Source organism: Flavobacterium sp. KBS0721, from assembly GCF_002007065.3.
Lineage (GTDB): Bacteria > Bacteroidota > Bacteroidia > Flavobacteriales > Flavobacteriaceae > Flavobacterium > Flavobacterium piscis.
Window position 1 is genome coordinate 519044 of record NZ_CP042170.1, and the last position, 115343, is coordinate 634386.

At 33.9% G+C, this 115343-nt stretch carries 95 protein-coding genes, 2 tRNA genes and 3 rRNA genes (2 of these 100 running past the window's edge); 32 read left to right on the plus strand and 68 right to left on the minus strand.

Translation table 11 applies throughout. The features are described 5' to 3' along the window. From B0M43_RS02515 to B0M43_RS02575, 13 genes are all read right to left on the minus strand, one after another. Positions 1 to 334: the start of an AraC family transcriptional regulator gene (locus B0M43_RS02515; RefSeq protein WP_078006089.1), read on the minus strand. 581 nt of this gene lie to the left of the window's left edge; only the first 334 of its 915 coding nucleotides appear in the window; its start codon is at positions 332 to 334; its stop codon lies off the left edge, out of view. A gap of 3 nt (positions 335 to 337) precedes the next feature. Then, positions 338 to 679: a hypothetical protein gene (locus B0M43_RS02520; RefSeq protein ID WP_078006091.1), complete on the minus strand. Its 342-nt coding sequence runs from the start codon at positions 677 to 679 to the stop codon at positions 338 to 340. A 14-nt stretch (positions 680 to 693) separates the two neighbouring features. After that, positions 694 to 1500 (minus strand): SDR family oxidoreductase, encoded by an 807-nt coding sequence (locus tag B0M43_RS02525; RefSeq protein ID WP_078006092.1) that lies wholly within the window; start codon positions 1498 to 1500, stop codon positions 694 to 696. 499 nt (positions 1501 to 1999) lie between these two features. Beyond that, the gene (gene lpxA / locus B0M43_RS02530) at positions 2000 to 2770 is read right to left on the minus strand and encodes an acyl-ACP--UDP-N-acetylglucosamine O-acyltransferase (RefSeq protein WP_078006094.1); all 771 of its coding nucleotides are present in this window, start codon (positions 2768 to 2770) and stop codon (positions 2000 to 2002) included. A 64-nt stretch (positions 2771 to 2834) separates the two neighbouring features. Beyond that, the gene (locus tag B0M43_RS02535; protein WP_078006096.1) at positions 2835 to 3398 is read right to left on the minus strand and encodes a Crp/Fnr family transcriptional regulator; all 564 of its coding nucleotides are present in this window, start codon (positions 3396 to 3398) and stop codon (positions 2835 to 2837) included. 625 nt (positions 3399 to 4023) lie between these two features. Beyond that, positions 4024 to 4133: ribosomal RNA gene (gene rrf, locus B0M43_RS02540) — 5S ribosomal RNA — on the minus strand. Between the two features lie 129 nt (positions 4134 to 4262). Beyond that, positions 4263 to 7146 (minus strand): 23S ribosomal RNA (locus tag B0M43_RS02545). Between the two features lie 148 nt (positions 7147 to 7294). Beyond that, positions 7295 to 7368: transfer RNA gene (locus B0M43_RS02550), tRNA-Ala, on the minus strand. 145 nt (positions 7369 to 7513) lie between these two features. Further along, a tRNA-Ile gene (locus B0M43_RS02555) sits at positions 7514 to 7587 on the minus strand. A gap of 123 nt (positions 7588 to 7710) precedes the next feature. After that, positions 7711 to 9224, minus strand: a 16S ribosomal RNA gene (locus B0M43_RS02560). The 16S, 23S and 5S rRNA genes sit together here with 2 tRNA genes alongside, the layout of an rRNA operon. A gap of 851 nt (positions 9225 to 10075) precedes the next feature. Next, a complete protein-coding gene (locus tag B0M43_RS02565; RefSeq protein ID WP_065450665.1) occupies positions 10076 to 11212 on the minus strand; it encodes an IS110 family transposase in 1137 nt (378 codons plus the stop codon). 455 nt (positions 11213 to 11667) lie between these two features. Then, the gene (locus B0M43_RS02570) at positions 11668 to 12903 is read right to left on the minus strand and encodes an ABC transporter permease (RefSeq protein WP_078006950.1); all 1236 of its coding nucleotides are present in this window, start codon (positions 12901 to 12903) and stop codon (positions 11668 to 11670) included. 112 nt (positions 12904 to 13015) lie between these two features. After that, complete coding sequence (locus tag B0M43_RS02575) at positions 13016 to 13510, minus strand: YkgJ family cysteine cluster protein (protein ID WP_056248936.1); 495 nt, start codon at positions 13508 to 13510, stop codon at positions 13016 to 13018. Positions 13511 to 13584: 74 nt separating this feature from the next. Between B0M43_RS02575 and B0M43_RS02580 the strand changes: the two genes are divergently transcribed. Further along, positions 13585 to 14292, plus strand: coding sequence for a bifunctional 2-polyprenyl-6-hydroxyphenol methylase/3-demethylubiquinol 3-O-methyltransferase UbiG (locus B0M43_RS02580; protein ID WP_078006949.1), 708 nt, complete (start codon positions 13585 to 13587; stop codon positions 14290 to 14292). 17 nt (positions 14293 to 14309) lie between these two features. Then, on the plus strand, positions 14310 to 14855 hold the full coding sequence (locus B0M43_RS02585) for a YfiT family bacillithiol transferase (RefSeq protein WP_078006948.1): 546 nt from the start codon (positions 14310 to 14312) through the stop codon (positions 14853 to 14855). Between the two features lie 84 nt (positions 14856 to 14939). Here B0M43_RS02585 and B0M43_RS02590 read toward each other — a convergent pair whose 3' ends face one another. From B0M43_RS02590 to B0M43_RS02625, 8 genes are all read right to left on the minus strand, one after another. Further along, positions 14940 to 15572 (minus strand): 7-carboxy-7-deazaguanine synthase QueE, encoded by a 633-nt coding sequence (locus tag B0M43_RS02590; protein WP_065448539.1) that lies wholly within the window; start codon positions 15570 to 15572, stop codon positions 14940 to 14942. A gap of 99 nt (positions 15573 to 15671) precedes the next feature. Then, positions 15672 to 17339 carry a tetratricopeptide repeat protein gene (locus B0M43_RS02595; protein WP_078006947.1) on the minus strand — a complete coding sequence of 556 codons (1668 nt, stop codon included), beginning with the start codon at positions 17337 to 17339 and terminating at the stop codon, positions 15672 to 15674. Positions 17340 to 17356: 17 nt separating this feature from the next. Then, a complete protein-coding gene (locus B0M43_RS02600; protein WP_078007001.1) occupies positions 17357 to 18280 on the minus strand; it encodes a PstS family phosphate ABC transporter substrate-binding protein in 924 nt (307 codons plus the stop codon). Position 18281: 1 nt separating this feature from the next. Beyond that, positions 18282 to 18512, minus strand: coding sequence for a hypothetical protein (locus tag B0M43_RS02605; RefSeq protein ID WP_065448541.1), 231 nt, complete (start codon positions 18510 to 18512; stop codon positions 18282 to 18284). After that, a complete protein-coding gene (locus B0M43_RS02610; RefSeq protein ID WP_078006946.1) occupies positions 18512 to 19312 on the minus strand; it encodes an energy transducer TonB in 801 nt (266 codons plus the stop codon). Before B0M43_RS02610 ends, B0M43_RS02605 begins: the two co-directional genes overlap by 1 nt. 36 nt (positions 19313 to 19348) lie before the next feature. Then, positions 19349 to 19909, minus strand: a complete 561-nt coding sequence (locus B0M43_RS02615) for a biopolymer transporter ExbD (protein WP_078006945.1) — start codon at positions 19907 to 19909, stop codon at positions 19349 to 19351. A gap of 19 nt (positions 19910 to 19928) precedes the next feature. Then, positions 19929 to 20555, minus strand: coding sequence for a biopolymer transporter ExbD (locus B0M43_RS02620; protein ID WP_065448544.1), 627 nt, complete (start codon positions 20553 to 20555; stop codon positions 19929 to 19931). Between the two features lie 56 nt (positions 20556 to 20611). Continuing rightward, the gene (locus B0M43_RS02625) at positions 20612 to 21436 is read right to left on the minus strand and encodes a MotA/TolQ/ExbB proton channel family protein (RefSeq protein WP_065448545.1); all 825 of its coding nucleotides are present in this window, start codon (positions 21434 to 21436) and stop codon (positions 20612 to 20614) included. 379 nt (positions 21437 to 21815) lie between these two features. On the opposite strand from B0M43_RS02625, the gene B0M43_RS02630 reads away from it, so the two are divergent. Beyond that, entirely contained in the window at positions 21816 to 23333 is a 1518-nt protein-coding gene (locus B0M43_RS02630; RefSeq protein ID WP_078006944.1) for a helicase HerA-like domain-containing protein, read from the plus strand. 132 nt (positions 23334 to 23465) lie between these two features. Here the strand turns inward: B0M43_RS02630 and B0M43_RS02635 are convergent, their stop codons facing one another. Next, a complete protein-coding gene (locus tag B0M43_RS02635) occupies positions 23466 to 24806 on the minus strand; it encodes an NAD(P)/FAD-dependent oxidoreductase (RefSeq protein WP_078006943.1) in 1341 nt (446 codons plus the stop codon). Positions 24807 to 25256: 450 nt separating this feature from the next. On the opposite strand from B0M43_RS02635, the gene B0M43_RS02640 reads away from it, so the two are divergent. The 7 genes from B0M43_RS02640 (at position 25257) to B0M43_RS02670 (ending at position 31929) form a co-directional block, all read left to right on the plus strand. Continuing rightward, a complete protein-coding gene (locus tag B0M43_RS02640) occupies positions 25257 to 25850 on the plus strand; it encodes a GNAT family N-acetyltransferase (protein ID WP_078006942.1) in 594 nt (197 codons plus the stop codon). 98 nt (positions 25851 to 25948) lie between these two features. After that, a complete protein-coding gene (locus tag B0M43_RS02645; protein WP_078006941.1) occupies positions 25949 to 26731 on the plus strand; it encodes a hypothetical protein in 783 nt (260 codons plus the stop codon). A 24-nt stretch (positions 26732 to 26755) separates the two neighbouring features. Continuing rightward, complete coding sequence (locus tag B0M43_RS02650; RefSeq protein ID WP_078006940.1) at positions 26756 to 27562, plus strand: helix-turn-helix domain-containing protein; 807 nt, start codon at positions 26756 to 26758, stop codon at positions 27560 to 27562. A gap of 77 nt (positions 27563 to 27639) precedes the next feature. Beyond that, a complete protein-coding gene (locus B0M43_RS02655) occupies positions 27640 to 29151 on the plus strand; it encodes a serine hydrolase (protein WP_078006939.1) in 1512 nt (503 codons plus the stop codon). A 2-nt stretch (positions 29152 to 29153) separates the two neighbouring features. After that, a complete protein-coding gene (locus tag B0M43_RS02660) occupies positions 29154 to 29654 on the plus strand; it encodes a nuclear transport factor 2 family protein (protein ID WP_078006938.1) in 501 nt (166 codons plus the stop codon). Between the two features lie 155 nt (positions 29655 to 29809). Continuing rightward, the gene (locus B0M43_RS02665) at positions 29810 to 31261 is read left to right on the plus strand and encodes a serine hydrolase (protein ID WP_078006937.1); all 1452 of its coding nucleotides are present in this window, start codon (positions 29810 to 29812) and stop codon (positions 31259 to 31261) included. Positions 31262 to 31488: 227 nt separating this feature from the next. Then, positions 31489 to 31929 carry a hypothetical protein gene (locus B0M43_RS02670; RefSeq protein ID WP_078006936.1) on the plus strand — a complete coding sequence of 147 codons (441 nt, stop codon included), beginning with the start codon at positions 31489 to 31491 and terminating at the stop codon, positions 31927 to 31929. Positions 31930 to 32215: 286 nt separating this feature from the next. Here B0M43_RS02670 and B0M43_RS02675 read toward each other — a convergent pair whose 3' ends face one another. Continuing rightward, a complete protein-coding gene (locus B0M43_RS02675) occupies positions 32216 to 34606 on the minus strand; it encodes a penicillin acylase family protein (RefSeq protein WP_078006935.1) in 2391 nt (796 codons plus the stop codon). A gap of 116 nt (positions 34607 to 34722) precedes the next feature. Here B0M43_RS02675 and B0M43_RS02680 point away from each other — a divergent pair, with 116 nt between their 5' ends. Further along, positions 34723 to 36279 (plus strand): hypothetical protein, encoded by a 1557-nt coding sequence (locus B0M43_RS02680; RefSeq protein ID WP_078006934.1) that lies wholly within the window; start codon positions 34723 to 34725, stop codon positions 36277 to 36279. A gap of 207 nt (positions 36280 to 36486) precedes the next feature. Beyond that, entirely contained in the window at positions 36487 to 38298 is a 1812-nt protein-coding gene (locus B0M43_RS02685) for a hypothetical protein (RefSeq protein ID WP_078006933.1), read from the plus strand. Positions 38299 to 38357: 59 nt separating this feature from the next. On the opposite strand, the gene B0M43_RS02690 is transcribed toward B0M43_RS02685, so the two are convergent. From B0M43_RS02690 to B0M43_RS02795, 22 genes are all read right to left on the minus strand, one after another. Next, positions 38358 to 38795: a YMGG-like glycine zipper-containing protein gene (locus B0M43_RS02690; RefSeq protein WP_078006932.1), complete on the minus strand. Its 438-nt coding sequence runs from the start codon at positions 38793 to 38795 to the stop codon at positions 38358 to 38360. A gap of 465 nt (positions 38796 to 39260) precedes the next feature. Continuing rightward, the gene (kynU, locus tag B0M43_RS02695; protein WP_078006931.1) at positions 39261 to 40544 is read right to left on the minus strand and encodes a kynureninase; all 1284 of its coding nucleotides are present in this window, start codon (positions 40542 to 40544) and stop codon (positions 39261 to 39263) included. A gap of 317 nt (positions 40545 to 40861) precedes the next feature. Next, positions 40862 to 41911: a tRNA preQ1(34) S-adenosylmethionine ribosyltransferase-isomerase QueA gene (gene queA / locus B0M43_RS02700; RefSeq protein ID WP_078006930.1), complete on the minus strand. Its 1050-nt coding sequence runs from the start codon at positions 41909 to 41911 to the stop codon at positions 40862 to 40864. A gap of 355 nt (positions 41912 to 42266) precedes the next feature. After that, entirely contained in the window at positions 42267 to 43490 is a 1224-nt protein-coding gene (aroA, locus tag B0M43_RS02705; protein WP_078006929.1) for a 3-phosphoshikimate 1-carboxyvinyltransferase, read from the minus strand. Between the two features lie 134 nt (positions 43491 to 43624). Continuing rightward, positions 43625 to 43951 (minus strand): nucleotide pyrophosphohydrolase, encoded by a 327-nt coding sequence (locus B0M43_RS02710; RefSeq protein ID WP_012022600.1) that lies wholly within the window; start codon positions 43949 to 43951, stop codon positions 43625 to 43627. A 2-nt stretch (positions 43952 to 43953) separates the two neighbouring features. After that, entirely contained in the window at positions 43954 to 45945 is a 1992-nt protein-coding gene (locus B0M43_RS02715) for a DUF3857 domain-containing protein (RefSeq protein WP_078006928.1), read from the minus strand. A gap of 1 nt (position 45946) precedes the next feature. Continuing rightward, a complete protein-coding gene (locus B0M43_RS02720) occupies positions 45947 to 47965 on the minus strand; it encodes a transglutaminase domain-containing protein (protein ID WP_078006927.1) in 2019 nt (672 codons plus the stop codon). Positions 47966 to 47971: 6 nt separating this feature from the next. Further along, positions 47972 to 49879 carry a DUF3857 domain-containing protein gene (locus B0M43_RS02725; protein ID WP_078006926.1) on the minus strand — a complete coding sequence of 636 codons (1908 nt, stop codon included), beginning with the start codon at positions 49877 to 49879 and terminating at the stop codon, positions 47972 to 47974. A gap of 64 nt (positions 49880 to 49943) precedes the next feature. Next, positions 49944 to 50396 carry a D-aminoacyl-tRNA deacylase gene (gene dtd / locus B0M43_RS02730; protein ID WP_078006925.1) on the minus strand — a complete coding sequence of 151 codons (453 nt, stop codon included), beginning with the start codon at positions 50394 to 50396 and terminating at the stop codon, positions 49944 to 49946. Between the two features lie 153 nt (positions 50397 to 50549). Continuing rightward, on the minus strand, positions 50550 to 51527 hold the full coding sequence (rsgA, locus tag B0M43_RS02735; RefSeq protein ID WP_078006924.1) for a ribosome small subunit-dependent GTPase A: 978 nt from the start codon (positions 51525 to 51527) through the stop codon (positions 50550 to 50552). A 137-nt stretch (positions 51528 to 51664) separates the two neighbouring features. Beyond that, on the minus strand, positions 51665 to 55111 hold the full coding sequence (locus B0M43_RS02740; RefSeq protein ID WP_078006923.1) for a VIT domain-containing protein: 3447 nt from the start codon (positions 55109 to 55111) through the stop codon (positions 51665 to 51667). Between the two features lie 408 nt (positions 55112 to 55519). Next, complete coding sequence (locus B0M43_RS02745; protein WP_065448568.1) at positions 55520 to 56602, minus strand: bifunctional 3-deoxy-7-phosphoheptulonate synthase/chorismate mutase type II; 1083 nt, start codon at positions 56600 to 56602, stop codon at positions 55520 to 55522. A 12-nt stretch (positions 56603 to 56614) separates the two neighbouring features. Then, entirely contained in the window at positions 56615 to 57475 is an 861-nt protein-coding gene (locus B0M43_RS02750; protein WP_078006922.1) for a prephenate dehydrogenase, read from the minus strand. Positions 57476 to 57568: 93 nt separating this feature from the next. Further along, entirely contained in the window at positions 57569 to 58714 is a 1146-nt protein-coding gene (locus B0M43_RS02755; protein WP_078006921.1) for a pyridoxal phosphate-dependent aminotransferase, read from the minus strand. Positions 58715 to 58820: 106 nt separating this feature from the next. Beyond that, positions 58821 to 59648, minus strand: a complete 828-nt coding sequence (locus tag B0M43_RS02760; RefSeq protein ID WP_078006920.1) for a prephenate dehydratase — start codon at positions 59646 to 59648, stop codon at positions 58821 to 58823. Between the two features lie 483 nt (positions 59649 to 60131). Further along, the gene (locus B0M43_RS02765) at positions 60132 to 61304 is read right to left on the minus strand and encodes a DUF1501 domain-containing protein (RefSeq protein ID WP_078006919.1); all 1173 of its coding nucleotides are present in this window, start codon (positions 61302 to 61304) and stop codon (positions 60132 to 60134) included. 12 nt (positions 61305 to 61316) lie between these two features. Next, positions 61317 to 62714 (minus strand): DUF1800 domain-containing protein, encoded by a 1398-nt coding sequence (locus B0M43_RS02770; RefSeq protein ID WP_078006918.1) that lies wholly within the window; start codon positions 62712 to 62714, stop codon positions 61317 to 61319. 246 nt (positions 62715 to 62960) lie between these two features. Continuing rightward, positions 62961 to 63221: a hypothetical protein gene (locus tag B0M43_RS02775; protein WP_078006917.1), complete on the minus strand. Its 261-nt coding sequence runs from the start codon at positions 63219 to 63221 to the stop codon at positions 62961 to 62963. A gap of 278 nt (positions 63222 to 63499) precedes the next feature. Continuing rightward, a complete protein-coding gene (locus B0M43_RS02780) occupies positions 63500 to 64636 on the minus strand; it encodes an IS110 family transposase (protein WP_065450665.1) in 1137 nt (378 codons plus the stop codon). A gap of 418 nt (positions 64637 to 65054) precedes the next feature. Continuing rightward, positions 65055 to 67451, minus strand: a complete 2397-nt coding sequence (locus B0M43_RS02785) for a ribonucleoside-diphosphate reductase subunit alpha (RefSeq protein ID WP_078006916.1) — start codon at positions 67449 to 67451, stop codon at positions 65055 to 65057. Positions 67452 to 67705: 254 nt separating this feature from the next. Continuing rightward, positions 67706 to 68683: a ribonucleotide-diphosphate reductase subunit beta gene (locus tag B0M43_RS02790; RefSeq protein ID WP_041518445.1), complete on the minus strand. Its 978-nt coding sequence runs from the start codon at positions 68681 to 68683 to the stop codon at positions 67706 to 67708. A gap of 336 nt (positions 68684 to 69019) precedes the next feature. Continuing rightward, entirely contained in the window at positions 69020 to 69589 is a 570-nt protein-coding gene (locus tag B0M43_RS02795) for a DUF3109 family protein (protein WP_065448576.1), read from the minus strand. Between the two features lie 398 nt (positions 69590 to 69987). Here B0M43_RS02795 and B0M43_RS02800 point away from each other — a divergent pair, with 398 nt between their 5' ends. From B0M43_RS02800 to B0M43_RS02810, 3 genes are all read left to right on the plus strand, one after another. Continuing rightward, positions 69988 to 70566 carry a MarC family protein gene (locus B0M43_RS02800; RefSeq protein ID WP_065448577.1) on the plus strand — a complete coding sequence of 193 codons (579 nt, stop codon included), beginning with the start codon at positions 69988 to 69990 and terminating at the stop codon, positions 70564 to 70566. A gap of 107 nt (positions 70567 to 70673) precedes the next feature. Continuing rightward, a complete protein-coding gene (locus B0M43_RS02805) occupies positions 70674 to 70874 on the plus strand; it encodes a hypothetical protein (protein WP_017496183.1) in 201 nt (66 codons plus the stop codon). A 4-nt stretch (positions 70875 to 70878) separates the two neighbouring features. Beyond that, positions 70879 to 71484: an FAD-dependent oxidoreductase gene (locus B0M43_RS02810; protein WP_078006915.1), complete on the plus strand. Its 606-nt coding sequence runs from the start codon at positions 70879 to 70881 to the stop codon at positions 71482 to 71484. Positions 71485 to 71743: 259 nt separating this feature from the next. Here B0M43_RS02810 and B0M43_RS02815 read toward each other — a convergent pair whose 3' ends face one another. The 5 genes from B0M43_RS02815 to B0M43_RS02835 form a co-directional block, all read right to left on the minus strand. After that, positions 71744 to 72055: a hypothetical protein gene (locus B0M43_RS02815; protein ID WP_065448579.1), complete on the minus strand. Its 312-nt coding sequence runs from the start codon at positions 72053 to 72055 to the stop codon at positions 71744 to 71746. A gap of 78 nt (positions 72056 to 72133) precedes the next feature. After that, the gene (locus B0M43_RS02820; RefSeq protein ID WP_078006914.1) at positions 72134 to 72499 is read right to left on the minus strand and encodes a nuclear transport factor 2 family protein; all 366 of its coding nucleotides are present in this window, start codon (positions 72497 to 72499) and stop codon (positions 72134 to 72136) included. A 17-nt stretch (positions 72500 to 72516) separates the two neighbouring features. After that, on the minus strand, positions 72517 to 74094 hold the full coding sequence (locus tag B0M43_RS02825; RefSeq protein WP_078006913.1) for a S41 family peptidase: 1578 nt from the start codon (positions 74092 to 74094) through the stop codon (positions 72517 to 72519). Continuing rightward, positions 74094 to 74525, minus strand: coding sequence for a dCMP deaminase family protein (locus tag B0M43_RS02830; RefSeq protein WP_065448582.1), 432 nt, complete (start codon positions 74523 to 74525; stop codon positions 74094 to 74096). Before B0M43_RS02830 ends, B0M43_RS02825 begins: the two co-directional genes overlap by 1 nt. Before the next feature lie 5 nt (positions 74526 to 74530). Continuing rightward, entirely contained in the window at positions 74531 to 75124 is a 594-nt protein-coding gene (locus B0M43_RS02835; RefSeq protein ID WP_065448583.1) for a HupE/UreJ family protein, read from the minus strand. 169 nt (positions 75125 to 75293) lie between these two features. Between B0M43_RS02835 and B0M43_RS02840 the strand changes: the two genes are divergently transcribed. Then, on the plus strand, positions 75294 to 75725 hold the full coding sequence (locus tag B0M43_RS02840) for a TerB family tellurite resistance protein (protein ID WP_065448584.1): 432 nt from the start codon (positions 75294 to 75296) through the stop codon (positions 75723 to 75725). A gap of 142 nt (positions 75726 to 75867) precedes the next feature. Here B0M43_RS02840 and fbp read toward each other — a convergent pair whose 3' ends face one another. Continuing rightward, the gene (gene fbp / locus B0M43_RS02845; protein WP_065448585.1) at positions 75868 to 76875 is read right to left on the minus strand and encodes a class 1 fructose-bisphosphatase; all 1008 of its coding nucleotides are present in this window, start codon (positions 76873 to 76875) and stop codon (positions 75868 to 75870) included. A gap of 262 nt (positions 76876 to 77137) precedes the next feature. Between fbp and B0M43_RS02850 the strand changes: the two genes are divergently transcribed. Together B0M43_RS02850 and B0M43_RS02855 are read left to right on the plus strand one after the other, a co-directional pair. Then, a complete protein-coding gene (locus B0M43_RS02850; protein ID WP_078006912.1) occupies positions 77138 to 77626 on the plus strand; it encodes a GNAT family N-acetyltransferase in 489 nt (162 codons plus the stop codon). A gap of 73 nt (positions 77627 to 77699) precedes the next feature. Continuing rightward, positions 77700 to 78962, plus strand: coding sequence for an aspartate kinase (locus B0M43_RS02855; protein ID WP_078006911.1), 1263 nt, complete (start codon positions 77700 to 77702; stop codon positions 78960 to 78962). Positions 78963 to 79043: 81 nt separating this feature from the next. Here the strand turns inward: B0M43_RS02855 and B0M43_RS02860 are convergent, their stop codons facing one another. The 3 genes from B0M43_RS02860 to B0M43_RS02870 form a co-directional block, all read right to left on the minus strand. Next, the gene (locus B0M43_RS02860; protein WP_078006910.1) at positions 79044 to 81221 is read right to left on the minus strand and encodes an outer membrane beta-barrel family protein; all 2178 of its coding nucleotides are present in this window, start codon (positions 81219 to 81221) and stop codon (positions 79044 to 79046) included. 114 nt (positions 81222 to 81335) lie between these two features. Continuing rightward, positions 81336 to 82397: an AraC family transcriptional regulator gene (locus B0M43_RS02865; protein ID WP_078006909.1), complete on the minus strand. Its 1062-nt coding sequence runs from the start codon at positions 82395 to 82397 to the stop codon at positions 81336 to 81338. Between the two features lie 38 nt (positions 82398 to 82435). Next, positions 82436 to 82774, minus strand: coding sequence for a helix-turn-helix transcriptional regulator (locus tag B0M43_RS02870; protein ID WP_078006908.1), 339 nt, complete (start codon positions 82772 to 82774; stop codon positions 82436 to 82438). 374 nt (positions 82775 to 83148) lie between these two features. On the opposite strand from B0M43_RS02870, the gene B0M43_RS02875 reads away from it, so the two are divergent. The 4 genes from B0M43_RS02875 to B0M43_RS02890 all read left to right on the plus strand — a co-directional run bounded on the left by B0M43_RS02875 (position 83149) and on the right by B0M43_RS02890 (position 88996). After that, a complete protein-coding gene (locus B0M43_RS02875) occupies positions 83149 to 83379 on the plus strand; it encodes a DUF5808 domain-containing protein (RefSeq protein ID WP_078006907.1) in 231 nt (76 codons plus the stop codon). 306 nt (positions 83380 to 83685) lie between these two features. Further along, a complete protein-coding gene (locus tag B0M43_RS02880; RefSeq protein ID WP_078006906.1) occupies positions 83686 to 87117 on the plus strand; it encodes a hypothetical protein in 3432 nt (1143 codons plus the stop codon). A gap of 63 nt (positions 87118 to 87180) precedes the next feature. Next, positions 87181 to 87714 carry a hypothetical protein gene (locus tag B0M43_RS02885; protein WP_065448598.1) on the plus strand — a complete coding sequence of 178 codons (534 nt, stop codon included), beginning with the start codon at positions 87181 to 87183 and terminating at the stop codon, positions 87712 to 87714. A gap of 211 nt (positions 87715 to 87925) precedes the next feature. Further along, a complete protein-coding gene (locus B0M43_RS02890; protein WP_078006905.1) occupies positions 87926 to 88996 on the plus strand; it encodes a glycosyltransferase in 1071 nt (356 codons plus the stop codon). Between the two features lie 2 nt (positions 88997 to 88998). Here the strand turns inward: B0M43_RS02890 and B0M43_RS02895 are convergent, their stop codons facing one another. The 3 genes from B0M43_RS02895 to B0M43_RS02905 all read right to left on the minus strand — a co-directional run bounded on the left by B0M43_RS02895 (position 88999) and on the right by B0M43_RS02905 (position 92446). Then, a complete protein-coding gene (locus B0M43_RS02895) occupies positions 88999 to 90294 on the minus strand; it encodes a porin (RefSeq protein WP_078006904.1) in 1296 nt (431 codons plus the stop codon). 169 nt (positions 90295 to 90463) lie between these two features. Continuing rightward, entirely contained in the window at positions 90464 to 91543 is a 1080-nt protein-coding gene (locus tag B0M43_RS02900) for a cell wall metabolism sensor histidine kinase WalK (RefSeq protein ID WP_065448601.1), read from the minus strand. 219 nt (positions 91544 to 91762) lie between these two features. After that, positions 91763 to 92446 carry a response regulator transcription factor gene (locus B0M43_RS02905; RefSeq protein WP_041518469.1) on the minus strand — a complete coding sequence of 228 codons (684 nt, stop codon included), beginning with the start codon at positions 92444 to 92446 and terminating at the stop codon, positions 91763 to 91765. Between the two features lie 233 nt (positions 92447 to 92679). Here B0M43_RS02905 and B0M43_RS02910 point away from each other — a divergent pair, with 233 nt between their 5' ends. The 4 genes from B0M43_RS02910 (at position 92680) to B0M43_RS02925 (ending at position 98457) form a co-directional block, all read left to right on the plus strand. Next, positions 92680 to 95451, plus strand: coding sequence for a TonB-dependent receptor (locus tag B0M43_RS02910; protein WP_078006903.1), 2772 nt, complete (start codon positions 92680 to 92682; stop codon positions 95449 to 95451). Between the two features lie 217 nt (positions 95452 to 95668). Next, positions 95669 to 96850 (plus strand): hypothetical protein, encoded by a 1182-nt coding sequence (locus tag B0M43_RS02915; protein WP_078006902.1) that lies wholly within the window; start codon positions 95669 to 95671, stop codon positions 96848 to 96850. Between the two features lie 108 nt (positions 96851 to 96958). Then, the gene (locus B0M43_RS02920; RefSeq protein WP_065448603.1) at positions 96959 to 97297 is read left to right on the plus strand and encodes a T9SS type A sorting domain-containing protein; all 339 of its coding nucleotides are present in this window, start codon (positions 96959 to 96961) and stop codon (positions 97295 to 97297) included. Between the two features lie 179 nt (positions 97298 to 97476). Continuing rightward, positions 97477 to 98457: an acyl transferase gene (locus tag B0M43_RS02925; RefSeq protein WP_078006901.1), complete on the plus strand. Its 981-nt coding sequence runs from the start codon at positions 97477 to 97479 to the stop codon at positions 98455 to 98457. A 311-nt stretch (positions 98458 to 98768) separates the two neighbouring features. On the opposite strand, the gene tyrS is transcribed toward B0M43_RS02925, so the two are convergent. Next, entirely contained in the window at positions 98769 to 100064 is a 1296-nt protein-coding gene (gene tyrS / locus B0M43_RS02930; protein WP_065448605.1) for a tyrosine--tRNA ligase, read from the minus strand. Between the two features lie 209 nt (positions 100065 to 100273). Here tyrS and B0M43_RS02935 point away from each other — a divergent pair, with 209 nt between their 5' ends. Beyond that, a complete protein-coding gene (locus B0M43_RS02935; protein ID WP_078006900.1) occupies positions 100274 to 101275 on the plus strand; it encodes an NAD-dependent epimerase/dehydratase family protein in 1002 nt (333 codons plus the stop codon). Between the two features lie 2 nt (positions 101276 to 101277). Here the strand turns inward: B0M43_RS02935 and B0M43_RS02940 are convergent, their stop codons facing one another. Genes B0M43_RS02940 through B0M43_RS02950 form a run of 3 tightly spaced genes read right to left on the minus strand, consistent with a single transcriptional unit; the run spans position 101278 to position 103843 of the window. Then, the gene (locus tag B0M43_RS02940) at positions 101278 to 101757 is read right to left on the minus strand and encodes a DUF4296 domain-containing protein (RefSeq protein WP_078006899.1); all 480 of its coding nucleotides are present in this window, start codon (positions 101755 to 101757) and stop codon (positions 101278 to 101280) included. Between the two features lie 9 nt (positions 101758 to 101766). After that, complete coding sequence (locus B0M43_RS02945; RefSeq protein ID WP_078006898.1) at positions 101767 to 103107, minus strand: dihydroorotase; 1341 nt, start codon at positions 103105 to 103107, stop codon at positions 101767 to 101769. A 10-nt stretch (positions 103108 to 103117) separates the two neighbouring features. After that, positions 103118 to 103843: a polyprenol monophosphomannose synthase gene (locus B0M43_RS02950; RefSeq protein ID WP_065448609.1), complete on the minus strand. Its 726-nt coding sequence runs from the start codon at positions 103841 to 103843 to the stop codon at positions 103118 to 103120. A gap of 106 nt (positions 103844 to 103949) precedes the next feature. Between B0M43_RS02950 and B0M43_RS02955 the strand changes: the two genes are divergently transcribed. From B0M43_RS02955 to B0M43_RS02970, 4 genes are all read left to right on the plus strand, one after another. Continuing rightward, positions 103950 to 104642 carry a DUF4271 domain-containing protein gene (locus tag B0M43_RS02955; protein WP_065448610.1) on the plus strand — a complete coding sequence of 231 codons (693 nt, stop codon included), beginning with the start codon at positions 103950 to 103952 and terminating at the stop codon, positions 104640 to 104642. Between the two features lie 14 nt (positions 104643 to 104656). Further along, positions 104657 to 105406: a uroporphyrinogen-III synthase gene (locus B0M43_RS02960; protein ID WP_041518659.1), complete on the plus strand. Its 750-nt coding sequence runs from the start codon at positions 104657 to 104659 to the stop codon at positions 105404 to 105406. Positions 105407 to 105859: 453 nt separating this feature from the next. After that, entirely contained in the window at positions 105860 to 106330 is a 471-nt protein-coding gene (locus B0M43_RS02965) for an Lrp/AsnC family transcriptional regulator (RefSeq protein ID WP_078006897.1), read from the plus strand. Positions 106331 to 106378: 48 nt separating this feature from the next. Next, positions 106379 to 106654 carry a hypothetical protein gene (locus B0M43_RS02970; protein WP_123921787.1) on the plus strand — a complete coding sequence of 92 codons (276 nt, stop codon included), beginning with the start codon at positions 106379 to 106381 and terminating at the stop codon, positions 106652 to 106654. Between the two features lie 75 nt (positions 106655 to 106729). Here B0M43_RS02970 and B0M43_RS02975 read toward each other — a convergent pair whose 3' ends face one another. From B0M43_RS02975 to B0M43_RS02985, 3 genes are all read right to left on the minus strand, one after another. Continuing rightward, entirely contained in the window at positions 106730 to 107416 is a 687-nt protein-coding gene (locus B0M43_RS02975) for a zinc metallopeptidase (protein WP_078006896.1), read from the minus strand. 96 nt (positions 107417 to 107512) lie between these two features. After that, positions 107513 to 108148 carry a response regulator transcription factor gene (locus B0M43_RS02980; protein ID WP_078006895.1) on the minus strand — a complete coding sequence of 212 codons (636 nt, stop codon included), beginning with the start codon at positions 108146 to 108148 and terminating at the stop codon, positions 107513 to 107515. Between the two features lies 1 nt (position 108149). After that, positions 108150 to 110150 carry a sensor histidine kinase gene (locus B0M43_RS02985; protein ID WP_078006894.1) on the minus strand — a complete coding sequence of 667 codons (2001 nt, stop codon included), beginning with the start codon at positions 110148 to 110150 and terminating at the stop codon, positions 108150 to 108152. A 165-nt stretch (positions 110151 to 110315) separates the two neighbouring features. Here B0M43_RS02985 and B0M43_RS02990 point away from each other — a divergent pair, with 165 nt between their 5' ends. Beyond that, positions 110316 to 110714: an MmpS family transport accessory protein gene (locus B0M43_RS02990; RefSeq protein WP_078006893.1), complete on the plus strand. Its 399-nt coding sequence runs from the start codon at positions 110316 to 110318 to the stop codon at positions 110712 to 110714. 64 nt (positions 110715 to 110778) lie between these two features. Here B0M43_RS02990 and B0M43_RS02995 read toward each other — a convergent pair whose 3' ends face one another. From B0M43_RS02995 to B0M43_RS03010, 4 genes are all read right to left on the minus strand, one after another. After that, positions 110779 to 111372: a hypothetical protein gene (locus B0M43_RS02995; RefSeq protein WP_078006892.1), complete on the minus strand. Its 594-nt coding sequence runs from the start codon at positions 111370 to 111372 to the stop codon at positions 110779 to 110781. Then, entirely contained in the window at positions 111359 to 111832 is a 474-nt protein-coding gene (locus B0M43_RS03000; RefSeq protein WP_078006891.1) for an RNA polymerase sigma factor, read from the minus strand. Before B0M43_RS03000 ends, B0M43_RS02995 begins: the two co-directional genes overlap by 14 nt. A gap of 3 nt (positions 111833 to 111835) precedes the next feature. Beyond that, positions 111836 to 112684: an alpha/beta fold hydrolase gene (locus tag B0M43_RS03005; RefSeq protein WP_078006890.1), complete on the minus strand. Its 849-nt coding sequence runs from the start codon at positions 112682 to 112684 to the stop codon at positions 111836 to 111838. A gap of 322 nt (positions 112685 to 113006) precedes the next feature. Beyond that, on the minus strand, positions 113007 to 115343 hold the 3' portion of the coding sequence (locus tag B0M43_RS03010) for a leucine--tRNA ligase (RefSeq protein ID WP_078006889.1). It continues 672 nt past the right edge of the window; 2337 of the gene's 3009 nt are visible here — the last part of the coding sequence; its start codon lies beyond the right edge, outside the window — the gene reads right to left on this strand; it ends in the stop codon at positions 113007 to 113009.

The following is a 115343-nucleotide window of genomic DNA, read 5'->3' on the forward strand; positions in this document are numbered from 1 at the left end:
AATAAGGACGAATAAAATCTGGATGAATATGCAACGACATTCCGCTATAATCAGCCTCTTCATTCTGCATTTTCAAAACTTGTCCCAGTGAAATGAAGGACATTCCTCCTTCTTCAAAATCATAAAAACCGTGACCATATCGTAGTTTTCCTTTAAAATGAGTTTTAAAAGAGATCTTATAAAAATCTAATATAATTCCCTGTTCAAAATCCTTAGGATCAAAAATGGCTTCACCATAATTTAAAATACTAATAAGCGGATGCATTGGCTTTGGCTGACCCATTGCGCGATGAAGTTCAGATATAGTGCTAAATATTCTAGGCTGATTTTTCATTACTTATTTTGTTATCGAATGTTGACTTTTATACTTATTAGACAAATTTACAGAATGTTCTACTGGCGCAATATTCCAGCTTACTGTACTTTGATCAATAAGCTCATGCACGACAGAATCACTTAATTCCGCCATCAATTTGTGCATTGCAGTTGTGCCGTCTTCAGCGCTTTCCCACACCAAAAGATCGTACACAATACTCTTTTTCAACTCAAAAATACTTCTGGAAACAAATCCTTTTTGTTTTTTCAAAAATTCATCGATCTCTTTATTAGCAGCAATAAATTGTTGTATCGTGCAATTATTTAATTTAAAGGTAGTCAGTTCTATAGCTTGATTTTTCATTTTATATCTAAAATTTAAAAAGTAAACATGGTTTTAATATTTTGCACTTGATTTTCAATACCCGAATTTAATCGCTCATCATACAATTGGTTTGCATCATTTCCTGCAACATATCTCAATTGATCTTTGCCATCTGTAGCCGATTGATAAACAATTACAGCAATGTCTTCAACTTTAGTGTAATTGCTTATTTTTTCGGCACTGTAACCTTTACTTACTTCCGAAGTTAATTTTTCATAAGCGTCATGCTGTCCTAATTCCATAGAACGTACGGCAAAATCAGTTTGCATTCCTCCGGGAGCAATAATTTTTACCTGTATTCCAAACTGAGCGAGTTCATATGCCATACTTTCAGAAAAGCCATCGACAGCAAATTTTGTAGCACTGTAAATTGAACAAGTTGGAAATCCTATTAATCCAAAAGTCGAGGTAATGTTGATGAATATACCGCTTTTTCTTTCACGAAAGTGAGAAGTAAAAGCTTTGGAGATCCTGATAACACCAAGTAAATTTGTTGTTATTTGACGTTGAATTTGCTCGTCATTTAAAGATTCCAATACACCAATCAAACCATATCCTGCATTATTCATTACAACATCTACCAAATATAAATTGGTAACTTTTTCTATAGTCGAAATAATTTGCTCCTGTTGCGTTACATCTAAAGGAAGTAGTATTACATCTTTTAATTTATTTAATTCTGTTTCCTTTTCAGGATTACGCATTGTGGCAATTACTCGCCAGCCTTTACTCTGAAATAATTTTGCGGTTGATTTTCCCAAACCTGATGAAGCTCCTGTGATAAAAATTGTCTTTTGCATTTTTTTATTGTTTTAAAATTATAAGGCAAAAGTCTGAAGAAGTGTTATCTGAGACGTAGTCGTTTTGATCTTTCTATTAGCCAAAATGACAAAAGAATATGATTGATATTTTAATCTAAATAAAATAAAGCAAATAAACATTCAATTAAAATCAAGTATGAATACGTATAATTGCAAACTAAAAACTTCATAGTTCAAAAATAAAATGATTTCTAAAACTAAGATTTACAATCTGTTTAAATTATTTTCATAACATAAAGACCTAAATTTCCATATAGAATGAGCCGAAATATTCAATAATCAAACAGGCGAAAACACTTATGTCCTTTTTGAAGAAAATGGAAAACCAGTAAAGAATGGCGAAATGATTTTAATATGTAAAAATGATATTAAAACAGGACCACGTCATGTCTATTGGCTTAAAACAATCGAAATCAAAGTAAAATAACTTTAGAAAATCTAGCAAAAAAAGCTCCATTAAAAAAATAATGGAGCTTTTTCAATCTATCCCCTTTATAATTCCCCGGGTTGATTTTTTAATAAAAGTCACAATCTTATCGCGTTCTACAGTATGTGCAAAATTTTGTTCTATCAGTTGCAGCGCGTGAGTTGTATTTCGCCTTTCTTGAAAAATAACATGATAGATATTTCTTAGCTCATTAATTTTATCGGCTCCAAAACCCCTTCTTTTTAGTCCAATTACATTTAAACCGCAATAAGACAATGGTTCTCGTGATGCTAAAATATAAGGAGGAACATCTTTAACAATGCGGCTCATACCGCCAATCATACAATGTTCGCCAATAATAGAGAACTGATGAATAGCTGTTAAGCCACTAATATTCACCCAATCTCCAACAATTACCTCGCCTGCTATACCTACATTAAAACCAATAATACAATTATTGCCAATAGCACAATCGTGACCTATATGAGTATTTGCCATGATTAAATTGGCATCACCAATACTAGTTTTACCCTTTGATACGGTTCCTTTATTTATGGTAACAAATTCTCTAATAATCGTATTGTTGCCAATCTCCAAAGAAGTATATTCCCCTTTGTATTTTAAGTCTTGCGGATTTCCCCCCAAAATAGCTCCCGAGTGTACTTCACAATTTTCTCCAATCCTGGTACCATTCAAAATATTTACATTATTACCAATCCAGGTATTATCCCCAATTATAACATCATTTTCAATACTTGTAAAATTTCCAATATGAACATTTTTTCCAATTATAGCTTTGCGGCCAATCACACTATTTTTCAATTTCTATTATTTTGTGTAGAATACAAATATTAAAAAGAAACAAATACAATTTATTGATCTAAAATCAATTAATTTGGGCTCTAATCCTGCTTAAAGTTTCGGGACTTACACCAATTAGAGAAGCAATATCTTTTAATTTAGCTTTTAAAATAATCTGAGGCAATGTATTTAGTAGATACAAATATTTTTCCTGAGCGTTCATTGATGTAAAAAGATGATGAAACTCATTTAATTTAGAAAGATAAAGTCGAAGTAATTTAATATAAAACTTAGAAAATAAAGGATATTTTAATAAAATTTCTTCATCTTCATACGACAACGAATACAAAATTGTGTCCTCAGAAGCCTGAAAATTTTCAAAAGAAGGTTTCTGTTCAAAAAAACTACTCAAAGAAGTAACGAATTGATTATCGATATAAATCCATTTTATAATTTCTATTCCATCTTCAACACAAAATCGTCGTACTAAACCTGATTTTATAAAATAGATTTTAGAACATATTTTGCCTTCACTAACTATGAGTTCATTTTTTTGAAACTTTTCCTCGATAAAATATTTTCTTATCGCTTCTTCAGTTTCAAAATCCAATTTCTGAAAGCTATTTATTACATCTAATAATTTCGTCATAATTCAAATAATTGCTAAACAAATGTACCAATATAATCGAACAATGAATTCTAAAATTCATCACAACAGATTGCACAATCTTGAAATTACAAAACAAAAGATTTAATGCATTATTTTTCTCTTTACTACACTGAAGCCACAAAACTATTATAAAAGCTAAAAAAATAAAGTAAAACACCTTTATAAATAATCAAGTGTTTATGCGCATAGATAATTTTGGCGTTTCCCTCCGGGCCGGGCTGTCCGCTAAATCTTTTGCGAGAGAGGTTTTAGGCTGCTTTGCCGGAAGTGTAGTGTGTCGCAAAAGGATATCGCTCCCATCCCTAACGCAGTTTACGGTAAAAAGGAAGTATTATTTTCAAAAGAAATTCCAACTTTTAAAATCCCAAATTCCAGTCCATAGAACCTCATAGTTTTTACTTTCAGAAGAGATCATGTAAATAAACTGTTATTTAACCGCAAAGAACGCAAGGGATTACGCAAAGTGCGCAACGAACAGCCTTTGCGACCTTAATAAAGACAGCAGTACAGACGATAAAAAAAACCTTTGCGTACTTTGCGGTAAATTTCACAAAGTGATATAAACAAAAAATCCCTCCCGATAAATTGGGAAGGATTCTTAAAAGAAAGGCGACGACATACTCTCCCACATAACTGCAGTACCATCTGCGCAGGCGGGCTTAACTACTCTGTTCGGGATGGGAAGAGGTGAGCCCCGCCGCAATAACCACCTTAAGGCCGTTTTGCAATGGGTGATTAGCCTTAGCTAGTCAACATTACACAATATCTTAACATACTGAGATAAAGAAAAGTATTTTAGTTTTAGAAAGTTTCTCCCCCCGACCGGAGTCGGGGGAAAAGGGTGTACATAAGCTTACGGATTATTAGTACTACTCGACTATGACATTACTGCCTTTACATCTATAGCCTATCAACGTGGTCATCTTCCACGATCCTTAAAAGAAATCTCATCTTGTGGTGGGTTTCGCGCTTATATGCTTTCAGCGCTTATCCCTTCCAAACGTAGCTACTCTGCGGTGCCCCTGGCGGGACAACAGATACACTAGAGGTTTGTCCAATTCGGTCCTCTCGTACTAGAATCAGATCCACTCAAATTTCTAACGCCCACAGTAGATAGAGACCGAACTGTCTCACGACGTTCTGAACCCAGCTCGCGTGCCACTTTAATGGGCGAACAGCCCAACCCTTGGGACCTTCTCCAGCCCCAGGATGTGACGAGCCGACATCGAGGTGCCAAACCCCCCCGTCGATATGAGCTCTTGGGGGAGATCAGCCTGTTATCCCCGGCGTACCTTTTATCCTTTGAGCGATGGCCCTTCCATGCGGAACCACCGGATCACTATGCTCTACTTTCGTACCTGATCGACCTGTATGTCTCTCAGTCAAGCTCCCTTATGCCATTGCACTCTACGCACGGTTACCAAGCGTACTGAGGGAACCTTTAGAAGCCTCCGTTACTCTTTTGGAGGCGACCACCCCAGTCAAACTACCCACCAAGCAATGTCCCCCGCAAAACGGGGTTAGGCCTCAGATAAACAAAGGGTTGTATTTCAACAATGACTCCACAACGCCTGGCGACGCCGCTTCATAGTCTCCAACCTATCCTACACATCATTTATCCAAGGTCAATACTAAGCTATAGTAAAGGTGCACAGGGTCTTTTCGTCCCACTGCGGGTAAACGGCATCTTCACCGTTACTACAATTTCACCGAGCTCATGGCTGAGACAGTGTCCAGATCGTTACACCATTCGTGCAGGTCGGAACTTACCCGACAAGGAATTTCGCTACCTTAGGACCGTTATAGTTACGGCCGCCGTTTACTGGGGCTTCAATTCAATGCTTCTCCGAAGATAACATCTCCTCTTAACCTTCCAGCACCGGGCAGGTGTCAGGCCCTATACTTCATCTTACGATTTTGCAGAGCCCTGTGTTTTTGATAAACAGTCGCCTGGACCTCTTCACTGCGGCCCCCATTGCTGGGGGCGACCTTTCTCCCGAAGTTACAGGTCTATTTTGCCTAATTCCTTAGCCATGAATCTCTCGAGCACCTTAGGATTCTCTCCTCAACTACCTGTGTCGGTTTACGGTACTGGTACTAATTACCTGAAGTTTAGAGGTTTTTCTTGGAAGCCCTTAGGCGCACTATCTCTTTGTCCGAAGACTCCGAGTACTATCGTATTTCCCCAAGCCGCGTGGATTTGCCTGCGCAGCTTATAGGTAGGTACTTCAACGAACTATTCCGTCAGTTCGCGGCGCTTTCATCACTCCGTCACCCCATCACAGTAATTAGTAGTACGGGAATATTAACCCGTTAGCCATCGACTGTCCCTTTCGGGTTCGCCTTAGGACCAGACTAACCCACAGCTGATTAGCATAGCTGTGGAAACCTTAGTTTTTCGGTGTGCGGGTTTCTCGCCCGCATTATCGTTACTTATGCCTACATTTTCTTTTCCAGCCAGTCCAGCATACCTTACGATACACCTTCAACCCTGCTGGAATGCTCCCCTACCACTTAGAGTAAACTCTAAATCCATAGCTTCGGTAATACACTTATGCCCGATTATTATCCATGCTCGTCCGCTCGACTAGTGAGCTGTTACGCACTCTTTAAATGAATGGCTGCTTCCAAGCCAACATCCTAGCTGTCTGGGCAGACAAACCTCGTTCTTTCAACTTAGTGTATATTTGGGGACCTTAGCTGATGGTCTGGGTTCTTTCCCTCTCGGACTTGGACCTTAGCACCCAAGCCCTCACTGTTAGTGAACATTATATAGCATTCGGAGTTTGTCAGGAATTGGTAGGCGGTGAAGCCCCCGCATCCAATCAGTAGCTCTACCTCTATATAACTTTATAACTAACGCTGCACCTAAATGCATTTCGGGGAGTACGAGCTATTTCCGAGTTTGATTGGCCTTTCACCCCTACCCACAGGTCATCCGAAGACTTTTCAACGTCAACCGGTTCGGACCTCCACTGTGTGTTACCACAGCTTCATCCTGCCCATGGGTAGATCACACGGTTTCGCGTCTAACACTACTGACTAAAGCGCCCTATTCAGACTCGCTTTCGCTACGGATCCGTGGCTTAACCACTTAACCTTGCCAGCAACGTTAACTCGTAGGCTCATTATGCAAAAGGCACGCCGTCACCCCACGAAAGGGCTCCGACCGCTTGTAAGCGTATGGTTTCAGGATCTATTTCACTCCGTTATTCACGGTTCTTTTCACCTTTCCCTCACGGTACTGGTTCACTATCGGTCTCTCAGGAGTATTTAGCCTTAGCGGATGGTCCCGCCAAATTCAGACAGGGTTTCACGTGCCCCGCCCTACTCAGGATACCACTATCTATTACACTCGTTACCCATACGGGGCTATCACCCTCTTTGGCGTCACTTTCCAGTAACTTCCGGTTCCTTGTGCATAAAATCTCGTGGTCCTACAACCCCAATCTTGCCGTAACAACATTGGTTTGGGCTAATCCGCGTTCGCTCGCCACTACTTACGGAATCACTTTTGTTTTCTTCTCCTCCGCCTACTTAGATGTTTCAGTTCAGCGGGTTTGCCCACCTATCGGTGTACTATGTCTTCAACATAGTGGGTTGCCCCATTCAGGTATCTGCGGATCAATCGGTGTGTGCCCGTCCCCGCAGCTTTTCGCAGCTTATCACGCCTTTCATCGCCTCTGAGAGCCAAGGCATCCCCCATACGCCCTTATTTTGCTTATTGTACCAATCATAAAATCAATTATGACCGTTTTTTTTTGTCTTTTATTATTTGTATTGCTACTTATAACAAAAAACGCTTTCTACTTTTTATTATTTTCTTATCTCAATATGTCAATGAACTTTTATTTACTATCTTTATAGTAAACCAGTGGAGAATAACGGAGTCGAACCGTTGACCTCCTGCGTGCAAGGCAGGCGCTCTAGCCAGCTGAGCTAATCCCCCAATCTAATTATGAATTGTGAATTATGAATTATGAATTATTATTCATAACGCCTCAACTCTAGAATTTCCTTTTCAAGTTTACAGTCTCTTTATTTTGTCTTTTTATAATTTACAATTCATAATTTATAATTAACAATTTAAAAAGTAGTCCCGGGCAGACTCGAACTGCCGACCCCTACATTATCAGTGTAGTACTCTAACCAGCTGAGCTACGAGACTCTGTTTTACTTAAAATTTATTATTTGAACTAACAGCAAGAGTAATTGAACTTTAAAATTCAGATCCTTTAGATAAACATCTTTTTTCCCCATCGTGTATTACTACTAACAATTGGGGCTCTAGAAAGGAGGTGTTCCAGCCGCACCTTCCGGTACGGCTACCTTGTTACGACTTAGCCCTAGTTACCAGTTTTACCCTAGGCAGCTCCTTGCGGTCACCGACTTCAGGCACCCCCAGCTTCCATGGCTTGACGGGCGGTGTGTACAAGGCCCGGGAACGTATTCACCGGATCATGGCTGATATCCGATTACTAGCGATTCCAGCTTCACGGAGTCGAGTTGCAGACTCCGATCCGAACTGTGACCGGTTTTATAGATTCGCTCCTGGTCGCCCAGTGGCTGCTCTCTGTACCGGCCATTGTAGCACGTGTGTAGCCCAAGGCGTAAGGGCCGTGATGATTTGACGTCATCCCCACCTTCCTCACAGTTTGCACTGGCAGTCTTGTTAGAGTTCCCGACTTGACTCGCTGGCAACTAACAACAGGGGTTGCGCTCGTTATAGGACTTAACCTGACACCTCACGGCACGAGCTGACGACAACCATGCAGCACCTTGTAAATTGTCTTGCGAAAGATCTGTTTCCAAACCGGTCAATCTACATTTAAGCCTTGGTAAGGTTCCTCGCGTATCATCGAATTAAACCACATGCTCCACCGCTTGTGCGGGCCCCCGTCAATTCCTTTGAGTTTCATTCTTGCGAACGTACTCCCCAGGTGGGATACTTATCACTTTCGCTTAGCCACTGAAATTGCTTCCAACAGCTAGTATCCATCGTTTACGGCGTGGACTACCAGGGTATCTAATCCTGTTCGCTACCCACGCTTTCGTCCATCAGCGTCAATCAATTAGTAGTAACCTGCCTTCGCAATTGGTATTCCATGTAATCTCTAAGCATTTCACCGCTACACTACATATTCTAGTTACTTCCTAATAATTCAAGTCTAACAGTATCAATGGCCGTTCCACCGTTGAGCGATGGGCTTTCACCACTGACTTATTAAACCGCCTACGGACCCTTTAAACCCAATGATTCCGGATAACGCTTGGATCCTCCGTATTACCGCGGCTGCTGGCACGGAGTTAGCCGATCCTTATTCTTACGATACCGTCAAGTCCCGACACGTCGGGATGTTTCTTCTCGTATAAAAGCAGTTTACAATCCATAGGACCGTCATCCTGCACGCGGCATGGCTGGATCAGGCTTGCGCCCATTGTCCAATATTCCTCACTGCTGCCTCCCGTAGGAGTCTGGTCCGTGTCTCAGTACCAGTGTGGGGGATCTCCCTCTCAGGACCCCTACCCATCGTAGCCTTGGTAAGCCGTTACCTTACCAACTAGCTAATGGGACGCATGCTCATCTTTTACCGTTGTGACTTTAATATAATCCTGATGCCAGGGCTATATACTATGAGGTATTAATCCAAATTTCTCTGGGCTATCCCTCTGTAAAAGGTAGATTGCATACGCGTTACGCACCCGTGCGCCGGTCTCTAGTTCCGAAGAACTATACCCCTCGACTTGCATGTGTTAAGCCTGCCGCTAGCGTTCATCCTGAGCCAGGATCAAACTCTTCATCGTATATTGTTTGTCTTAATTACTTAAGACTAATTATTATTCGACGTTTTCTCTATCGGTTTTTCAAATCTCTCGATTCCATTACTCTTATTCTTTTGTTCTAACATCTCTGTTAAAACGGCTGTCAATTCAATATGTCTACGAACGTGTTTCTTTTTCATTATCGCTTGTTTCTCAAAGCGGGTGCAAAAGTAGAAAACTTATTTCAAACCGGCAAATGTTTTTTTGAAGTTTTTTTTAAGAAAATTTACTTTCCTTTTTCCTTCCTAAACCTTACCAATCTCTCAATGAACTTTCCGTGTTTTGCGGGGTGCAAATGTAACTTCTGTTTTTAAATCTCACAAGCTTTTCTTAATCTTTTTTTGAAAATAAATTTTCAGTTTGATTCGTAATGCTTGTCAGTATTTTAAAGAACGTCTGTCGCTGTTGCGGGTGCAAAAGTAGACCCTTTATTTACATTTACAAGCCTTTTTATTATATATTTTCCATCTTTTTTAAAACTTTCTCTTAACACTCTGATAACACAAAACTTAACAATCTGTCTTTTTTATATATTTTAGGAATTTTCTGATTTGAAGTATGTTTTTCGTAATAGCAGTTCTTAAACAACTACTACTTTTATTGACTTCACAACTTTATTGAGCAGATATTGATTTCTTGACAACAAGTATATCAATCCTTCTGAATCAGCATGCCACTAAGACACGAAGGCACCAAGTTTGACCTCTACTGACTGTAGAGTTCAAAGAAACGAACCCTATAAACAAATAATTAGAGTACATCTTCTCATGAAAACTGAAACCCTAGGTACTATCTTAATTACCTAATTAATTTTAATATTTTTTATCTTTGTTTTAACAGAGAGGAAACTTACTGTGATCATTCGCTGGATGTTTACCTTGTGCAGCCTCAATTTTATTGGGGCTGTTTTTTATGCCTTTTTCAAAGGCAAACAGAGAGAAAGACTTCTGCTCCTTTTCTTGGATGCTTTTTATATAATTTGGTTCAAAGCGTTCCTTTTTCTTCCACATATAATAAATCATTGTCAGTAATTTCTTTTGAACGGCAACATAGCTTTTCATTTTGATTCCGTGCTTATTATAAGTTCGTTCAAATAGTTCCTTAAATGGTTTTACTTCGCATTTTATAACAACAAGTGATGGCATGTGCATTGCTCTTCTAATTCTGGAATTACCTTTTTTTGATATTTTGGTTTTTCCAACCCTGGTTCCTGATTGGGCTTCTACAACATCATAACCTGCGTAAGAAACCAATTGTTTGTAGTTGTTGAAGAGTTCGAAACCATTAGTTTCGGCTAAAATTGTTGCTAAAGTTAAAATCCCAATGCCTTTTATTTCTAAAATATTAGCAACACGTTCAGCTATTTTTGCATCTGATTTTATGTGGTTGTTGATTACTTTTTCCAATTCTTTCAGCTGTTTGTCAAATAAAATTATGGTTTCTTTTAATTGATTTGTTACTGGATCGACTTGATGCATGGCAAAACTTAATGCATCGAATTGATTTTTTAAAACCGTTTTTAATTCGGTTACATTTTGATGTTGTCTGGTATATAGTCGTAATTCATAAAAAAATGTTCCCATAGGCTGCCAGGTATCCAAACATTGCTCGGCTCCCATCTGGGATAATCCTTTGGCATCGATACTATCATTTTTTGATTTTAATCCAATTGCTTCCAAATACTTTTTGGCCTTATTGGGTAAAATAATAGAAACCGAAAATCCTTTTTCAAATAAATAATAAGCGCAATTTTCATGATAAATCCCTGTAGCTTCCATACATACAACAACTGGAACATTTTCCTTTACGTGTTTTAATACCCAATCTTGTAAAATTTTAAATCCTTTTTTATTATTGGAAATTACAGTACTTGATTTTACAATTACTTTTTGTTTTTCATCAATACAACTCATACAAGCATTGATCTTTTTGCTTGAAACGTCTAGTCCCACAGAATACTTTAAATTCATAATTCCATATTTTAGAATAATAAACAAAAAATTACACTGGTCTTTGCTCATTTTTTATACAGCATCTTTATCTAAAATAAAGTGCTTAAGTACTATTGTGACTTAAAATGTAATTAAAACTAAGAGGATTTACCTAGTGTTTACAATATCATCAATGATGTATTTCGCCCCGATAGAATTTTGCAACTTAGTTCTGTTTATCAATAGTTTATATCCAAAGATAAGATTTTGATATAATAATGTAAAGATATGAGCCCTGATAGAAGTGGAAATCCTTTTTTGCTGGGGTTCAGCACAAAAGATTGGAGCAGATAGCAGGAAATAGCTCCTAAACAAAAACTAAATTCCAAATTTTCTAAATTCCAAATTTCAAAAGCGCACTTTCCTCCGATTCCTTATATTCCAAAAACACAAAACCCGTCAGTTAAACTAACGGGTTTATGATTTATGAATTACTATTCGAAACGAATGGCTTTTACAGGTGAAATCTTTGTTATTATATAGGACGGAATTAACAACACTACGAAACATACTGTAATGGTGAGTAAATTTAGCAAGACAATATATCCCCAATTTAAATAAACCGGTGCCTGATTGACATAGTAGTTTTCAGGATTTAACTGAACGACTCCAAATTGCTGTTGGATTAATAAAATCGCAATACCTATTAAGTTGCCCCAAAACAATCCTCGTATAATAAGATAGAATGCGTTGTATAAAAATATCTTGCGAACGGTCCAGTTATTTGCTCCCATTGCTTTTAGAATTCCGATCATTTGGGTTCGTTCTAATATGAGAACTAATAATGCCACAACCATATTTATGGTAGCCACTAAGATCATAACCCCCAGTATAATGATAATATTGAAATCGAACAATTGTAACCAGTCAAAAATGTAGCTGTATTTTTCGATTATGGTTTTTGTATCTAAATTCGATGATGTTTGATCGTATACCTGAATTCCTGTTGATTTAATATTATCGAAGTCTTTTACAAACACTTCAAAAGCTCCCACCTGATCCGGAGTCCATTTATTAATTCGCTGAATGTGACGAATGTCTCCTATTATATAAGTAGCATCGAATTGTTGAAATCCTGAATTAAAAATACCTGTAATCTTGAATCTGCGGCTGTTTGGCATTTTACCTTGTTCTTCTTTAATAAAAAAGGCATTAAAATTATCTCCTACTTTTAGATTAAGACGATCAGCAAGTAGCCTAGAAATTAAAACTTCTTCGTTTAGAGTTTTAGAAAAATCAGGCACTTTACCATCAACAATATATTCTTTTATATTATTCCAGTCATAATCCGCTCCTACTCCTTTGAAAACAATTCCTTCAAAAGCATTTTCTGTTCTAATAATTCCGGCCTTGCTTGCTATTGCCTGGATATGACTTACCTCTGGAACTGATTTGAAATTGGGATAAAAGTCCTGTTTTTTAGAAATTGGCGTCAAAGTGACTTCAGAATTGTTATTATCAAAATTTGATATTATAATCTGGCCGTTGAAAGCCGAAACTTTATCACGTATCTTTTGCTGCAAACCTATTCCGGTAGCAACTGAAACGATCATCATAATAATACCAATGGCAATGGCCGAAATGGCAATTTTTATAATTGGCGCTGATATACTGCTTTTATAATCTTTGGCAGTAATAAGTCTTCTGGCTATGAAATATTCTAAACTCAAATTTGGGTTCTCTTTTATTAATTATCACTGGACCTTATTGATCCGAATCAAAAATACATTTTAAAAAGTAAAATCGAATGGCTTCTAAAAACAATTACAAAAGTTTTAAATCTTACAACGGAAGTTTCTTTTTCATTTCTTCTACTATATTGTATGCTGCAGGACAAATGGCAACATTTTTTAAGGTAAGATCTGTAATTTGATTAAACTTTTTACGATCTGTATGCGGAAATTCTCTACATGCTTTTGGTCGAACATCGTAAATCATACAATAATTCTCGCTATCCAGAAAAGTACAGGGAACACTTTTTAGAACATAATCTTTATCTTCATCTATTCGAAGATATTGCTCAATGAATTGCTGTGGTTTTTGTCTGAATGATTTTGAAATTCGTTCGATATCTGCCAACGTAAATAATGGTCCGGTTGTTTTGCAACAATTAGCACACTGTAAACAATCTGTCTTTTTAAATTCGGCATCATGCAAATCCTGCATCACGTAATCTAAATTCTTAGGTTGTTTCTTTTTCAGCTTATCAAAATACTTTTTGTTTTCGATATGCTTATCTTTGGCTAACTTATTTAAGTTATTTAAAATTTGTTTCAAGTTTACTTTTTAAAGTTGATGTGCAAAATTAAACAACTTTAAACTTGAAACCCTAAACTTTGAACTAAAATACGATGAAAGATCTATTTGGAAAGGCGATGTTCGACTTTCAAACCAATAATTCACCTGAAGATATCATTACAGAAACCACCATTTCTGAAGAAGACGCAATGAGCGTTGACTATTTATTTCGTTCATATAACGAAATGCCCAAACTTGAACAAAAAGCATTGCAATTGGCTACTGGAAAAATATTAGATGTTGGCTGTGGCGCCGGAAGCCATAGTTTATCTTTGCAAAATGACCGTAATTTAGACGTTACATCGATAGACATTTCAGAAAAAGCAATTGAAACTTGTAAACTTCGAGGCGTTAAGAATGCAAAAGTTCAAAATATATTAGATTATGAAGGAGAAAAATTTGATACTATAATTTTACTAATGAATGGCGTTGGTATTTTTGGCAAACTTGAAAATTGTAATACATTTTTATCTAAGCTAAGGTCACTTTTAAATCCGGGCGGACAAATTTTACTGGATAGCTCCGATATCATTTATATGTTTGATGAAGACGAAGATGGCGGAAAATGGATTCCTTCTAACAATGACTATTACGGCGAACTTGTTTTTAATATTTCTTACAAAGGAGAAAAAGAAGAACCTTTTCACTGGTTGTATTTAGATTACAACACACTTCAAAATGCAGCTGCTGCAAACGGATTAAACTGCGAGCTTATTTTAGAAGGCGAACATTACGATTATTTGGCTAAACTTTCGATTTAAAATAAAAATTAACAATCATGGAAGCATTAGATTTAGAAAAATTAAAATATCCGATAGGAAAATTTGAATTTCCAACGGAATTTAGCCCTGAATACATTTCTGATAAAATTCATGCGATCGAATCTTTTCCTGAAAGATTGAAAAAAGAAACAATTCATTTAACAGATGAGCAATTGAATACACCGTATCGTCCCTATGGATGGACTGTTCGACAAGTGATTCATCATTGCGCTGAAAGCCATATGAATTGTTACATCAGAATAAAATGGGCTTTGACAGAAAATAATCCTGTAATAAAACCATACGACGAAACTTTATGGTCTGAATTACCAGATAATTTGAACATGCCAATTGAGCCAACATTAACTTTGCTTGAAGGATTACATTTTAGACTAGCGTATATCATGAAAAACTTATCAGCTTCAGATCTTGATAAATCTTTTATTCATCCTGAAAATAATTCGGAATACAAAATAAAACAATTAATAGGTACGTATGCCTGGCACAGCAATCATCATTTAGCACATATTACTTCTTTAAAAAAATATAAAAACTGGAAATAAGAAAGCTGTTTCTTTTTTATACACTGTATATTATTTTCCCTAAATAAAAAAATCTCTTCGGATGAAGAGATTTTTTTATATCCTTTAAGGAATATTCAAATATTTATGCGTTTGAAGCGAAACTCTCCACTTTGGATTGTTCATTACATAATCAACAATTAATGGTGTCATTTCTTCTTTTTTACTCCATTCGGGCTGGAGAAACAAAATTGCATTATCATTTACCAATTCTGCTTGTTCTTCTGCAAAAATAAAATCGTGTTTGTTATAAATAATCACTTTTAATTCGTGAGCATTATCGTAAACCGTTTGCGTTGGCAATTTATTTTTTTTTGGCGAAAGACAAATCCAATCCCATGTCCCTGTTAATGGATAAGCGCCCGAGGTCTCGATATGAACTTTTAAATTTCTGTTTTTTAATTCCTGAGTCAACAAACTCATATCCCAGGTCAAAGGTTCTCCTCCGGTTATCACAACAGTATCTGCATACGTTGCGGCATTATTCACAATTAGATCAACACTCGTTGGCGGATGTAACTCTGCATTCCAGCTCTCCTTCACATCACACCAGTGACAACCAACATCGCAACCTCCAATTCGTATAAAGTAAGCCGCCGTTCCCGTATGAAAACCTTCCCCCTGAATGGTGTAAAACTCTTCCATCAAAGGCAACATCGCTCCTTTATTTACTTCTAATTGTATTTCTTTTGATAACATTATTATATTTTAAAGTGCAAAGATAGTCAATTAAATACGGAACAAAAAAAACCGATAGCTCTTTGAACTATCGGTTTTATATTTAATAAAGACCTTATATTATTTTAAAGCTTTTACAGATTGTGAAGCGTAAGCATTTGCAGGATCTAAAACTAAAGTTTTATTGAAATATTCAATTGCTTTAGCTTTGTCAGTATTTGCATAACTAGCACCAATACTATTGTAAGCTTCGATTACTTTTTTAACTGTAGCAGGTTTTGCTAATTCTTCAGGACCTTTTGCAGTTGTTTTAGTTACATACTCTTCGTAATTTTTGATAATTAAATCATCTTTCTCAAGTAAGTTATTAATTCTTCCTTTGTACAAGTATGCTTCATCATAAGTTGGAGAAGCTTCTAAAACTCTGTCAAAAGCGCCTTCAGCTTTTGCTAAAGCTGCAGCATCCGGAGCACCATCTTTTTTATTTGCATTAGCATAATACAGTGAAATACCATAATATACATTGTCATCTAAATAATTTTTAGATTCTTTATTATTAACTGCAAGTTCAAAAACATTTGCAGCTTGTGCAAATTGTTTTTTACCAAACAATGCTTTTCCTAAATCAGCAAGTTCTTCAACTACTAAAGGCTCTAATTCAATTGCTTTTTTAATATCCGCAATACCAGCATCAAAAGCAGCCTGATCTACAACTCCTTCAGCATTTGTTCCTTTTTTAATTTTCGATAATCCTAAATACAAATAATCTCTACCAATTACTTTGTTTGAAGGTACTTTGATAAAATCTTCGATAGATTTAATTGCTACTTCAACATTTCCATTTTCGTAAGCAGCATAACCTAAATATCTGTAAATTCTTGGATTTACTTTATCTTCAGCAATCATTTTGTTTGCTACAGTCTCCAGAGTTTTATAATCTTTTACTAAGATTAAGAAATCTGCATGACGCATTTTCGAATCTAAAGAGTAATCTGTAAGACTTAAATATTTTTCATAATTTGTAATTGCGTTTTGCATATTAACTTTAGAGGTAGATGTTTTGTTTCTTCCCCATTTGTAATATGTTTCAGCTAATTCTCTGTAAACCGGACCATAATTTGGGTTGATCGCGATAACTTCATTAAAAGATTTAATTGCCTCTTCGTATGATTTAGCTCCTTTTAACAAAACTCCTAATTGCATTTTTGCTCTTAAAAGTGTTGGATCAGCAGTAAAAGCATCACGATAAGCTTTGTAAGCATCGTTTTGATTATTTGAACCATAGTAAGCATCACCAATTGTCAAAAGAGCAGTTGCATTTTGAGGCTCAAGGACCAAAGCACGTTTCAAGATCGCAATAGCACTTGGATAATCTGGAGAAGTTGAATTAATATATGCTCTACCGATATAAATAAATTCATCTACATCTTTACGTTTCATATCTTTTGTCGCTAAACCAAAGTTAGCCTGAGCTGCAGCAGCATTTTTAGCATCAAGATCGATCTGACCTAATCCGATATAATTCAAATTTTTATTATCAGATGCCTGTAATCCGTTTGCGTAATAAATTTTCGCTGAATCAACAATAGTTTGATTTAAATATATATTACCTAAAACAAAATTCGCTTCTCCGTCAGAAGGTTTTGCCTGGATGATTGATTTAAGCAAAGACTTTGCTTTTTGAAATTGTTCAGCGTCGATTGCTTTTTTAGCTTCTTTGATGTCTTGCGCTTTTGCAACAGTGGCCGAAGCAACTAAGGCAAGACTAAAAATTTTAAATTTATTCATCTTTAATTGTAATTAATTTATTCTTTATCTTTAATAATCTGACTTCTAATTTTAAGATTTCTTCCTGGAGTTCTAACAGGCAGTAATCCTGACTTTAAAACAATACGCTGTCCGATGTCTCCTGAAATGAATGAAGCAAACCCCATTCCTAAACCAGTATAACCCTGACAATTTATAATAAACAAATCACGTGCCAAAGGATATTTCTTTTCGCCAAGATCATTTTGGGTAGGACTATAGAAGCCACCACCATTTAGACCTTTGACGCTCATAACATTTATTTTTTTAACAAGACCGAGCATATCCGGAGAGGGCTGATACAGCCAATTTACTCCCACCACTCCAATCATACCATCATTCTCAGACACGAATTTAATAACTTCGTTGTTGGTTTTAAAAGAAAAAACATTTTTTGATGGAATATCTTTCACCTTACCCAATTCTTTCATGTATCGTACTGTACTTGAATTTGGATTATCAAATACAAGACCTTTAATTCCAGAATCTGATTTGCCTTGCAGAAAATCAATTACGGTTTTCAACGCAATTAATGTATCATTATTGCTTTTATTAGTAACAAAAGCAATTGCATCTGTTGCAAAAGGAGTAACCCTAGGATTAATCTTGCTTTTTTCAAATCTGGTTTTCTCTTCCTGAGTTAAATCTCTGGTGGTAACAGCAACCTTTGCTTTTTGATTTAACAAATCATTTATAAGCTCAGCTTCAGATTTAGGTTTTAATGAAATTTTAGCATCATAGTAAGTTCCTTCAAAAACAGCTACCATATCTTCAACAATAGGCTTTATTGTTTCATCTACGGTAATATCTATTGATCCTTTTAAAATTGTTTCATTATCAGCTTCATTTTTATTTTTTTGGTTACACATGGCAAACAAAAAAACAAAAACTACCAAACCTACAATTTTACCATATTTGAACATATTATTCTGCATTTGAATTAATTAATCTTAAAAAACGGATTCCTGAATATACGATCAATAATCCGCCAAAAGCATATCTGTATTTGGGTTCCATATCTAAAGGAAGTTTCTTCCAGAACATAATCATTAAACCTAGTACAAGATATATTAAAAAAAACATTATTCCTAAAACAAGAAGAAATCGCTCTTTGAGCGATTTCTTCTGAATATTATTAAACTTATCTTTTAACATTATTCTGCAGATTGAATAGTAATAGGAAGTGAGTAAAGAACCCTAACTTTTTTACCATTTTGTTCGCCGGGAGTCCATTTTGGACATTTTTTAAGAACACGAATTGCTTCTGCTCCTGTACCGTAACCGATATCCCTTAAAACTTTAATGTCGGTTAATGAACCGTCTTTTTCAACTACAAAAGTAACATAAACTTTACCTTTTAAACCTTCTTCTTCGGGAGTCTTGTAATTATTTCCTACGAATTTGTAGAACTTTTCGATTCCTCCAGGAAAATCTGGTTTTACTTCGATACCTGCAGTATTATAAACATTGTTATCTTCCTGAATGATCTCAGTAACCGGTCCTTTACCAACAGGTTCATCAACAGTTAAAACTGCATCCGGATCTCCTTTGATAGTTTCGTTACCTACTTTTTTATCTTTAAGATCCACAATTTTTGGTGGGTCTTCAGTAATTTCATTTGCTTTAGCAACTACCGGTTTCACGAACTTCACCTGATCCACTTTTGGTGGTGGTGGTGGTGGTGGTGGTTGATTTGGCTTAATTTCCTCTTTTTTAGGAGGTAATTTTACTGTTGCGATTTTAATATCGTTATTTACCACTTCTTCTTCAGAATCTGGTAAGAAGCTTGCAATAAGAGGAGCTGCAACAGCAGCGCTAAAGATAAGTGAACCAATAATAAGCGCCTTTACAGTCGTCTTACCGTTAGCTTTTCTTAACTCATATGCACCATATATCTTATTACGCCCTTCGAATACGATATCAAGCCACTGATTTTTAATTATATCTAGTTTCATATTTCTTGATTATTAAGGATTAAAATAAGATTGCTCTTATTTTTTATCTATCAATTTCGTTTCTTCTGGACTAAACTCAGGAACAATAGCATAAGTCTCTACACCTGAAATTGCCATCTCATCCAAAATATCAACCAAATTACGGTAATTTGATTTTTTAGTTGGCTTGATGATAACTATAATTCCGTTTTTAGGTTTCCCTAAAGCTGTAGAATAAGCTAAAACTGCTTTTTTCTGAGTTAATAATTCTTTACGAATTCCGTCTTTTCCATAGGCAATATCTTTAGGACCTACTTTAGGAGTTGCAAGCAATCCCATATAATAAATCATTTTATTGTCTTGACCTAGCATAACCGTCATTGTACGATTCTCATCTACTTTTGTATCCTCCGTTTTCTTAGTAGGATCTGGATCTTTATCTGGCAGAGACAAATCCATCGCTTGAGGTTTTGACAACGATGTGGTTAGCATAAAGAACGTGATCAATAAGAATGCCAAATCCACCATTGCCGTTAAATCGACTTTAGAATTCTGCTTTTTACTTCTTACTTTACCACCTTTTCCGCCACCACCGTCGCCGGTATTTAATTCAGCCATTTTAGTGTATATTTTTTAATTAAAAGTCTTTTCCTCTCGTACCTGTAACTAAGTTAAAGGAATTGATTTTCTGATCTTGTAAAATATCCATTATCTTTTTGATTTGTGGATATTGTTCTTTAGCATCACCTTTTATCGCAATTTTCAATTCTTTATCATCAAGATCAATCGAAGCTCTTCTTGAAACCAAAAGCCAGTCTTTTAATTGATTATCTAAAGAATCTATTGGAATTCCAGGTTGATTCGCTTTTGTTCTGTCAGCCGCTTTCATATCAATGATCTGTTTTAAATTTGTCAATGGAACACCAAAGTCATCCATTAAAGCAAATTTAGTTTTATCATCTTCTGAAAATTCTACACCGTATTTAGCTCCCATTCCTTCAAGAGTCTTTTTACGGATCTCTCTACCTTTTAGGTCAAAAAATACTTTGCTTTTCCCGTCAGCACCTTTTCCTATTGTAATGATAGCTAAATCTGAATCAGGTAATTTAGACTGAGCAACAGAAGAAGGCATATCTACAGGAAGTGCTTCTGGCACTTTAGCAGTAGCGGTCAAAATAAAGAACGTAAGCAAAAGGAACGCAACATCACACATGGCAGTCATATCTGTCGATGTTGACTTTTTTTTCATTTTTATTTTAGCCATTATCTTTTATTTTATTTTGATATAATTAATTGTAATTAATACTAATCAAAAATTAATTATTGTTTCAAACTTCCTCTGAATCTTCTGTAAGTATTTACAATTGTAGTACCAGCCTCATCGATAGAGTAAGTTAAATCATCAATTTTAGCAGTAAAGAAGTTATAAGAAACGATCGCTAAGATTGAAGTAGAGATACCTGTTGCAGTGTTGATAAGTGCTTCAGAAATACCTGTTGCAAGAGCAGCCTGATCTGGAGTTCCAGCAGAAGCTAACGCACCAAACGCTTTAATCATACCTGATACAGTTCCTAATAATCCTCCTAATGTACCTAAAGATACTAAAGTAGAGATAATAGTCATATTTTTTTCTAACATTGGCATTTCTAATGAAGTTGCCTCTTCGATTTCTTTGTGGATTACTTCTGCAGCTTCTTCACTGTTGAAACCTTCTTTTTTAACGTCTTGGTATTTTACCAAAGCAGATTTAATTGCATTTGCAACTGAACCTTGTTGTTTGTCACATGAAGCGATTGCAGCCTCGATGTTTCCTTCTTTAATGTTTCCTTGTACATTTTTCATAAATGTATCTAAGTTTGCTTTACCAGCAGCTTTACCAATAACGATAAATCTTTCAATAGAAAAAACAACAACCATTAAAAACATACCTAATAATACCGGTACAATAAAACCTCCTTTATAAACTTGACCTAATGTATTGATCGGGTGACCTGTTTCTGGATTACCTCCTTCGAAGTTAGCAGCATCTCCCATGATTACTTTCCAAATAAACACCCCAACTAAAATACACGCTACAATAATGATTCCTGTAATCATTCCTCCTCCATTTGAAGTGCTTTCTTTTTTAACTTTAACGTTTGCCATTTTTTTTAATTTTAATAGTTTTAAATAATTTTTATTTTTTAGTTATATTTAACTTGTAGAGGAGCAAATTTATACGTTTAGTTTAAATAAAAAAACTTTTTTTAATTTAATTGAATGAAATTTAACGTCGATTTAAAAAATATCTCATTAAATTGCCGGCGTCATTTTTTAGATAAAACAAAAAACAAGGCGATTAATGGGAAAATTACAACGTTTTAGTAAATATTCAAACATTCCGTTGATATCTTCTTAAAAAGTTGCGAAATTATTTTTTATATAATTTTCAACCACTAAAAGCTTTTTCTTACTAAAAAAAACGAACGTAAAATGTTAAAAAATCAAGCAATACTCTTATAATCATCTAAATTACAAATAAAACATGAATAAAAAAGACAATTTCATTCAAGATATAAACAATGGTTATGCATCTAAAGGAGATAATATAATTTTGGGTGGAGCATTACTTGACGGAGAAGCAATTGCTGAGGCTCACGTTAAAATCCCACTAAAAACACTAAATCGTCACGGATTAATAGCAGGTGCAACCGGAACAGGAAAAACAAAAACAATTCAGTTTTTTTCTGAACAGTTATCAAATGCCGGAATTCCTGTTTTAATGATGGATATAAAAGGGGATTTTAGCGGAATTGCAAAAGAAGGAAAAGAAGAAGGTTTTATTACAGAACGACATGCTAAAATAAATATCCCGTATAATGTTGCTTCATTTCCAGTGGAATTAATGTCTTTATCCAAGCAAAACGGAGTTCGATTAAGAGCGACAGTTTCTGAATTTGGCCCTGTTTTATTTTCCCGAATTTTAGATCTAAATGATACCCAGGCTGGCGTTGTTGCTGTTATTTTCAAATACTGCGATGATAACAATATGCCTTTGTTAGATTTAAAAGACATAAAAAAAGTTATCAATTATATCACCGAAGAAGGTAAAAACGAAATATCGGCCAATTATGGCAAAATTTCTACTGCTACGACAGGAACTATTTTACGAAAAATAATAGAATTAGAACAGCAGGGAGGAGATCTCTTTTTTGGAGAATTATCTTTTGAAATTGATGATTTAATGCGAATTGATGAAAACGGAAAAGGATATGTAAATATCATTCGTTTGACTGATATTCAGGATAAACCAAAATTATTTTCGACTTTCATGCTGAGTTTACTGGCCGAAATTTACCAGCAAATGCCTGAAAAAGGAGATGTTTCGCAACCAGAATTAGTGATATTTATCGACGAGGCGCATTTGATCTTTAATGAAGCGAGCAAAGCCTTATTGGAACAAATTGAAACGATTGTAAAACTGATACGTTCTAAAGGTGTTGGTATTTATTTTGTTACCCAAAATCCAATGGATGTTCCTAGTGGCGTTTTGGCACAATTGGGTTTGAAAATTCAACATGCTCTAAGGGCTTTTACTGCAAATGATCGTCAGGCGATAAAAAAAACAGCCGACAATTATCCTACTTCACAATATTACAAAACAGATGAATTGCTAACCAATTTAGGAATTGGAGAAGCTCTGGTTACGGCACTTAATGAAAAAGGAATTCCAACTCCGCTTGTTGCTACCATGATGCGTGCACCAATGAGCCGAATGGACGTTTTGACTTCTGATGAAATTGCGGCTATTAACAGCAAATCGAAACTAGTAAAAAAATACGCCGAAGAAATTGATCGCGAAAGTGCTTATGAAATTCTAAACAAAAAAATTATGGATGCCGTTCAGGCGAACGCAGAACAAGAACAACAAGCGCCAACAAAATCATCAAAAGCTGAACCGAGTACGACGAGTGTGGTAACAAAATCAGTTTTGAAAGTGGTAACAAGCGCTACTTTTATCAGAGGTGTTTTTGGAGTTTTATCAAAAATATTTAAAAAGTAAATTCAATATCAAAAAACAATTACAATATCAATGTCAAAAATCAATTACAATATCAATATCAAAACTCAATTACAATTTTAAATTGCAAATACCATTGATTTTTGACATTGATATTGTTTTTTGATATTGCAATTATTTTTGCAACAACTCCAGAATTTTATTTTCGATTTGGGGTGTGTTCCAAATGTTTTCGATATTCTCCAGTTTTAGAATTTCTTCCATAATTCCGTTTTGAAAATCGCCTATCGCCAAAGCTTCGGCGTAAGGTCGATCACTAAAAGTAACACGGCTGTAAAGCGGAATCCATTTATCAGGATATTTATCAGAGAATGCTTTTTCTATTTTCTTTTGCAACAAGAATTTTTCATCGGCCGTTTTTGTGCTCATTTCCATAAAATTGCGATACGAAAGTTCTGCAATAGCATCAGCATTTGGTTTACGTGAAATTTGATACTCAGAGAAAATTTTCTTCCAGTCATTTCCGTACTTTTCGATCATTTCGTTTAAAACCGTTATGTCTTCAAAACCTGCATTCATTCCTTGTCCGTAAAACGGAACAATAGCATGACAGGCGTCTCCAATCAAAGCAATTTTATCTTCATATGTCCAGGGAAAACATTTCATGGTTACCAAAGTACTGGTTGGATTTTTAAAGAAATCTTCTGCCAGTTTCGGAATCACTTCAATCGAATCCGGGAAGTTTTTCTCAAAGAAATCTTCGACCATTTTGCGATCGGTAAGTGATGCAAACGAATTTTCACCTTCAAAAGGCATGAATAAAGTACACGTAAAACTTCCGTCAAGATTAGGAAGCGCAATCAACATATATTCTCCGCGCGGCCAAATATGAAATGAATTTTTATCCAGTTTGTGCGTCGCATCGGCATTTGCCGGAATATTCAGTTCCTTATACCCCATATTCAAAAATTCCTGCGAATAATTAAACATGCTCTGGCGTTGCATTCTGTGACGAATTCTGGAAAAAGCACCATCGGCACCAAAAACCATATCGTATTTTTTCTCCTCCCACTCGCCTCTTTCGGTTTCACCAATATGCAAAGTTGCATCGCTTAGCGTCACATCCCAGATTTTTTGTTCAAACAAAAATTCAGCTCCTGCGGCTTCAGCAAGATCAATCATTTTCCTGTTTAAAGCGCCTCTGGAAATCGAATAAATCGACTCACCTTCCTGCCCGTAATTCTGAAAATTGAGTTTATCTACCAAATGAATGGCACGTTTATCCATCGGAATTGCGATTTCACGCACCGAATCGCCAACACCAACGCCATCAAGCGCTTTCCAGCCACGGTTAGACATTGCCAAATTGATAGAACGACCCGAAAAATTAATTTTACGAATATCAGGACTACGATCATAAACATGAACGGTGTGACCTGCTTTTTTGAGATAAATTGCCAATAGTGATCCTACCAATCCAGAACCTACAACAGCAATTTTTAGTGGAGTTTGCATCAAGAAAAATCTAAATATAAGATCGTAAAAATAAGTAATAATTACACAAGAGCTTTAAAATAAAGTAAATATTTACCCTTATTCGTTATAATTATTTGGGCATGACCCGCCGAAAAAAGCGGGTCGGGCTATCAGCGATATTCTCGATTAACAAAAACTACGGCTAAAAAGCCTTGTTTTTCTAAAATCGGGAGATACCGATTCAAGCCCTAATGCAATACAAGTTTTCATAACAAATTTATGTTTTTATAGATTTATTAGAAATCCGAAAAAGCCTACTTTCGCTTGATGAGAAAAAAATTAAGCCCACGGATTTGACGGGTTGAACGGATTTACGCAGTTTTTTTTATTAAAACCTAAAGCACATCGCTAAAAAAAAATCCGTGTCCATCTGTTCAACCAGTAAAATCCGTGGGCAATAAACGGACTACTTCACCCAAATAAAAGACCATGAACAGCGAACTATTAAAATCTGATATCATTCTCGAAAACGAAAAAGTATTATTACTTCCATTTGAAAACGAAAGAAACATCGAACTCAAAGAAATTATCTTCGACGATGAAATCTGGAAATTCATGGGAATGTATGTTAGAAACGATGCTGATTTCGAAAATTATATCAAAAATACTTTACAACAAAAAGCAGACGGAATTTGTTATCCGTTTTTAATAATTGACAAAGCCACAAACAAAGTTGCAGGAAGTACTCGTTACGGTTACCTAAACCACGCAAGCCAGAAATGCGAAATTGGCTGGACCTGGTACGGAAAAGATTTTCAGGGAACTGGTTTAAACAAAGCGTGCAAGTACGAATTACTGAATTTTGGTTTCGAAAACATTCAATTCAGAAGAATACAATTTAGTGCTGATTTGGAAAATAAAAAATCTCAAAAAGCTATTGAAAAATTAGGCGCTGTAAAAGAAGGAATCTTTAGAAAGAACTATGTCGATTCTGAAGGAAAGAGTAAAGATGATGTTTATTATAGCTTGATTGTGGAGGAATGGGAGAATAATAAACGAGATTATTTTGGAGAATTTTTATAATTTTTCTTCGTATAAAAGCATTACTTTAGCTTTAAAAAAACAATTCAAAACCCTTATTTTCAATTTTTTAAATACAATTTATAATTAAAAAACCATCCATGAAAAGAATCACTTTCTTTCTATTTTTATTCGTTGGATCAATCTGTCATTCACAGGACAGAATTCAATTAAACAACAACAACCTAAATGATAGCTTAAAAGTTATAAAAAAAACGATTAAAAATTATGAAGATGGTCTTTTTCAGAATGAACAAATAGTACTTTTTACTTATGAAAATAATTTAGTTTCAAAAATAGAGACAACACAAAACGGAGATTTCATAGAAGATGTTGAAGTGAAATACGAAAACGGGAATCTAAAACAAATGAATCTTTTTTACACCACTTTAAGACATGATAAAAAGAAGATTATAAATCCGCCTACAGAAAATGTAAATGCTATTTATAATTATGATGATGCTAATTTAATTATCACCCTAAGCAAAGAATGTAACGGATTAAAGCGTATTCATTATTTCACTTACAATGATGCCCAACAGCTTATAACAGAAAAAGAAATACAAGACGGAATTACATTAATTGAGAAAAAATACAAGTATGACAAAAACGGAAATCTCTACAATAAAAAAGATTTTATAGCCAGAGAGTACGATTATTACAAGACCTACGACGATAAAAAAAATCCTTTTAGCTTAATCTATCCCGATGCCTATTTAAAAGTATACAAAATCTCCAAAAATAATATTATATCTTGTAACATCAATGGCAAATCATATACTTATGAATACGAATACAACTCTAGCAATTATCCAGTAAAGATTATTGAAAAAAATGGGAGAAAGATTCAAAGCGAAACAATAATTGAATATCGCAAAATCTAAAACAAGCATAATAATTACTCCAAAATGAACCTATATTCAGAACATTACGTAAGTCAAAAAGCTGAAAGGTTCGTCAATAAAATTTGGTGTCTTGATAACAGCATCGGCGAAAGCCTAATCGAAAACAAACTCGTTCTTCCCAACGGCTGTTTTAATCTCGCAATCGTAAGCGGAAATGCCATAGAAGTTCATACAAGCAAAAGTAAGTATGAAATGAACGAAGGATTTTACTTTTGTTCGCAAATGACCAATAAAGTTTTGGTTAATATACAATCCAAAACAAAGGTCACGATAATTCAACTACATGCCTGGACGCTTTCGATGTTTCCAGATTATGATTTGAGTAATTTTACAGACGCTATTCTTAAAATTGATGCTGCCGAATTGCCTTTTCAAACTAAAATCGAAACGGATCTAAGCAGCGATATTCTTGTATTATTAGATACAATTAATTCTTATTTTGAGGAATTAAGTACTACACACCCACACAAAAACACAATCGAAAAAATTTGCGAAATCATTAAAATTCAAAATGAAGAAATTTCGGTTTCGGAAATAGGAAAAAACATGAATTCTTCACAAAGGTCGCTTCAAATTAAATTTAAAACGGCAACCGGACTTACCATCAAAAATTACATTCAGATTCTGAAGTTTAGAAAATCAGTAGATCAAATGGTGAATTCTGATTTAGAGAAACTAAAACTGACTGATGTTGCGCTTTACAACAAATATTTTGATCAGTCACATTTCATCAAGAAGTTTAAAGATGTAACCAAAACAACCCCAAAAATGTTCAATTCCGATTCCTATTTTCTTTCGAAAAAAAGATAATATTCGCATTTGTACAATTTTGCGAGCAATGTTTTAGGTAATATTGCAAAATCATCAATCAATCAAATCAATCAAAAATGAAAATCAACAAATCATTTTTTCAGCTAAAATGGGTTTTAGTTGGAATACTGCTCTTCCAATTCCATATTGGATTTTCTCAGGAAGAAAAAAACTCTGAACTCTACAAGATTATTATGTCAAAAGACAGCCTTCTTTTTAATGTTGGCTTTAATACCTGTGACATAAAACAATTTGAAGATTTATACACGGCCGATTTCGAATTTTATCACGATAAAGACAGTGTTTCGGACAAAGCCAAATTCTTATACAATCTTAAAAACGGAATATGCTCACCAACACGAAAATACAATTACCGCAGAGAATTAATTGACGGAAGTACAGAGATTTATCCGTTGCACAATAAAAACGGTATTTTGTACGGCGCGATACAAATGTCAACGCATCGTTTTTTTGAAAAATCACCTGGAAAACCAGAAGAACCAGGAAGTTTTGCGAAATTCACTCATCTTTGGCTGCTCAAAAACAAAGAATGGAAATTAGCACGATCGCTTAGTTATGATCATAAAATGATTAGCACTACCACAGATAAATCGAATCTATTTGATAGTGATGATGAAACTGAAAAATGGCTAAAACAAAACAATGTGCCAACTCTAGGAATTGGTATCATCAACAACGGAAAACTGCAGCAAATAAAGGTATTTGGCGAACTTAAAAAAGGACTTACAGCACCTTACAATACGATTTGGAATGTTGCTTCGCTGACCAAACCAGTAACGGCAATGGTCGCGTTGAAACTGGCAAGCGCAGGAAAATTTAGTTTAGACGAGCCTTTGTACAAGTATTGGACAGATCCTGATATTGCAAACGATCCTAACATAAAACTGCTGACAGCAAGAATTATTTTAAGCCATCAAACCGGTTTTCCGAATTGGAGATTTATGAATGAATCCGGTAAACTAGACTTTAAATTCAAACCCGGAACCAAATATCAATATTCAGGCGAAGGATTTGAATATTTGAGAAAAGCTCTTGAAAAGAAATTCAATAAAACGTTACAACAGTTAGCAGATGAATTAATTATCAAACCGCTAAAAATGACGGATACTAAATTTGTCTGGAATGACATTACCGATGTTTCGCGATATGCAATTGGTTACGACAATAAAGGAAATGCCTACGAACCTATTAAAAATAAAACTGTAAATGCCGCTGACGATCTGCTAACGACAATTGAAGATTACGGTACATTTTTATGCAGCGTTATGAATAGTGATGGATTAAGCAAAAAAGTATTTGAGGACATGACATCGCATCAGGTTGAAACTAAGAAAAATAAATATTTCGGACTGGGTTTTGAAATCTATGATTTAGGAAATAATAATTACGCACTGTCACATGGCGGTGCAGACCAAGGTGTGCAGACCATTTTTTTATTATTACCAAAAACCAAACAAGGCTTAGTTATTTTTACCAATGTAGATGACGGTTACAAAGTTTATGAAAAAATAGTGAATCATTATTTGGGCGAAAATGGAAAGAAAATAATTGAAATAGAAACAAGATAAAAATGGACAATAACAAAAACATAACAACGATACCTATGGTAAATGTAATAGTCCTTTTTATTTTTTTTCTAAGCAGGCAAGCAACCGCACAAACCAACAGCGAAATACTACAGGAAGATCTTTTAAAAACTGAAATCATTAAGATGGACAGTTTGCTTTTTGATGTTGCATTTAATCAATGCGATGCGGCTCAATTTAAAAAAATAATAGCTGATGATGTTGAGTTTTATGACGACCGCTTTGGCTTAAACGTTTCGAAAGAAAATGAAATAAAATCACTAAACTCAAAATGTAACAGACCTGAAAAACTAACCCGAAAACTAGACTCTTGCACCGTGGACAAATTGGGCGATTTTGGAGCAGTGCAAATAGGAGAACATACTTTTTATGTTGATGGAAAACCGGAAGGAACCGGTAAATTTATTCATATCTGGGAAAGAAAAGATAAGGACTGGAAATTGAAAAGAATTGTGAGTTATGAGCATAGGCCTATCAAAAAGTAATTTTTGGTTTGTGCTGTAATCTTCTCTTTAAAAGAAAAATGAAAAAAAATTGATTTATCCTGAAACCTAATTAAAAATTAGTCGTCTAACCAAAAGACACCATCTTACTCACAAGTGATTATTAAAGTTTCAGTCATCAATCAAAATCAATCATTATGAAAAAACCAATCAAACTAGCTGTTTACACTTTTTTTGTTTTCCTTTTTGTTTTCAATGTTTCTTTTTCGCAAGACAAAGCAAAACAAATTGAAGAGCTTATTATCAAGTACAATCAGTACGGTCAGTTTAACGGCTCTGCACTTGTTGCCGAAAACGGAAAAGTAATTCTCAAAAAAGGATTTGGCTCCGCCAATATGGAATGGAATATTCCCAATCAGCCGGATACCAAATTTAGACTTGGTTCTATCAGCAAACAATTTACAGCTTTCTTAATTGTAAAATTAGCCGAAGATGGCAAACTAAAACTGGATGTTCCTATCACCACTTATTTGCCCAATTATCCAAAAGCAACGGGTGATAAAATAACGATTCATCATTTGCTTACCCATACATCGGGAATTCCTAATTACACTTCTCTTCCTAATTTCTTTAAAGATAAAAGCAGAAATCCTTATACTCCCGAAGAATTCGTAAAAACGTTTTGCGATCTGCCACTGGAATTTACACCTGGCGAAAAATTCAATTATAGTAATTCGGGATATTTTTTATTGGGATATATTATAGAAAAAGTTTCCGGAAAATCATACGAGCAATATTTACAGGAAACTATTCTGACTCCGCTAAAAATGGTTAATTCCGGTTATGATCATGCCGATGTTATTTTGAAAAACAGAGCTGCGGGTTATGAAAAAAGAGGTAAAAAAATTAGAAATGCTCCTTACCTCGACATGAGTATTCCGTATGCTGCGGGTTCATTGTATTCTACTGTAGAAGATATTTATCTTTGGGATCAGGCGCTTTATACAAATAAGTTACTTTCATCAAAATCAATGGAATCTTTATTTCATTCATATATCAAAACCGGACAATCATCTTATGGCTATGGATGGTTTATAGACGAAACTGATGGAGCATCGGGCAAAGTAAAAGTTACAGAACACGGTGGCGGCATTAACGGATTTAACACTATCATTTACAGAATTCCAAAAGATAAAAATCTTATCGTTTTATTGAATAATACAGGCGGAACGGTTTTAAATGAAATCAGCCAATCTATTCGTGCTATTTTGTACAATCAAACTTTTAAAGCGCCTAAAATGTCGTTAGCATTTGAATTACTGGATACCTTTTCAGAACAAGGAGTTACAAGCGGTTTAAATACCTACAAAAAGCTTAAAAATGATCCTGTTTATAACATTTCTGAAGGAGAAATGAATAGAGTTGGATATGAATTGCTTCAAAACGGAAAAACGAAGGAAGCCATAGAAGTTTTCAGAATAAATGCAGAAACGTATCCAAAATCAGGAAATGTTTATGACAGTTTGGGCGAAGCTTATTTAAAAGATGGCAACAAAAATTTAGCTATTACAAACTATAAAAAATCTGTAGAACTTGATCCTTCAAATGATGCAGGTAAAAAAGCATTAGAAGAACTTCTGAAAAAATAACAACTAAAAAAAAGACCAAGCCCAATGGCGGTAATCTTTATCTTACCAACTCCGATAATTCTGGTTTTAGCCAAAATTATTGGAGTTTTTTTGTTTTAAAAGTCTTTTTCTGATTCCATATTTGGTATAAAAAAACTATTTTAGCGCTGCCCGAAAAAAAATAATTCCAAACCCAAATCAACCTGATTTACAACTTTTAAAGCTGTAAACACTATTTATTTAAACCTATGAAAAAATTAAAGATGCAACTTTTAGTATCATTACTATGCCTGTTTATTCCAATCATTGGTAATTCTCAAACAGCTGCCAAAACAGTTCCAATGCCCACTCAGCAAAATAAAATCATAATTGATAAAATTGTTGAAGCAGCACATTACAAAAATTACGTGGTAGATTTTTGCTTAGAAACCATAAATGAAGCTGCCCTTAAAGAAAAATGGAACGACCAGAAAACCGTCGAAATAACAGAAACCATCAATTACAAAAATTTCAGGGACGCTGTTTATAATATGTTTGCGTTTTACAACGAAATAGAATTAGAAACACTCTTAAAAACATACAAACAGGATACTGCCTATCAAGCTTCAAACGTTATGATTGCCAATGATGCTCTTGGTTATAACCTGGAAATATTTGCCAATGATATTGTTCGGGGGAAATATAAATAAGATTCTGAGATGCTAAGCTACTAAGGTTCTAAGGTTTTTTCATAAGAAGTCTCAAAGTTGCAAAGGCTCAAAGGGACAAAGGTTTTTTATATACCGAAATCTTTGTCAAAGTTTAAAACTTTGACAAAGATCTTTACATTCAAACTTATATACATAAGCTTTGCGTTCTTTATGACATAGCCATAAAAGGTTAAAAAACTTTGCGAATCTTTGCGTAAAAACTTTGCGCGCTTTGCGGTAAAACCACACAAGCAAAAACACAAAAGCCAAGAACCTGAAACAAAAACTACTCCTTCACTGGTTTAAAAACCAATTTCGTCGATGTTTTTATAATCTCCCCTTTATTCAGTTTCATTTTTCTGAATTTACCCGCATTGTACATTTCAGCCTGATCGCCGTAATGTTTGCTGAAAGGATTTCCGGATTGTCCGGTTGGCAAAATACTCCAGCTATTTTCTATATCTGAAAAATCAACAACTCTTCGGGTTGATGGCCCGCCTTTTACATAATACTTTCCTTCTTTATTAAATCCAAAGAATTGATTGTTTATTACTTCGTTTGATCCCGGAGCTGCAAAAGGCCCTACATCAAAAAGTTTACGCAAAGCAGCTATTTTTCCCAGCGGATGTTCGTGTTCTACCGTATGTACTTTTCCCCAATTCCAGTCGGCTACCTGATCACCTAATTGTTCCTGAAGTTCTTTTACAGATTGATGAAATGCTTTTGAAACAATTTCAGTTCTGGTCTCTTTTACATTTTTGGTTTTGATATTATCCCACCAAACCGAATTTTCATTCTCAATTTGTCGGGCAATAATTTGTTTCCCTAAACTCGTTCCTAAAAACAGGTTGAAACTATCCTCACCCATTTCATCTTCAAAAGTATTCTTTAAATACAAATAAATCCATTTGTTGTAAATGGTCGATCCAACATCTTCCAGGTTATTTGTTCCTTTCCACGATTGTAAAGACTTAATCACCTCTTTTTCTTTAGGCGAAATCGAAGCAATATCTACATTCGAAATTAAACTCTGAGCTACGCCCGGAGCAATTGGAGAAGTATTATCAAAAATCATTTTACTTATCGTTTCTTTATCCCAATCTGATTTTGCATCCATAAGAGCTGCAATTCTTTTCGCGCGATCTTCCGGCAAATAATAGCCCGGATACAAAAAACCATCAATGGCTTCCGGCTGATTATTGGCCGAATATACATAACCCCATTTTGGATTTTCGGCTGATGGGTTTTTAGAAAAATCCAGATATTCTTTGATATCATCTTTTCCGCTTGCGCCATCTAAAATAAAAAATGAATTTACCCCTTTATCATGTTTATATAATGTTCCCGTTGCCCACCACGCTACATTTCCTTTGGCATCTCCGTACATTACATTCAGTCCAGGAGCCGCAACCAACTGAACCGCTTTTCTAAAATCTTCTTTATTTTTTGCATGCGAAAGTCCGTAAACCGCATCCAGAATTTGTATTGGCTGTTGCGTATAAATCCATGACATGGCAATAGGATTTTTTCGATCCAGACGATCCAGCAAATCATTCATAATTGGCCCGTGTCGACTCGATTTAACTGTAAGAACCACATCCGAAGTATCTTTTACTTTTATCGTTTTTTTTCTGGTTTCATAAGTTGCAAAACCCGTTGGAGTTTGATATTGGTTAGCATCTCCTGTTTTATTTTTTTCCTGATAAAAATCGATATCATCATTTTCAAACATGGTTAATCCGTAGGCGTAATCCCGATTGTGAGCCAATAAAGGATATGGAGTTCCGGCCAGATAACAACCGTATAATTCAAATTCGGGAGTTATTAAATGCGCTTCGTACCAGGTTGCCGGCTGCGAAAAACCAATGTGCGGATCATTGGCAAAAATCACCTTTCCGCTTTTGGTTTTCGTTGGTCCTGCCACCCAGCTATTGCTTCCCACAAAAGGCGGAATTGGAGAATTATCCAACAAAGCGGCTACAGATTTTGCAATCGTAGTATATTCTTCAATATTTTCTTTAGAACTTTTAATTTGTGTAGTATTAAATTCTCCTTCAATACCTAAATCTTTCAAATATTCTGCTCCATATTTATTGCGGATATCAGTTAACAAAGGATCCGTTTTTTGAGCCATAGCAAAACTAAAAGACATATATCCAAAAATATTATAAACGTCTTTTATCGTGAATTTTTCTTTTTTAACGCCTACAAGAGTAAATTCAATTGGCGTTGTACCTTCCTCTAAATACTGATTAATTCCATCTAAATAAGCCAATGTCATTTTATAACTCTGACTGTTTTTATCTAATTTGGCAATGGCTTTCGCCGAAGCTTCTTCGATACCAATTCCGGAGAAAAATTTATCATTTTTGAGCGCCACAGATCCAAAGATTTCTGACAATCTTCCGGGAGCAATTCTTCGAAGCAATTCCATTTGCCATAATCTTTCCTGCGCATGAACATAACCTAAAGCCGTCATGGCATCTTTTTCAGAACTGGCATAAATATGAGGAATTCCAAAATCATCAAAATAAACAGTGCTTTCCTTGTCAAGGTTTTTCAATTGAATCTGACCTTCGTATTTTGGTTTCAAATGAAAGATATAGGCACACAAACCTATTCCTAAAACCACTATTATGACTAATAAAACCAACAGGATTTTTTTAATTCTTCTCATATTTCAAAAAAGTATAGGATAAAATGATTTGGTAATGATGTAACTTTAAGATCTAATCGTGTAAAAAACATCACTTATAAAAGTCTAAATTTATGTATTTAAAATCAATACTATAAATGTCAATCTATAAAAAAATAGCGATCGGAGTAATTTCATTGTTTCTTTTTGTGATTTTAGCCAATATTGGTCTTAATCACTGGATAAAAAAACAATTGCCCATAATTGTAATCAACAAAAACAAAACTGCCTACAATATTCATTACGAAAAAATTGAAGTATCGCTTTTCTCAAGAAATATTAATGCCACGACATTATTAATAAGCCCCAAAAACCAGCCAAAAGACAGTAAAAACGGGCTTTTCTCTAAAATAGAATCCATCACGATTAAGCATTTTAATATTTGGGATCTGGCCTTTAACGATCTTATTCAGGCAGAAAGCATTATTATCAATAAACCTCGTGTTATTTTATACAAAAAAGGCGAAAAACTTCTGAATAATAGTAAAAGCATCAAAAACGAAATTATTGAACCTTTTCGAAAAATTGTTGCCGTATCTAATATTTATCTCAATGACGGAACCGTAGATGTAGTTTCTTTAGACACAGACAAACCCATTCTTAGCGTTAAAAAAATCATCTTAAAATTAGAAGGAATTTTACTTACAGACGCCACTCTAAAAGAAAAAATCCCGATGCGTTTTGAAAAATATGTTTTGGTCTGTGATAGTTTATATTACAAACCAAGCGCTTTTTATGCCATGAATATTGGCCAGATAAGTACCGAGAAAAATTTCTTAAAGATCAAGAAATTCTCTTATTTACCAGAATTTAGCCGAAAAGATTTTGTAAAAAGATTAGATAAGGAAAAAGACATTTACACTATAAAATTAGATTCTGCTCACATTGAAAAAATGGATTGGGGATTTAAAAACGAAAAGTTTTTCTTTAAAGCAAGTTCACTAATTGCGAATCATGTTGATGCCAATATTTATCGCAATAAAATCCCGAAGGATGATTTGAGCAAAAAATATTTGTACAATCATTTATTACGAAAAATCAAGTTTCCGCTTCAAATTGATACCATACAAATTCTAAAATCGAAACTGGTTTATGAGGAAGAAATTGATTTCTCAAAAGGTCCCGGAATCTTGAATTTCGATCGCTTTAATATGCAGGTTACAAATTTAAAAAGCGGATTTGGTTATAAAAAAATGGCCGATGTAAAAATTAAAGTCAATTGTTTGTTTATGAAAAATTCTCCGCTGGATGTCAATTGGAGTTTTAATGTGCTGGATTTAAATGACAGTTTTCATATTCAGGGAACGATCGCTAATTTTAATGTCGTGGCGATGGAGCGATTTACAAAACCTTATATCAATACTACGTTTACAGGAAAATTTAATAAATACCATTTTAATTTTTATGGAAATGATGCTACTGCCAAAGGAAATGCAACCCTTGATTATGAAGGTTTAAAAGTTAAATTATTCAAAAAGAAAGATCGCGAAAAAGAAGCCAAACTTAAAACTGCTGTCGCTAATTTATTGCTAAAAAATGATTCGGACGATAAAACCAAAAAGGCAGATGTTGAACTTGACCGGATTCAGGAAAAGTCATTTTATAATTTTCTATGGCGAAGTATAGCCGAATCTTTAAAGAAGATTTTGATTTAAAACTTTTAGTACTACTTTTTAGCCACGAATTTCACGAATTAGCACGAATTACTTTTAAATCAGTGCGTTAAAATTAGTGCAAATTCGTGAAATTCTTGGCAACTTTTTTATCTACCTTATAACTTTAACCATTTTAAAACCTGACAATTATCAGTTTTTTTAAGGATAAATTTTCCAACATTTGCTTTTATTTTAATATAAAAACAAATGACAAAAAATCCCCTACACACTTTTCATATTCCGGTAATGGGACTTGCTTATACGATCGACAGTCCGATTCGAGTGGCACAATATGGTATTTCGTCTGTAGTTTCTATAGCCGATGATGAATTAATTGAAAAGATGCGTAATTTTTATAGCACTAAATTCAATTTCCCATACGAAGAAATTAGCCAGAAATTTCACGATTACAGAGCAGAAAGAATTACATCTTATCTTAATTTGGTAGATAAAATCGTAAAAGACAAATTCGAGAATTTTAAAAACGAATTGATAGAAAGCAAAACTGCGGTAGAAAATTACATCGCAATGTTACCTAACACTTCGGATATTAAAAAAGGTTTTCAAAATCTGCTTGACGACGGAATTTCTTTTAAAGAAAATATTCAAAATTATATCGAATCACATCTATCTCCCGGAGAAATTGATGTAAATATCATGACAAAGCTCGATAAAGATAATTTCGAAAAAAACGAACAGCTTCCTATTGAATTTAATGATGCTCACGCTGCTTTGAGAGGTTTTGCAAAAAGCAATTTAGAGTCTTCAGTGGTTCTTTCGGCCGGAATGAATCCAAGATTGTTTAGTTATTTTGAGAATTTTACAGATTTTTTTCCCAATTTAAATAATGAGCTTAAAAAGAGAATTATTCTAAAAGTAAGCGATTTTAGATCTGCGATGATTCAAGGTAATTTTTTAGCTAAAAAAGGACTTTGGGTTTCTGAGTACAGAATCGAATCCGGATTGAATTGCGGCGGACACGCTTTTGCCACAGATGGCCTTTTATTAGGACCAATATTAGAAGAATTCAAACAAAAAAAGGATCAGCTTGTTCAATCTGCACATGAGTTGATGACAAAAGTATTACAGCAAAAACAAATTTACGCACCAGAAAATCCTTTACCACTTAAAATTACGGTTCAGGGCGGCGTAGGAACTGCTGAAGAACATGAATTTTTATTAGAAAACTACAAAGTAGATTCTGTTGGATGGGGATCTCCGTTTTTATTAGTTCCTGAAGCTACTTCTGTAGATAAAGCAACCCGCGAATTATTAATAAACGCAAAAGAAAACGATTTGTATTTAAGTCATATTTCGCCTTTAGGAGTTCCTTTCAATACTGTAAGAGGAACTACAAATGAGATTTTAAAACAAAAACGAATCGACCAAAATAAAGCCGGAAGTTCTTGCCCAAAGAAATTCCTTGCTTTAAGTAAAGAATACGATCCACACGGAATTTGCACTGCTTCGAAAAAATTTCAGGATCATAAACTGGAAGAGTTAGAAAACCTCAAAAATACCATGTCATCTCAGGCTTTTGAAAAAGCAAAATTTGCCATTACTGAGAAATCTTGTTTATGTGTGGGTTTGGCAAATGCATCATATTTAGAGAATGACATTAAAATAAAAGGTCAGGCACAAGGAGTAGTAATCTGCCCAGGGCCCAATATGGCCTATTTTGACAAAGAAGTTTCTTTATCTGATATGGTGGGTCATATTTACGGAAACAAGTCGGTATTAACAACTAATGACCGTCCGAATTTATTTGTGAAAGAATTAAAAATGTATGTCGATTATTTTAGAAATGAAATCGAAAATATTTCGGGAGAAATCACGAATGCACAATTTAAAAAGTGGAATACTTTTAAAACAAATATTCTGGAAGGAATCGAATATTACAATACGTTACTTTCTCCTGCTTTATACTTCAAACAGGATTTAAATAAAATTAAAGAAGATTTCGATTTTTATAAATCTGAATTATCTAACATAAAAATACCAACTTTAGAATTAGCTTAAAACTCAAAAACCCCGATTTAAATTTAAATCGGGGTTTTTACTTTTATATAGAAATTGTTCTACTCTTTTTTCTTTTTGCTATCAATAACAGCACCAGTTCCGGTTCCTAAAGCAGCTCCGGCTAAACCACCAATGATGGCACCTTCACCTTTTTTCTTACTTACAATAGCACCTGTTGCAGCACCAACTCCAGCACCAATTACAGCACCTTTAGCAGTAGCACTCCATCCTTTCTTTTTGGTTGTTGTAGTTGTAGTTCCATTTGCTTGTTGATGTACTACTACAACTTTTTGAGATTCTACTTTTTGTTGTTCTACCTTTTGCTGCTCTTTAAGGGTTGCCATTTCTGTTTTCATCGAATCAATAACTCTTTGTTTATTAATTTCAACTTTCATTGAATCAATACTAGCCTGTTTGGCTTTACTGATATCTTCTTTTCCCTGATTCTGACACGAAACGATTGTTAAAGCGGCGAATAAAATATATAAGGCTTTCATAATTGTAGTTTTTAAATTATTACACTACAAATTAAAGAAAATTTGTTTTACTGAAGTTACATGATTCAGATTAATGATTATATAATTTCAAGATTGTGTTTAATATTAAACACGGATGAAACGATTGCTAAAGCAAAACGCGGATTTAAACGGATTTTTTTTATTGAATGAAAGGTTTGTTTAAGCAGATTTTCAAAGATTTACGCAGATTATTTTTTTAAGTTACTAACTAAAAATAATCACGCAATCCCGATAGTTATCGGGCGCCAAGTCGCACAGTTTTTCTCATTTTATGTCATTTCGACGAAGGAGAAATCTTCGCGAGAAGCTCGACAAAGATTTGATTCTCGTTGCAGAGTTACTTGCGAAGATTTCTCCTTCGTCGAAATGACAAACAGTACGATAAGCACTATTTTTATTAAAAACTTTGCGCCTTGGCTCCCGATAACTATCGGGATTGCGAGATTATAAACTTTTTCCTAAAATTCCTTTTTTCAGGATTTGTCCAAAGTCATACATATCTTCATAAGAGCAATACAAAGGAACTGGCGCCAGACGAATTACATTAGGTTCACGCCAATCTGTAATGACACCGTTTTTCATTAAATAATCGAATAAACTTCTTCCTTCTCCGTGTAAAAAAACAGACAATTGCGATGCTCTTTCTTCAGGGTTCGAAGGCGTGATGATTTCGAAATTTCCTTTTACTTCTTTATCAATTTCATGCAAAATAAATTCTAAGTAAGAAGTGATGTGATCTCTCTTTTTAATCAAAGCATCCATTCCAACCTCAGCAAACATTTCTACAGAGGCTAAATATGGCGCTAAAGAAAGTACCGGTAAATTACTAATTTGCCATCCATCAGCTCCGTGAACAGGATCAAAAGTTGGTTCCATCTTAAAACGGCGTTCTTTATTATGTCCCCACCAACCTGCGAAACGAGGTAAATCCGGGTTATTGTGATGTTTTTCGTGTACGAAACAACCAGATGCATTTCCTGGTCCTGAGTTCATGTATTTATAACTGCACCAGGCAGCAAAATCTACGTTCCAGTCATGAAGGTCTAGTTTGATGTTTCCTGCAGCGTGTGCCAAATCCCAACCTACTTTTGCTCCGGCTTTTTGTCCTGCTTCTGTAATGGTTTTAATATCGAAAACTTGTCCCGTATAATAATTTACTCCGCCAATTAAAACCAACGCCAGTTCATTACCTACTTCTTCAATTTTAGCCAGAACATCTTCCAGACGAATATTATGTTCGCCTTCACGACGTTTTATTTCTACGATAGCATCTTCTGTTTTATATCCATGAAAATGTACCTGACTCTGAAACATATATTGATCTGATGGAAATGCTTTTTCTTCGCAGATAATTTTATAGCGTTTGCCTTTTGGCTGATAAAACGAAACCATCAGTAAATGAAGATTCACCGTTAGCGTATTCATTACCGTAACTTCTGAAGGCAGGGCTCCAACAATTTTACTTAACGGTTCTGCAAATCTTTCCTGATAATCCCACCAAGGTTTATCGGCATAAAAATGACCTTCTACGGCAAGATCTGCCCAGTCGTTCATAACTTCATCGATATATGCTTTGGTGCGTTTAGGCTGTAAACCCAGGGAATTTCCGGTAAAATAAATTACTCTTTTGTCATTTACCTTAGGAAAAATAAATTGATCCTGATATTGATTTAATGTGTCTTGCGAATCAAGCTCTCGTGCGAATTCGCGTGTATTTTGAAAAGTCATTGTGTTTTTGTTTTGTCTGCTAAAATAACAAATTTTGTTTGTTTTGTTTCATGTTTTAAGTTTTGCGTTGATATGCTTTGAAGATTTAACCGAAAAGTTCGCAAGGATTTTCATCTAGGTTAACGTTTATAAACGCTAAGCTCGCAAAGCTTTGCGTGCTTTTGCATTTGGCAAACAGAAACTGCGTAAAAAATATTTGCGAACTTTGCGTTTAAATTTCGCAAATAATGACAAACTTGAAACCTGAAACTTGAAACCATTTTAAATAAAAAAACCCATCATCACTGACAGGTTTTATATTTTATCTGAATATCTAATTAGATAATCAACATCGCATCTCCGTAAGAATAGAATTTGTATTCTTCTTTGATTGCTTCATCGTATGCACGTTTCATTAAATCATGTCCACAGAAAGCAGAAATCATCATTAATAATGTTGATTTTGGTGTGTGGAAGTTTGTAATCATACAGGTTGCAATACTAAAATCGTGAGGAGGAAAAATAAATTTATTTGTCCATCCTTCGTAAGGATTTAAAGTATTTTGTGATGAAACTGAACTTTCGATAGCACGCATTGAAGTTGTTCCTACAGCACAAATACGTTTTTTCTTCGCTTTTGCCTCGTTTACAATATCACAAGCTTCTTGTTTGATAATCAATTCTTCAGAATCCATTTTGTGTTTAGACAAATCTTCTACCTCAACCGGGTTAAAAGTTCCTAAACCAACGTGAAGTGTAACTTCAGCAAAATTGATTCCTTTGATTTCTAATTTTTTCAAAAGATGTTTCGAGAAGTGTAAACCTGCAGTTGGTGCAGCTACAGCTCCTTCTTCTTTTGCATAAATAGTTTGGTATCTTTCAGCATCTTCAGCTGTTACTTCTCTACTAATGTATTTAGGGATTGGAGTTTCTCCAAGTTCTGTCAATTTGTTTCTGAATTCTTCGTAAGAACCGTCATATAAAAAACGTAAAGTTCTACCACGAGAAGTTGTATTGTCGATTACCTCAGCAACTAACGAATCGTCATCACCAAAATAAAGTTTGTTACCAATACGGATTTTACGAGCCGGATCAACCAAAACGTCCCAAAGACGTTGCTCTGAATTTAATTCTCTTAATAAGAAAACTTCAATTCTTGCTCCTGTTTTTTCTTTGTTTCCATACAAACGTGCAGGGAAAACTTTTGTATTGTTAAGAATCAAAACGTCTCCATCATCAAAATAATTGATAACATCTTTAAACATTTTGTGCTCTATAGTTTGTTTTTGACGATCGATTACCATTAAACGAGATTCGTCTCTGTTTTCTGCCGGGAATTCTGCTAAAAGTTCTTTCGGTAAATTAAATTGAAAATGTGATAATTTCATTTGAGAAAGTTATGAGTTATAGATTTTCGATCAGGATTATTTGAAGACCTGATTTTTAATCGTGTGCAAATATACGATTGTGAGATAGGCGTTGTCAAGTGTTTTGATGTTTATTTTCAAAAGTCGTTGATTTACTGATGCTTTGACTTTATAAAAAAACGCTTTTTTAACCATATAAGTGATATAAGTTCATTGAATTTAGATACTGAAAAAAAATGTTAGTGTTTTTATTTTGGCTAAAGCCAAAAATCTAAACCTAAAAAACCTCTAGTTAAAACTAGAGGCTATCTATTTTTCCGCCACGAATTCACGAATTATTAAATTGAAATTCGTGAATTCGTGGCGAATAATTTTTTTACAATTCTGAGATTTGAAAATTTAATGTTTTTAAGTCATTCCAAAAATCAGGATATGATTTAGAAACTACTTCAGCATCTTCTATAATAATAGGTACTTTTAAAGCCAAAGGTGCAAATGCCATTGCCATACGGTGATCGTTATATGTTCCAATTTTCACATTGTGGTTGATATTTTCCGAAGCTGTTAAAGTCAAACTGTCATTGGTAACAGAAATATCAGCTCCTAATTTTGTAAGTTCAATTCTAAGCGCTTCTAATCTGTCAGTTTCTTTAATTTTTAAAGTATGAAGACCTGTCAAATGACAACCGATTCCCAAACCTAAACAAGTCACCACAATGGTTTGTGCAATATCCGGTGTATTGTTTAATTCGAAATTTACAGTTTCATATTTAAAATTCTCTTGTTTTACCAAGGTCATTTTGTTGTTTTGAAACGTAGTTTTCACTCCTAATTTCTCATAAAGTGAAACCAATTCAGAATCTCCTTGTAAACTATTTTCTTTATAACTGCTCAATGTGATTGAAGCAGTATCAGCCAAAGCTACTAAACTAAAAAAGTAAGATGCGGAACTCCAATCTGATTCTACAACCATTTCTTTTGAAGCCACTTCAGCTTTTGGGTAAACTTTGATTATGTTTCCTTCAAAACTAGTCTGAATATCTAAATCGTTAAGCAAAGCCAAAGTCATTTTGATATAAGGAATTGAGGTAATTTCTCCTTCTAAAGTTAATTCTAAACCATTTTCTAATTTTGAAGCTACAAGTAAAAGTGCCGAAATATACTGGCTGCTAACATTTGCTGCCAAAGTAACTTTTGATGCCGTAACTTTTTTTCCTTTTATTCTAATTGGCGGATAACCTTCTTCTTTTTCATAAGAAATCTCCACTCCCAATTGTCCCAAAGCTTCTACTAAAATTTTAATCGGACGTTCCTGCATTCTGCTCGAACCTGTCATAACCACTTCGCGACCTTCGTTTACAGCAAAATAAGCGGTTAAAAAACGCATTGCAGTTCCCGCATGGTGAATGTCTACAATTTCTTCGTTGCCTATTAATGCCTTTTGCATTACCTCGCTATCATCAGAGTTTGATGTGTTAGCCAATGTAACATTTGGAAACAATGCTTTTAACAGCAATAAACGATTCGTCTCGCTTTTTGATCCTGTTACTGCAATTTGTCCTTGTAAATTATGTTGAGTAGTTTGAAGTAATAAATTCATTTTTTTAATTGTAAGTTGTAAATTATGAATTATGAATGGTTAGAAACATAATTCAGTCCCGCAATTTACCACTCCCCACTCATAATTCAAAATTCAAAACTCATAATTCAAAGCTTATGAGTGATATTTCACAATTATTTTAATTTATCGTTGTTTTTATGACGGTCTTTATCACGAACTGATTTTAAGTCCATTTTTTTATCAAAAGCGGCTTGTAAATCTATTCCGGTTTGGTTGGCAAGACATAAAACCACAAAAACAACATCGGCCAATTCTTCGCCTAAATCTTTGTTTTTATCACTTTCTTTCTCAGATTGTTCTCCGTATCTGCGCGCAATGATTCGGGCAACTTCCCCAACTTCTTCGGTAAGTTGCGCCATATTGGTAAGCTCATTAAAATAGCGAACACCGTGTTCTTTTATCCAGGTATCGACATCAAGTTGTGCATTTTTCAAATCCATAGTTATATTTTTTTAAGAACAATTTTTTCATTTTGACTGGCAATCATCTTCTGGAAAAGATCTTTTAATCCATTATACTGATCTGCTGCAAAAATACTATTGTTAATTTCTTTTGAACTAATTATTCGAATTTTGTTTCCTTCGCCTGATGTATTTAACATATAAACAATCTCTTTATTTTCTGACGCAATCTTAATAGGATTTGGCAAGGATTCTATTTCATATCCTTCAGGAATTTCAATATTTAAATTGAATTTTTCCTGAGTTGGGTAACCAAAATAAACTGGCATTTGCCTAATTTCCTGAGTAAACGGATTTTTAGATCTGGTAAAAAACAACAACGGATTAACAAACATTTTACCTCCAATAATTTCTACCCTATTGTCTGCATTTAAAGAAAATGTTTCAAGAACAGGTTCCTGAATATTTGTTTTCTTATTATCGATGGTGTAATTTGAAATTTTCGAATCTCCAAATTGTTCTTCTAATTTTTCAAGATAATTTTCCTGATTCTTATTGGCATTTTCAACTCTGAAAAGATAAGCATCATAATCGGTTCTTTGAATTCTGATCTTACCTTCTATTTTTCCAAGATTATCTATTTTGACCATCAAACTTGAATATTCTTTTGACATTGTGCTGGGCACTAAATCAATTTCCTGTGAAGTTCCATCATCTTTTATTAATCTTCCTTTCCAATTCAAAACATTTAAAGGCAAAATTCCGGGATATGTAAATTTATGTGTTGCGTCCAGTAAAATTTGTTTGTCTTCAATTTGAGCAGCAGCTACGACATAATTAAAACCCGTTCTTGTGGGATAAACCGGAATTCCATTTTGTATCGTACTTACCAACACCGGGTTCGCTTCTATTCCCGCCAACTTCAACATACTGATTAATATAAAATTAATTTCTGCCACATTACCGGTTTGATCTGCATAAGCTTTTTTTACCCCTTTCTGAGTATAATAATCATTCTCTTCATTCCAGTTCATTTTGTTTTGAACGAATTTAAAAATGATGTTCAATCTTTCTTTTTGTGATTCAACATTGGTCAATAATTTTTTAACATCTTCCAGTAAAAAATCCCTCTCATTAAGTTCTTTTCCAAAACTTTTATCTTTAAAAATAGTATTCGCCACGCCTTCCCAAGTTATCGTATAGTCTTTTACAGGCTGATCCGGATAACGTACCCTTTCTAACTCATGCTGAATGGATCCTTTATAATTATCAATATTATCTATATAAAGTTCCTGCAATAATGCCGGAATATCATTTCCTTTATAAAAAGCGCTTATTTGTTTATAGGATATGCTTTTTGTCTTGTTATAATCATCTTCAAAACTTTGACTGCCGCTGGTCAATTTTGAATCTGTTTCGACTTTATGGCCTCCTACCAAAATAGGTTTATAAATGTAATACTCCGGAATATCTGTTTTATACTCAAAGTAATTTACCGGAATGTCATATTGAAAATCAAAATCGGGTAGTTTTACAATGTTATCCGATTTTAAAATGTACTTATATTCTATAATCGATCCTACTTTTACATTAGGAAGCGTTATTATTTTTTCGTCCCAAAATTTATTTACTTTTTTCGTAAAAGCGCCCTGATTGCCCAGTTTTGTCTTAACAATTGATTCGTTTTCTAAATTATAAGTTACTGCATTTGAAAACTCTAATCGGTCTTCGCTCAAATTTTCATAACCTATATAAAAACGCACCTTTTGATCTGCCCATTTTAGTCCTTCTTTTTTATAAATTTTAATTTTAAATTCATAAACATGATTGGCCGAAAACCCTTTGTCTTTAGTAAACGTAAAAAATGTTTTTCCTTTTTTAAACAAAATTGCAGCAGGTGCAGCTGTATCTTTTGGGTTTGCTTTCTCTTTTAATTCAGCAACAGTTACTTTTCCCAAATCATAAGTTTGAGCACTGCTTTTTGAAATTCCCAGAAGTAAAAAAACAACTAATACTAAGCTTTGAAACTTCATCTTAAATTCTTTTTAAAACAATTTTCTCTGTTTCTTTTGCAATCATTCCTTTATAATATTCTTTTAGCATTTCATACTTTTCAGTAGATACAATTGCCTCATTAATTTGATGTTGGATATTTATTTGTAAAGCGTTACCTGCGGGAGCAATATTAAATTTAAAACTTCCTAAATTATCCTCCATATTCATAACCACCGGAGCAGGCAATACCTCGGCTGTAAAACCTTCGGGGATTTGAAGCGTTATGTTATATTTATCTGTAAAAGGGAATCCAAAATCAACCGGATATTCTCTGAGATCCTGTTTGAAAGGATTTTTTTCATTTGTTAAAAACAGCATTGGACTAATATATATTTTCCCGCCTATCACTTCGCATAAGTTATTACCGGTAAATGAATAACTTTCTATAATAGGCAGTAACAAATCTTTTTCGTTTGTTCTTGAATAATCACTTATTTCGATTTTGTTATTTCTATTCTCCAGTTTTTCTAAATATTCATCTTCTTTAACCCCGTTAATATTATCTCTTGTAATCATGGCATTATAATCTGTACATTGTCTTCTTGTTTTACCTGTTATTTTACCTTCGGCATCAATACTATAATTCATGTAAACAACATCATTTGATGATTTTTTAGGCATTAAATCTACTTCTTCAGATGTTCCGTCTTTTCTAATCAATCGGCCAGACCAGTTTAAGGCTCTAAAAGGCAAAACGTTAGGAGTTGAAAATTTATCAGAAGCATCTAACAAAACATTTCCGTTTGGAGTTTCAACTGCAGCAATAACATAATTAAAAGCGGTTCTATTAGGGAAAATAGAAATTCCATTAGCGCGTGTACTCACCAAAACCGGATTTGCTGTTAAACCTGCATAACGCAACATCGCGGTTAGCATTAAATTAATATCCGCAATATTTCCTGTTTTTTCTTTATACGCTTTTTTAACGCCATTATCACAGCTGTATCCGTTGTAATCATTCCATTTTACGTTCGATTTTACATGATTTAAAATAACCAATATCTTTTCATCTGCTGTATTTTTTCCTTCTAATATTTTTTTCAAATCGTCTTCGAAATAGCCTGTTTTATTTAATTCAGGACCAAAATCATCATATTCGTAAATTGTTTTCACAACTGAATTCCAATCTGTCGAATACATTTTTATTTGTGAATTAGGATATTTTGTCATCGATAATTCATGCTGAATACTTGAAGTATAGTTATCAATATTATTGACATAAGCCTCATCTTTCATTGCAGGAAAATTTACTGCCACATAAGTCGTTTGCGTTTCAGAGTAATCTAATTTATCCGTAGAAAATGTTGTTTGAGTAGTTCCCCATCCGCCTCCGGATCTTTCTTTATTCGTAAAAACTATTGACTTTGGATTTTTTACCGTAGTAATCTTAGGAAAAACATATCCTTTTTGTCTTGAATTAAAGACATAATATTCCGGAACGAAAGTTGAAAACTCAGAATAATTTACCGGAATACTCGTCTGAAAATCCCAATCTCTAATTATTCTATCGCTAGGACTTCTCACGATGTAACTAAACTCAATAACAGAACCTTCTTTTACATTAGGCATTGTGATCTTTTTTTGTCCTCTAAATTTATTTACGACTTCATCAAAGGCTCCATCGCTTTTTAGCTTCGTTTTTTCAATTTTACCATTTACCAAATTATAAGTAACGGCATCAGAAAAACTTACTTTTTCTTTAAACCCGGCCTGATTATAATACCAAACATTTTGATTGGCCCAATCGTATCCTTCTTTTTTATAAATCTTAATTCTGGTTTCTACTTCTGTTATGGTAATAAACCCCTCATTCTGATCATATTCTATTCTCGTTTTTCCTTTTTTATACAAAATTGCAGCTGCTGCCGATGAATCTTTAGGATGTACTTTTTGCTCTAATTCAGCAATAGATACTTTTCCTAATTTAAATTCCTGCGCTGTTACATTCGTAATAAGCAACAATAGAATTGACAGACTAAAAAGTTTGGTAATTTTCATTTTTGGTTAGTTCTTGGTTAATATAATTTTGGCATTATCGTTTCTTGCAACTTGCTCCATAAAAAGACGGTACTCGTCATATTCTTTACTTGAATATTGCCCTTTATTTATGAATATAGAGCGTTTGTAAGTCAGTTTATTATTTTCTTTTTTGATGATTTCGGTTTTGTATTCTCCAAATTTTCCTTTTAATTCAAAGTTTTGAGGCAAAAATTCTATTGTATAACCTGTTGGTAAATTAATTTCGATTTCATCTGAATCTAAATAACCACGCTGAATCTGAAGCGGGGTTTTTCTATTACGGATTCTCTTAACATTAGCAGAAGTTTGATTGAATGCATTTACGGTAAAAATCATTTTGTTCGCAGAAATTGCGGCATAGTTTAAAGCACTTGTTTGCACATCCTCAGTAAATTGAATATTTTCCTTATTATTAGTAAAAGAAATTTTACCCAATTTTAAATTATTGATATTGCTCCAATAATCTTTATAATGAGCTTCTTTTTCTGTTGGCTGTAAAGTTTCTAATCTAGCCTTTGTGTTGTATTGAGAACCTTCTGAAACAATTGATAATGAACCCGAAAAATTACCATTTTCGTCTATGCTATATAGTCCTTTATCTTTTTGAGTATTTCCTAAATCCTCATACACTTTTGTTCTCACAATTTCTCCCCCTTCCGGCTTAATAATCAAGACATCCCGATCATCAGTAAAAGTTCCCTGATATCCAAAAGGAGCATCCTGGCTTGTACATTCTAACCAAGTGTAATGATTACCATTAGGGATAGCTAGAATAATATGGTTACCCTGCTGGGATACAAAATCAGATCTAATATCCATTTTATAATTATTACCATATAATTTCGTATAATAAGACTCCACTCCTACGGATTTTAATAATGCTTTAGTATAATTCGTTAAAGCTTTACAATCTCCATAGCCTAAACGATCGACATCACTAGCCAACATGGGTTTCCAGCCCCCTATCCCTTCACTAATAGCGACATATCTAACTTTTTTCTGAAGATAATTATATATTATTTTTGCAATTTTAATAGGATCTTTTTCATCTCCCACTAAAGCTTTCATTTTTACTTTGGTTACTTCAGGAATATCTTCAGTTCCAAATAGAATTTTATCATTCCACCATTTACCAAATTCCTTCCAAGTCTTTGCATTTCCGTCGACTCCTTCAAGATTAAAATACTCAAGTCCCATTATAAGTTTTGGATATATTTCATCAAAACTAGGGCTGTAATCTTCGTTTTTTTGCGCTAAAATACCTGTTGCCACATACGAAGTCTTTGTATCACTGTCTGCTTCTTTTTTAATATTAAAAACTGAAAATTGACATTCTTTTTTTCTAAAACCTAAATTAGCAGGATATCTAACGTTTAAAATACTTTTTTCAACACTAATATAATAACTATCTAAAGGCATCCAACTTGGAATAAAAGCAGTTGTAGAAGTTTCTTTCTCACTATTATAAACTATTGTATACGGATATGATATTGGAGTGTATTCTAAATAAAGATATCGATTGTCTGAAATCAATATACCTGCATCAACTGCGCTCTGATCTTTAAAATCTTTTCGTTTAATTTTTTTTATCTCATTCCCTGCAGCATCGTAAACAGTTGCCTCTATACTTTTAATTGATGAGTTTTTACCATAATCTTCATAAGCATTTATTGCTTTAGAGCCTTTTTCATTTAAAACTGTTATAATTCGCTGCGTTTTAATATTCATGCTTCTTTGGGAAACAATATTAATATCCATTTGATCTAATCGGACAACAGCGTTGGAATTTTCTTTAAGACTATCAGAAATCGCTGTTACAGCATATTCGGTTTTTTGAGCCGAAAGAATAAGGGTAAATAAGAAAAAAAATAATCCCGAAAAAGTAAATTTCATTAGTAAGTAATTTCGCCAAATATATATTATTTTTAGAAATTCTTAACATATGTTTAATAAAATTTTACTCTCGATTTTTGCTGTCAATTAAAATCGTTACAGGGCCGTCATTTAAGAGACTAACCTTCATATCTGCACCAAAAATTCCGGTTTGTACTTTTTTATTAAATTCTTTTTCTAAAGATTTCACAAAATTCTCATACATCGGAATCGCGAATTCGGGTTTTGATGCTTTTATATAAGATGGACGATTACCTTTTTTTGTCGAAGCATGAAGTGTAAACTGACTTACTACTATAATATCTCCATCGATATCCTGAACTGAGCAGTTCATTACATCATTCTCGTCGCCAAAAATTCTCATCTTGATGATTTTACCAACCAGCCAATCGATATCTTCCTGCGTGTCCAGATCTTCAATTCCTACTAAAACCAATAATCCTCTTTGAATATCAGCTACTTTTTGATGATCTACAGTTACTGATGCTTCTGAAACTCTTTGAAGAACAATTCTCATATTTTATCTAATAATGTGTTTTTTTGCCACAGATTACACGGATTAAAAAGATCAAATCTAACGTTAGATGCACTGCTGTGCATCTCTACATTCAAAATTTGTCGATAATTTTTTTATTGGAATTTGGAATTTTCGTTTTGGAATTTAAAAAGTTTACTTCCTTAACTCATCACTCGCTTTTCGATCTTCATCATACGAATCTGTACGATAATTTTCGTCATCGCCTTCCAGTATTTTCAAGTAACTATTGTAACGTGACCAGGCGATCTCGTCTCTTTCTAAAGCTGCTTTTATTGCGCAATGAGGTTCTTCTTTATGTAGACAATTGTTAAACTTGCATTGATCTTTTAATTTAAAGAATTCCGGAAAATAACCGCTGATTTCTTCTTTTTCCATATCAACGATTCCGAAACCTTTGATTCCCGGCGTATCGATAATTTTTGCATTAAAAGACAAATCATACATTTCGGCAAAAGTTGTTGTATGTTGACCTTGTTTACTTGCTTCAGAAATGGTTTTGGTTTTAAGATGTAACGAAGGTTCCATGGCATTGACTAAAGTCGATTTCCCAACACCTGAATGCCCTGAAAACATGCTTACTTTACCAATCATCATTTCTTTTAATTCGTCAATACCTTTCATTTCTGTTGAAGAAACACGAAGGCATTTGTAACCAATTTGCTGATATACGTATTGCATATACAATTGATCTTCGAGAGTTGGCTCATCAAAAGTATCTATTTTATTAAAAACAAGAATCGTTTCGATATTATAAGCTTCCGCAGTAACCAGAAAACGATCGATAAAGTTGAAGGTTGTTGGTGGATTATTAATAGTGATCAATAAAAACACACGATCAATATTCGATGCGATAATATGCATTTGATGCGAAAGGTTAACCGATTTACGAACGATGTAATTTTTTCTTTCGTGAATATTAAAAATCGTTCCGGTTAAGGCATCTGAAGTTTCTTCCAATTCATAATCGACAATATCGCCCACAGCAATAGGATTAGTGCTTTTTATACCTTTCATCCTAAACTTCCCTTTCATACGGCATTCTATAAAATCGCCTTGTTCAGATTTTACAGTGTACCAACTTCCTGTAGATTTATATACGAGTCCTGTCATTCTTTAATTTTAGATTATTGATTTTAGATTTTAGATTACTCTTAGAACTAAAAAATAAAAGGCAAAATTACGTTTTTAGAATTGAACAACGCAATTTCACCTTTTAAAATTAAAGACTTACTCAGAATTTGATACGTTTACCAAACAATTTCGGCTAAAATTTCATTCTCTTTGATTTTTCCTAACTGAATTGTTTTTAACGTTTTTGTCGTTTTTCCTGCTCTTGTGGTATAAATTTCTACCATAACGGTTGCGGGGCCACTTTCGGTTAATTCTCTTTCACCAAAATAATTGGTTTTTATTTGATATTTTCCTTTTATCGCATTTCTAATTAAATATTGTTCCGGGCCATAACCTTGGGTAAAATCTTTAGAAAATCGCGCGCCGGCTTGTGTACCTTTATGTGCGTAATAACATTCTTCTCCGTTTGGTTCAATAATATGAAGATCTAAATCGACATCCATCAGGTTCCAGTTCATAATTATTCTGATATCAACCGGCATTTTCTCTAAATATTTTTTATCAAGTTTACCTGTTTTCAAACCTTTGTGTTCCATCGTCAAACGGTTAACATCCATTAAAATAATATCTTCCACACCTTGGTATTGTCCGCTCATTTCTCCGTAATAATTTACTTCTAATGCCTTAATCAATTGATCAAAAGCTTCCTGATATTTTCCTGCATCTTCAAGAGCCAACGCATAATCTCTTAAACTTTGTGGTTCATGCGCTCTCCATTTTGCAATTTGTCTTGCAGTAAATAAGGCATCATCAAAATCTTTCCACTGACGTAATGTATACGTAAGGGTTTTATAAAGCTGATGATTTTCTAAACCTAAATCGGCAATATTGCTGATTACCTGCAAAGCTTTTTTGATATCGCCCTGATTGTAGAAAAAATGCGCCACATCAAAATAAAAACTTGGATTTCTCTCTTGTCCGTTCCTTAATTCAAAATATAAATCATATTGTTTTTCTTTTGGTACAGCCGTTAAAGCTTTTAGATACAAACGATCGGGATTCCAGGTTTTAGGTTCATTATTAATCATATTAGATTCTCCCTTTTTCGTAACAACATTTACGACTCCGTTTGATGCCCTACTTCCATAAAGTGCAGTTACCATAGTATTTTTAAGAACATCTACAGAAGCGATATCATCCTGATCCAAATCTGACAATTCACCTTCAAAAGGTTTTCCATCCACAATTATCAAAGGTTTTTTTGAGATCGGCATTGAAACCTTCTCATCAAATACAACTTTATCAATACTCCCAGAAGATGAAGCAGCAATTCCGGAAACTTTCTCCTCTAGTCTTTGTGCTATATCGGCATTTTGAGAAATAGTTTCAGATGTAATAGATTGTACTGAAGATGTCATATCCCTTTTTCTAACAGGAGCGGCGTAACTCGTTACAACAACTTCTTGTAATGATTGCGTATTTTCTCTTAATTGAACCCTAATTTGGTTATTTGTTCCAACATTTAATTGATAAGAATCAAAACCAATATAACTAAAATTAAGAGTACTATTTTCGGCTGCTCTAATTACAAATTTCCCATCAAAATCAGTGTAAACGCCTTCTCTTTCTCCTCTTATTGTTACGGTCACTCCAGGCAGGGCTAATCCCTGCTGATCTAAAACAGTCCCCTCAATTCTACCTGCTGCAACATTTGTGCTTCTGGTAGATACTGCACTTGCACTTCTGCCTGAACTCCTGTTTTCTTCATTGTCTGATCTTCGGTTTTTTTGAACTTTTGGTTTTGGTAAAGGTTTTGGTGCAGTATATTTCACGTCTTTTTTCCACCAGTCATTTAAACCTTGAAAATAACTTTCGATACTTTCCCAATTATTTTTTTGCTGCGCCAGACTTCTATCGTTTTCCTGTTTTTTTATTCTGTCAAATTCAGCACGTAACTCAGCTGGTGGAATAATATCATACGAAATATAATCACGAATATCTTCGAGAACAATCAACGAGGTATTTTTGGTTATGATGCCATATTTCTTTCCTAAAAGTTCAATTTCATCAGCATTTTTATCATATTGAAAATCAAGATTGGCTATTTTTTTCTGTGCCCAAAGTTTTTCAACATTTACATCATTTGTGTTCTGAAGAACCGCGTCTAAAGTAATTTTTCGTTCTAAAACTGCTTCGTTATTATAACCAAATAATAAGGTAATTTGATTTTTTTGATTCAGAGAAATTCCTGAAAAACTAAAGCTTCCTGAAACCGAAGTTCCTTCCACCGGAAATAAATCTGTTACCGTGTAGTTCTCTTTTATACCTAAAAACTTCAAATTACTATTCGTCAGTTTATCCAATGCATTGTCCTGATTCACCTGATTTAAATTGATAAAATTACCGCCCGTTTGCATCGCCCAATAATTCAGAAAAGAAAAATCTGCTGAAACCGATGATGTTATCGTGTAAATTGGCTTTTTAGTCTTTGGTAAAACATTCTCGCTCAAAGATGAAAGTCCGTCAGAGAAAAACAAATATTCGTCGTTATTCACGAAATTAAGTTGCGAAAAACGAGTTCCTCCATCATAATTTGTATGCTCTAAAACTGCTTTTAATTCAGACCAGTTTCCGTTTGTAATGGTGTATTCTTTTTGTTTTTCGAAAGTATAATTCAAAAAGTATAAAGTGACTTTTGTGTTTTTTATTTTTTGAAAATAAGCATTCAACAAACTCAGTTCTTTTTTTACATCTCTTATTTTACAACTCAGTGAATTATCCCAAATTAAACCAATTGAAACCGGAGTTTTTTTAGCTATTTTATTTCCTTCGATAAAAGTATTTCCGTAAAAATAATGTTGTCCGCCCACATTTTGCATGATTACACTCGGAGCATTTTCCTGAATCGGAATCTTAAAAAGTAGTTTTTCAGATGGCTGATAATTTTCTTTTTTGATCGAAGTTTGAAAAGATTGATTCCATTTCGAAAAAACAATTGCATCTCCCGAATTCTCCGAAACAGTTGGCGAAGCCGAAGTTCCTAAAACTGAAACATTCAATTCAAAATTATCCAGTTTTTTAGGATAACGACTTACCAATTGATACGCCAGATTGTCTTTATCAAATGCCGAAAGTTCTTCTTCGTAACCTATGATTACAGTTCGTTCTCCGTTTGGCATCAACGGATAAATTCTCGTTCTAAAATTATTTCCGTCTACTTTCTCTAATAATCCCGGGTCAACGCGACGATGTTCTATGGCTTCAAAAACCTGTTTTCCCTTGTTTTTATTTACAGGAACCGCTTCACGCATTTTACCATTGATGTCAATAGCATATCTCGAAACCGAAACATTTTCGGGTAACGGAAAAATAAGTTCCGCTTCCATCTGGCGCGTTCCTGAGTTAAAGAAATGCATTTCGGCAGTGGTGTAAGCGATATTCCCCACCACTTTTACATTCACAATTAGTTTATTCATTCTAACCTTTTCTGCTTCTTCACCTTTTACTGTTAATTCGGGGCTTTGTGCGAAAGATTTTGTTCCTAAAAACAATATCAAATAAAATAACATTTTCAAATTAACTTGAAAAATTCCTGGCTGAGACAAACATAATTTTGATTTCATAACGTGAGAGTTAAGGTTCTATAATGATATAGAGAACATAAAATCTAAAAAGGTTGGAATGGGTTATAAAAAAAATTTAAACCATATAAGTCATATAAGAAAACATTAGTCCAAGATCGAAATTAAAAGCTGTAAAAAATATAGCGCACGTTTTCAACCGTGGGGACAAAGATTATTGATATACATTGTGTTGTGATCTCAAAAGATTGCGAACATTGGTTAAGTCCTCACGGCTGAAACCGTGCGCTTGTTTATATATACAACCAAAAAAAATCTCCAACACTTCTTTTACAAAGTGCCGGAGATCTAAAAAAACAATCTATTTTTAAATAATGCTATAAGAAAAGTTTAAAATAATTTCACAAAAACTTAAATTCCCTTATATCACTTATTTGATTTTGAAAAAATTTATGCGTTGAAAATTTTCTCCTGGTGACCAATACTTTCCTGGTGGATAGCTTTGAACATTCTCAAAACGAATTCTTCTGTAAGACCTTTTTTCTCACCTTCTAAAATCATTTTTCCTAAGATTTCATTCCAACGGTTGTTTTGAAGAATCGCTACGTTTGCATCTTTTTTCACCTGACCAATTTCGTCAGCTACTTTCATACGTTTTCCTAACAACTCTAATAAGTTAGCATCTAAAACGTCGATGTTAGCTCTTAATTTTGTCATTTTATTGCTGTACTCGTCTGTAGTATCATCTGTTTTTCTGATAGTCAAATCTTTAATGATTTGTTTCAAAGCATCAGGAGTAACTTGTTGAGCAGCATCAGACCAAGCGTTGTCCGGATCGTAGTGCGTTTCGATAATCATACCATCGTAATTCAAATCTAAAGCCTCTTGCGTTACTTCAAAAATCATTTTACGATCTCCGGTAATGTGAGATGGATCGATGATTAAAGGTAAATCAGGGAATTTATTTTGCAATTCGATAGCAATTTGCCATTCCGGAATGTTTCTATATTTTGTTTTTTCGTAAGTAGAGAAACCTCTGTGGATAACTCCTAATTTCTCAATTCCAGCCATATGTAAACGCTCAACACCACCTAGCCATAAAGCTAAATCAGGGTTTACAGGGTTTTTAACCAAAACGATTTTATCCGTTCCTTTCAATGTATCAGCAATTTCCTGAACTGCGAAAGGGTTTGCAGTTGTACGAGCACCAACCCATAAAACGTCGATATCATGTTCTAAAGCCAATTTACAGTGAGCTGCAGTCGCAACTTCAGTTCCCATCAATAAACCAGTTTCAGCTTTTGCTTTTTGTAACCATTTTAAACCAATTTCTCCAACACCTTCAAATCCTCCCGGACGCGTTCTTGGTTTCCAGATTCCAGCTCTGAATACACTAACTTTTGAATCTTTCAATTCATGAGCAATCTTTAATACTTGATCTTCCGTTTCTGCACTACAAGGTCCAGCTATCACAAGTGGGTGATTTAAATTGAAATCTTCTAACCACTTTCTCATTTCTTTCTTATTTTCCATCTTAATTTTAATTTATTTCTTAGTTGTTGTTAATCCGTTTAGTATTTCTTTTATTTTATTTGTGCTTTCCATTTCTTCAAAAATGGCATTGTAATCTTCTTCTTTTAGCAAATCTCTAAACCGACTGAGATTTGAAATGTAAGCTTCTAAAGTTTCTAAAACATGTTCTTTGTTTTGCTTAAAAATTGGCGTCCACATTGCGGGTGAACTTTTTGCGAGACGAACTGTACTTTCAAATCCACTTCCCGCCATATCAAAAATATCCTGTTCGTCTTTTTCTTTGTTCATTACCGTTTTCCCGAGCATAAACGAACTAATGTGCGACAAATGCGAAACGTAAGCAATATGTTTGTCGTGTGAAGTTGGATCCATATATCGAATCCTCATTCCTATTTCGCTAAAAAGCTTTAATGCTTTTTCCTGCAATTTAAAAGTGGTTTTTTCCACCTCACAAATAATATTTGTTTTCCCTTTAAACAAACCTCGTATCGCCGCCGATGGCCCGGAAAACTCCGTTCCGGCAATTGGATGTGTTGCTATAAAGTTTCTTCTTTTCGGGTGACTTGCCACCGCTTCGCAAATTGGTTTTTTAGTCGATCCTACTTCAAAAACAATAGTTTTATCTCCAACCGAATCCAAAACTTTAGGCAAAACCATCAGCGCTATATCCACAGGAACCGAAACGATTACAAAATCAGCCTCAGCTAATTCTTCAAAGCTTCCCGCCTGATCGATAACACCTAAATCAATTGCTTCCTGCAAATGTTTCTCGTTATTATCTATTCCAAAAATAGTAGCTTCAGGATGTTGATCTTTGATGTCGAGCACCATCGAACCGCCTATTAACCCTATTCCTATTACGTATACTTTCATAATTCTTTTTTGTTTCTTAACCGCAAAGTCCGCAAGGATTTACGCAAGGTTCGCAATCTTAAAGTCTAAAATCTTGTTTCTTGTTTCTTGATTCTAAAACCTGTCAATCGCCTCTTGTACTTTTTCTTCTTTCACACACAATGAGAATCTGATATAACCTTCACCATTGCTTCCGAAAATTGTTCCCGGGGTTATGAAAATGTGTTTCTCGTATAATATTTCGTCAATGAACTTTTCTGCTGATTCGATTCCTTCCGGCAATTTCGCCCAGACAAAAAGTCCAACTCCTGCTGCATACACTTCGCAGCCTAATTTTTCTGCTAGTTTTTCGGTTAATTCTCTTCGTCGTCTGTAAATTTTGTTTTGATCTTCAAACCATGATTTATCACAATTCAACGCTGCAATTGCACCTTTCTGAATTCCGTAGAACATACCGCTGTCCATGTTGCTTTTTACTTTTAAGACTGCATCGATAATTTCAGGATTTCCCAAAACCATCCCCACTCTCCAGCCGGCCATGTTGAAGGTTTTACTAAGTGAATTCAATTCCAGCGCTACATCTTTTGCACCTTCCACCTGCAATAAACTCATCGGATTATCATTCAAAACAAAACTATACGGATTATCATTGACCAATAATATGTTGTGTTTTTTAGCAAAAGCAACCAATTTTTCAAATAACGCTAAACTTCCTCTCGCTCCTGTTGGCATGTGCGGATAACCCAGCCACATAATTTTTACTTTCGAAAGATCTAATTTTTCTAATGAATCAAAATCCGGTTCCCACGCATTTTCTTCTTTCAAATCATAATAAACCGGAACTGCTCCAACCAAATTGGTTACCGAAGTATAAGTCGGATAACCCGGATTCGGAATCAACACGTGATCGCCTTCATTTAAGAAAGCTAGCGAAATGTGCATAATTCCTTCTTTCGAACCCATTAAAGGCAAAATCTCATTATTCGGATTTAATGCAACACCAAATTGATTCTGATAAAAATCTGCCATCCCTTTTCTCAATTCCGGTAATCCCTGATAGCTCTGATAACCGTGTCCGTTTTCATCTAAAATTGCTGCGGCAACCGCTTCAATTACTGCTTTCGACGGACTCAAATCAGGGCTTCCAATTCCCATATTGATGATAGATTTTCCTTCAGACTGCAGCTGACGCACTTCTCTCAATTTTGATGAGAAGTAGTATTCTTCAACTGTATCTAATCTTTTTGCTGTTGTAATCATGATTTATATATATTCTCTTTTTAGAGTTTCTCTTTTTATTTAATCCTAAGCGAAGCGAAGGATCAGATTTGGAATTTGGAATTTAAAAAAATTGGAATTTCCTTTTTTACGGTTTAGTATTTTTATATTCTCCCAAGACCTTTAAATATTCTGCCATTATATTTAATAACGATTTGGCTTTTGCAAAATCTTGATATTTTTCAAATGTTACATCTACGAAAAATGAATATTTCCACGGAGTTTCAATTTTTGGAAGCGATTGAATTTTTGTCAAATTCAATTTGCAGTCGCTCATTACATTCAAAACTGCTGCCAGACTTCCTCTTTTATGATCCAATTCAAATTTGATCGAAGCTCTGTTGATTTCGCTTTCCGGCAAAAATGAATTCTGCTTTTTGATAATCACAAAACGAGTCATATTGTTTTTGATCGTTTGAATTTCCGGAGCGATGATTTCTAAATCATACATTTCAGAAGCCGTTTTACTTGCAATTGCAGCGATTCCGGTTAATTGTTTTTCCTGAATTCTTCTGGCAGTTTCAGCTGTATCTTTATCTTCAACCAATTTGATATTTGGATACTGTTTCAGGAAATCCATACATTGTAATAATGCCATTGGGTGCGAATGAACTTCTTTTATATCTTCAATTTTCTGACCTTTTAAAGTCATTAAATTTTGGTGAATGCTTAAATAATGTTCTCCTATTATGTGTAAATTATTCTTATCGATCAAAGCATAATTCGGAATAATTGGCCCTGCAATCGAATTTTCAATCGCCATAACCGCCTGATCGGATTTTCCTGAAAGAAGACTGTCGATTAATTCTTCAAAAGACAAACACTCATCAATAGCCACATTTTCAGAGAAATACTCCTTCACTACCTGATGATGAAAAGAACCTTTTATACCTTGTATTGCAATTTTAGTTGTCATATATTCAAAAAAAAATCCTGATTTGCATCAGGATTGTATATTAGTTTTATTTGTCTTTTATATTTCTCAAATAACCATAGCACAATCCTTACTTCTACTAAAGAAGAAATAAAAAGAGTTGCTAAAATAAAAACGGTTATTAGACATTTTGTTTGTGTTTTTCAATAAATTCTCTGCGAATGTATAAATTAATTTCAGTGCACCAAAAAAAATATTGCATTTTATGAAACAAAAAGGGATTTCTTAACAAATTTAGCAGGTTTTGTATGATAATATAAAAATATCGGCTTTAAATGAGATATTTACAATAGCTTTTTCTAAGGTGCTAAGGTTCTGAGGCGCTAAGGTTCTAAGATTTTTTAGCCACGAATTCACGAATTAGCACAAATTCATTGCCTATTAAAATTCAATTTCACTAATTCAGTACCAAAAAAACATTAATTACCCCAAATAAAAATTCGCGAAAATTTGTGAAATTCGTGGCTAACTATAAAATAACCCTGAAACCGGTGCATTCCTAATCCCAATTTTAGCATAATCGAAATTCATTTTTTGCTGCAATAAAGAAGCATAAACACTTCTAAAGTCAATTTCGTATTTTAAATCACCATTATCTAAATTGGCTAAATCAGGATTATTTCCTAAAATTGTTCCTTTATTATTTCCTCCTATGATAAACATTGGCGCTGCAGTTCCGTGATCTGTCCCGTTACCGTTGTCTTTTACTCGTCGCCCAAATTCAGAAAATACTACGATTGTAACGTTTTGAAGCAATTGTGCTTGTTTCAAATCCTTATAAAAACTAAATAAAGCATCATTCAAATCCGCTAATTTTTTTTCGTGAATGGCGAGTTGATTGTCATGTGTATCGAATCCACCGAGCGAAGTATAATATACTTTTGAGTTCAGATTTCCTTTGATTAATCTTCCAATCCATTCCAGATTTTTAGACAAATCAGTTTTAGGATAACTGATTTCTGATTTGGATTTTACTAATGCTTTCTGAATTTCATCTGAACCTTCGGTAACTGAATTGGCAATTTTGCGAACAAAATCTAATTGCGGATTGTCCGATAATTTCACATTTTGTTCTTTATCAAATTTTACTTTAAATCGGTTTGGGTCTTTAACAGTAATCGAATTGGGTTCCATTCCTTTTAAAGCCAAATTATCTATCGAATCCAGATTAATTCCTGCCGTTGGCTGATGTCCGTTGCATTGCAAGTCAAGATAACGACCAAGCCAGCCTTCGTTTATATATTTATTAGAATCTGCTGCAGTTTGCCAAATTTCCTGGCTGCGAAAATGTGAACGAATAGGCTCAGGATATCCAACATTCTGAATTACCGTTAAATCTCCGTTTTGCTGCATTTGAGCAAAATCTTTTAGCGAAGGATGAAATGCCATTCCTTTATTTTTGCCGATAACAACATCTTTATTTAGAGCAATCTTCGTTCTCAAATCATAATATAACGGATTATCGTACGGAATAAAAGTATTTAATCCGTCATTACCGCCATTTAATTGCACAAATACAATACATTGCTCGCCCGTTACCAAATTATTTTGCGAACCAAAAGCGTGTAAAAAATCAGGAAGCACAAGCAATCCGCCGGTAAATGTTCCTGTAAGTGTTAGAAAATTTCTTCTGTTCATGGCTGTAGCTTTCTAAATTAATTGATATTCGGGTAGTTTTGTAATATAATTAAAGAGTCTTATTACGGCAAAATTGGCATGTCCCTCTTTTGGATCAAAATCATACTTCAGTAAGTTTTCCATGTCTTTTTGCATCGAATCATTTACTTTGAATACTAACCTGTTCGATAAGTCGGCGATAATCGTTTTGTTATTTCCATTAGAATCAAAATCTATTTTCACTTCTATTTTCTCCAATCCTAATTGTGGTTTTTCAGTTTCAGAAGCCATTGTATTCAACGCTTTTCTGGTAATACTTCTCCCACTGCAAAGCAAATCTGAAGTATTGTTTCGTTGTAAATAAATTTGCGAAGTAAGCCAGGAATTTCCGCCATCCCAACCTTTTACATTAATCTGATTGTACAAATCCATTCCTTGTTGTTTCAGAAAATACAGTACAATCGTTTCGTCAAGATCTTCAATGTTTAATTCATCCAGAAGTTGCAAAATATAAACCAGCGGATCTTTTATTTTAGTCCCGGAAGTTTCTTTTTTATATTCTTCAGTAAAAATTTTAGTCAGTAAAGGTTCTATTTCAAACTTCACTTTCCTGAAATAATCTCCATAATATTTCACTAATTCTTCTGACGGATTATCATAAATAAACCATTTAAGAATTTTTTTGGTAATGAAATACGGAATGTTTTTTTGTTCGAAAATAATATCAACCAAATCATCTGCTTTCCAGTTTCCGGTTTTTCCGAAATAGGTTTTATCACTATTATCTTCTAAGTTTTTTCTGTAAACCGCGCCTTCATCTCCGTAATTTAGTCCCGCTAAAGCTTTTGCGCCTTCTTTGATATCGCCTTCTGAATAATTTCCAATTCCGATTGTGAATAATTCCAATAACTCACGACTTAGGTTTTCGTTGTATTTACCTTTTTTATTGTCGACATTATCCAGATATTTCACCATGGCATTCGATTTTACGATTTGTTTGGTGAGTTCTTTGAAGTTTCCAAAGGCGTGTTCGCGTAAAATCATATTATGCTGGTAAGTCCAATAGGTAACTTTTACTTTTGGAGCGGTAGAAACAAAATGATTGTGCCAAAAACAAGCCATTTTTTCGCGTAACGGAAATTCATCATTTCGCATTTTTGCTATCCACCATTTTTTGAATTCAATAGTAGAATACACTTCTTTTTTAAGAATTTTCTTTTTTTCTTCTGAATCGGCGGTTTTTATCGATTCCCGTAATTCCTTGAGTTCAATAAGTGTCTTGGGATCGTCATCTAAAAAAGCAGGAAGTTGTGTATCAATCTTGAAATCATAGGAATGCTTTAGAAATTTTTCTAATCCCAGTTTCTCTATTTTATCGGATTCTTTACCGGAAAAACCCAATCGTAACGACCAAAGATTGCTTTTTTTCATAACACAGGAATTTGTTTAGCAATAAGACTTGACTTTTTCTTAAAGGTTTAATTTGAGAAAGGGCCTGAGGTTCTTAGATGCTAAGGTGATATGTTTTAAAAATCTTTGGTATTAATTAGAACGGGGATTTTATTGGTATATTGTTTATTTTATATTCAACAATCATAATCAAACATAGCCTGTGGTTTCAACCACGGGAATACAATGCGTTACTCCACTTCGTTTTCCTGTGGTTGAAACCACAGGCTATGTTATAAGAAATTCATCTATGAATTCTTTCTTTTCATCAACATAAAGAAAATAGTTACCTGTCTTTTTTTGATCTTTAAAAAGCTCTAATTTAATCTCTATACAGGGTGTTGGAATAAAATCATGATCTATTAAAATCGAAATGGATTTTGGAATAATTTTATCAAAATTAATATCGGTAAAATCTATTTTCTTCAAATACTCACCAGCTATTATATAATATTCGTCTTTATTTTTTAAAATAATATTTAAGTCCATAAGTATTTCAATTTTTTATTTTTTTCCAATAAGAATTTGATCGCAAAGTTCTAAAGTGTCACCCGATCTTCCCTTAAGTATAAACACTTACTACATAAGTGTAACCACCTGTAGGATAAGAATCAGTAGCAATTTTAGAGATAATACCTCTCTTTTGAGCGTAAATAATACTCACAGGCAAAAACAAAATAAAATGATTTTTTTCATAAATTTTTACTGAATCATGACTAGGTACTATCTTAATTACCTAATTAATTTTAATATTTTTTATCTTTGTTTTAACAGAGAGGAAACTTACTGTGATCATTCGCTGGATGTTTACCTTGTGCAGCCTCAATTTTATTGGGGCTGTTTTTTATGCCTTTTTCAAAGGCAAACAGAGAGAAAGACTTCTGCTCCTTTTCTTGGATGCTTTTTATATAATTTGGTTCAAAGCGTTCCTTTTTCTTCCACATATAATAAATCATTGTCAGTAATTTCTTTTGAACGGCAACATAGCTTTTCATTTTGATTCCGTGCTTATTATAAGTTCGTTCAAATAGTTCCTTAAATGGTTTTACTTCGCATTTTATAACAACAAGTGATGGCATGTGCATTGCTCTTCTAATTCTGGAATTACCTTTTTTTGATATTTTGGTTTTTCCAACCCTGGTTCCTGATTGGGCTTCTACAACATCATAACCTGCGTAAGAAACCAATTGTTTGTAGTTGTTGAAGAGTTCGAAACCATTAGTTTCGGCTAAAATTGTTGCTAAAGTTAAAATCCCAATGCCTTTTATTTCTAAAATATTAGCAACACGTTCAGCTATTTTTGCATCTGATTTTATGTGGTTGTTGATTACTTTTTCCAATTCTTTCAGCTGTTTGTCAAATAAAATTATGGTTTCTTTTAATTGATTTGTTACTGGATCGACTTGATGCATGGCAAAACTTAATGCATCGAATTGATTTTTTAAAACCGTTTTTAATTCGGTTACATTTTGATGTTGTCTGGTATATAGTCGTAATTCATAAAAAAATGTTCCCATAGGCTGCCAGGTATCCAAACATTGCTCGGCTCCCATCTGGGATAATCCTTTGGCATCGATACTATCATTTTTTGATTTTAATCCAATTGCTTCCAAATACTTTTTGGCCTTATTGGGTAAAATAATAGAAACCGAAAATCCTTTTTCAAATAAATAATAAGCGCAATTTTCATGATAAATCCCTGTAGCTTCCATACATACAACAACTGGAACATTTTCCTTTACGTGTTTTAATACCCAATCTTGTAAAATTTTAAATCCTTTTTTATTATTGGAAATTACAGTACTTGATTTTACAATTACTTTTTGTTTTTCATCAATACAACTCATACAAGCATTGATCTTTTTGCTTGAAACGTCTAGTCCCACAGAATACTTTAAATTCATAATTCCATATTTTAGAATAATAAACAAAAAATTACACTGGTCTTTGCTCATTTTTTATACAGCATCTTTATCTAAAATAAAGTGCTTAAGTACTATTGTGACTTAAAATGTAATTAAAACTAAGAGGATTTACCTAGTGTTTACAATATCATCAATGATGTATTTCGCCCCGATAGAATTTTGCAACTTAGTTCTGTTTATCAATAGTTTATATCCAAAGATAAGATTTTGATATAATAATGTAAAGATATGAGCCCCGATTGAAGAGGAAATCCTTTATATTTTTTCTTTAAAAAAATAAAGATTGCAACGAAAATCGGGAATTAGCTCCTAAAAAAGAAAAGCAGCTATCATTACAATAACTGCTTTTATAAATATATTCTAAAAATCTAAAATCTCAGATCTACAATCTAAATTATTAAGACCCACACATTTCACAATCATCAGGCTCTGCAGCTTGTGCTTTTAAAAGCATTGCTTTATAATCCTCAACGCTGATCGCTTCTGTTTCCGGAACTAAAGTTACCGGTGCATCTTCTTCTTTTTTATCGTTGTTTAATGTGAATTTAATCGCATCAACTGCAGATTTCGTTCTCAAGTAATACATTCCTGTTTTTAAACCAGACTGCCAAGCGTAAAAGTGCATTGACGTTAGTTTAGAATAGTTGGCATCTTGCATGAACAAGTTCAATGATTGTGATTGGTCAATAAAATAACCTCTCTGACGTGACATATCGATAATGTCTTTCATCGACATTTCCCAAACTGTTTTATATAATTCTTTCAGGTCTTGCGGAATCACATCAATGTTTTGAACAGATCCGTTATGACGCATGATTTCTTGTTTCAATGTCTCGTTCCATAAACCTCTGTCTACTAAATCATGAAGTAAGTGTTTGTTTACTACGATGAATTCTCCAGACAATACACGACGTGTGTAAATGTTTGATGTATATGGTTCGAAAGCTTCGTTGTTTCCAAGAATTTGTGAAGTCGAAGCTGTTGGCATTGGCGCAACTAATAATGAGTTACGAACTCCGTGTTCCATTACTTCTTTTCTTAATGAAGCCCAGTCCCAACGTCCTGATAACTCTTCATCTTTCATTCCCCACATATTGTATTGGAATTCTCCTTGTGACATTGGAGAACCTGCAAATGTAGAATATGGACCTTCTTCTTTCGCCATTTCCATAGAAGCGGTTACGGCTGCGAAGTATAATGTTTCGAAAATTTCCTGATTTAAAGCTTTTGCTTCATCGCTTGTAAACGGCATACGCAACATGATAAAAGCATCTGCTAAACCTTGAACACCTAATCCTACCGGACGGTGACGTAAGTTTGAGTTTTCAGCTTCTTTTACCGGATAATAGTTTCTGTCGATTACTTTGTTCAGGTTACGAGTTACACGTTTGGTAACATTGTAAAGTGCCTGGTGATCGAATTTTCCGTTTTCAATAAACATTGGTAACGAAATAGAAGCTAAATTACAAACTGCAATTTCATCTTTAGAAGTAAACTCCATAATCTCAGTACACAAGTTTGAAGAACGAATTGTTCCTAAATTCTTGTGGTTCGATTTACGGTTTGCTGCATCTTTGTACAACATATAAGGCGTTCCTGTTTCGATTTGTGATTCAAGGATTTTCTCCCATAATTCACGTGCACGAATCGTTTTTCTACCTTTTCCTCTAAATTCATAATCCAAATACATGGCCTCGAATTCTTCTCCGTAAACATCGTATAATCCTGGACATTCATTCGGACACATTAAAGTCCAAGATGCATCTTCCTGTACACGTTTCATGAATAAATCTGAAGTCCACATAGCGAAGAATAAATCTCTTGCACGCATTTCTTCTTTTCCTGTATTTTTCTTCAAATCCAAAAATTCGAAGATATCAGCATGCCATGTTTCGATGTAAATTGCAAAACTTCCTTTACGTTTTCCACCACCCTGATCTACGTAACGCGCCGTATCGTTGAAAACTCTCAACATTGGCACAATTCCGTTTGAAGTTCCGTTTGTACCACGAATGTAAGATCCTGTCGCACGAACGTTATGAATAGAAAGACCAATTCCTCCCGCAGATTGCGAGATCTTAGCCGTTTGTTTTAAAGTATCATAAATACCATCAATACTATCATCCTGCATTGCCAAAAGGAAACAAGAAGACATTTGTGGTTTTGGAGTTCCTGCATTAAACAACGTTGGCGTTGCATGCGTAAAGAACTTTTTAGACATTAAATCGTACGTTTCAATTACCGACTTTAAATCGTCAAGGTGAATACCAACCGAAACACGCATCAACATATGTTGTGGTCTTTCGACGATTTTTCCGTTTATTTTAAGAAGATAAGAACGCTCTAAGGTTTTGAAACCAAAGTAATCGTAATTGAAATCTCTTGTATAAATAATATGAGAATCAAGGAAAGCTGAGTTTTCCTGAATTACTTTGAATACTTCATCCGAAAGCAACGGAGCTTCTTGCCCATTTCTTGGATTTACGTACAGGTACATATCTTTCATCGTTTCTGAGAACGATTTTTTTGTATTTGAATGTAGGTTTGAAATTGCCACACGTGCTGCCAATTGTGCATAATCAGGGTGCGCAATTGTCATAGAAGCCGCCGTTTCTGCTGCAAGATTATCCAGTTCAGAAGTTGAAACCCCATCATACAATCCTTCGATAACTCTCATGGCTACCTTAACAGGATCTACAAGCTCATTCAAGCCGTAACACAATTTTTTGATTCTTTCTGTAATCTTATCAAACATTACGGGCTCTTTGTGGCCATCTCTTTTTACTACATACATAAGCTTACTATTTTAGTTATTGAAAAAATGAAAGACACTAGAAAACGAATTCCAGCACTTAAACATTGCGTGTTTTTAAATTATTTTTTGAGAATTATGAAATTCTCAATAGTTGTGTGTTCCCGATCTGAAATCAGATCGAAAAGGCATTAAAAATTGTTATTGAATCTGCGATTTGGGAAAAGAGATTCAATCTTAAAAAAATGATTTTAATCTTTTGCAGCGTTTCGAGGTAACGCTACATTATTTTTGCTCTAAAAATCTGCATCGAATGAAATTTTCTGAGCATCGCTATCTGTGTTCATCACACCAGATTTTTGATACTCGGCAACACGTTTTTCAAAGAAATTGGTTTTTCCCTGAAGTGAGATCATGTCCATGAAATCAAACGGATTCGCTGATCCATAAACACGCTCGCAACCTAATTCTACTAATAATCTATCGGCAACGAATTCTAAGTATTGTGTCATTAAAACAGCATTCATCCCTATTAAACTTACCGGAAGTGATTCTGTAACAAATTCTCTTTCGATATCTAATGCGTCTACAATGATTTCTTTAATTCTCTCTTTTGGTACTTTATTGATCAAATGGTGATTGTGTAAGTGTACTGCAAAGTCACAATGTACACCTTCGTCACGGGAAATCAACTCGTTAGAAAAAGTTAAACCTGGCATTAAACCACGTTTTTTCAACCAATAAATAGAACAGAAAGCTCCTGAAAAGAAAATTCCTTCAACTGCAGCAAAAGCAATTAATCTTTCAGCGAATGAATCAGATTCAATCCACTTTAAGGCCCAGTCTGCTTTTTTCTTAATTGCAGGAAAAACTTCCAAAGCATTAAACAATTCTGCTTTCTCCGCTTCATCTTTCACGTAAGTGTCAATTAATAAAGAATAAGTTTCACTGTGAATGTTTTCCATCATGATCTGAAAACCGTAGAAAAACTTCGCCTCTGCATACTGCACTTCGTTTACAAAGTTCTCAGCAAGGTTTTCGTTTACGATTCCGTCAGAAGCAGCAAAGAATGCCAATATATGTTTAATGAAATATCTTTCGTCGTCACTAAGTTTATTATTCCAGTCTGTCAAGTCCTGGTGCAAATCGATTTCTTCAGCAGTCCAGAAACTAGCCTCCATTTTCTTATACCATTCCCAAATATCATGATGTTTGATAGGAAAAATAACGAAACGATTTTTATTTTCTTGTAATATTGGCTCGACTTGTGACATGGTATTTTTTATTTAATTTTTGTATTGAATTTCTGCTAATTCAATAGACTACAAAGATTGTCAATTATCGCTAAAAAAGAAAGCCAAACTTATTCACAATTCGGCGTAGTTTTTAACAAAGGTGAAAAAATGAGATATTTTTCAGACAATAATTAATTTATTGTAAATGAATGGTTTAAAACCAAACAAACAGACTCAAAGCCCGTAAAATATAGACTTTTTGAGATAAAAAGCAAGAAATTTTAAATTGTTTTTAAAAGTTTTTTTTTGAGTTAAAACTTTATTTTTTGAGTCAAAATACCTCTCTAAAAAGTGGTAACTAAGGCCCTTGGATTTTTACTGTTTTTTAAGTTCTTCAGCGACTTTTTCGAGCTCTAAATACCAATCCTGACCAAAACGGCGTATTAATGCTTCTTTGACAAATTTATAAACCGGAACTTCTAATTCTTTCCCTAAAGAACAAGCATCATCGCAAATATCCCATTTATCATAATTGACTGCAGCAAATTCTGTAAAGTCTTTTACCCTAATTGGATATAAATGACAAGAAACTGGTTTTTTCCAGTCTACGATTCCTTGGTTATAAGCTTGCTCAATTCCGCAAAGTGCAGTTTTACCATCAAAAATAACATAAGCACAATCCTTTTCGTCTATTAATGGTGTTTCAAGATCACCATCGGTTCCTTTTACCCAGGTTCCCTGTGCTTCGATAGCAGCAATTCCTTCTTTGCGTAAAAATGGTTTTACCTTTGGGTAGATTTCTTCCATTATTTTAGTTTCTGCCTCGCTTAAGGGTGCGCCGGCATCTCCGTCAACACAGCAAGCCCCTTTACAAGCTGACAAGTTGCACACAAATTCTTTTTCAAGAATATCTTCTGAAATAATGGTTTTTCCTAATTGAAACATGATAATAAAATACTGAAATTTATAAAGTGCAAAGATAGGCAAAGAAAGTAGATGATATGAGATTAAATTTTACCGCATAATTTTACCACAGAGTTGCACAAAGTTTTACCACAGAGACACACAAAGATTTATTAAAAATTGCAAAAGTTTAAACCCAAAGCTTTGTAAACCTTAAAAAATTAAAACTTTGCGAAACTCTGTGAAAAAACTTTATGTAACTCCGTGGTAAAAAACAATTAACCCTACGAATCTCTTTGGTAAAAAGAATCATTTGTTACAAATATCACTTTTTTAACCGATAAAACATGTTTTTATAACAAAAATACATCCTGTCAAAAAAACACCTACCTTTATTATCTACCTTTGCAAAAATTTTAAACGCTTAAAATCAAAGTAATATGCTAGAAATCGACTATAAAGAAATCATTACTGTTGGAATGGTACTTTTTGCTGTAATTGATATTGTAGGTTCTATACCAATTATTGTGAACTTAAGAGCAAAAGTAGGCCATATCGAATCTGAAAAAGCTACAATTGTTGCCGGAACAATTATGATTGTTTTTCTTTTTGTGGGAGAAGGTTTTCTTAACCTGATTGGTATAGATGTGCATTCGTTTGCCGTTGCAGGCTCATTTGTATTATTTTTTCTTGCTTTAGAGATGATTTTAGGACTTAGGATTTTTCGTGATGAAGAACCAGGATCTGCCTCTATCGTTCCATTAGCATTTCCGTTAATTGCCGGAGCGGGTACAATGACAACTTTACTTTCATTACGATCTCAATTTCACACCATTAATATTATTATTGCCATTTTATTAAATATTATTTTAGTGTATATCGTTTTAAAATCTTCAAAAAAAATCGAGGATTTATTAGGAGAAAACGGACTTGGCGTAGTTCGCAAGACATTTGGAGTGATACTTTTAGCGATTGCTGTTAAATTATTTGCTGCTAATGTTAAAGGTTTGTTTGTCTAACATTTATTTTTATAAATTTACCCCATAAAATTTCTAAAATACAACTTAAGGACATTTTTTACATCTAAGAGTTTTACTTTATTATTTTAGGCAAATAAACAACCATTATGAAAATTTTTACTTCAATCTTAGTGCTTCTGGCATTGGCTTTAATTGTTTTTAATATTACGTTGCTAGACTTCAAAAATCCTTTTCAGGGAGACAGTGTAGTTGCTTTTATTGGAATCGCAGCTTCATTTTGTGCCGTATTGATTCTTTTAATCTTTAGAATTTCAAAAAGAATCGAAGAAAAAACAAACGGACGATAATATTATGTTTGACGTTTTAATTATTGGCGGAGGTGTTTCAGGCATGTCTTGTGCCCTTGTTTTAGGATCCGCCAAAAACAAAGCTTTTGTTACCGATAAAAAAATCGGAATTTTTACACATCAAAAGAATTCTTCTTTACAAGAGGCAATTTTCTACAATGCTTATGGCATAACACCAGGTAAATTAGGATCTGATTTGCTTACAGAAAGCACACAGGATTTAACTACTGCTTATCCGCATATTACACAAATCGCAAATGAGAAGGTAATTAAAGTAGAAGGAGCTTATCCTGAATTCACTGTTACTACAAACAAAAACTCCTACCAAACAAAAAATATCGTTGTTGGGATTGGTTCTGCCAATACTTTCGACATCGAAGGTTTGACACAATATATTGAACCTCATAAAAAGGCATTACCCGAAAAACAACGTATTCAGCTTAAAAATGACGATCATAAAGTAGCCGAAGGCATTTATGTTATTGGAACTTTAGCGGGTTGGAGAAGCCAACTGGCAATTGCTGCCGGAAGTGGTGCTGCTGTTGCAACGGACATTCTTACTTTATGGAATAACGGCATACAAACTCATTCGCACGATAGTATTCGATAAACTTAAAAACATAAGTTTTTTTTTATTTCACCATTAAGATATTAAGTTTATTAAGCTTTGGCGTGAAACAAAAAGCATAAGATTATTTTTATTTTACCATTATTAAGATTTCTCTATAATTAAGACTTTGCATTTATTATAAAAAAACCATTAAAAGATTAAAAAAATTAAGCTTTAACACTTAATAACCTTAATCTCTTAATGGTAAATAAATTTTTAGCACAAAGCTTAATAAGCTTAATCTCTTAATGGTAAAAAATTATTTCACTGAAACAATTTCCTTTACTGTGATATGTTTTTCGGTATCTGTTTTCCAGATTTCTCCTTTTACTGAAACCTCATCACCTTCTTTAAACCTTTTGTAGTTTTGTGGCCCTCCAACATTTACAATACTTACAGTTGCAAAATAAACCTCATTTTTATCGGTATTGATTTTGGCTGTGTAACCATCTTTTCCGTTTTCTATCGATTCTACTTTTCCTGAAATCGTATTTTTATCTTTCATACAAGCACAAGAAATTACAAAAGTCATTAGCAATACTAAGAAACTTAATTTTTTTAGATTTTTCATATTATATTATTTAACTACAAATCTCGCACTATTGCAGACAAGATTCATTACATTATATCTTAATAAATTATTATTATTTTATTGTAACTGGATGCAACTTCCCGCAATTACTTTTACACTTTCATCAAATTTTTTCCAAACCCTAATGTATCTCAAAGCAGCATTTACAGGATTTTTATCAAAAGATCCTTTTAATAAAACTGTAACCGCAACAACAGCTGTATCATCAATTAGATTTATAATCTGATCTGAAGCTTCGATAGTATCCACTTTCATTTTACCTGATCGATAGGAATTCAAATCAAATTCTTTAGTAATCGTATTTCCATCCGGTAAATTAAAAAGCAAATCATCGTGAAGAAGATTTTCCAAAGCAGCAACATCAGCATTTTTAATTGCTGTTAAAAGTTCGATTTCAGCAGTTACAATAGATTCTATTTTCATCTGATAAAAATTAAGGATTACTTTTTCGGATTCAAAACGGCTTTGATCATGGCATCACCTTTTAAAATGACATCATAATAATAGAGTTCGCCATACAATTGTCGGGCAAATTCTGCGGTAATATATCGGTTGACCAAAGCTTTGGTTTTATCTAATTTCAGGTCTAAACCTGTCATTAAAATATAATTTCTGAACTTTTTAAAATACAAATCAGAGTTTTTCATCTTAGCCAGAAACTCATTAAAATGAAGTCCGGCAAAAGCATTTCTGTTTTTGTCTAATTCTTCAAAAACAAAATGTCCCACAACTCCGGTTTGCATCAAATAAGCTACATTTTCATTACCGTGTTCTGCTTCTATTGGTACAAAAACATCAGGAACAATTCCGCCACCACCGTATACGATTTTACCCTTTGGCGTTTTAAACTTTAAAGTATCTGCAACTTTTATACTGTCTTTTGCATAAAGTTCACCTGATTTTATACGCGATTCCGACTCTTTATAATATTCTTCGTTTCCTTTTTTATAGGGTTTCTGAATCGATCTCCCGGTTGGCGTATAATATCTTGCCACGGTTAAACGAACGGCAGATCCGTCATTGAAATCCATTTCGCGCTGCACCAATCCCTTGCCAAAAGAGCGGCGACCAACAATGGTTCCGCGATCGCTATCCTGAATTGCTCCAGCCAGAATTTCACTTGCCGAAGCACTGTTTTCGTTAATTAAAACATATACTTTTCCTGTTTCAAAACTTCCTGCTTTTGTTGCAAATGTTTTCTCAGTGGTTCCATTTTTATTTTTGGTAAAAACGATCAATTGTTTGTCTTTCAGGAATTCATCAGCAATTGCAATAGCTTCTTCCATATAACCACCTCCGTTATCACGAAGGTCAATTATCAGCGATTCAATTCCGTTTTGTTTTAATCGGGTTAAACCGGTTTTGAATTCATTAAATGTAGTCTCGGCAAAACGGTTGATTTTGATATAACCTGTTTTATTATCGAGCAATAAAGAAGCATCGACACTTTTTATAGGGATAATATCTCTTTTTACTTTAAACTTGAGTTTCTTTTGTTCTGATTTTCTAAAGACTGTCAACTCAATCTCAGAACCTTTTATTCCTTTTAATTTTGAAAACAAACTATCCGAAGGCAATCTTCTGCCGTACAATTTCGTTTTTCCTGCAAATAAAATTCGATCACCTGATTTTAATCCGGCTTTCGCCGAAGGTCCGTTTTCGATTGGTTTTATAATCGCAACAGAATCTTTATACATATAAAAATTAATCCCGATTCCCACGAAATCACCTTTCATACTTTCTGCCACTTCAGCCTGTTCTGTTGGCGGAATATAAACGGAATGCGGATCTAGTTTTGATAAAATATTATCTACTGTAAGGTTGACAATAGAATCTGTATTGATGCTGTCAACATATTCATTATTGATAAAATCAATGAGTTTATTCAGCTTGGTTTTCGAGTAATTTTTAGCCAAAAGCTGATCATCAACGGGAGCGCTCATAAGGCTTCCGATGACTATACCAAGAGCAAAAGTCGCTCCGATAATGATTGGCAAATACTTTAAGTTCAATTTCATTACTCTTCTAAAACAGGAATATGTTCGACTTCGACACCTGCTTTTATTAAAAACTGAATTCCGGAATCATCGCGATATCCGTTATGATACACCACTCTTTTTATTCCGGATTGATGTATTAATTTGCTGCATTCTTTACAAGGCGAAAGCGTAATATACAAAGTAGCACCTTCACACGATTGTGTTGATCTGGCTACTTTAAGTATGGCATTCGCTTCGGCATGTAAAACATCCCAACGGGTTAATCCGTCTTCATCTTCGCAGCAATTTTCAAAACCGGATGGTGTTCCGTTGTATCCATCAGAAATAATCATTCGGTCTTTTACGATAATCGCGCCTACTTGTTTTCGTTTGCAATAGGAAAGTGCTCCCCATTCTGTCGCAATTCGCAAATAAGCTTTATCGTATTTATTTAATTTTTTTTCTTCCATTTATTTTATCTGTTCCAAATTGGGCTTTCGATAATCATCGGAACTACAACTCCGATAATAAAAGCCGACATTACAAGCGCCCAATCGCGTTTTGAAAAGCGAAATACGGTTTGTACAATATATGATATAATGAGCACAACAAACACCACAACTAATTGAGCTGCTTCGATCCCTAACGCAAACTCGCCTAAAGGTAGTAATTTTGAACTAGGTGATCCTCCTAAAATGGTCTTGAAATAATTAGAAAACCCAAGTCCGTGTATAATCCCAAAAAACAGGGTTACAAAAAACACTAAATTCAATCCATCGCTCTTTGACGTTTTTCCTGCTGTAAAAAGATTAAAAACCGCCGTTATTAAAATTGTTATCGGAATTAAAAATTCGACCGTATTGACTTTTATGGCAATGATTCCGTATACAGAAAGCAATAATGCCAGTGTATGACCAATTGTAAATACTGAAACTAAAAGCAAAATGCGTTTCCAGTCTTTAAACAAATAAGGCGTTGTTAATGCGATTAAAAAAAGAACATGATCGTAAGCATGAATATCTAATACGTGCTTTAATCCTATTTGAAAATAAATCCAAAACTCTGACATACGGGTACTACTATTAAATGATTAGGGGCTGTAAACTTACGATTTATTTTGAAAAAGTAAAGTTGTCTGATCGTAAATCAATGAATATTGATACGTTAAAATTTATGAGAAAATTAAAATTAATAGTTTAAAATAAAATTTATCTTTGCGATATATAAATCAACAAATTATGCCATTTTCAGAATTATTTGATAACGAATTTAAAGAAAGAAACAGAGGCCATTTCTCTGCAATTGTTCGTGTAGCTTTCGCTGACGGAAAAATTAATGACGAAGAACAAACTTTTTTAGATAAAATAGCTTCGACATTACAAATTTCAGAAGAAGAATATAAAGAAATCCTAAAAGATCCGTGGAAACATCCAATAAACCCACCTTACTTATACACACAACGTTTAGAGCGTTTGTATGATTTGGCAAGAATGGTTCATGTAGACCACCATTTAGGAGATCAGCAGGAAGTGATGTTAACCCGTATGGGATTAGCTCTAGGATTTACACCAGGAAACGTAAATTATATTGTTAGGAAAGCTTTGTCTTTAGTAGATAAAAAAGTAGATCTTGATACTTTCCTTTTCGAAATGGAAAATATGAACAAGTAAGAAAGTATTCAGTTTTCAGTGGCAGTTTTCAGCCACAGTCACAGTTTAGCTAAAATAAATAAACCCGACCGTTTTTATAAACGTGTCGGGTTTGCTATTTATAACTCAGTCTGAGACTGAAAACTGAGACTGAGACTGAATACTATAAAGCTTCTGCCATAAATTGCTCTGCTTTTTCGACCATATTATAACTTCCGCAGAAAAAAGGAACTCTTTCATGCAATTCTGTTGGCTGGATTTCCATAATTCTTCCAAAACCATCAGTTGCCTTTCCTCCTGCCTGTTCAGCGATAAATGCCATTGGATTACATTCATATAATAAACGTAATTTTCCTTTTGGTGCTTTTGAACTTGTGGGATACAAATAAATTCCGCCTTTGATCATATTTCGATGAAAATCAGAAACCAAACTTCCGATATATCTTGAAGTATATGGCCTGTCTTCTTCTTCTCTTTGGCAATATTTAATGTAGTTTTTTACTCCTTGCGGAAAATGAACATAATTTCCTTCGTTTACTGAATAGATATTTCCATTTTGTGGAAATTTCATATTAGGGTGTGAAAGATAAAATGTACCAATTGCCGGATTCAGTGTAAAACCATTTACGCCATGACCGGTTGTGTACACCAACATGGTCGAAGTGCCATAAATTACATAACCTGCTGCAACTTGATTGATTCCCGGTTGTAAAAAATCCTCGCTTGTTACCGGGGTTCCGATAGGTGTAATTCTTCTAAAAACAGAAAAAATAGTTCCTACAGAAACATTTACATCAATGTTTGAAGATCCGTCAAGCGGATCCATTAAGATCACGTACTTATTATTATTACTGTTGTCGCTCCCCTTGACAGTAATAAATTCGTCGTTTTCTTCTGAAGCAATACCACAGACAATCTCACGGTTTATTAACGTCTGGATAAATACTTCGTTTGCATACACATCTAATTTTTGCTGGTCTTCGCCCTGAATATTTTGTTCGCCTGCAGCGCCAATAATATCCACCAATCCGGCTTTGTTTACTTTATAGTTGACGACTTTGGCCGCCAAACGTATAGAGTTGATAATTCGGGAAAGCTCTCCCGACGAATACTGAAATGCTTTTTGGTTCTCAATAATAAACTCTCCTAGTGTTTTATTGCGTTCTTCCATTGCTATATCGTTATAGTTTTTGATTATAAGTCACAAATATCGCTTTTTTTGTGAGAATGCTTCAAAAATTATTTTGTTAGTTTGCCACTATTGTATATTTGCTAATTAAAAGCGGGAAGTATCAAATAAAAAAATACATTTTTAGCTAATAAACGCTTAATAATAAGAATATATGAATTGCCCTTACAAGAAATTCGTACAAACAAATTTTTTAAATATAAAGAGGGAATAGTATATTTAGGATTAAAATAAATTACATAATATGAATATTAGAAAAGGAAATCCTGAAGACATGGAATCGGTTTTGGGATTAATACAGGAGTTGGCAATATTCGAAAAAGAACCGGAAGCCGTTGTCATTACTGTAGAGGATTTAGTACGTGACGGTTTTGGTGAAAAACCATTATTTAATGTTTTTGTGGCAGAAATTGAAGATGAATCAAGCAACAAAGAAATAGTTGGAATCGCTCTTTATTATTATCGCTACTCTACCTGGAAAGGAAAAACCATACATCTTGAAGATTTAATCGTAAAAGAAAAAATGCGGGGCACAGGTTTAGGATCTGCTCTTTATGCCGAAATCATGAAACAAGGCAAAAAAGATAATGTTCGCAGAGTTGAATGGAATGTTCTGGCCTGGAATACGCCAGCCGTTAATTTTTACAAAAATTCAGGCGCCAGAATTCTGGAAGACTGGCAAGTAGTTCAAATGGACGAAAACGGAATTAATTCGTTCTTAGAAAAATTATAAAATAAAATAAATAAAACCAGATTTCACTCAAACCCCGAATCTGAAATCTAAAACCTGAAATCTAAAATTAAAAATGAGAGTATTTAAATTTGGTGGAGCATCAGTTAAAGATGCCGATGGAATTAAAAACGTATACGACGTTTTACAAAAAGTAGGTTATGAAGATGTAATTTTGGTCGTTTCGGCGATGGGAAAAACTACAAATGCTCTTGAAGTTGTGATCAAGAATTATTTTGATAAATCGACAGAGTTGAACTCATCGGTACAAGAAATAAAAAAATATCACAATCAAATTTTATTAGATTTATTTGAGGATGAAAAACATGAGGTTTTTACTGCTGTAAAAGCGCAGTTTTCTGAATTAGAATATTTCCTGGCGCATAACAAATCGCCTAATTACAATTTTGTTTACGATCAGATTGTAAGTTTTGGAGAATTGATTTCGACTACTATCTTAAGTCATTATATGAATTACAGAGGAATTCAGACACAATGGCTGGACGTTCGTAACTTCATTAAAACGAATGCTAATTACAGAGATGCCGAAGTTGATTGGGAAGCTACTCAGCAATTGATCAGCAAAAATGTAAAACGCAAAATATTAAACATTACACAAGGATTTTTAGGCGCAGATGAGAATAACTTTACTACAACTCTTGGTCGTGAAGGTTCTGATTATACGGCCGGAATTTTTGCTTATTGCCTAAATGCCGAAAGTGTAACAATCTGGAAAGACGTTCCGGGAGTTATGAATGCCGATCCGCGTTATTTTGAAAATGCAAGTTTACTGAACCAAATCTCGTATCGTGAAGCGATCGAATTGGCTTTTTACGGCGCAACGGTCATTCACCCAAAAACATTGCAACCCTTACAGAAAAAAGAAATTCCTTTATATGTAAAATCATTCATCAACCCATTATTAAAAGGAACCTGCGTTTCTAAAGGTGTTGATTTAGAGCCACAATATCCTTGTTTTATTGTAAAAAGAAACCAGCTTTTGATCTCGCTATCGTCAATTGATTTCTCTTTTATTATGGAAGAAAACATCAGTGAGATTTTTGCATTATTTCATCAATTTAAAATAAAAGTAAATTTGATTCAGAATTCAGCGATTAGTTTTTCTGTTTGTGTGGAAGATAAGTTTGAGAATTTCAATGAACTGAATTCGATTCTTTCGAAAAAATTCAAGGTAGATTATAACGAGAATGTGACTTTATATACAATTCGTCACTTTACAGAAAATGCAGCCGAAACTGTTGAAGCAAACAAAACTGTTTTACTAAAACAAGTAAGCCGCGAGACGATGCAAATTGTTACTAAAGAGATTAATAACTAAATCTTTTTTATTTACGTTAATTATTTCAATTCAAATATATTTAAGAAAGGCTTCGCTTAACTGTGAAGCCTTTTTTAATTTTTATCTCGCTCTATTATTCTCACTCTGCTCAATTTCTGATTTCTTAAAAACCTGTTTCTTTGAATTCCCAAAACTATAAGTGGCTATCAGTTTAAAATAATTGGTAGTATACGTTCTGTGATAATAGATTTCGGTTTGTCCTACGTCATAATTACCGGAAACCATAAAGTCATGAAAGATATCATTTGCGGTAAAATTGAGCTTTAGCGCCTCTTTAAAAAAGTTTCTTTCGATTCCTACCGTAACTGTCGACCTGCTATTTTCACTTCGCAATCCGTAACTCTTATCACCCAAATACCACGCTAATAATTGTATCTTAAAAAGATTCGGAATGGTAAATGTATTATTCGAATACAGATAGATTTGAGGTTTGACCGAACCCAAAGCATATTCATAAAAATTGTCGATCGATTTACTTAAATTCATACTAATTGTATTTGTTGAATTCCACCATTTGTTTGTAAATGATCTTGAAAGCGAAGTAAAAAAAGTATGTTCTTTTTCTATATTTAATGATCTCAAAATATAACTGTTGGGCGTATCGCCACGCAAAGCAGCTCCAGAAATTGGATCGATTTTATAGGAATATCCTATTCTAAAATCGAACTTTTTGTACATCGCACCAATTTCAAAGGCATGAACTTTTTCGGGCAATAAATTAGGATTTCCTTCTATAGTGGTAAACGGATCCTGATAAATAACAAACGGATTCAAACCCTGATATCGGGGTCTTGTTATTCTGGAAACATACGACACATGTGCTTTCAAATCATCTGAAACATCCATATTTAGTAACACATTCGGGAAAAAATTGGCGTAACTTTTTTTGAATTCCTGAATCCCGTTTGCAGTAGTATGCAAATTATAACTTGTCCATTCGCCTCGGGCGCCAAAAGAAAAATTAAACTTCTTTCCTAATGAACTTCCATAATTAAAATAAACCGCACTGATTTTTTCAACGTATTTAAAATCACTCGAAAGTTGATCATCAGGTTCAAATTCCCCATTTTCTGCATCAGAAATCAGAAAATCTGTTCCTGACTGTACTTTCGCATTGCTGTATTTTGCTCCGGTTTCGAGCTTTGTATTTTCATTTATCTTTTTATTATAATCGGCCTGAATGCTTATAATATCAATTGTATTGTCAACATTATTCTTCAAATACTTTTCAGTATTTCGTTCGTCAACCCAACTATTTTCATCAATAAAATCTTTTGTAGTTCCGTTATAATTGGAGTATTGCGTTCCTATAAATAACGACGAACCTTTACTATCTGTTATGGCATTATAATTTAGATTAATGAACTGATTCAGCAGCACATCATTTTTGGCAATATCCGTGGCATAAAAGCTGTTTCCAACATTATTACTGATGGAATTTCGGCTTTCTACATCTCCGCCTAAATCTTCAACATTCCCGCTATAGGCTAAAGAGATATAATTCTTTTCAGAGAACGTGTATTGCAATCCAAAACCAAAATTAGAGTAATTATTAAACTGTCTTCTCCAATCTGTAGTTAATTCAGATCGCATGTAATCCTCCAGATTAGGTCGCGTTCTGGTTGTGTATAATAATTCACGGCCTTTGCCCAATTGCAATCCGTAGTTTGTTATAAACGAAAATTTACCTTTGGTATAATTAAAATCCAGCAATGTATTGGTACTTGTTCCTGCGAATTCTGAAACTGTAATTTGCTGACTTGCGCTTCCTAATATTCCGTTTTCGATATTTTTTTTGGTAATAATATTAATGACTGCTTTTCCTTCGGCATCATATTTTGAAGAAGGATTTGAGAGTACTTCAATCTTTAAAATTTGCGAAACCGGAATTGCGGCAAAACGTTCGTAATTAATCAATATTCCGTTAAGGTAAATAATCGCTTCGCCTTTCCCGAGAACGCTTATTTGTCCTTCGGCTACAATAACATTCGGCACTCTGCCTAATAATTCATTTACAGAACTGCTTGTCGAAAGCAATGTATTAGCGACATTTACATCGATTGTTCCATTGGCTGAATATTTTACTAATGAATTTTGTCTTTTGATTACAACTTCATTTAACTCATTCTTTTGATTTGTAATTTTCTCGGGAATTGTTGGCTTAGATTGTGCTTTTATTGCTAAGGCATAAAAAAGAAAACAATAGATGTGAATGAAAACAGTAACTGGAAACCTCATAAGAATTGGTGATTTAAAATTTGACTTTGTTTGCAACAAAAGTCTTTTGTAAATCGTCAAACGAGGTAATCAAAAGAGAAATCAGGAGTACGAATTTATAAATTCAAACTCGTTTTAAACCTGTAAAGCCTGTAATTGATAATTCAAAGGTGTTGTTCCGGTATGTTTTTTAAAGGCCGAAAAGAAAGTCGATTTAGAATTAAAACCTACATCATAACCTACAGATTCTAAGGTCAGTTTATCATTTGATGTGATGATTTTACAAGCTTCCTTTATTCTGAATTCGTTTACAAAACTGGTAAAATTCTTATTCAGGTTATTGTTTAAAAACTGTGATAGCTGATGAGTCGAAATATTCATCTCCTGTGATACATCCTGTAAACTTAAATTTGGATTTTTATACAAGCTTTTTGCGTTCATTATATTTTCCAGCTTTTCGGATAAAATTGCGGCTTCGGTCGAATCTATTCTCTTGCCTGAATATTTTTGATTGTTGAGCAGAAATAAATCGTCTGTTTTTTTTCGATATAAAAGAATCGAAATAATGAGGTAAAGAATAAAAGAAAAAACAATTGCTCCACTAATATAAGTAGCGGCCGGAGCACCCATTATAGCAAGAAAATAAAAAAGAAACAAAAGAAAATTGCCCAGAAAAAGCATCCCGAACCACGTTTCTGCCGGAGTTGTTTTGTGTTTTCTGTTTATGATTTTCGCCAATATACATTTAATCGTATAACATGAAAAAACAACATAAACAAACCATTGAAAATAAATGATTTTTATAAAATAACCGCGCCAGAGTTTTGGGTAATATTCATACGGAAATATAATTCCAACAGTAATAATAAGTATCGCCCAGAATAAAAGTATGAGTTTCCAGGATTTCGGCATTATATTAATTTCAGCAACGGCTGATTTCAGGAAATAATATAAAAAGGGACCAATAAAAAAGCAAGCGGTTAAACCAATTTGTAAATATAATCTAGACAATGTGGGATGAAAATATACAAACACTGATTTTCCAATCCGGATACTTAATGCGAATAATAATGCACCCAAAAAATAATTGGTCAGCAAATTTTTTTTGGTAAAAAAGAAGAAATACACACTTAAAACAATTCCATTAAAAACTCCTAATGCACTAAAAAAGAATAAGAGTTCTTTACTGGTATCCATAATTTAAGTTTGTTTTATCTTCACAAAGCTAAAAAAAATTATGACTTTAACGATTTTTTATCCTCTTTCAAATCCTTAATCACTTTTTTCAATTCTTTGATACGCTTCTCATATTGCTCAATTATTTGATCGGATAATTGATCTGCATCAATAGAAGATACTCCCTTATTATTGAGACCTACTTTTAGTAAGTCTTCCGGAGTTATTCCAAAAATTTTACAAATGGTTAAAATATGATTTGCCCATGAACTGCTTTCGCCGCTTTCCATTCTGGCATATGCTGATTGTGATATATGAAGACAATCTGCCACTTCTTCTTGTGACATTTTTTTATTCTTTCGGAGTATTTTAAGTTTATTACCTACAACAACATTCATATTTTATGGTATTTTTCCTTATAAACCAATAGAGGGCGATTTTATAAAAATATACTCACAAAAAAAGACTTTTATTTTTTAAATAAAAAAACAACTATAAATTACGTATTAAAATACCCGATAATCACATAATAAGAAGCCTTACAAAACAGTAATTTAGACTTGCCAAAAAACAAATAGAAATTACCTCAAATCAAGGATAAGATCTATTAAAAAATTTAACCCCTAAAATCTAAATAATATGAGTAATCCATCATTGTTTTTATGTCTTTTAATAATAGTTATTGCGCTTGGCTACCGATTTTCAAAAAAGTATCGTTAAAAATACCTCCGGAAATTAGTTCGTAATAATAACTTTAAAGCGCTAAAAAATCATGGGGATCAACAATAAACCTGATCAGGAAAATCAAAACGAATGGAATAATGATCCTGATAACTGGATTTGGGGAATGTTTTATTATAATCCAAAAGACAATAGATTGTTTCCTCCTAAAAGAATAAAAGAATTGGGCTGGACGATTAATTTTGCCAATCCAAATTCTGTTTTTATAGCTTTGATTGTAATTGCAATTCTTCTTATTCTGACAGAACACACCAACACTTAAATTCAAAAAACCGGGTAATTACTCCTGATTAATATTCATTACCACATGAAATTCTTCCTATTCAAATATAGCATGGCTATTATAAGCTGTCTGTATTTAGCATACTTTTTTTATAGCCCGGATCACACCGGCAACATGATAAAATCCGGGACATCAATTGTATTGGCACTATTAATTTCGATCTCGATGTTCAGTCAGATAAAAACCAGAAAATAGATCGAAAAACACACATTTAATCTCCAAAATACAGACTCGGAATTTCCCAATTATAAATACTACTTTTGATTTTTTAGAGTTAAAGTATTTATGTTGAAAAAATTACTGTTTTTAACGGTTTTGATCTGGTATTCCGGGCTTCAGGCACAGGAAACGGAATCATCGTACAAAACCAAAAAAGTAATTATAAGCCGCGATACGATTCATCTCGAAGAAGTTAGTATCAATTCTGTTTTTTTCAAAATATTAAATACTAAAAACGAACCTGTAGATTCCAGTTTTTATAAGATTGATTTTCAAAAAGGAACTTTGATTTTGAATGAAAATGCCGGTTCAGTTTCGGATACTTTAATTGTAAATTATCTAAAATATCCTGATTTCTTAACCAAAGAATACAGTCTGTACAAATCTGATCAAGTTGTGACCAATGATATTGGTTCTGAAAAATTATACCGAATTGATAATACCAACACTAAAAAAGTTACGCCATTTGATGGCTTACAAACTTCAGGAAGTATTACTCGCGGCGTTACGGTGGGAAACAATCAAAATACAGTTTTAAACTCTAATTTAGATCTTCAGATTACCGGAAAAATCTCTGATAAAATTAGTATTCGGGCTTCACTTCAGGACAATAACATACCGTTGCAGGATGGCGGTTATTCGCAAAAACTCGATCAATTTGATAATATTTTTATTGAATTATTCAGCAATGACTGGAACATTCGTGCGGGAGATGTTTTTTTGGAGAACAGAAAAACCCAATTTTTAAATTTTAATAAAAAAGTACAAGGCCTTTCAACCAGTTTTAATTTTGGAGATGAAGAAAGCAAAACCAATATTTTTGCCTCGGTGGCTTTTGTAAAAGGGCAATACGCCAAAAGTACTTTTACAGGCCAGGAAGGCAATCAGGGACCGTATAAATTAAAAGGTCAAAACGGTGAGTTGTATGTTCTGGTTATTTCAGGATCTGAACGGGTTTATGTAAATGGTGTTTTGCTAAAACGGGGTGAAAACAATGATTATGTTATTGATTATAATGCCGGAGAAATTACGTTTACTTCCCTTTTTACAATTACTTCTGAAATGCGAATTAATGTTGAATACCAATATTCTGAACGAAATTATAACCGACTCGTAACCTACGCCGGGGCAACACACGAAAATAAAAACTGGAGTTTTGGCGGCTATATTTATTCAGAAAATGATATGAAAAACCAGCCATTGCAACAAAATCTTTCTACAGAGCAGGTCGGGGTTTTAAGTCAGGCCGGTGATAATATTAATTTAATGAAAGCGCCATCTGCTTACGAAGATAGTTATGCTGATAATAAAATCCTGTACAAAAAAATACTCGTCAATGCGGTTGAAGCTTACGAATACTCGAATGATGCCAGCAATGTTTTGTATAATGTAAAATTTAGTCTTGTAGGCAATAATGCCGGAAATTATATTATTCAGAACAACAATTCGGTAGAACGTATTTATGTATATGCTGCTCCTGTAAACGGAATTCTTCAAGGAAATTATGAACCTCTTGTACAATTGGTTGCCCCGATAAAATTGCAGGTAGCCACATTTTTAGGAAAATACAATCCTGATGAAAAAACGCTGGTTGACTTTGAAATTGCCATAAGCAATAACGATAAAAACCTTTTTTCGAAAATCGATGACGGCGACAATAGCGGAATTGCCCTTAAAACCAACATTAAAAAACGTCTTTTTACGAAAGAATGGACTTTAGACGGTTTTGCCAACTACCAATTTGTTCAGGAAGATTTTAGATCTGTGGAGCGATTGTATAATATTGAATTTAATAGGGACTGGAATTTAAATGAAGCACTTTTAGGCAATCAGAGTTTATTGGTTACGGGTTTGAATTTTGATTTATTTGCTAAAAAACAAACCTCAAATATTGGACTGTTTACCTATCAATTTGAAAAATTAGATTATTCTGAAAGTTATTCGGGGGCAAGACATACAACGACTGCCCTCTTCAAACTAAAACAATGGACGATAGAAAATCAGGGTAGTTTTTTAAATAGTGATGCCACAAGTTCGACTTCTAAATTTATCAGAAATCAAACCAGAACCAAATATCATTTTGGTAAAAACTGGATTGGCGCCAGTATGCAAATCGAAAACAACCAGCAACGGGATAAAATTAGCAATCAGTTTTCGGCTTTAAGCCAAAAATTCACAGAATACGGTGCTTTTGTTGGACGTGGTGACAGCACCAAAGTTTTTGTAGAACTAGGTTATTTGCAGCGTCGAAATGATAGTTTGCAAAACGGATTGTTACAACATGTAAACAATTCGCAAACGTATTACTTAAAGTCAAAATTGATTCAGAATAAAACAACCGATTTAGCGGTTTATGCAAGTTATCGTAATTTAGATTTCATTAATTCATCCCGAAAAAATGAACCTTCCTTAAATTCGAGAATATTATATAATGATCGCTTCTTTAACCAGTTTATGCAAATTGGGACGACTTATGAAACCAGTTCAGGAACAATTGCGCAACAAGAATTTACCTATGTAGAAGTTCCAACAGGACAAGGGGTTTATACCTGGAACGATTATAATGGCAACGGAATTCAGGAATTAGAAGAGTTTGAAATTGCTGCATTTGCGGATCAGGCAAAATATGTTAGAATCTTTTTGCCCAATCAAATTTATATTAAAACCAACCAGAATAAATTTTCTCAATCTGTTGCTTTGAATCCGCTGCAATGGCAAAACGAAACAGGGTTTAAAAAACTTGCTTCCTATTTTTACAATCAAACTTCGTTTATTATGGATCGAAAAGTAAAAAGCAGAGGCGAACGTTTAGAACTCAATCCATTTGATTCATCTGAAGAAAATATTCTGGGATTGAATTCGAGTTTTAGAAACAGTCTGTATTACAATCGCGGAAAGCAAAAACATTCTGTAACCTACACTTATCTTATTAATAAAGGGAAGAATTTGCTTTCGATAGGATCTCAAAATGTTAGAAACAGTTCAAACCAATTGCAATACACTCATTTGTATCAAAAAAGCTGGCTGTTTAATTTCTTTACCAAAACAATAAGTACCAATTTAGTTTCTGAAGATTTTGTCGAAAAAAACTATGATTTAAAAGGCTATCAGGTAGCACCAAAAATCAGTTATTTGTTTTCTAAAAATACCAGTTTAGATTTCTTTTATGAATTTCAGAACAAAGAAAACCAAATTGGGAATTTCGAAACTTTAGTGCAAAACAGACTTGGAACTTCCTTTTCGTTTGCGGGAGAGAAAAAGGTCACCCTGAATGGAGAATTTTCTTTTTATCAAAACAAGTTTAACGGCAATGAATTTTCATCTGTAGGTTTTCAGATGCTGGAAGGACTTCAGGAAGGACAAAATTTAGTCTGGAAATTGCTTTTACAGAAAAACATAACACAGTTTCTGGATGTAAATTTAAATTATCAAGGCCGAAAAGGTGAGACTTCAGCGGTTGTTCATACGGGCAACATTCAGCTTCGCGCTTATTTTTAACACTTTACGAAAAATGTATTCATAAATTGATTAATTTTAATTGAAATTTAAAACCGTAACCTTATGAAAAAATTATTATTACTTTGTTTTATGGTGGTTTTGTCTTCTAATTTTTATGCTCAGGAAACAGCTGTAAAAGACACAAAAAGCAAAACCGAAACTGCTGCTAAAAAGAAAAAAGCAACTGCTGACAAAGCGGCATCAGATGCAAAAAAAGAAGCTACTAAAGCAAAAAAAGCAGCCAAAGAAGCCACTGATGCTTCTGCAGCAAGCACAGCAGCAACCAAAAAAGCAGCCGACAAAGAAGCTGCTAAAGCAAAAAGCGATGCCACTAAAGCTTCTAAAAAAGCAACTGCAGCAGCAGATGGAGCTAAAGCTGATGCCAAAAAAGCCGATGCCAAAGCAACTGTAGCTAAGAAAGATGCTACCGCTACTAAAAAAACAGCCACTAAAACATTAAAAGAAACCACAGAGAAAGCTCCAAAAGTAGCGGATAAAGTTACGGGAGAATACAATGGTAAAAAAGTATATACGGGACCAAAAGGCGGTAAATACTACATTAATAAAAACGGAAATAAAACGTATATTCAGGATTAGTCAAAGATACTGAGATGCTAAGCTACTAAGGCGCTAAGATTAATAGAAAAACCGAACTACAGTTCGGTTTTTTTATTTAACAAGCAAAAAACTTAGCATCTTAGAGGCTTAGAAACTTAGAAGCTTAAATCAGAGTTAATAATTTAGTAATATGTACGAAATAACACAAAAAGCTTATTTCTCTATCTTCGTTTTTAAAAAGCGTTAAACTATGAGCATTGACTATTCTGCGAACAAAACAATTTTAGTTGCTCCATTAAACTGGGGACTTGGCCATGCCACAAGATGTATCCCTATTATAAAAGCGCTTCAGGAAAAAAATTTCATACCAATTATAGCTTCTGATGGAGTTGCTTTGGCGTTACTACGCAAAGAATTCCCGTACATACAAACACTTGAGTTGCCTTCTTATCATATTGAATATGCTAAAAATGGTAAAAACTTTAAATGGAAATTGATTAAAAGCCTGCCTAAAATGATCGTTGCTATTTTAGACGAGAAAAAAATGGTGAACCGCTGGATCAAAAAACACGGAATTGACGGGATTATCTCGGATAATCGATTGGGGGTTTTCAGTAAAAAAATTCCATCTGTGTTTATGACGCATCAATTGAATGTCATGACTGGAAATACGACCTGGTTTACGAGTAAATGCCATCAATACATTATAAAAAAATACAATCAATGCTGGGTTCCCGATACTAATGATGCGGTAAATTTAACCGGCGATCTGGGGCATCTTAAAACTACTCACCTCAATTTAAAATACATTGGTCCTTTAAGCAGAATGCGCAAAAAGGAAACTCCAAAATTATATGACCTGATGGTAATTTTGTCCGGTCCTGAACCTCAACGCACTTATTTAGACGAAAAATTACAAAAAGAAGTCACTGATTATAAAGGCAAAGTTGTTTTTATACAAGGCATTGTTGAGAAAACCCAAACCAAATGGCAGGCTGGAAATGTAACGTATTACAATTTCATGAACTCAAAACAACTGGAACAAACTTTTAATGAAAGTGATTTTGTTTTATGCCGTTCCGGTTATACCACAGTAATGGATTTGGCTAAACTAGGCAAAAAAGCCTTTTTTATCCCAACTCCGGGGCAATATGAACAAGAGTATTTGGCGATAAAACTTCAGGAAGAAAATCTGGTACCGTATGCAATGCAAAACGACTTTACGATTGAAGATCTTTCAAAAGTAAAGTCGTTTAAAGGTTTAACTCAGTTTAACGAAGATATCGACTGGGATTCGTTATTTGCCGTTTTTGAAGATTAGTTTTAGAAATTAAACTGCGCTTGTAATCGCAACAAATTTCCTTGCTGACGGTTGATTGGCAGCACGCTGTCTTCAAAAGTTCTGTCGGCAATAACGTATTCTGCTGTAAACTCAAAAGCTTTAAAAGGCTGCCATTCTATACCAATTTCATAATCTCTAACAACATAACTTCTGGCATCTTTTTCGTATTTTTTTCCTCCGTCATAATATTGAAATTTGGCGAAAGGATAAATATGCTGTTTTTTGATGTCTAATTTATAATTCAACAATACATAACCGCCATTTAAATCGGTTTCATCAACTGTATTGGTTACCGTATTGTATCTTGGGCCTGTACCAATATTATATTCTGTCTGGATTCCGAAAGGTCTTGGGTACAAAACAAAAGTTGCGCCCACTCTCTGGTCTTTTACATATTGCGGATCGTTTACTTTTACTCCCGGTGAAATTTCGCCTGTAAATGCCCATTTTCCGGTATAAGCCTGAATTCCGGGTTCTATAATCTGACTGCCAATAACAAAAGGATATGTTACTCTTGCAACCACATTCAAATCTCTGTTACCATCCAGTTTATTGGCAATTTGACCATTGTAAACTCCAAAGGCAAAAACTCCAAAATCGCCTGAACCTTTATAACCGTCTTTTACCAGCATATTAAAACGTTCCCTGATTTCGGCCGGAGCCCAATAAAAAAACAACCCCAAATCACGTTCGTTTAGTATAGCACTGTTCATCGCATCATTACGATCTAATGCCAAACGCTGCGAACTGGACTGCATATTCTCGAAACCATAAGGAATTTTACTTTGTCCTACACGTACACGATATTCCTTTTTCTTATCAAAAGAAAGGTCAAAATACAAATCACGAATCTGAACAAAATTCTGAATTCCTGTACTTGGCGAACTCGCAAAATCAGGTTGGAAATAGAAAAACACATTGGGGTGAACCTGTCCTGAGAACACCAAACGCGCACGACGAATAAAAAGTCCGTTGTTGGCTTTTGCATCAGGATCTGTAGAAGTTGTTCCCCAGGATTTATCACATTGATCACAGGAAACTTTATCATTTGTAGAAAAAAGTCCATTGTATCGTATTTGAGCATATCCTCTTAAGGAAATCCTGTCGTACCAATGTTCTTCGCTACTAACTCCGGATTTGGTATCCGGAAGTTTCGCTTTATTAATAGAATCTAAAATACGCATTACTTCGTTTTTTACATCCTGTTTATTTAATTCTTGTGCATTTGATGCGCAAGTTATGAGTAACAAAACGGCTAAAATTTTTCTTTTTATCATCCTTTCTCTAATTCCCTTAATTTCAAGGTGCAAAGATGACTCACCTATGTTAAGAAATCATTAACAAGATGTTACTATAATAAAAATTTAATGTTACGAAGTTTTGGCGTAGTTTAGTTAATTGTTAAAATCCCATGTTTTGCGGCACTTAACAAAAATCACATCACAATTATTTAACTTCCGCTTTTACTGTTTTATGTGCTTTTTCGAGTGTAAAAGAAAATTCAGAACCAATTCCGAATTCGCTTTCGACGTATACTTTCTCTTTATGCGCTTCGATAATATGTTTTACTATGGCTAATCCAAGACCAGAACCACCCTCTGAACGGGTTCCGCTTTTATCTACTCTGTAAAAACGCTCGAAAAGTCTTGGGATATTTTGTTTTTCTACCCCTTCTCCGTTATCACTAATTCGGATTAATACCTTTTTCTTGGTCAAGTTTACAACACCAACTTCGGTTAAACCTCCGTCTTTACCATATTTAATAGAATTAACAAGCAGGTTTTCTAAAACTTGCTGAATCCTGTCCTGATCACCACGTACAATAACCGATTGTACATTTTTGCTTTCAAAAGCCAGTTTGATTTTCTTTTTGTCAGCTTTCATTTCCAACAAATCAAACACATTCTGAATAAGTTCAACGATATTAAAATCAGTCATATTCAAGTCCAGGTCTCCTGACTCGAGTTTGGTAATCATGTCTAAATCTTCCACTATATAGATGAGACGTTCAACTCCTTTTTCGGCACGTTTCAAGTATTTCTTTCTAATGGTTTTATCATCCATTGCTCCATCCAGTAAAGTCGAAACATAACCCTGAACCGTAAACAAAGGCGTTTTAAGTTCGTGCGAAACATTCCCTAAAAACTCTCTACGGTATTGTTCACGAATTTCCAGCATTTCGATTTCGAGTTTTTTATCGGTAGCAAACTTTTTTACTTCACGCGAAAGCGTTTCCATATCAGTAGTGATGGGTTGATTTATTAGTGTTGTTGATTCTAATAAAGAAACCTCATCGTAGATTTTCTTTACTCGTCTGTAAATAAAGCGTTCTACACGATATTGCAAGACCAAAAAGGAGAAAATGTAAATCGAAATAATGAAAACTATTCCAAATGCGACCTGATGTTTTAGCTGATTTTTATAAAATAAATTCATCAGGATCAGCACAAATCCTGTTCCGAAAAGACTGATGTATAATGCTGACTTTACAGCAAATTTGTATGTTTTTTTAAAATTAATTTTCATTGAGATTATTGAACCATTAAGAGATTATATTTTTACCATATAAGTTATATAAGTTCATTTAAAGTAAAGCGCAATTGTATGATTACATTAAGAACTTAAAAAAAGAAATCTTTGTCAAAGTTTTGAACTTTGACAAAGATAACCTTTGATTCGAAAAGTATGTTGTACTAATTTAAATGAACTTATATAACTTATATGGTTCAAATATTTATTGAATGTCTAGACTTCAAATTTGTAACCAACACCTTTTATGGTTTTAAAAAGATCTTCGCCTATTTTTTCGCGTAATTTTCTGATGTGAACATCGATTGTTCTTCCTCCTACTACCACTTCATTACCCCAAACTTTATCCAGGATTTCGTCTCTTTTAAAAACTTTTCCAGGTTTTGAAGCCAATAAATAAAATAATTCGAATTCTTTTCTTGGTAAAGCAATTTCTACATTGCCTTTTATGATCTTATATTCTTCACGATTAATCTCGATTCCGCCAACATTTAAGGTATCACTAACAACTTCTTGTTCTTTTAACCTTCTTAACAAAGCCTTTACTTTGCTTACCAATAATTTTGGTTTTATTGGTTTGGTAATATAGTCATCTGCACCTGCATCAAAACCAGCAACTTGTGAGTAATCTTCGCTTCTGGCAGTTAAGAATGTTATGATAACATTATTTAATTCAGGGATTTTTCTAATGTGTTCGCAAGCTTCCATTCCATCCATTTCGGCCATCATTACATCCATAATAATTAGGTCCGGTAATTCTTTCTGAGCCTTTGCTATTGCTTCTTTTCCATTTGAAGCCGTAACAATCTGGTAGCCTTCCTGAGCAAGGTTATAGCCAACGATTTCTAAGATATCTGGTTCATCGTCAACTAATAAAATCTTGGTTTGTGTTTTTTTCATAAATAGCAAAAATTGAGATTTTTACATCAAATTTTCTTCGTTAAACATTCGATGTTTTTTATTTCACAGCGTAAATATACTAACAAAATAACCGTTAAAAATTGCGGTTAACGGTAATTTAATCTGGTAACAATTTGATAATCTACAAGACACAAAAACATAACAAGTGCCTAACATGAACTTTACACAGCGTTTCTTTCTTTGCACAAAAATAAATCAAACACAACACAAAAATGAAATTCAATTTAAAATTTCTATTTATCACATTCTTTATTTGTACGATTTCGATCGCTCAAAACAAAGGTACGATTTCTGGTGTATTAACCGACAAAGAAACCAACAATCAACCTTTACCTTTCGCAAATGTTTTAGTAAAAGGGACTACAACAAGTGCGAACACTGACATTGACGGAAAATATTCGTTGAACGTAAATCCGGGAAATTATATCGTTATTTTTAGTTTCGTTGGATATGAATCTGTAGAACAGCCAGTAACTGTTAAAGCAAATGAAACTATTACTGTAAATCAGGTACTTTCATCTGGGGGTTATACGCTAAAAGATGTTGTAGTAAAATCATCTGGAGTAAACAGACAAAAAGAATCAGCATTACTTTTAGAACAAAAAAATGCTGTAGATATTAAACAGTCTATTGGTGCACAAGAACTTTCAAGAAAAGGAGTTAGCGATGTTGCTGGTGCAGTTTCGAAAACTACCGGAATCACAAAGCAAGAAGGCACAGGAAATATTTTCGTAAGAGGTTTAGGAGATCGTTACAATTCTACAACAATGAATGGTCTTCCAATTCCATCAAACGACCCTGAGAAGAAAAATATCAATTTAGATATTTTCTCAACAGATATTATCGAATTTGTTTCTATTGATAAAGTTTACAATGGAAAGTTTTTTGGAGATTTTGCTGGAGGAAATGTAGATATTGTTTCTAAAGATTACAAAGGAAATGGTTTTTTTAGAATTGATGCTGAATCAAAAGTAAACACAAATGCTGTTGGTGAAGATAATTTTACACTACAAAAAGGTCCAAACTCTTTTGGATTTAGCAAAGCTGAAATTCCAAATGACCCATTAAATCAATATAATTTTAACTCATTACAGTTTGACAAAAAAACTCCACTAGGAGGTTCATTCGGTCTGTCTGGTGGTGATTCATTCAACGTTGGAAGCGAAGGAAAAATCAATATTTTCGGAACAGCTTCTTTTACAAATGAATATTCTTCAAGAACTAACGGAACAGCTAAAGGAAGCGTAAATGCTGCCGGTGTTGCAGGAAAAGATTTAGATTACAACTATTTATCTTATGGCACAAATACAACCGGAATGTTTAATGCGGGATATAAAATCAACAACAATAACAAAATTAACTTCAACTCTTTATATATCAATACATCTGCACAAAGAAAAGAAGAATCTTCAGGGTACATTGTTGACTTAGCAAATGAAGGAAACGGGTATATTCGAAGAAATGAATATGAGAAAACTGATTTATGGGTAAACCAATTATTAGGAGAACATAAGTTAAGTGACAGAAGTACTTTAAACTGGGGAGGATCTTATAATCTTGTAAACCAAAACATTCCAGACAGAACGTACAATACAATGAATAAAGTTGATGGTGGTTATGTAATCAATTCGCAATCTGCACCAAACAACAATCGTTATTTCCAGGAGTTAAAAGAAAATGAATTAGCAGCCAATATAGCTGTTAGCTATAAATTCAAAAAAGACAGCGAAGGAGAATACAAAGGAAAATTTACTGTAGGATATAACGGAAGATTCAAAAACAGAGACTTTGAAGCTACTCAATTTAATCTTAAAACAACAACATTTCCAGTTTCTCATACTGGAGATATCGTAGATCCAAATAATCTGGATTTGTTTTACAATCAACAAAATTTCGCTAATAATTTCTTCACTATTTCAACTTTCCGTGGTGGCTCAGAAGTTCCTAATGCTCTGGACCCGCAAACTTATAATGGTGACTTGACAATTAACGGAGGATACCTGAATACAGAATATAAATTCAACAAATTAACTGCCGTTGTTGGATTAAGAGCCGAAGTTATAACGCAAAATGTAGAATGGAGTACTCAATTAGACCCTGCAGGTGGAAGTGATAATTTGGAAAAAACTGCTTTTTTACCAAGTTTAGTTTTAAAATACGAACTTAATGAAAAACAAAATTTAAGATTAGGAGCCAGTAAGACATATACCTTGCCTCAATTTAAAGAAAGATCTCCTTTTATTTATGAGGAATTTTTACAGGCAAAAATTGGTAACCCTTTCTTGTATGCATCAGACGATTATAATTTAGATATTAAATGGGAAATATTTCCAAAAAGTGATGAAGTAATTTCCTTAACTGCATTTGGAAAATATATTTTAAATCCAATTAACGAGGTAATCATTAACTCATCTACAAACGATATTTCTTATGTAAACTCTGGAGATTACGGTTACGTAGCAGGTGCTGAAGTAGAATACAAAAAAGTACTTTTTTCTTTTGACAGTGAAAACACTAAAAAACTAACAGGAGGAATTAATGCTTCTTACTTATACAGCAAGCAAGAATTAAATGACGAGAAGGTTCTTGAAGAAACTAACGGGACACGTCCAACTACTTTTACTAATAAAACAGGTAAATTTACAGGAGCTTCTCCTTTGTTATTAAATGCTGACATATCATTCTATAACGAATGGAATGACAAAAAAAGTAACTTAACTACAACACTAGCTTATACTTATTTCTCTGATCGAGTAAATGCAATTGGTACACTTGAAAAAGGCGATTTAGTAGACAAAGCCGTTGGTTCATTAGATTTCATTGCAAAATCTAAACTAAGTAAAAACTATGGTCTTGGTTTGGTGGTGAAAAATATTTTAGACCCTACAGTTAACAGAGTTCAGGAAAATCAATCTGGAGATGTAAATGTTTTGAGTTACAAAAAAGGTTTAAACTTAAGCTTACAATTTAGCTATGAGTTTTAACTAAGATATAATTTGAATTAGTAAAAGACGGCTTAATAGCCGTCTTTTTTTTTGAGAAACTTTAAAGTTAGAAAAACATGCCAAGCAGTTAACATTTAGTTAATATAAAAATCGCTTTTTATTAAACTAACAATCACAGTTACTTAACATTTAAAAAAGATTTCTAATCCATCTTTGCAACAAGAAATTAAACACAAAAAACATTATTAAAAGGATTATGAAAAAATCAATTTTAAATTTCGTTACAGTTATTGCTTTATCAGGAGGCTTGCTTACAAGCTGTTCTAATGATGACGATAAAAAAACAACAACACCTTCAACTTTTGTTGCTGATCCTGCTAACTTTCAAGGAAAAATCACTGATGGTGAGGTTGTACTTGACGCATCTAAGACTTACAAATTAACTGGAGCAATAAAAGTAGAAAACGGAGCAACTTTAACTATTCCTGCCGGAACAGTTATTGAAGGTACTGGAGGAACTGCATCATACATATCTGTTGCCCAAGGTGCAAAAATAAATGTAAACGGTACAGCTGCAAAACCAGTTATCATGACTGCTGCTGTAAAACAAGCTGGAAAATGGGGAGGTTTAGTAATTTGTGGTAAAGCTCCAATTAACCGTGTAAGCGGGGGTGCAAGTACAGCTACATCTGAAGTTGCTGAATTAACTTATGGAGGAACTAACTCTGCTGACAACTCAGGATCTATCAAATATTTAAGAATTGAGTATGCTGGAGCTGCTTTCAATGATGCTAAAGAGTTTAATGGACTTTCATTCTTTGGAGTTGGCTCAGGAACAGTTGTTGAAAATGTAGAAGCTTATTACGGTGCTGATGACGGATTTGAATTCTTCGGAGGATCTGTAAATACTAAAAACTTAATCTCTATTGGTAACGAAGATGATCAGTTTGACTGGACAGAAGGATGGAATGGTACTAACGAAAACTGGTATGGTAAATTAGATTTCGGAAAAGGAAACAGAGGAATTGAAGCTGATAACTTTGAATTCGGATATGCTTTCACTCCAATCGCTAACCCTACTATCACAAACTTAACTCTTGTTGGACCTGGAAGTACAGCAGCTGTTGCTAACTTCGCAGAAAACCAAGCAATCAAATTAAGAAGAGGAACTAAAGGACTTATTTCAAACGTAGTTTTAAGCTCTTGGGCAACTGGAGTTGATGTTGAAAACGACGAAACTATAGCTTTCATCGGAACATCTTTAAAAGTTTCAAACGTATTATTCGTAACCGATGTACCTACAAAAACTAAAGGTAAGAAAACAGATGGGACTTCTGCTACTGTATCAGCTGTTGTAACTGAATTAGCTACTGCTACTGGAGCTGGTAATGGTGTTGGAGCTCCAACATGGGCTGCTGGTTGGTCAGTTGGTTTCTAATCATATAAAAAACAAAATGTTAAAAACATCCTAAATTTTTAGGGTGTTTTTTTTTTGGCGTAATTTTTGTAATTTTTTTTGTATATTTACGGTAATCAAAATAACGCGATGGCAAAAAACTACTTTTATATTACATTCTTATTGGCTTTTTTCTTTACTCTTAGTGTCTCGGCACAAGATAGTAAGCAATTACCAAAACCTCAAGAGTCTACTACCATTGAGGGTTTAAGCTTGTACCCTAATCCAGTGAAAAACGGAAAAGTATATATTTCTTCGAAAAATGATTTGGAAAAAGAAATTATCATTTTTGATGTTTTAGGAAAAAAAGTACTTCAAACACATTTAAGTTCAAAAGAATTAAACGTTTCAGATCTTGTACCCGGCGTTTACATTATTAAAATAAGCGAAGAAAATGCTTCTGCAACCAGAAAACTCATCATTCGATAAATTAGAAAAAAGCTCCAATTTTCATTGGAGCTTTTTTTATGGTATTCAGTTGCCGTTTTCCGTTTTCATACTTTGACCATAAATATATTATTAAAACCGCTGAGAAAAACCGGACTGAAAACTGGGACTGAAAACTGAAAACTATTTACAATTATACTTACCTTTGCACAAAAAAAGTTTTGATCACAGCCAACGATATATTCACAATTTCGAGTCATAAACAATTTGAAAAAATAGCGCTAAAAGTGTTTCGTTTTCAGCACGAGAATAATCAGGTATACCGTGATTTTTGCGATTTTTTAAAAATCAATCCGCAACACGTAAAATCACTGGAGCAAATTCCCTTTTTACCTATTCAGTTTTTCAAGAGCCATGATGTAGTTTCTAATAATGATCCGGCTCAGGTTACTTTTACCAGCAGCGGAACAACCGGAATGATCACAAGCCGACATATCGTGACCGATGTTTCCTTATATGAGGAAAGTTATCGCAATGGTTTTTCGCAGTTTTACGGCAACATCGAAGATTACGTAGTTTTAGCCCTTTTACCATCTTATCTGGAGCGCGATGGATCTTCGTTAATTTATATGGTCGAAGACCTGATAAAACTATCCAATCAGCCTGAAAGCGGGTTTTATTTACACAATCACGACGACTTAATAAAAAAACTAACCGCTCTTGACGAATCCGGTCAAAATGTAATTTTAATTGGAGTTACTTACGCATTACTGGATTTGATCGAAAAACATCAATTCAATCTTCAGAATACCATAATTATGGAAACCGGAGGAATGAAAGGCAGACGCAAAGAAATGATCCGCGAAGAATTGCACGAGATACTTTGTAAAGGTTTTGGCGTTTCGGCAATTCACTCAGAATATGGAATGACCGAACTTCTGGGACAAGCGTATTCTCTAGGCGAAGGCGTATTTGAATGTCCGTCCTGGATGCACATTTTAGTTCGTGATCCCGAAGATGCTCTCACTTACGTGAAAGATGGAAAAACCGGCGGGATCAACGTTATTGATTTGGCCAACATCAACTCATGTTCCTTTATCGCTACACAGGATTTAGGCAAAAAAAATCCCAACAACTCTTTCGAGGTATTGGGACGTTTTGATAATTCGGATATTCGTGGGTGTAATTTGATGGTTCTTTAAAGTTCAATTGTTAATTTACTAAAATTGTTTATCTGCCAAATAACTAGTAAACACTTAATATTCCATAGGAATATCTCATAGGTAGAAAAATAGCATTATTTCGTACGTGTCCTGTAGGGACACCTGTTTTAAAAAAACAACAGCATATATGCTTCATTAATCAAACGTCCCTACGGAACGTAAAAACCTAATCAACCTAATACTACCAACGAGACATTCCTATGGAATGATTTGTTTTTAAAATAAAAAAATCCAATAACTCTTTCGAGATATTGGATTTCATATTTTTTAAGATTAAAATGCTAAGCCATTTAAACCACTCTTATAACAAAATAATTCTTCTTCCCACTTTGCAACAACACAAACTGATTATTAATTAAATCATTTGTCGTCAATACAAAATCTTCTTTTATTTTTTCTCTGTTTACTGAGATTGAGTTTGCTGTTAAAGCACGTCTAGCTTCTCCGTTTGATTTAAAGAAACCTGTTTTTTCGTTTAAAACGGTAACAATATCCAATCCGTTTTCTAAATCAGCTTTTGCGATTTCAGCTTGAGGAACTCCGTCAAAAACTTCTAAAAAAGTTGTTTCATCCAATTTCTTCAGATCGTCTGCAGTAGAATTTCCGAACAAAATATTCGAAGCCTGAATTGCTTTTTCTAATTCTTCTTCAGAGTGAACAAAAATCGTGATTTCTTCAGCCAGTTTCTTTTGTAAAACTCTTAAATGCGGAGCTGTTTTATGCTCTTCGATCAAAGCATCAATCGTTTCTTTATCTAAAAAAGTAAAGATTTTAATGTATTTTTCAGCATCAACATCTGTTGAATTTACCCAAAATTGGTAAAATTTATATACCGAAGTTTTATCAGCATCCAGCCAAACATTTCCCCCTTCAGATTTACCAAATTTAGATCCGTCTGCTTTTGTTATTAATGGAGTTGTAAGAGCAAAAGCTTTTGCATTTTCTCCTCCCATTCTGCGCACTAATTCTGTACCTGTGGTGATATTTCCCCATTGATCAGAACCTCCCATTTGCAAAACGCAATTGTTATTTTTATATAAATGATAAAAATCGTAACCCTGAATTAATTGATAGGTAAACTCTGTAAAAGACATTCCTTCGCCTTCTCCGGCAAATCTCTTTTTTACTGAATCCTTCGCCATCATGTAATTTACCGTGATACGTTTTCCAACTTCACGTGCAAAATCAATAAACGAGAATTCTTTCATCCAGTCATAGTTGTTTACCATAACAGGAGCATTTTCTTCTTTTGAATTAAAGTCTAAGAAACGAGATAAAACACTTTTTATTCCTGCAACGTTTTTAGCTAAAGTTTCTTCGTTCAGCAAATTTCTTTCGTCAGATTTACCAGATGGATCACCAATCATTCCGGTTGCACCACCAACCAGGGCGATCGCTTTATGACCGGTTCTGTTTAAGTGAACCAATAAAATAATCTGAACCATACTACCAATATGTAGCGAATCTGCCGTTGGATCAAAACCTATATATGCCGTCGTTACCTCTTTAAGCAATTGTTCTTCCGTTCCTGGCATGCTATCATGATATAATCCGCGCCACTTTAATTCTTCAACTAGATTCTTCATTTTTAAAATAATTTGTGCAAATGTAATCAATGTCAATATCAATATCAAAAAACAATTACAATGTAATTTGCCACAAAGTCGCGAAGACACAAAGAATAATTAAAAAACTTCGTGATTTTGATGCAAAATAAAAACAAAAAAACTTTGTGCCTTTGTGCCTTCGTGGCAAAACTTTTGTGCTTTTGTAACAAAATCGGTATATTTACAAAATGGTATTAGTAACTGGAGGAACGGGTTTAGTTGGCGCACATTTATTACTTCATTTAATTGAAAATGGAGAAAATGTAAGGGCGATTTATCGAAACCTAAACAACATTCAAAAAACAAAATCAGTTTTTGAATTGTATAATAAAGGCGATTTATTCGAAAAGATCCATTGGCTTGAAGCCGATATTCTTGATGTTCCTTCATTAGAAACTGCTTTTATTGGTATCGACTACGTTTATCATTCAGCCGCATTAATATCCTTTGACCCTAAAGACGAAGAATCATTACGAAAAACCAATATTGAAGGAACAGCCAATATGGTTAATTTTTCTATTGCCAAAGAAGTCAAGAAATTTTGTTTTGTAAGTTCCATTGCCGCTTTAGGAGACATAGCACCACACGAAACCTATATTACCGAAGAAACAGACTGGAATCCTGAGAAACCCCACAGCGATTATGCGATTTCTAAATATGGTGCCGAAATGGAAGTTTGGCGTGCACTTCAGGAAGGTTTAGATATTATTATTATAAATCCTGGTGTGATTTTAGGCCCAATTGCAGCAACAAAAATTTTTGATGAAGGAAGTGTCGAATTGTACCGAAAAGTAGCGAACGGACTTTCATTTTACACTCTTGGAAGCACTGGCTTCATCACTATCAATGATGTCGTACGAATTGCAAATGAATTAATGAAAAGCGACATCAAAAACGAGCGTTTTACTTTAATTGCCGACAATATTGTTTTTCAGGATATTCTAAACACAATTGCAGATACTTTAAAAGTAAAAAGACCTAGTACTCATGCTAAGCCATTATTGATGAATTTTCTATGGATTGCGGATGCGGTGTTTTCAACTTTATTTTTTCAAAAAAGAAGTATTACCAAAGCAACTGCAAAAGCTTCTTATTCAAAGAATTTGTACTCCAATGAAAAAATAAAAACCGCTCTGGGAACGGTTTTTTTAGATGTACATCAATACATAAAAGAAGTTTCGAAGTTATAAGACTATCTCTTTTTTCTTAACTGTATTAATTGTTTTATAGAATCTATAGTTGCCTGCTGCTTCACAGGTTTCTTCACTGCTTCTTTAATAGAATCTTTTTCTTTCTTTTTCTTTTCTTTAGCCGCTTTTTTGTCTTCGATTTTCACAATCGAATCTGTAGCTCTTTGATTGACAGACAAACGCTTACCAATTTCATCAAACATTTCCTTGTACGCTTCATAGTCAGTTGCATAATACATATTGCTTTGTGCAAACTGCAAACTGTCAACTTTATACTTTTTCAAAATAAACTTTACAGGATCTGTTTCAACTGAGTCTAATGAGATCGGATTTTGATATTTCATTGCATCCAAAAGAGACAAATCATACATAATATCAATCATCTTTTCTTTCTGTATAAGTTTTGAAGGCTGTTTGACCAACTCTTTTTTACAACTTACAGAAAGAAACAAAACCAATACTATTATTATACAATTTTTCATTTCAGCTTTTTATCTGTCAAACAATAATCTTTTTCCGTTGCGAAGGTCTTTTACTTTAAAATTATTATAAACCAGTTCACCATTCACGAAAGTGTGGGTAATTCTCGATTTAAAAGTATAATTTTCGAAAGGCGACCAACCGCATTTTGCTAAAATATTTTCTGGTTTTACGCTCCATGGCAAACTTGGATTCACAATAACCAAATCAGCAAAATAACCTTCTTTTATAAAGCCTCTTTTTTCGATTTTGAAAATTTTAGCCGGATTGTGGCACATTTTCTCTACAATTTTCTCTACAGTAATTTTCCCCTGATGATGCGCTTCGAACATTGCTACAACAGCATGTTGCACAAGCGGACCTCCAGAAGGCGCATTTAGATACGATTGCATTTTTTCTTCTTTAGTATGTGGCGCGTGATCTGTAGCAATTACATCAATACGGCCATCATTTAAGGCTTTCCAAAGCTCTGCTCTGTCCTGAGCCGTTTTTACAGCAGGGTTCCATTTGATGAAATTTCCTTTTGTTTTATAATCCTCATCGGTAAACCAAAGATGATGTACACATACCTCAGCGGTAATTTTTTTATCTTCTAATGGAATTTTATTCGTAAACAACTCCATCTCTTTCGCAGTCGACAGGTGAAAAATATGCAAACGGGCTCCGGTTTTCTTTGCCAGTGCCACAGCTTTTGATGATGAAATATAACAAGCCTCTGCACTACGAATCAAATGGTGCGCCGTTACCGGAACATCATCGCCATATTGTTCTTTAAATGCAGCAAGATTATTTTGGATCGTAGTTTCGTCTTCACAATGCACAGCAATTAACATTGGCGTGCTTGAGAATATTTTTTCTAAAGTCGCTTCGTTATCCACCAACATATTTCCGGTAGATGAACCTAAGAAAATCTTGATTCCCGCAACATTTTTCGGATTGGTTTTCAAAACTTCTTCCAGGTTATCATTGGTTGCCCCCATCATAAACGAATAATTGGCAAATGATTTTACGGCAGCAATTTGATATTTATCTTCTAAAATTTCCTGAGTAACCGCATTAGGAACCGTATTAGGCTGTTCGATGAATGAAGTTATTCCTCCCGCAACCGCAGCTCTTGATTCTGATTCGATATCCCCTTTATGTGTTAATCCAGGCTCTCTAAAATGCACCTGATCATCAATAGCACCCGGAATTAAATAACTTCCTTCGGCATCTATTACTTTACAATCGGATGTTTTTAAGCTAATACTATCTGCAACTTCAACAATTAAGTCGTTCTCAATCAAGACATCACCCTCAAAAACAGATCCTTCGTTTACTATTCTGGCATTCTTTATTAAAATCTTATTCATCACCGTGGTATTATAATGTATTGATTAATTTTTTTAATCTAAGGGAAATTACACCCAAAATAGCTTCTTTGATAATGGCATTGCTCATTTTCGAAACTCCTTTTGTTCTGTCTGTAAAGATAATAGGAACTTCGGTAATTTGAAATTTGGCACAATATGTCCTGTATTTCATTTCGATCTGAAAAGCATAACCCACAAATTTTATTTTGTTAAGATTGATTTTTTCCAGCACCTCTCTTTTATAACAAACAAAACCTGCCGTAGCATCATGTATTTTCATTCCGGTAATAAACTTCACGTAAACAGAGGCAAAATAAGACATTAAAACACGACTTAGTGGCCAGTTTACAACGTTTACGCCTGTTACATAACGGGAACCAATAGCCAGATCCGCTCCGCCAAAATGGCAAGCATCAAATAATTTTTCAAGATCATTAGGGTTATGAGAAAAATCAGCGTCCATCTCAAAAATGTAATCGTACTTGCGCTCCAAAGCCCATTTGAAACCGTGAACATAAGCAGTTCCTAAGCCTGATTTTTTGGCTCTTTTTTCTAAAAACAACCTATCAGGAAATTCTTCCTGCAACGCAATTACCTTATTGGCCGTAAAATCCGGCGAATTATCATCAATAATCAAAAGATGAAAAGGTTTGTGTTGCGAGAGTACAGCTCTTACTATACTTTCAATATTTTCGATTTCGTTGTAAGTGGGGATTATGACAATACAATCATTCATTTTTCTGCGTAAATTTCACCGCAAAAGTAAACTTTTTATAGCATTTGATTCATAATAAATATATAATAAAAGTATTGATACAAAAAATTACTAATTTTGTGTCGTTATGATTGAACAACTTCACCCTCGAATTATCGAAAACAAAGACTGGGCGACACTTTTATTTGTGTTGACCTTTGCTGTTGTGGCTATTACTAAATCAGCATATGAAACTAGATTTAGCGAATTTAGCAAGCTTATTTTTTCAGACAAATACGCAAAAATATATCGCGACAACAACCACCTAAAAAGCAGTTTTACGGTTGGTTTGTTTTTTGTTCAGGTTATTTCGTATGCTTTTTTCATTCAGTTGACCATGCATATTTTTTCAGAAGATCCTAAAACGGGAACTTATAGCATTTTAAAAACCGACTGGATTTTGTTTATTCAGATCGCTACATTGCTGCTTTATTTTATTCTGGCGAAGTTTTTAATCGAAAAAATCATTGCAACTTCATTCAACATCGATGAGTTTGCCGACCTTTTTAACTTACAAAAAGTTACTTACAGAACTTATATTGGCGTTTTAGTGCTTCCTATTAATGCTATTTTATTTTATTATGACAATATTCCTAAAATTATACCGCTTGCAATCATAGGTATTTCGCTATGTATCAGCCTCTACTCCTATTTTATTTCAATAAAAACATATCAAAACGTAATAATCAGCAAGTTATTTTATTTTATTTTATATCTTTGCGCTCTTGAAATAGCACCTTATTATTTTCTTTATTATTGGATTACAAAAGGGAGTGCTTAGAAAATGTTTATAATATGAAAGTGAAAACAATTTTGGTGTCACAGCCTGAACCTAAAGTGGAAAATTCTCCTTACTTTGAGCTCCAACAAAAACACAAAATAAAAATTGATTTCAGACCATTTATTCATGTGGAAGGGGTTAATGCAAAAGAGATTCGATTACAAAAAATCGACCTTAATCATTATACTGCTATAATTTTGACAAGCCGTAATGCGGTGGATCATTTTTTTAGAGTAGCTGATGAGATGCGCTATAAAGTCCCTGAAGGATTGAAATATTTCTGCCAATCTGAAGCTGTTGCATTTTACCTGCAAAAGTATGTCGTGTATAGAAAACGTAAGATTTACGTTGGAGCAAAAGATTTTGCAGACTTATCACCTCTTATCAAAAAATACAAAGACGAAAAATTCCTGCTTCCGGCATCTGACCAATTGAATGCTGATGCTCCTATAACGTTAAACAATCTAAAAGTAGACTGGGCACAAGCTGTTTTTTACAAAACGGTAATGAGCGACTTATCTGACCTTGCAGATGTTTATTATGATGTTTTAGCATTTTTTAGTCCAACCGGAATAAAATCATTGTTTAAAAACTTCCCGGACTTTAAGCAAAACGATACCAGAATCGCAGTTTTTGGAAGCACAACTCAAAAAGAAGCTCTCGATCACGGTTTAAGAATTGATATTCTTGCTCCAACTCCTGAAACTCCTTCTATGACAATGGCTTTAGAAAAATACATCGCAGAAGCAAACAAAGGAAAATAATCCTTTTTTAAATTACAATATTTTTAAATTCCAAATTTCAACTTTACTGTTGGGATTTGGAATTTTTTATTTTAAATCACTTTGGATTATAAGTATCTAAACACAATCATTGTCATCCCGAGGAACGAGGGATCTCCGCGAGTAGCTCGACAAAGATAGACAACTTACTTTACGGAGTTTCTTGCGGAGATCCCTCGTTCCTCGGGATGACAAAAATGCGAATAATAACTTTGAACGTAAACATTTGTCAAAGTTCTCTTCTGTCTTTATTTAAATTTCACATTTTAAGAACTTCTCTTTATTTTCTTAATCTCTTAATGGTAAAAAAAAGAAAAAAACTCAACGCTGAGTAAAATAATTCAAATCTTGATTTTTCAAATATTTTAAAGTTTTATTCCTAAATTTGATTTCTATTATAAACCAAATCATCAAAATAAGTTTCAAACCACAACTATGAAAATCAACTCCCTTTTAATCGAAATTGACGGTATCGACAAAGAAATCCTTCGTTACTTAATGGAAGATGCCCGAAAACCTATTTTACAAATTGCTAACAAAATAGGCATTTCCGGAGCTGCAATTCATCAGCGCTTGAAAAAACTGGAGCAATCCGGCGTTATTTCCGGCTCTAAGTTTACTGTAAATCCAAAAGTTTTAGGTTATAATACCATGGCGTTTATTGGCGTTTATCTGGACAAAGCTTCGAGAAACTCTGAAGCCGTAAAAGATTTAAAAAAAATTCCTGAAGTTTTAGAATGTCATTATACCACCGGAAATTGGTCGGTTTTGATTAAAATCATTTGTCGCGACAACGAACATTTGATGCAGCTATTGAATACCAAAATTCAGGCTATTGAAGGAGTTTCAAGAACGGAGACTTTTATTTCCTTAGATCAGCAGATTGACAGGCAGATTCAATTGTAAATTTGATAATGTGTCAATTTGATAATGAGATAATTTTTAAAAAACTTTATGACAAACATTAGACCCGAAATTAAAACCATCCTGTTTTTTATATTTTACTTTGTAATAGCATTTATTGCAGAGAAAACAAGCCCAAGCGGTGTTTGTACACCAGGATTTGGCTTTTTATTGTTTTTACTTTCAATACCGGTGAGTATCATTTATTCTTCAATTCTTTATTACAAATATTATAAATCAGAAAACAAACAATACTTAAACTCAATTTATATTATATCCGGAATTTGGGTTTTACTATTTATCTTTTTAAGCTTTAGCAATTCATAAAAAAAACCCGATTAGATTAAAACTAATCGGGTTCCATATCATTATCTCATTATCTCATTTCCTAATGATCTCATTTTAATTCCTTCTGCTTCCGGAATAAATCGAGATATAGTACAACAGCGTTGCAATAGAACCAATTGCAGCAACTACATAAGTTCTTGCAGCCCATTTTAAGGCATCTTTTGCAACGGCCTGCTCTTCCTGTGTCAGCATATGTTTATTTTCTAACCAGGCAAGTGCTCTGTTACTCGCATCGTATTCTACAGGCAAAGTTATGATGGTAAACAATGTTGTCGCGGCAAAAATCACGATTCCTACCAATAGTAATTGCGGAAAAGTCCTGATCATTAAAATTCCGGCCAGCAAAATCCATTGCACATAGTTTGATGCAATACTAACGACTGGCACCAGTTTAGAACGCAGAGTCAGCCATTCGTAACCTATAGAATGCTGAACTGCGTGACCACATTCGTGCGCCGCAACAGCCGCTGCAGCCGCATTACGATGATTGTAAACTGCCTCGCTTAAATTTACTGTTTTATCTGATGGATTATAATGATCTGTTAATTGTCCCGGAGTCGAGATCACACGAACATCTGTGATTCCGTTATCAGCCAGCATTTTTTCGGCAATCTCGGCACCACTCATTCCGTTTCTTAATTGTATTTTCGAGTATAATTCAAACTTACTTTTGAGCTTTGAACTCACTAACCAGCTGAACAACATAATTGCTCCAGCAATAATTAAATATCCACTTCCCATATTTTTACTTTTATTTGATTGATTATTAAAGTTACAAAAGAAACTGCAATTTCTGAACCAAATTAAAAAAATGTCATTTTGGCATTCAGCTATCCATTAATTCAGTAAGTTATTCTTAATCAGAAATGCAATTAGTTCTGCCACATTTTTAGTTTTATATTTTTGTAGAATATTACGCCTATGCGTTTGCACCGTTAGAAAACTCAAAAACAATTCATCGGCAATTTCCTGGGTCGATTTGCCTTTTGAAAGTAATAATGTAATGTCTTTTTCCCTGCGACTTAAACTCGGAATATGCTCAAAATCATCAGACAAAGGCTGACTTATAATCGTTTTAACCTCATCGCTAAATACAATTTCACCTTCGATCGCTTTATCAATACAATTTTTAAATTCATCAAACGAAGCGCTTTTTAGCACGTAACCGTTTCCGCCATTCTGAATAAATTGCATCACCAGACTTCTTTCAGACTGACTGCTCATCCCGATGATAATTATCTGCGGATATTTTTGCTTGATTGTTTTACAAAGATCAACACCATTAATTACGGGCAAAAAAATATCCATTAAAATTAAATCGACCTGATTTTCCTCGATATAATCAACAAGCTTTACACCAGATTGTAATTTTTCGACGATCTCGACCGTTTCAAAATCCGACAACAAACCTGAAATTCCTGATATCACAATAGGATGATCATCTACTATTACCGTTTTATATACTTTATCCATGTTATGCTGTTTCGTTTTTTACTTTCAATTCAATATAAGCCGAAGTTCCTTTGTTTACTTCACTTTCAATTTCTAATTTTCCTTTCAGGATTTCGACACGATTTTTAATATTTCTCAACCCCATTCCATTGTTGTTTTTATCCATAATATCAAAACCAACTCCGTTATCTTCGACTGTAATAAAAAAAGTATCTTTATTTTGAGAACAGGAAACCAGTATTAGGGATGCATCTGCGTATTTTAAAGCATTATTCAACAATTCCTGAATGATCCTGTAAATTACAATTTCGTAATTCTTTGGTAAATTTGGTTTTTGGATCAAATACTGAAATTCAATTTGAGTTTTGGCATTTGAATTTGCCATGCATAAATCCCGCAAAGCATGTTCTAAACTCAGTTTAAGCAAACTCTCCGGCATTAAATTCTGAGAAATATTTCTTAATTCCTTGATCGATTTGTCGAGCAAGTTATTTACTTCCGCAGCACTTAATGCATTTTCTTTCTCAGCCAGTTTCAGATGAATTTTAAGTCCGGAAAGCATACTACCCAACCCGTCATGTAAATCTCTGGCAATTCTTTTTCTTTCTACTTCCTCGCCTTCAATGAGAGCATTAGAAACCGACAATTTCTGTTGGTCTTCAAGCGAAGTCAATTCCTGTTCGTGATTAATTTCTTTTTGAATGCTTAGTTTTTTCTGATTATTGTTTAAGATCCACAAGAACAAAACTATTAGAAACAGGAGCACCGACAATACTGCAAACAAAATAGTATTCAGTCGATTGTTATTAACCAACAAAGCTGCTTTTTCGTTTTGCGATTGCAGCAGATTTATCTTTTTTTCATTTTCGGCTTTTTTATATTTTGCTTCGAGTTCTACAATTTCACTTTTAAACTTAGTATCATTCAGACTATCATTGATCCTGTTCGATTTATTGGCATAGAAATAAGCCTTGTCATAATTTTTAGTCGCATTATAAACTTCAGACAGCTTGTTATAATAATTTTTCTGATCGACAATAAAAGGTGTTTTCTCTAAAAGATATTCCAGATTCGCTTTGGCCTTTTCATAATTTTTTAATTTAAAATTTACTTCGTACTCCGCATATTTCAGCCTGTTTAATGCAATTTGATTTTGATGTTTTTCTGCCGATTTAATTCCTTTTTCGTAACTCTCTAAAGCAATTGTGTTTTTATTTTGTTTCGAATAATATAATCCTTCAGCATAAAAATAAGAATCGTTTAAGTTCGACTCAGGGAAATTTTTTAATGTCGAAAATGCCTTATCGAGTACTTTTTTGGCGTCATAAAAATGACGTAATTCTACCAGGTTTTCGGCATTAATAATATAAGTTTCCATTCTTGACTCGGCAAGCGTTGGCGATTTTTTAATAGCCCTTTCAATATACATCTGGGCTTCACTTAAATATTCGCTTGCTTTTTCACGCTCATTATTATTCATAAAAATAATCGCAACAGCTTTATACAAACCACTTATAAGTTCATAATCACGACTTTTTTTGGCAACAGGAATAGCTTCATTAATTAGCAGTTTCATATAAAGCTTTTCATTATTCTTTCGTTGCTGCATGATTCCATAATTCTGCAGGATAATTGCCCTGATTCGAAATGCTTCGGTATTATAATACTTTTTTAGTTTATTATTCCCATCAAGTAATGCTTTTTCAAAACCATCAGCATCACCTTTTTCTAAAAAACTATATGAATTATAAAATATCCCTGCATCGTTTAAGAACGGATATTTGCTTTTTAGTTTATTGGCCTGCTCTAAATATTCTTTTGATTTTTTAGCATCCTGAACCATCAAATACAGCTTAGACAACTTAAAGCTATACAAACATTTAATACTATCTGACTTTGTGTTTTTAGTGATTTTAGCAATACTGTCTATATAAACCGAATCATCATCAAGAGAAAGAATTACCTGCGAATGCGAAACAGCAGATAAAAATAGAAAAAGTGTAAATAAGTAGATTTTCGTCATAACGTGGTATTTATTCAAAAATATCAAATAAAAAAATGTTTAAAAAGAAATCCTATCACTTTTACCTGATATCAGGTAATGCAAAATGCATTTTATCAGGTATTGTCATCTCATTCATAAGCATCTAATTTTGTTTTAAATGAATGTTAACTAATAAACTATATTATGAAATCAGTTTTAAAAACTTTAGCGATTGTATTCACTCTTGCTTTTACAGCAGGATCTTGCAGCAGCGACGACAATAATGACTCAGCACCTGTTTCAAGAGATGTAAAATATGAGCTAACCGGAAATTTTTCAGGAGAACTTAGTACAATTTATTTTGATAAGGGTGGAAATCCATTAAATGAGGACGTTACCACCTTACCTTGGACAAAAGAAATCACCGTTGATGCAGGTGTTAATGGTATAACAGCCAGCGCAAGTGGTTATGGCGGAGTTAAAGATCAAACCCTAACTGCCAAAATTTATGTTGGCGGTAAAGTAGTAAAAGAATCGACTGCAAAAGCAAACAATGACGGAATCATCGTTGTAACTCTTGTGCCTTATGCTTTCCCACTATAAGTTTTAGGTGGAATTTTTATTTTAATTTTGGAAAAAAGAAGCTTCGTATATTACGAAGCTTTTTTTATCCTTCTAATTGATGGTTTATCTCTTCAAATTTCTCAATCAGATGATTAATCTTAGTTTCCTGTTTTTTAATTTGCTTTGGACGAATATAAAACCAGTTCAATGCGATCCATAACAAAGTGATGCCGTAAGTAATCAAAGCATAGAAAACAGTCATTCTTGATGCATATTCATACATATACAAGCAGATTCCTACCAGTAGCAAAATAAAATACCAGCTTAATATTTTGGATTGCATGTATTGCTGTTTTTTTCTAATCGAAATTAACTGCTGCAAATATTCCTGATTGGTTTGTGTTGAATCGATATTTTTATAAGTACCCAGTAATCTGTTGTAAACACCAACATACATTACCATTGCCAAAATCGCTAAAATGATTCCAATTTTTGTCGAAATAAATTCAGGCTGATAGTGGTACCATACAAAAATTATAAAGGCACTTGTTGCAGTAAGTAAGATATTAGTTCTCCACAAAGATCTTAAACTTGACTTTTTAAATTGTTTTAACCTTGCCAATATATCTTCTATATTGGGCTGATTTACGGCTTGTTTCTTCCATAAATCTTTAAAATCTATATTATTGTTGTCCATTTTCTTTAAATTTTTGAGTCAGTTTTTCTTTTATCCTATAGATTCGTACTCTCGTATTGGCTTCAGACAGCCCGACAATTTTGGCAATTTCTGTTTGTTTTACATCTTCTAACTCCAGCGAGATAATAATACGGTCTGTTTCCGGCAATTCGGCAATACATTTGTACAAAAACTGAATTTGTGGTTCTATTGAAGTCTGTTTTTCCTCAGTAAGATGATGTGGCAAATCTGATTTTGGGAAACGTTTTTCTTTTTCAATCTGCCTTAAACAATTATTAGACGCGATTCTAAAAATCCAGGTTCCTATACCCGATTCATTTCTAAAAGTTTCCAGCTTTTGCCAGACAATAATAAAAGTTTCCTGAGCCAAATCCTGCGCAACATCGTAATCGTTCACGAAACCCATACAAAGCCTGAATATCCTGTCCCAATACGTTTTATAAATAGTTTCAAATTCCATTTATTACGATTTTATAAAATTGCTGATCTGAGTTAAATACCATGTTGTATCATCATACATGATAAAATGCAATCCTTTGTTGGCATATTGAAAATTAGCAGTTTTTAAATTTTTATATTGCCCTTCAATTGCAGGTTTTAAATTTACAAAATAAGATTCCAGTAAAATTAATGACGGACATTTTATAGCTGCAATTTTATCTCTCAAATCAGTATTAGAAAAATCACAATACATTTCGGCAAAAGTTTTACGGTCTGATTTTACACTCCAATCGACCACCATTTCCAGTTTTGAAGTATTTTCAAGAAGTCTTGGCATCGTTTTTTTCTGCATATCATAAAATTGAGTGTCAGACAATGCGGTCATTTGACTTACCATAGTTGAACAGTCATTATTTTCTTTTGATTTGAATGAAGGATCCATCAACGCGCCTAAACATGGTAATGCGTCGACCACAATAATTTTGCTAATTAATTCAGGATAATCTGCAGCAATTGCCAATGCTAATCCGCCGCCCATACTATGACCAACAACAATTGGTTTCTCTATTTTATTTGCTTTTATATAATTAACGATTTCATCTTCCCAATTTTTAAAAGAAGGATTTGGCTGGGGTTTTACTCCTGCAAAACCTGCCATTGTAAAAGTGTAACAGGTAAAATCTTTTTCGAAAGTTGCTTTGGTTTCATTCCAGACATCTCCTGAAGAAGCAAATCCCGGAATAAATAAAATAGCTTGTTTTCCTTTTCCGGTTTTAATAACCTCAAACGGATATTGTTTTGTTTGTGCAAATACATTTAAACACAATGCTGAAAATAAAAGGGCGATAACCAGAATGATATACTTTTTCATTTTTAATAATTTTAAGTTGTTAAATGATTTAATTCGCCCTTTGGATACGAGAAGTTTTAAAATGTTACAGATTTTTTGAAAAAAAAATAAATTTCAATATTTTAAAATTTCAAATTCCAATGTTTATGAGGTAAATTCCAAGTATAAAAATGTCAAATTCCAATTTGAATAAGATGAAGTTTTGCCACGAATTACACGAATTTTCACGAATTGAATTTGTGTTAATTTATGTAATTCGTGGCGGAAAAATAAGCGCAAAAAAATCCAAATCCCAATCGTAAAATTGGAATTTGGAATTTTAAATATTGGAATTTTAAAATTATTAACCTACCAGGTTAATGATTTTCCCGGGAACAATAATCACTTTATTTGGTGTTTTACCATCTAATTGTTTTAATGTTCTTTCGTCTTTCATGATGATTCCTTCGATTTGTTCTTTGGTTAAATCCAAAGGCAATTCGATCGTGAAACGCATTTTTCCGTTGAAAGAAACAGGGTATTCTTTATTCGTTTCGACCAAATGTTTCGCCTCAAAAACAGGGAAAGCAACTGTTGCAATTGACGTTTTATGTCCTAATTGCGACCATAATTCCTCAGCAATATGCGGTGCATAAGGCGAAACCAAAATAGCTAATGGTTCTAAAATCGCTCTTGAGTGACAATTTTGAGTTGACAATTCGTTTACACAAATCATAAACTGAGAAACAGAAGTGTTAAAAGAGAAACTCTCGATATCTTCCGCTACTTTCTTGATCGTTTTGTGTAATGATTTTAAGTTGTCTTTTGTTGGTTCGTCGTTGTTTACGATTAAACCTTTATTCTCATCAAAATACAATCTCCATAATTTTTTCAAGAAACCAAATACGCCTGAAATTCCGGCAGTATTCCAAGGTTTTGCTTGCTCTAACGGACCTAAAAACATTTCGTACAAACGTAATGTATCGGCACCGTATTCATTGCAAATATCATCTGGAGTCACTACATTGTATTTCGATTTCGACATTTTTTCGACTTCACGGCCAACAATGTATTTTCCTTTATCATCAGTTACAAATATTGAATTTTTATATTCTTCTCTAGAATTCTTAAATTTTTCAATATCTAATTCATCAGAAGAATTTACAATTGAAACATCAACATGAGAATAATTTATAGGAGTAATTAAATTCAATTCTTCTCTGTCTAATCTTTCTAATAAATCAGAATTAATATCATTCTTCACTATATTTCTCAATGATTCATCATTTCCAGAAAGAACATTATTATATACTTCCTTAGAAATAAAAATCATTTTCTTGTCAATAATTACTTCTTTACTATTTTTATTAATCAATGAATAATAAGTATAATAAACAAAAGCACTAGTTCCCAAAATCATTCCCTGATTGATCAGTTTTTTGAATGGTTCTTCAGTTGGAGCAAAACCTTTGTCTTTTAAGAATTTGTTCCAGAAACGAGAATACAATAAATGTCCGGTTGCGTGTTCGCTTCCTCCAATATATAAATCTACGCTTTCCCAATATTTTAATGCTTCCGCGGAAGCGAATCTATCTTCGTTATGTGCATCCATATAACGCATCCAATACCATGAACTTCCCGCCCAACCTGGCATGGTGTTCAATTCAAGAGGGAAAATTTCGAAATTATCAACCAAATCAGTATTAACAACTTCATTGTTTTTAGTGTCCCAAGCCCAGATTGTGGCGTTTCCTAACGGAGGCAAACCATCTTCGGTTGGCAAATATTTTTCTACTTCTGGCAAAATAATAGGCAAATGTTCTGCAGCAATCATCTTCGGCAATCCGTTTACATAATAAACAGGAAAAGGCTCTCCCCAATAACGCTGACGGGAGAAAACAGCATCACGCAAACGGTAATTTGTTTTTCCGGTTCCCTGACCTATTTTTTCTAATTCAGCAATTGCTTTTTGAGTTGCCTCTTTATAATTTAATCCGTTTAAGAAATCAGAATTGGCGATTTCAACATTGTCTTTAGATCCGTAAGCTACTTCAGAAATATCAACGTTTGCGAAGATATTCTTGATTTCCTGCATTCCGTTTTGACCTTTAAAGAAATTAGCAAAAGCATAATCTCTTTCGTCCCCACAAGGAACCGCCATTACAGCACCAGTTCCGTAACCTGCCAAAACATAATCACCAATCCAAACCGGAATTGGCTCTTTTGTAAAAGGATGTTCAGCGTAAGCTCCGGTAAATACTCCAGAAATCGTTTTTACATCGGCCATACGTTCACGTTCTGAACGCTTTGCTGTTTTTTCGATATAGGCTTCAACAGCATTTTTTTGATCTGCCGTTACGATTTTAGCTACCAAATCATGTTCTGGCGCCAAGGTCATAAAAGTTACTCCAAAAATGGTATCAGGACGTGTTGTGAAAACGTCTATTACTTCATCGTGATTTTTTACATTGAAAGAAACCATTGCACCAACAGATTTCCCGATCCAGTTTCTTTGCGATTCTTTTATCGATTCACTCCAGTCAATATCATTTAAACCTTGCAACAAACGCTCTGCATAGGCAGAAATTCGCATGCTCCATTGTGTCATTTTTTTACGAATAACCGGATATCCGCCACGTTCCGAAACTCCGTTTACAATTTCATCATTTGCCAAAACAGTTCCTAAACCAGGACACCAGTT

Coding starts and splice junctions, on each gene's coding strand:
- B0M43_RS02520 (WP_078006091.1), bottom strand. CDS start 679: ATGAAAAATCAAGCTATAGAACTGACTACCTTTAAATTAAATAATTGC.
- B0M43_RS02525 (WP_078006092.1), bottom strand. CDS start 1,500: ATGCAAAAGACAATTTTTATCACAGGAGCTTCATCAGGTTTGGGAAAA.
- B0M43_RS02535 (WP_078006096.1), bottom strand. CDS start 3,398: ATGACGAAATTATTAGATGTAATAAATAGCTTTCAGAAATTGGATTTT.
- B0M43_RS02565 (WP_065450665.1), bottom strand. CDS start 11,212: ATGAATTTAAAGTATTCTGTGGGACTAGACGTTTCAAGCAAAAAGATC.
- B0M43_RS02580 (WP_078006949.1), top strand. CDS start 13,585: ATGAAAGATCTATTTGGAAAGGCGATGTTCGACTTTCAAACCAATAAT.
- B0M43_RS02585 (WP_078006948.1), top strand. CDS start 14,310: ATGGAAGCATTAGATTTAGAAAAATTAAAATATCCGATAGGAAAATTT.
- B0M43_RS02590 (WP_065448539.1), bottom strand. CDS start 15,572: ATGTTATCAAAAGAAATACAATTAGAAGTAAATAAAGGAGCGATGTTG.
- B0M43_RS02595 (WP_078006947.1), bottom strand. CDS start 17,339: ATGAATAAATTTAAAATTTTTAGTCTTGCCTTAGTTGCTTCGGCCACT.
- B0M43_RS02600 (WP_078007001.1), bottom strand. CDS start 18,280: ATGTTCAAATATGGTAAAATTGTAGGTTTGGTAGTTTTTGTTTTTTTG.
- B0M43_RS02605 (WP_065448541.1), bottom strand. CDS start 18,512: ATGTTAAAAGATAAGTTTAATAATATTCAGAAGAAATCGCTCAAAGAG.
- B0M43_RS02610 (WP_078006946.1), bottom strand. CDS start 19,312: ATGAAACTAGATATAATTAAAAATCAGTGGCTTGATATCGTATTCGAA.
- B0M43_RS02615 (WP_078006945.1), bottom strand. CDS start 19,909: ATGGCTGAATTAAATACCGGCGACGGTGGTGGCGGAAAAGGTGGTAAA.
- B0M43_RS02620 (WP_065448544.1), bottom strand. CDS start 20,555: ATGGCTAAAATAAAAATGAAAAAAAAGTCAACATCGACAGATATGACT.
- B0M43_RS02625 (WP_065448545.1), bottom strand. CDS start 21,436: ATGGCAAACGTTAAAGTTAAAAAAGAAAGCACTTCAAATGGAGGAGGA.
- B0M43_RS02630 (WP_078006944.1), top strand. CDS start 21,816: ATGAATAAAAAAGACAATTTCATTCAAGATATAAACAATGGTTATGCA.
- B0M43_RS02635 (WP_078006943.1), bottom strand. CDS start 24,806: ATGCAAACTCCACTAAAAATTGCTGTTGTAGGTTCTGGATTGGTAGGA.
- B0M43_RS02640 (WP_078006942.1), top strand. CDS start 25,257: ATGAACAGCGAACTATTAAAATCTGATATCATTCTCGAAAACGAAAAA.
- B0M43_RS02645 (WP_078006941.1), top strand. CDS start 25,949: ATGAAAAGAATCACTTTCTTTCTATTTTTATTCGTTGGATCAATCTGT.
- B0M43_RS02650 (WP_078006940.1), top strand. CDS start 26,756: ATGAACCTATATTCAGAACATTACGTAAGTCAAAAAGCTGAAAGGTTC.
- B0M43_RS02655 (WP_078006939.1), top strand. CDS start 27,640: ATGAAAATCAACAAATCATTTTTTCAGCTAAAATGGGTTTTAGTTGGA.
- B0M43_RS02660 (WP_078006938.1), top strand. CDS start 29,154: ATGGACAATAACAAAAACATAACAACGATACCTATGGTAAATGTAATA.
- B0M43_RS02665 (WP_078006937.1), top strand. CDS start 29,810: ATGAAAAAACCAATCAAACTAGCTGTTTACACTTTTTTTGTTTTCCTT.
- B0M43_RS02670 (WP_078006936.1), top strand. CDS start 31,489: ATGAAAAAATTAAAGATGCAACTTTTAGTATCATTACTATGCCTGTTT.
- B0M43_RS02675 (WP_078006935.1), bottom strand. CDS start 34,606: ATGAGAAGAATTAAAAAAATCCTGTTGGTTTTATTAGTCATAATAGTG.
- B0M43_RS02680 (WP_078006934.1), top strand. CDS start 34,723: ATGTCAATCTATAAAAAAATAGCGATCGGAGTAATTTCATTGTTTCTT.
- B0M43_RS02685 (WP_078006933.1), top strand. CDS start 36,487: ATGACAAAAAATCCCCTACACACTTTTCATATTCCGGTAATGGGACTT.
- B0M43_RS02690 (WP_078006932.1), bottom strand. CDS start 38,795: ATGAAAGCCTTATATATTTTATTCGCCGCTTTAACAATCGTTTCGTGT.
- kynU (WP_078006931.1), bottom strand. CDS start 40,544: ATGACTTTTCAAAATACACGCGAATTCGCACGAGAGCTTGATTCGCAA.
- queA (WP_078006930.1), bottom strand. CDS start 41,911: ATGAAATTATCACATTTTCAATTTAATTTACCGAAAGAACTTTTAGCA.
- aroA (WP_078006929.1), bottom strand. CDS start 43,490: ATGAATTTATTACTTCAAACTACTCAACATAATTTACAAGGACAAATT.
- B0M43_RS02710 (WP_012022600.1), bottom strand. CDS start 43,951: ATGGATTTGAAAAATGCACAACTTGATGTCGATACCTGGATAAAAGAA.
- B0M43_RS02715 (WP_078006928.1), bottom strand. CDS start 45,945: ATGAAGTTTCAAAGCTTAGTATTAGTTGTTTTTTTACTTCTGGGAATT.
- B0M43_RS02720 (WP_078006927.1), bottom strand. CDS start 47,965: ATGAAAATTACCAAACTTTTTAGTCTGTCAATTCTATTGTTGCTTATT.
- B0M43_RS02725 (WP_078006926.1), bottom strand. CDS start 49,879: ATGAAATTTACTTTTTCGGGATTATTTTTTTTCTTATTTACCCTTATT.
- dtd (WP_078006925.1), bottom strand. CDS start 50,396: ATGAGAATTGTTCTTCAAAGAGTTTCAGAAGCATCAGTAACTGTAGAT.
- rsgA (WP_078006924.1), bottom strand. CDS start 51,527: ATGACAGGACTCGTATATAAATCTACAGGAAGTTGGTACACTGTAAAA.
- B0M43_RS02740 (WP_078006923.1), bottom strand. CDS start 55,111: ATGAAATCAAAATTATGTTTGTCTCAGCCAGGAATTTTTCAAGTTAAT.
- B0M43_RS02745 (WP_065448568.1), bottom strand. CDS start 56,602: ATGGAAAATAAGAAAGAAATGAGAAAGTGGTTAGAAGATTTCAATTTA.
- B0M43_RS02750 (WP_078006922.1), bottom strand. CDS start 57,475: ATGAAAGTATACGTAATAGGAATAGGGTTAATAGGCGGTTCGATGGTG.
- B0M43_RS02755 (WP_078006921.1), bottom strand. CDS start 58,714: ATGATTACAACAGCAAAAAGATTAGATACAGTTGAAGAATACTACTTC.
- B0M43_RS02760 (WP_078006920.1), bottom strand. CDS start 59,648: ATGACAACTAAAATTGCAATACAAGGTATAAAAGGTTCTTTTCATCAT.
- B0M43_RS02765 (WP_078006919.1), bottom strand. CDS start 61,304: ATGAACAGAAGAAATTTTCTAACACTTACAGGAACATTTACCGGCGGA.
- B0M43_RS02770 (WP_078006918.1), bottom strand. CDS start 62,714: ATGAAAAAAAGCAATCTTTGGTCGTTACGATTGGGTTTTTCCGGTAAA.
- B0M43_RS02775 (WP_078006917.1), bottom strand. CDS start 63,221: ATGGACTTAAATATTATTTTAAAAAATAAAGACGAATATTATATAATA.
- B0M43_RS02780 (WP_065450665.1), bottom strand. CDS start 64,636: ATGAATTTAAAGTATTCTGTGGGACTAGACGTTTCAAGCAAAAAGATC.
- B0M43_RS02785 (WP_078006916.1), bottom strand. CDS start 67,451: ATGTATGTAGTAAAAAGAGATGGCCACAAAGAGCCCGTAATGTTTGAT.
- B0M43_RS02790 (WP_041518445.1), bottom strand. CDS start 68,683: ATGTCACAAGTCGAGCCAATATTACAAGAAAATAAAAATCGTTTCGTT.
- B0M43_RS02795 (WP_065448576.1), bottom strand. CDS start 69,589: ATGTTTCAATTAGGAAAAACCATTATTTCAGAAGATATTCTTGAAAAA.
- B0M43_RS02800 (WP_065448577.1), top strand. CDS start 69,988: ATGCTAGAAATCGACTATAAAGAAATCATTACTGTTGGAATGGTACTT.
- B0M43_RS02805 (WP_017496183.1), top strand. CDS start 70,674: ATGAAAATTTTTACTTCAATCTTAGTGCTTCTGGCATTGGCTTTAATT.
- B0M43_RS02810 (WP_078006915.1), top strand. CDS start 70,879: ATGTTTGACGTTTTAATTATTGGCGGAGGTGTTTCAGGCATGTCTTGT.
- B0M43_RS02815 (WP_065448579.1), bottom strand. CDS start 72,055: ATGAAAAATCTAAAAAAATTAAGTTTCTTAGTATTGCTAATGACTTTT.
- B0M43_RS02820 (WP_078006914.1), bottom strand. CDS start 72,499: ATGAAAATAGAATCTATTGTAACTGCTGAAATCGAACTTTTAACAGCA.
- B0M43_RS02825 (WP_078006913.1), bottom strand. CDS start 74,094: ATGAAATTGAACTTAAAGTATTTGCCAATCATTATCGGAGCGACTTTT.
- B0M43_RS02830 (WP_065448582.1), bottom strand. CDS start 74,525: ATGGAAGAAAAAAAATTAAATAAATACGATAAAGCTTATTTGCGAATT.
- B0M43_RS02835 (WP_065448583.1), bottom strand. CDS start 75,124: ATGTCAGAGTTTTGGATTTATTTTCAAATAGGATTAAAGCACGTATTA.
- B0M43_RS02840 (WP_065448584.1), top strand. CDS start 75,294: ATGCCATTTTCAGAATTATTTGATAACGAATTTAAAGAAAGAAACAGA.
- fbp (WP_065448585.1), bottom strand. CDS start 76,875: ATGGAAGAACGCAATAAAACACTAGGAGAGTTTATTATTGAGAACCAA.
- B0M43_RS02850 (WP_078006912.1), top strand. CDS start 77,138: ATGAATATTAGAAAAGGAAATCCTGAAGACATGGAATCGGTTTTGGGA.
- B0M43_RS02855 (WP_078006911.1), top strand. CDS start 77,700: ATGAGAGTATTTAAATTTGGTGGAGCATCAGTTAAAGATGCCGATGGA.
- B0M43_RS02860 (WP_078006910.1), bottom strand. CDS start 81,221: ATGAGGTTTCCAGTTACTGTTTTCATTCACATCTATTGTTTTCTTTTT.
- B0M43_RS02865 (WP_078006909.1), bottom strand. CDS start 82,397: ATGGATACCAGTAAAGAACTCTTATTCTTTTTTAGTGCATTAGGAGTT.
- B0M43_RS02870 (WP_078006908.1), bottom strand. CDS start 82,774: ATGAATGTTGTTGTAGGTAATAAACTTAAAATACTCCGAAAGAATAAA.
- B0M43_RS02875 (WP_078006907.1), top strand. CDS start 83,149: ATGGGGATCAACAATAAACCTGATCAGGAAAATCAAAACGAATGGAAT.
- B0M43_RS02880 (WP_078006906.1), top strand. CDS start 83,686: ATGTTGAAAAAATTACTGTTTTTAACGGTTTTGATCTGGTATTCCGGG.
- B0M43_RS02885 (WP_065448598.1), top strand. CDS start 87,181: ATGAAAAAATTATTATTACTTTGTTTTATGGTGGTTTTGTCTTCTAAT.
- B0M43_RS02890 (WP_078006905.1), top strand. CDS start 87,926: ATGAGCATTGACTATTCTGCGAACAAAACAATTTTAGTTGCTCCATTA.
- B0M43_RS02895 (WP_078006904.1), bottom strand. CDS start 90,294: ATGATAAAAAGAAAAATTTTAGCCGTTTTGTTACTCATAACTTGCGCA.
- B0M43_RS02900 (WP_065448601.1), bottom strand. CDS start 91,543: ATGAAAATTAATTTTAAAAAAACATACAAATTTGCTGTAAAGTCAGCA.
- B0M43_RS02905 (WP_041518469.1), bottom strand. CDS start 92,446: ATGAAAAAAACACAAACCAAGATTTTATTAGTTGACGATGAACCAGAT.
- B0M43_RS02910 (WP_078006903.1), top strand. CDS start 92,680: ATGAAATTCAATTTAAAATTTCTATTTATCACATTCTTTATTTGTACG.
- B0M43_RS02915 (WP_078006902.1), top strand. CDS start 95,669: ATGAAAAAATCAATTTTAAATTTCGTTACAGTTATTGCTTTATCAGGA.
- B0M43_RS02920 (WP_065448603.1), top strand. CDS start 96,959: ATGGCAAAAAACTACTTTTATATTACATTCTTATTGGCTTTTTTCTTT.
- tyrS (WP_065448605.1), bottom strand. CDS start 100,064: ATGAAGAATCTAGTTGAAGAATTAAAGTGGCGCGGATTATATCATGAT.
- B0M43_RS02935 (WP_078006900.1), top strand. CDS start 100,274: ATGGTATTAGTAACTGGAGGAACGGGTTTAGTTGGCGCACATTTATTA.
- B0M43_RS02940 (WP_078006899.1), bottom strand. CDS start 101,757: ATGAAAAATTGTATAATAATAGTATTGGTTTTGTTTCTTTCTGTAAGT.
- B0M43_RS02945 (WP_078006898.1), bottom strand. CDS start 103,107: ATGAATAAGATTTTAATAAAGAATGCCAGAATAGTAAACGAAGGATCT.
- B0M43_RS02950 (WP_065448609.1), bottom strand. CDS start 103,843: ATGAATGATTGTATTGTCATAATCCCCACTTACAACGAAATCGAAAAT.
- B0M43_RS02955 (WP_065448610.1), top strand. CDS start 103,950: ATGATTGAACAACTTCACCCTCGAATTATCGAAAACAAAGACTGGGCG.
- B0M43_RS02960 (WP_041518659.1), top strand. CDS start 104,657: ATGAAAGTGAAAACAATTTTGGTGTCACAGCCTGAACCTAAAGTGGAA.
- B0M43_RS02965 (WP_078006897.1), top strand. CDS start 105,860: ATGAAAATCAACTCCCTTTTAATCGAAATTGACGGTATCGACAAAGAA.
- B0M43_RS02970 (WP_123921787.1), top strand. CDS start 106,379: ATGACAAACATTAGACCCGAAATTAAAACCATCCTGTTTTTTATATTT.
- B0M43_RS02975 (WP_078006896.1), bottom strand. CDS start 107,416: ATGGGAAGTGGATATTTAATTATTGCTGGAGCAATTATGTTGTTCAGC.
- B0M43_RS02980 (WP_078006895.1), bottom strand. CDS start 108,148: ATGGATAAAGTATATAAAACGGTAATAGTAGATGATCATCCTATTGTG.
- B0M43_RS02985 (WP_078006894.1), bottom strand. CDS start 110,150: ATGACGAAAATCTACTTATTTACACTTTTTCTATTTTTATCTGCTGTT.
- B0M43_RS02990 (WP_078006893.1), top strand. CDS start 110,316: ATGAAATCAGTTTTAAAAACTTTAGCGATTGTATTCACTCTTGCTTTT.
- B0M43_RS02995 (WP_078006892.1), bottom strand. CDS start 111,372: ATGGACAACAATAATATAGATTTTAAAGATTTATGGAAGAAACAAGCC.
- B0M43_RS03000 (WP_078006891.1), bottom strand. CDS start 111,832: ATGGAATTTGAAACTATTTATAAAACGTATTGGGACAGGATATTCAGG.
- B0M43_RS03005 (WP_078006890.1), bottom strand. CDS start 112,684: ATGAAAAAGTATATCATTCTGGTTATCGCCCTTTTATTTTCAGCATTG.